At 42.2% G+C, this 96,658-nt stretch carries 66 protein-coding genes; 34 read left to right on the forward strand and 32 right to left on the reverse strand.

From position 1 onward, the window contains the following. Positions 1-115 precede the first annotated feature (115 nt). Positions 116-469, forward strand: a complete 354-nt coding sequence (locus tag K1X76_05440) for an MAPEG family protein (protein MBX7148509.1) — start codon at positions 116-118, stop codon at positions 467-469. Here the strand turns inward: K1X76_05440 and K1X76_05445 are convergent. Both K1X76_05445 and K1X76_05450 read right to left on the reverse strand, forming a co-directional pair. Then, positions 447-1,415 (reverse strand): radical SAM protein, encoded by a 969-nt coding sequence (locus tag K1X76_05445; protein MBX7148510.1) that lies wholly within the window; start codon positions 1,413-1,415, stop codon positions 447-449. The genes K1X76_05440 and K1X76_05445 overlap by 23 nt on opposite strands. Positions 1,416-1,433: 18 nt before the next feature. Continuing rightward, positions 1,434-2,852, reverse strand: a complete 1,419-nt coding sequence (locus K1X76_05450; GenBank protein MBX7148511.1) for an NTP transferase domain-containing protein — start codon at positions 2,850-2,852, stop codon at positions 1,434-1,436. Positions 2,853-3,039: 187 nt separating this feature from the next. Here K1X76_05450 and K1X76_05455 point away from each other — a divergent pair, with 187 nt between their 5' ends. Next, positions 3,040-3,900: a 3-hydroxybutyryl-CoA dehydrogenase gene (locus K1X76_05455; protein MBX7148512.1), complete on the forward strand. Its 861-nt coding sequence runs from the start codon at positions 3,040-3,042 to the stop codon at positions 3,898-3,900. A gap of 189 nt (positions 3,901-4,089) precedes the next feature. Then, complete coding sequence (locus K1X76_05460) at positions 4,090-5,004, forward strand: Ig domain-containing protein (GenBank protein ID MBX7148513.1); 915 nt, start codon at positions 4,090-4,092, stop codon at positions 5,002-5,004. Between the two features lie 5 nt (positions 5,005-5,009). On the opposite strand, the gene K1X76_05465 is transcribed toward K1X76_05460, so the two are convergent. The 4 genes from K1X76_05465 to K1X76_05480 are packed head-to-tail and all read right to left on the reverse strand — an operon-like array spanning position 5,010 to position 8,790. Beyond that, entirely contained in the window at positions 5,010-6,980 is a 1,971-nt protein-coding gene (locus tag K1X76_05465; GenBank protein ID MBX7148514.1) for a transglycosylase SLT domain-containing protein, read from the reverse strand. 28 nt (positions 6,981-7,008) lie between these two features. Further along, positions 7,009-7,845: a hypothetical protein gene (locus K1X76_05470; GenBank protein ID MBX7148515.1), complete on the reverse strand. Its 837-nt coding sequence runs from the start codon at positions 7,843-7,845 to the stop codon at positions 7,009-7,011. Next, positions 7,842-8,450, reverse strand: coding sequence for a sigma-70 family RNA polymerase sigma factor (locus K1X76_05475; GenBank protein MBX7148516.1), 609 nt, complete (start codon positions 8,448-8,450; stop codon positions 7,842-7,844). The genes K1X76_05470 and K1X76_05475 overlap by 4 nt, the downstream gene beginning before the upstream one ends. A gap of 40 nt (positions 8,451-8,490) precedes the next feature. After that, entirely contained in the window at positions 8,491-8,790 is a 300-nt protein-coding gene (locus tag K1X76_05480; GenBank protein MBX7148517.1) for a DUF971 domain-containing protein, read from the reverse strand. A 161-nt stretch (positions 8,791-8,951) separates the two neighbouring features. Between K1X76_05480 and dusB the strand changes: the two genes are divergently transcribed. Beyond that, positions 8,952-9,899 (forward strand): tRNA dihydrouridine synthase DusB, encoded by a 948-nt coding sequence (gene dusB / locus K1X76_05485; GenBank protein MBX7148518.1) that lies wholly within the window; start codon positions 8,952-8,954, stop codon positions 9,897-9,899. Here dusB and K1X76_05490 read toward each other — a convergent pair. After that, positions 9,896-11,122, reverse strand: a complete 1,227-nt coding sequence (locus tag K1X76_05490) for an ATP-binding protein (protein ID MBX7148519.1) — start codon at positions 11,120-11,122, stop codon at positions 9,896-9,898. The genes dusB and K1X76_05490 overlap by 4 nt on opposite strands. 354 nt (positions 11,123-11,476) lie before the next feature. Between K1X76_05490 and K1X76_05495 the strand changes: the two genes are divergently transcribed. Together K1X76_05495 and K1X76_05500 are read left to right on the forward strand one after the other, a co-directional pair. Beyond that, complete coding sequence (locus K1X76_05495; GenBank protein MBX7148520.1) at positions 11,477-36,565, forward strand: hypothetical protein; 25,089 nt, start codon at positions 11,477-11,479, stop codon at positions 36,563-36,565. Continuing rightward, positions 36,562-37,995, forward strand: a complete 1,434-nt coding sequence (locus K1X76_05500; protein ID MBX7148521.1) for a hypothetical protein — start codon at positions 36,562-36,564, stop codon at positions 37,993-37,995. Before K1X76_05495 ends, K1X76_05500 begins: the two co-directional genes overlap by 4 nt. A 5-nt stretch (positions 37,996-38,000) precedes the next feature. Here K1X76_05500 and K1X76_05505 read toward each other — a convergent pair whose 3' ends face one another. Together K1X76_05505 and K1X76_05510 are read right to left on the reverse strand one after the other, a co-directional pair. After that, positions 38,001-38,597, reverse strand: coding sequence for a hypothetical protein (locus tag K1X76_05505; protein ID MBX7148522.1), 597 nt, complete (start codon positions 38,595-38,597; stop codon positions 38,001-38,003). Beyond that, positions 38,594-39,040 carry a winged helix-turn-helix domain-containing protein gene (locus K1X76_05510; GenBank protein MBX7148523.1) on the reverse strand — a complete coding sequence of 149 codons (447 nt, stop codon included), beginning with the start codon at positions 39,038-39,040 and terminating at the stop codon, positions 38,594-38,596. Before K1X76_05510 ends, K1X76_05505 begins: the two co-directional genes overlap by 4 nt. Positions 39,041-39,165: 125 nt before the next feature. Between K1X76_05510 and K1X76_05515 the strand changes: the two genes are divergently transcribed. From K1X76_05515 to K1X76_05545, 7 genes are all read left to right on the forward strand, one after another. Then, positions 39,166-40,326 (forward strand): hypothetical protein, encoded by a 1,161-nt coding sequence (locus tag K1X76_05515; GenBank protein MBX7148524.1) that lies wholly within the window; start codon positions 39,166-39,168, stop codon positions 40,324-40,326. A gap of 16 nt (positions 40,327-40,342) precedes the next feature. Continuing rightward, positions 40,343-41,803 carry a sigma-54 dependent transcriptional regulator gene (locus K1X76_05520; protein MBX7148525.1) on the forward strand — a complete coding sequence of 487 codons (1,461 nt, stop codon included), beginning with the start codon at positions 40,343-40,345 and terminating at the stop codon, positions 41,801-41,803. A 109-nt stretch (positions 41,804-41,912) separates the two neighbouring features. Further along, entirely contained in the window at positions 41,913-42,488 is a 576-nt protein-coding gene (thiE, locus tag K1X76_05525; protein ID MBX7148526.1) for a thiamine phosphate synthase, read from the forward strand. A gap of 42 nt (positions 42,489-42,530) precedes the next feature. Then, complete coding sequence (gene secA, locus K1X76_05530) at positions 42,531-45,194, forward strand: preprotein translocase subunit SecA (GenBank protein ID MBX7148527.1); 2,664 nt, start codon at positions 42,531-42,533, stop codon at positions 45,192-45,194. A gap of 109 nt (positions 45,195-45,303) precedes the next feature. Beyond that, positions 45,304-46,512 (forward strand): bifunctional glutamate N-acetyltransferase/amino-acid acetyltransferase ArgJ, encoded by a 1,209-nt coding sequence (argJ, locus tag K1X76_05535; protein ID MBX7148528.1) that lies wholly within the window; start codon positions 45,304-45,306, stop codon positions 46,510-46,512. A 212-nt stretch (positions 46,513-46,724) separates the two neighbouring features. After that, positions 46,725-47,489 (forward strand): hydroxyacylglutathione hydrolase, encoded by a 765-nt coding sequence (gene gloB, locus K1X76_05540; protein ID MBX7148529.1) that lies wholly within the window; start codon positions 46,725-46,727, stop codon positions 47,487-47,489. Positions 47,490-47,886: 397 nt separating this feature from the next. Continuing rightward, on the forward strand, positions 47,887-48,534 hold the full coding sequence (locus K1X76_05545) for a hypothetical protein (GenBank protein MBX7148530.1): 648 nt from the start codon (positions 47,887-47,889) through the stop codon (positions 48,532-48,534). Positions 48,535-48,550: 16 nt separating this feature from the next. Here K1X76_05545 and K1X76_05550 read toward each other — a convergent pair whose 3' ends face one another. The 3 genes from K1X76_05550 to K1X76_05560 form a co-directional block, all read right to left on the reverse strand. Then, positions 48,551-50,689, reverse strand: a complete 2,139-nt coding sequence (locus tag K1X76_05550; GenBank protein MBX7148531.1) for a hypothetical protein — start codon at positions 50,687-50,689, stop codon at positions 48,551-48,553. Positions 50,690-50,949: 260 nt separating this feature from the next. Further along, positions 50,950-53,691 carry a hypothetical protein gene (locus tag K1X76_05555; GenBank protein ID MBX7148532.1) on the reverse strand — a complete coding sequence of 914 codons (2,742 nt, stop codon included), beginning with the start codon at positions 53,689-53,691 and terminating at the stop codon, positions 50,950-50,952. A 432-nt stretch (positions 53,692-54,123) separates the two neighbouring features. Beyond that, entirely contained in the window at positions 54,124-56,064 is a 1,941-nt protein-coding gene (locus tag K1X76_05560; protein ID MBX7148533.1) for a hypothetical protein, read from the reverse strand. 349 nt (positions 56,065-56,413) lie between these two features. Here K1X76_05560 and K1X76_05565 point away from each other — a divergent pair, with 349 nt between their 5' ends. After that, entirely contained in the window at positions 56,414-56,584 is a 171-nt protein-coding gene (locus tag K1X76_05565; GenBank protein ID MBX7148534.1) for a hypothetical protein, read from the forward strand. A gap of 277 nt (positions 56,585-56,861) precedes the next feature. Here the strand turns inward: K1X76_05565 and K1X76_05570 are convergent, their stop codons facing one another. The 8 genes from K1X76_05570 to K1X76_05605 all read right to left on the reverse strand — a co-directional run bounded on the left by K1X76_05570 (position 56,862) and on the right by K1X76_05605 (position 62,920). Next, on the reverse strand, positions 56,862-58,019 hold the full coding sequence (locus K1X76_05570) for a hypothetical protein (GenBank protein ID MBX7148535.1): 1,158 nt from the start codon (positions 58,017-58,019) through the stop codon (positions 56,862-56,864). A 10-nt stretch (positions 58,020-58,029) separates the two neighbouring features. After that, entirely contained in the window at positions 58,030-58,839 is an 810-nt protein-coding gene (locus tag K1X76_05575; GenBank protein ID MBX7148536.1) for a hypothetical protein, read from the reverse strand. Positions 58,840-58,914: 75 nt separating this feature from the next. Beyond that, the gene (locus K1X76_05580; protein MBX7148537.1) at positions 58,915-59,916 is read right to left on the reverse strand and encodes an alpha/beta hydrolase; all 1,002 of its coding nucleotides are present in this window, start codon (positions 59,914-59,916) and stop codon (positions 58,915-58,917) included. Position 59,917: 1 nt separating this feature from the next. After that, entirely contained in the window at positions 59,918-61,027 is a 1,110-nt protein-coding gene (locus K1X76_05585; protein MBX7148538.1) for a tetratricopeptide repeat protein, read from the reverse strand. 45 nt (positions 61,028-61,072) lie between these two features. Then, the gene (gene atpE / locus K1X76_05590) at positions 61,073-61,396 is read right to left on the reverse strand and encodes an ATP synthase F0 subunit C (GenBank protein ID MBX7148539.1); all 324 of its coding nucleotides are present in this window, start codon (positions 61,394-61,396) and stop codon (positions 61,073-61,075) included. 144 nt (positions 61,397-61,540) lie between these two features. Beyond that, a complete protein-coding gene (atpB, locus tag K1X76_05595) occupies positions 61,541-62,239 on the reverse strand; it encodes a F0F1 ATP synthase subunit A (GenBank protein MBX7148540.1) in 699 nt (232 codons plus the stop codon). Positions 62,240-62,243: 4 nt separating this feature from the next. Continuing rightward, a complete protein-coding gene (locus K1X76_05600) occupies positions 62,244-62,651 on the reverse strand; it encodes a hypothetical protein (GenBank protein ID MBX7148541.1) in 408 nt (135 codons plus the stop codon). After that, positions 62,648-62,920 carry an AtpZ/AtpI family protein gene (locus K1X76_05605; GenBank protein MBX7148542.1) on the reverse strand — a complete coding sequence of 91 codons (273 nt, stop codon included), beginning with the start codon at positions 62,918-62,920 and terminating at the stop codon, positions 62,648-62,650. The genes K1X76_05600 and K1X76_05605 overlap by 4 nt, the downstream gene beginning before the upstream one ends. A gap of 251 nt (positions 62,921-63,171) precedes the next feature. On the opposite strand from K1X76_05605, the gene K1X76_05610 reads away from it, so the two are divergent. The 3 genes from K1X76_05610 (at position 63,172) to K1X76_05620 (ending at position 64,939) form a co-directional block, all read left to right on the forward strand. Further along, positions 63,172-63,354, forward strand: coding sequence for a hypothetical protein (locus K1X76_05610; protein MBX7148543.1), 183 nt, complete (start codon positions 63,172-63,174; stop codon positions 63,352-63,354). Continuing rightward, complete coding sequence (locus tag K1X76_05615; GenBank protein MBX7148544.1) at positions 63,355-63,729, forward strand: type II toxin-antitoxin system VapC family toxin; 375 nt, start codon at positions 63,355-63,357, stop codon at positions 63,727-63,729. A gap of 115 nt (positions 63,730-63,844) precedes the next feature. Further along, a complete protein-coding gene (locus tag K1X76_05620; protein MBX7148545.1) occupies positions 63,845-64,939 on the forward strand; it encodes an EscU/YscU/HrcU family type III secretion system export apparatus switch protein in 1,095 nt (364 codons plus the stop codon). A 207-nt stretch (positions 64,940-65,146) separates the two neighbouring features. Here the strand turns inward: K1X76_05620 and K1X76_05625 are convergent, their stop codons facing one another. Continuing rightward, positions 65,147-66,235 (reverse strand): FHA domain-containing protein, encoded by a 1,089-nt coding sequence (locus K1X76_05625; GenBank protein MBX7148546.1) that lies wholly within the window; start codon positions 66,233-66,235, stop codon positions 65,147-65,149. A gap of 10 nt (positions 66,236-66,245) precedes the next feature. Further along, positions 66,246-67,466 carry a tetratricopeptide repeat protein gene (locus tag K1X76_05630; protein MBX7148547.1) on the reverse strand — a complete coding sequence of 407 codons (1,221 nt, stop codon included), beginning with the start codon at positions 67,464-67,466 and terminating at the stop codon, positions 66,246-66,248. A gap of 141 nt (positions 67,467-67,607) precedes the next feature. Here K1X76_05630 and K1X76_05635 point away from each other — a divergent pair, with 141 nt between their 5' ends. The 5 genes from K1X76_05635 (at position 67,608) to K1X76_05655 (ending at position 75,408) form a co-directional block, all read left to right on the forward strand. Next, entirely contained in the window at positions 67,608-68,870 is a 1,263-nt protein-coding gene (locus K1X76_05635; GenBank protein ID MBX7148548.1) for a DEAD/DEAH box helicase, read from the forward strand. A gap of 150 nt (positions 68,871-69,020) precedes the next feature. After that, on the forward strand, positions 69,021-72,047 hold the full coding sequence (locus K1X76_05640; GenBank protein ID MBX7148549.1) for a hypothetical protein: 3,027 nt from the start codon (positions 69,021-69,023) through the stop codon (positions 72,045-72,047). A gap of 101 nt (positions 72,048-72,148) precedes the next feature. Then, positions 72,149-72,340 carry a hypothetical protein gene (locus tag K1X76_05645; protein ID MBX7148550.1) on the forward strand — a complete coding sequence of 64 codons (192 nt, stop codon included), beginning with the start codon at positions 72,149-72,151 and terminating at the stop codon, positions 72,338-72,340. A gap of 46 nt (positions 72,341-72,386) precedes the next feature. Beyond that, on the forward strand, positions 72,387-73,373 hold the full coding sequence (gene mutY / locus K1X76_05650; GenBank protein ID MBX7148551.1) for an A/G-specific adenine glycosylase: 987 nt from the start codon (positions 72,387-72,389) through the stop codon (positions 73,371-73,373). Positions 73,374-73,488: 115 nt separating this feature from the next. Continuing rightward, positions 73,489-75,408 (forward strand): hypothetical protein, encoded by a 1,920-nt coding sequence (locus K1X76_05655; GenBank protein MBX7148552.1) that lies wholly within the window; start codon positions 73,489-73,491, stop codon positions 75,406-75,408. A 12-nt stretch (positions 75,409-75,420) separates the two neighbouring features. On the opposite strand, the gene K1X76_05660 is transcribed toward K1X76_05655, so the two are convergent. Both K1X76_05660 and K1X76_05665 read right to left on the reverse strand, forming a co-directional pair. Further along, positions 75,421-77,352 carry a response regulator gene (locus tag K1X76_05660; GenBank protein ID MBX7148553.1) on the reverse strand — a complete coding sequence of 644 codons (1,932 nt, stop codon included), beginning with the start codon at positions 77,350-77,352 and terminating at the stop codon, positions 75,421-75,423. A 42-nt stretch (positions 77,353-77,394) separates the two neighbouring features. Then, entirely contained in the window at positions 77,395-78,069 is a 675-nt protein-coding gene (locus tag K1X76_05665; protein ID MBX7148554.1) for a hypothetical protein, read from the reverse strand. Between the two features lie 79 nt (positions 78,070-78,148). On the opposite strand from K1X76_05665, the gene K1X76_05670 reads away from it, so the two are divergent. The 10 genes from K1X76_05670 to K1X76_05715 all read left to right on the forward strand — a co-directional run bounded on the left by K1X76_05670 (position 78,149) and on the right by K1X76_05715 (position 86,520). Continuing rightward, positions 78,149-79,354 (forward strand): efflux RND transporter periplasmic adaptor subunit, encoded by a 1,206-nt coding sequence (locus K1X76_05670; GenBank protein MBX7148555.1) that lies wholly within the window; start codon positions 78,149-78,151, stop codon positions 79,352-79,354. 84 nt (positions 79,355-79,438) lie between these two features. After that, a complete protein-coding gene (gene rplU, locus K1X76_05675) occupies positions 79,439-79,747 on the forward strand; it encodes a 50S ribosomal protein L21 (protein MBX7148556.1) in 309 nt (102 codons plus the stop codon). Between the two features lie 80 nt (positions 79,748-79,827). Further along, positions 79,828-80,082: a 50S ribosomal protein L27 gene (gene rpmA / locus K1X76_05680; GenBank protein MBX7148557.1), complete on the forward strand. Its 255-nt coding sequence runs from the start codon at positions 79,828-79,830 to the stop codon at positions 80,080-80,082. A 177-nt stretch (positions 80,083-80,259) separates the two neighbouring features. Then, positions 80,260-81,255 (forward strand): GTPase ObgE, encoded by a 996-nt coding sequence (gene obgE, locus K1X76_05685; GenBank protein ID MBX7148558.1) that lies wholly within the window; start codon positions 80,260-80,262, stop codon positions 81,253-81,255. After that, entirely contained in the window at positions 81,252-82,043 is a 792-nt protein-coding gene (proB, locus tag K1X76_05690) for a glutamate 5-kinase (GenBank protein ID MBX7148559.1), read from the forward strand. The genes obgE and proB overlap by 4 nt, the downstream gene beginning before the upstream one ends. A 16-nt stretch (positions 82,044-82,059) precedes the next feature. Continuing rightward, positions 82,060-83,322, forward strand: coding sequence for a glutamate-5-semialdehyde dehydrogenase (locus K1X76_05695; protein MBX7148560.1), 1,263 nt, complete (start codon positions 82,060-82,062; stop codon positions 83,320-83,322). 214 nt (positions 83,323-83,536) lie between these two features. After that, positions 83,537-83,830 carry a ribosome silencing factor gene (rsfS, locus tag K1X76_05700; GenBank protein MBX7148561.1) on the forward strand — a complete coding sequence of 98 codons (294 nt, stop codon included), beginning with the start codon at positions 83,537-83,539 and terminating at the stop codon, positions 83,828-83,830. Beyond that, positions 83,830-84,294 carry a 23S rRNA (pseudouridine(1915)-N(3))-methyltransferase RlmH gene (locus tag K1X76_05705; GenBank protein ID MBX7148562.1) on the forward strand — a complete coding sequence of 155 codons (465 nt, stop codon included), beginning with the start codon at positions 83,830-83,832 and terminating at the stop codon, positions 84,292-84,294. Before rsfS ends, K1X76_05705 begins: the two co-directional genes overlap by 1 nt. Beyond that, on the forward strand, positions 84,290-85,831 hold the full coding sequence (gene gpmI, locus K1X76_05710; protein ID MBX7148563.1) for a 2,3-bisphosphoglycerate-independent phosphoglycerate mutase: 1,542 nt from the start codon (positions 84,290-84,292) through the stop codon (positions 85,829-85,831). Before K1X76_05705 ends, gpmI begins: the two co-directional genes overlap by 5 nt. A 2-nt stretch (positions 85,832-85,833) precedes the next feature. After that, complete coding sequence (locus tag K1X76_05715) at positions 85,834-86,520, forward strand: ComF family protein (GenBank protein MBX7148564.1); 687 nt, start codon at positions 85,834-85,836, stop codon at positions 86,518-86,520. On the opposite strand, the gene K1X76_05720 is transcribed toward K1X76_05715, so the two are convergent. The 5 genes from K1X76_05720 to K1X76_05740 all read right to left on the reverse strand — a co-directional run bounded on the left by K1X76_05720 (position 86,472) and on the right by K1X76_05740 (position 91,987). Continuing rightward, positions 86,472-87,239 (reverse strand): homocysteine S-methyltransferase family protein, encoded by a 768-nt coding sequence (locus K1X76_05720; GenBank protein MBX7148565.1) that lies wholly within the window; start codon positions 87,237-87,239, stop codon positions 86,472-86,474. The genes K1X76_05715 and K1X76_05720 overlap by 49 nt on opposite strands. Beyond that, complete coding sequence (metG, locus tag K1X76_05725; GenBank protein ID MBX7148566.1) at positions 87,223-89,148, reverse strand: methionine--tRNA ligase; 1,926 nt, start codon at positions 89,146-89,148, stop codon at positions 87,223-87,225. Before metG ends, K1X76_05720 begins: the two co-directional genes overlap by 17 nt. Continuing rightward, positions 89,145-90,080 (reverse strand): DNA polymerase III subunit delta', encoded by a 936-nt coding sequence (gene holB / locus K1X76_05730; protein MBX7148567.1) that lies wholly within the window; start codon positions 90,078-90,080, stop codon positions 89,145-89,147. Before holB ends, metG begins: the two co-directional genes overlap by 4 nt. Then, positions 90,077-90,715, reverse strand: a complete 639-nt coding sequence (tmk, locus tag K1X76_05735; GenBank protein ID MBX7148568.1) for a dTMP kinase — start codon at positions 90,713-90,715, stop codon at positions 90,077-90,079. Before tmk ends, holB begins: the two co-directional genes overlap by 4 nt. 93 nt (positions 90,716-90,808) lie before the next feature. Beyond that, the gene (locus tag K1X76_05740) at positions 90,809-91,987 is read right to left on the reverse strand and encodes a porin (GenBank protein MBX7148569.1); all 1,179 of its coding nucleotides are present in this window, start codon (positions 91,985-91,987) and stop codon (positions 90,809-90,811) included. Between the two features lie 319 nt (positions 91,988-92,306). Between K1X76_05740 and K1X76_05745 the strand changes: the two genes are divergently transcribed. Then, positions 92,307-92,741 carry a response regulator gene (locus K1X76_05745; GenBank protein MBX7148570.1) on the forward strand — a complete coding sequence of 145 codons (435 nt, stop codon included), beginning with the start codon at positions 92,307-92,309 and terminating at the stop codon, positions 92,739-92,741. 22 nt (positions 92,742-92,763) lie between these two features. Beyond that, a complete protein-coding gene (locus K1X76_05750) occupies positions 92,764-93,207 on the forward strand; it encodes an MAPEG family protein (GenBank protein MBX7148571.1) in 444 nt (147 codons plus the stop codon). On the opposite strand, the gene K1X76_05755 is transcribed toward K1X76_05750, so the two are convergent. The 3 genes from K1X76_05755 to groL all read right to left on the reverse strand — a co-directional run bounded on the left by K1X76_05755 (position 93,197) and on the right by groL (position 96,626). After that, positions 93,197-93,958 carry an ABC transporter permease gene (locus K1X76_05755; protein MBX7148572.1) on the reverse strand — a complete coding sequence of 254 codons (762 nt, stop codon included), beginning with the start codon at positions 93,956-93,958 and terminating at the stop codon, positions 93,197-93,199. The two genes, K1X76_05750 and K1X76_05755, sit on opposite strands and share 11 nt — an antisense overlap. Then, the gene (locus tag K1X76_05760; GenBank protein MBX7148573.1) at positions 93,955-94,875 is read right to left on the reverse strand and encodes an ABC transporter ATP-binding protein; all 921 of its coding nucleotides are present in this window, start codon (positions 94,873-94,875) and stop codon (positions 93,955-93,957) included. Before K1X76_05760 ends, K1X76_05755 begins: the two co-directional genes overlap by 4 nt. Positions 94,876-94,976: 101 nt before the next feature. Continuing rightward, on the reverse strand, positions 94,977-96,626 hold the full coding sequence (groL, locus tag K1X76_05765) for a chaperonin GroEL (GenBank protein ID MBX7148574.1): 1,650 nt from the start codon (positions 96,624-96,626) through the stop codon (positions 94,977-94,979). Positions 96,627-96,658: the final 32 nt, after the last annotated feature.

Here is a 96,658-nt window from a genome sequence, read left to right on the forward strand (position 1 = left end):
TGGCCCCTAGCCTTTAAAATCGCGATCGTTTCTCGTTCAATTAAAGTAAATTGATAGTAGTTTTTACCCATATCCACTCAGAATACTCATCTATTCTAAGTGGTGCACTTGCTTATTGAACCCAGGACTCCATGTTGTTTATAGACGTGTTAAAGAACAGGTGCCGCTTGGTGATGGCAATAACAAAAAAGTATTTAAAGCAATTAGGATGCACGGAAATGCCATTGAGTATGTGCCACTGTGTTTGTTGTTAATTTTTTTATTAGAAAATAAAGGAGCCGATGGAAGGCTTGTTCATGCGGTGGGTATTATGCTAACGGCAGGACGCATTTTACACCCCATTGGTATTTTTCGTACTATAGGAGTTTCTATCCCTCGTTTTGTGGGAACCAATCTTACTTTTATTGCATTAATTACAGCAGCTGCGGGATGTTTGTACTACTTTTTTAATTCATCACCCATTCTTTGATGCGCTTCAGCGTTACAGGCGCTTGAGATTCGGCGCGGCAAGCGTACCAGCATACATCGCAATCGATATCCCCAAATTTATCGGCAGACCATTCGGTGTAGTGGCACACGCGAGGAGTTTCTGAACAAGGTTGAATGTAGCCGTCGGGGGTAACGGTTACCCAACGTTGCCCGGCTTTGCATCCGGGGATGGCTTTTTTCTCAAAAAACACGGGGACATGATCAAAAAAGTATTCGCTGGTGGTGATATTGCGGTTTGATTCACGCAGCGATTTGAGTTCGGCAATCACGTCTTTTAATTGTTTTTGATCTTCGGGTTTATCAATTACTTCGGTATCGTTATCGGCTTTAAACGACGAGTAAGCACTAAACGAATTTTTTACACCCCATTCGTGCGCTTGCTTGGCAATTTTAACAACCTGATCCAAATTAGAACGCATGATAATACTGTTAAACACCACATTGGTAAAACCTTCGGCCACAATTTGAGGAACGATGGTAGAAATATGTTTTACCAGGTTGGGAATGCCGCGTACTTTATCGTGACGTTCGTCTAAATAATCGAGCGAGATAGTGAGTTGATCTAGTCCTGCCTCGCGCAACTCTCGAAATTTATCCATAGTCAGTAAACCTGCGTTGGTAATAATAGCGGTATGGATAGTATGGGGTTTTACCTGGCGTACAATATCGGCAATATCTTTGCGTAACAGAGGTTCTCCTCCATTCAGAGACACTACAATGGGCTTTAACTTTTTTACTACGGGTGCATAATCGCGCAGTCTTGGCCCTGCATCCATTTTCCAGCATACACAAAAATGGCAGGTGGCATTGCAGCTTTTAATCACTTCAATATTAAGAAGTACTGGGTGTTTGTTAATTAAAATATCGGCGTAGCGTGTAAAAGCTTTAATGCGATGTGCGGTATTTGAATGACTGGCTATTCCCATAAAAAATTTCCTACTAATTTATATTTCGCGATCGGCAACCAATGCATGTTGGTTGCGGTTGGCAGTGAGCTTGCTAAACAACAGTACCATCCAGGCTGCATTGGCTCCCACCAAACACATCCATAAAATAGGGGAGGGGCCGCCAATTAAAGCCACTACAAAAAAGATAACAGCAAAAAAATCACGTTTAAGCATGAACTGAATTTTTCCAAAAAATGCTTTAATGCCGCCTTTTTTAGCTTCTTTCTGAAAATCGCTTTGGATGGCCAAAAGGCTGCCCGAATTGGTATTGCGCAACAGATAGGTAAACATCATGGTTAAAATCATAAAAAGTCCAAAAACAGTAAGCGAAGCTTTAAGGGTAATGTGCGGATCGCCCACTTTGTGCAGCCCCATGATGATGCCAATAATAAAAATAACGTAGGTAAGATTATCGCAAATAGTATCAAACCACTGGCCAAACACCGAGGCTGTCATTTTTAGTTTAGAAATTTCGCCGTCGCAACCATCTAAAATGGAAGAAAGCTGAAAAAGAAAAGCGCCAAAAAGAACACTCCAGTAATCACCGCGTGCCGCAAATACGCCCGAAAATACACCTACAAAAAAGGTAAGGCCTGTAATGTGATTGGCCGAAAGATTGGTTTTAGATAGCCAGCCACTTACCCATAATGAGATGTGACGGTTAAAGTTGCGCGAAATAAATCCATCTGTTTCTTTGCGGCAGGAATTCATCAAATGTTTTTCGGCTGCTTTGAGTGTGGGTTTGGTATCTACATCTTGCCAATATCCATTTTTAATGTCGTAGGTGCCCATTTGGTTTTTATTGGCAAGTAATTTAATGCCAGCCGAAAGGCTAACTATTTCACCTTTTTGTTTTACTTCCTCGAGGGCATTAAAAAGTTCGGGGGTGGCTAAAAACATACCGGTATCAATAGCGTTATAATGGGCTATTTCTTTCCCGATATTTTTAATTTTATTGTTTTCTACCTCTACTTTGGTGGCATCGTCCAAATCGACAATTGATTTAATTTTATAATCGACAGCTAATAAAACCTGATTATCACCCATGGGTTCTTTTTTAAAAGATTCCAGTGTTTGAGCCTCAAAAATATGGTCGCTCATGAGGATAACAAAATTTTCGTTTAAATGGGGCTTGGCAGCCAGCACAGAAAGACCATTAGGTTTGGTCCAGTCGGGGTTTTCTACAAAATCAATTTTGACCCCTAAATCTTCTTTTAAAATGGCTTTAATGAGCTTTTCTTTTTCGTAACCCACCACAATCACAAATTCGGATAGGCCTGCTTTTTTTGCAGTAAGAATGATGCGCTTAATGAGCGGGAGACCCGCCACCCGGTAGAGGGGTTTTGGTTTGGATTTACCACCGTTTAAACGGCTGCCACAACCAGCAGCTATGATGAGTGCTTTTTTAACCGTCATAAAATAAGAAAAACCTTTGTACGGTAATTGGGAGCAAAAGTCAATGTAGGTATGTTTTTGAAATTATTTGGTTTTTTTTGAAGCTTACAGGTCTTAGGGCTTGGCTTATGCCCTTTTCACTATTTGATTGACACAATGCAATAAGCTTGGCAAAGCACTAAAACATTTTAATTTTCAGGAGGAAAACATGGCTTTCAAAAAAATTGGTGTAGTTGGTTTGGGAACAATGGGTCACGGGATCGCACAGGTTGCGGCCCAAAGTGGGTATACCGTAGTTGTTAAGGATATTAATGATGAGAAAACCAAGAAGGCTATTGGTAAAATTGAAGCTGGCTGGGGTAAATTGGTTGAAAAAGGCAAAATGGAGGCTGGTGCCGCCGATGCTGCCAAAAAGAATTTGGTGTTTGCTTCCTCGTTAAACGATTTTTCCGACTGTGATTTGGTTGTAGAAGCTATTACCGAAAATTTAAAGGCTAAACAGGATTTTTTTAGCGAACTGGCCAAGGTAACCAAGGCTACGGCCGTGGTAGCCACAAACACTTCGTCTATTTCGGTAACCATGTTGGCACAATCTACTGCTAAACCCGAAAATTTTGTGGGTCTTCACTTTTTTAACCCCGTGCCCCTCATGAAATTGGTGGAAGTGATCCGTGGTATTCGTACTTCTAACGAAACATTTACCAGCGCGTTTGAATTTGGCAAAAGCTTGGGTAAAGTACCTGCCGATATTAAAGATTCGGCTGGTTTTGCTGTAAATCGTTTGTTGCTTCCTCTTATTAATGAAGCTTTTTTTGTGTTACAAGAAGGCATTGCCGATGCCAAAACCATCGACGAAGTAATGAAATTAGGTGCTAATCACCCCATGGGCCCTTTAACTTTGGGCGATTTTGTGGGTTTAGATGTGACTTTAGCGGCTATGGAAGTATTGCAACGTGACTTGGGAGACGATAAATATCGTCCTTGTCCCTTACTGCGTAAATACGTAGAAGCCGGCTGGTTAGGTCGTAAGAGTGGCCGTGGCGTGTACGATTATTCGCAGCCCGCCTAAGCTATTTAAATCATTAAGTTATTTAAGGCCCAATTTTGTTTATTCAAAATTGGGCCTTTTTTTTCGTGTAGAACGATCATTACAGATGTGTTGAAGGGATTTAGGTCCTTAAAATTAATTAATCTAAAATTAATGTAGGGATTAATTCAATAAATACACTGTTGGTTGGGGTCGCGGAGAAATGACTATATGATACCTTTCAAAAAACTTAAGTATTTTTGCTTATTATTTTTATTTTGGTTTTTAAACGCCTGTATTTCTACCATCAATCTTGATCATCGCGTGCTTAACACAGCTATTGTAAATGAATATTATGAATATAATTTTCATGTTGATCATGGTTGGAGTGACTGGTGGGATGAGTCTGATTACATGGCCATGACGGGTGGAAATTTGCCAAGTGGTATGGGAGTAGATTCGCGCGGAATTATTTTTGGAACGCCAACCGAGCTGGGAAATTACCGATTTGATGTGACCGTCTATGATGTAGACCGTGATTTTTTTGGCAGTGGGGATGTGGATTCGGGAGACGAAGAAGAATTTATTTTTTTTGTAACCGAAGCTAGCACCAACCCCGATTGCCCCCATCCCACCGATGATTTGATCCAGGAGTTTTATTTGTGTTTGGGAAATGCCGTTTTGGATAATCCTACGGTAGGTGATGAAGTTGTGGTGGATGTTAATTATTACGTGTATCTTCCAAAAAGCACTACTTACGATGCCGACATTCTTGATTTTGAAATTCATTATAATCCTGATGCTTTTGAAGTGAATGCCAACGCGTTTACATCAGTTGCCTTGAGAGAGGCTGCCACCCGGTCGAATTCAACCGTGTCCTTTGATATCAGTGTTCCTGGCATTGTGATTGTGCATGTGGAAAGCCAGGAAAATGGTTTTAGACGCGCCGGACGTTTTATGGATTTGCCCTTTACGGTAAAAGAGGGAATTGTTGCTGGAGATTATGCCTTTGAACTCACGATTAATTCATTGACCTCATCAAGCTATAATAAAGATTTACCTGCTAGTTATGCTTTAGATGGAAATGTGAGTGTTTCTATTGATGAGCCGGAAGAAACTCCCGAAGATACCCCGGAAGAAGGTTAGGCTTGCTATAGGCTTGGTAACTTGAAATCTACAAAGGGCTCTTGTAATTTTTGATCTCCATACAACACACCATATACTTGCATTGATCGTAGCACGCGTTTGATGTAACCGCGTGTTTCTGAAAAAGGAATATTTTCTACAAATTCATCCAGTGGCAAATGTCCATTGGTTTTAAGCCATTTGCGTACATTACCGGGGCCCGCGTTGTAGGCCATAATGGCTAGCGGATAAGAACCTTTAAAAGTATCCACCATATCTGCAAAAAAGGTAGCGCCTAATTTAATGTTGGTTTGAGGGTCGGTTAAAAGAGAAGTATTGAAACCGTTCATGGCAATTTTACGTGATTGCATGCTGGCTGTTGTGGGCATGAGTTGCATGAGGCCCACAGCACCGGCCGAAGAAAAAACAGACGGACGAAAGAGAGATTCTTCGCGCATGATGCCGGCAATAGCGCCTTTGGGTAATCCCGAAAGTTTGGCGCCGGTTATTAAATCTGTTTCAAAAGGTTTTGGATAAAAAGCCCAGGCAATGGGAGATGATGGGTTTAAATCAACAGCAAAGAGGCTGGTAGATAACTCGCGCGAGGCCAGTGTAATAGACTGATTAAAATCGTGCGCTTCGGCCCATTTTTGAATGAGTGTTTTATCGCTGACGTCGCCGGGAACACTTTGAGTGTAATAATCGAGTACGTCTTGGGCCTGGGTAATTGCTTCAATTTTTTCAAGGGATGCTAGTGTTGCAAATATTTCTAAAGCAGCTGTTGACGATGTGCTTTCGGCCGTGTTTGGAGATGAAACAGGTAAAGTAAATTTTTGTTTTAAACGATTAGACGACAGAACGGCATAAAACGAAAAAGGATAACGGCGCGCTAATTCGTGGTAACAGGTTTTAGCGCCCGACAAATCTTTTCCTCCCATTTTTTCAAGCGCGCGCGCCTTCCAATAAAGAGCTTGCGGATGGCTTTCATCGCCTGTTGGTGTTCCTCGCAAAATGTTGTCAAAAAACTCAATTGCTTTTTTAAATTTCCCTTTTTCAAAATTTTCAAATCCTGCATCAAATAAATAGCGATTTTTCATGTCGCCTTTGGAAAGCCCCAGTAAATTTTTTTGAGATTCATCCGAAAGATGATCTTTACCAGCTTTTTTATAAAGCGTGACAAGTGCATAGTGGGCATCGTCGGTGTATTGATGATCGGGAAATTTTTTGATGAAGTCTTTATAGGCCTGGATGGCATTGTCGGCATTGCCCATTTGCGAAAGAATTTTAGCTTTCCAGTACGACGCCTTAATAAGCGGTTCGCCTTGGCACTGATGCGTAATAACGGCATTGTAAGCTTGTAAAGTATCGTCGGTTTTATTGTTTTTGCGCAAAATGCTGCCTAAATCATCAAGGGCTTTGCATTGAACAGAGAGGTCTAAGTGCGCCGAGGTAATATCGCCTACGCTAATAAAATTTGGAATCGTATCTGTTTTTCCTAATGCGGCAAGCGCGCGCAAACGTTTTGCTTTTTCAACAATGCTTATACCGACAGGTGTGTTTTCATTAAATTCTGGAAAAAGAGCCCAGTCTAGTTTTTTGCTGGCAGTATCGTCTTTAATGAGCAGTGCTTCATGATACAGCGTGCGGTAAAAAGTTTGATTGAGGTTATTGTCGGGATTAGGTTCGGGCGGAAAAACGGATAACTCATTTTGTACTTCTACAGTTTTCCCTTCTTTAAGAGACGCTTTGGCTAAAAGAACATTTTTCCAAAAACTCCACACAGGATGAGTTACTTTTTGCGTAAGCAGCGCACGGGCTTCGGCTGTCTGATTGTTTTCAATTTGTATTGTTGCTAATTTTAAAGCAAGAAGAGGAGCGAGTTGTTGCTGGGTTTCCAGGGATTTTTTGAGTGAGGCAGCATTGTTAAAATCTATTTCTGTTGCATATGTATTATAACTCAATAAAAAAACACCTATTAAAGTAAAAAATAGTTTCATAGTGATGAACTGTATATAATTTTAAGGATTAAAGTTTTAAGGCCTCGTCTAATCCTGGATAGTCGGGCGCTAATTCTTTTAGCGTGTTCAGCGTTTTTAAAGCTTCTTCTTTTTGCCCCAATTCTTTTTGACAATGTGCCAAATGAAAAAGAGATATGGCTTTTAATTCTTTGTTTTGCACATTCTGGGAAATTTTTAAAAATAAACCCGATGCCTCGGTGTATTTGTAATTTTTTTCTAACATCTGAGCAGTTTGAAATGTAGCGGTCCAGGCTTTATCATTGGTGGCACCTGTAGGCATTTCGGGTTTAGAAGCAACTTTAGTTTTGATGGCGTCCTTTTTTGTAAGTCCATCGTCTGCTTTTTGGTTAGTAACGCTACCAACGCCTTCTTGTGGTACTCCCATATTCATAAAACCTGTGGGAGATACGGGTGGAGAAGCTTCGGGCATTTTTTCTTCAATGGGTTCTTGCATGTATTTAGCATCGGGCAGGGTGGTTAAACTAAAACCGGCTTCCACTTTTGGTTTTTGCTGTCTCAATAATTTATCTTTATTGAGGTAACCCAAAGAAGCTACAACAACCAAGCTCATTACTAATCCCAAGCGACGAATAAGAAACGGAGTAAAGAAAAACCCTTTTCTTTTTTTAGAAGCGTAATTTTGGATAAAGGCTAAAGTTTTATCGCTAGGATTTAATGCTGTTTGATGGTGATAAGTGTTTTCAATTTTTTCAAAGTCGGCTACCAAATTTTTGCAATTATCGCAGTTTTTAATATGTTCGGCAATATCATTGGCAAAACGGCCCGAGATGGTTTTGGTATAATAATCAAATAATTCTTCTTTTTTAGGATGCAGGGTATTCACTTCAGTATCCCCCTTTTATTAAAAATTTTGCGCAGTTCTTCCAAGGCATAACGCATGCGGCTTTTAACAGTATTAACCGAGCAATCCATGGCTTCGCCAATTTCTTCAAAAGTCATTTCACTTTTTACTCTTAATACAAAAGTTTCACGTTGCTCTTCGGGTAATTCTTGCAAAATATGGGTTAGTATCTCGTCCAGGTTACTACCGCTTACTTTTTCATCTAAACCAAAATCGTTATCACCCAGGCTTTCGCTTAAGGCACGGCCATCATCAGGTTTTTCATCGAGAGGTACTAAACCTTTATGACGAGTTTTTTTACGGTATGCATCTATAAAAGTATTGCGGGCAATGGTATAAAGCCAGGCTTTAAACGAAACATCGGTGGTAAACAAATGGCGCTTATCTACCACTTTAATAAACACCTCCTGAAAAATATCGTCGGCTTCACTTTTATTTTTAGTTCTAGAAACCAAAAACGAAAAAAGCGGCGACTGGTAGCGGCGTAAAATAGTGTTAAAGGCGTTCATATCTCCACTCATTTTATAACGGTTAAACAGTGTTTCATCCGTAAGGTTTTCTAAATTCACTGTGGGATCGTTAGCCATGGGGTAACGGATTTTATACGGGTTTTGGTTAAAATTTATACTACTTTTTACAACACGGGCAGATTTTGCGCAAATTATCAAAGGTATAAATGCCGGTTTTATGGCCATCACTAAACACAATAGCTACCGCATAACGGCCTACAGGCTCTACATGTACGGGGCGAACATCGAGTGGAACCATGGAATCATTAAGGATTTTTTGACCGGTGACTTCGCTAATGCAGCTCGCACAACGGCAAGCGAGCCGTAGTTCACGGGTGGGATAGGTAGAAATATGGCCGTCATCCCATTCAATTTTAAGTTCGAGCGGGGTAAATTGGTTGATACTTATGGGAGTCATAAAAGGTGCGTAGGTGCGTAGGTGTGGAGGTGCTGAGGTTGGAGAATATTTCTTAACCTACGCACCTACGCACTTCAGCACATCCGCACCGTTGTTTTATGTATAAAACAACAATATTTCAAGGCTTGAATATGGTGGTGCGGATAGGGTAGGACAGCCGGATGCTTCAGATTGGCAACGTTAAAATTGATAACCCTGTGTTTATGGCGCCCATGTGCGGCATTACACACAAGCCGTTTCGTAAAATGACCAAAGAGTTTGGTGCGGGCATGGTGTACACGCAAATGGTTTCGTCTAAAGCATTGATAATGGGCGATAAAAAATCGCGCAAGATTGTAGAATTTGATGAGACCGAGCGCCCGATTGTGATTCAAATTTTTGGCAACGAAGCTGATACCATTGCCGAAGGTTGTAGAATTTTGCAAGATATGGGCCCGGACATTATTGATTTAAACATGGGTTGCCCGGCCAAAAAAATTGTAAGTGATGGCGGCGGAAGTGCATTGTTAAAGGATTTACGGCTATGTGAAGATATTTTTACAAAAGTAAAAAAAGTGTTAACCGTTCCGTTTACTGTAAAAATGCGTGCGGGTTGGGATAAATATCATCACGATAGTTTAACAGTGGCTAAAGTAGCTGAGGCTTGCGGGGTGGATGCCATTACACTACACGCGCGTACCAAGGCGCAAGGTTATAGTGGCCATGCCGATTGGAATTTGATTAGAGAATTTAAAAGCGAACTTAAAATTCCAGTGATTGGCAATGGCGATGTAACGCATTTTACCGATGTAAAAAAAATGATGGGTGAAACCGGATGCGATGCAGTGATGGTGGGGCGGCAAGGTTTTAGTGAACCCTGGTTTTTTAAAAGTTATGTGGAAGGTGCTGAGTACAAACCCGGTGTTGGCGAATTAAAGAAATTAATTTTAAGTCAGTATCGTGATTTTTTCGAATATTTTGGTTTTGATGGCGGTATTAAAATGATGCGCAAACATTTAGCCGCTTATACCCGTGGCATGCGCGATGGTAGTAAATTTAGAAATGATCTTATCCGCATGACGGACTGGAATTTAATTAACGAGCGTATCGAATCTTTTTTTGTAGATTAAGGCAGGAGTGATAAAAACGAAGATGCCGAAAGTGTATAAATTGTTTGGTTATTGCTGAGTATGGTTTTTTGTTTAACATCCTGTGTTGCAACTACTTGTATGGCAAAAGGTGCTTTTAATTTGGAAGCGCATTCTGCAAGTGGGGCGTGCAGGTTGGTATCGTTTAATTTTGCCTCTACCAGCATCCAGGGCTTTAAATTTTGCGTTATTAAAAAATCTACTTCCTTTTTTTGTTTGGTACGCACGTAATAAAGTTCGAAACGGCCTTTGCCTGTATCGCTCCAAAAATGGCAGGCTTTCAGTAAATGGCTGGCCACCATATTTTCAAAACGGGCGGCTGTATCTTCTACTTCCGACCAATCCCACATGTAAATTTTGGGCTGTTTTATGAGGGAATGGGCTATGTTTTTTGTATAAGGATTAATTTTGTAAACATAATAAAGCTGCTCCATCCACTGGGTCCATCTTTTAATAGTGGGGACATTGTTTTCCAAATCTTCGGCCAGGCTTTGGTAAGAAAAGGGAGAGCCTACTTTGGATGGAAGGAGAGCCATCATTGTTTCAAGTAAAGAGACTTCGCGTATACGTGTTAAATCGAAAAGATCTTCACGAATAAGGCGTTGCTGTCGGCTTAAAACCCAGGCTCTGTGAAAATCGGTATTTGCTTTTAAAAAGGGATCGGGAAAGCCTCCAAATTGTAACAGTTGCTGGTAAAAATTTTGATGTTGGATATCGAATGAAAGATTTGCAAGCGCATTTGATAAGTTTTTCGGGTTTTCAAGGCCGCTTTGCCCCAGCTCTCCAACGCTAAAGGGATGAATGCGAAACCCAAAATAACGGCCCAAAAGACTATCGCCTCCCTTTTTAAATAAATCCAGGCGTGCACTGCCGGTAACAACAATGTTCGTGTTTTTTCCTTCTAAATCATAAATGGCTTTTAAATTTTGTTTCCATTTGGGGGCTTTGTGTATTTCGTCCAGCAACAGCCATTGTTTTGTGGAGATGGCTAATTGTTGTTTTGCCAGACTAACGGGATTTTTCACCCAGGTTTTTCTAAAAACAGGATCGTCCCAGGTGTGATAAAAAGAAGATGCGTTTGGAGGTGGTAGCATTTGGGCCAGAGTTGTTTTTCCAACCTGACGGGGCCCTGATAAAAAAGCCATTTTGTTATTTAGTAAAGCTAAGTGTTCAATTTTGGCTTTGTAGGTGATCCTTTCCAGCATTTTACTTTTTTAACATACACATTAAAAAAGTAAATATTAATTTAACGTATATGTTAAAATGGTTAAATCATAGTTTGTTTTATAAGAGCGCGTAGCAAAAGCGAGCCATTTTTCCCTGGATAAGTTTTTATCAGATTTGTAACTATGCCAAAAATATGACTATTTTTGTGGTTTAGGGCTATACCCCATTTTAAAATACCATTAAAAATCAATAACTTAAGTTTATAAATACTTCCCGTAACCGGCATATTCTTTGCTCCATATAATAGATATTGAAGAAACAATGAGGGTTTTTACCTGCATGTACCGGCAACTTTTTGGAATTATTGCCGATAATGACATTGGGCATGTTTTATGGGCAGAAGTACCATTGATGGTAAAGGTGGTGGAGCGGGCTTTGTTCCACCTCACGACGACGCATCGGTTGATGCGGGCAATTTTGCGGATAAAAAATCCGAAGGCGGATCTTTATCTACCGAAACATCTACTGAAACTCCTGCCGATACATCGTCGTCATCCAGCTTTGATTTATCCTCATCTCTCACCCCACCTCCTTCACAGTTTTCTCTTCCCAGTCCTTTTAAGCCCCGCTTGAGTGTTCCGCAAAGTCTTGCCGAATGGCAGCAATTAGAGATACTTGATCGCAGCTTATTGGAAAAACTGGATCCTGTTTTTGATGTGTTGGATACCCTTGACCAGCTTAATCTGAATCCTCCCGTTTCTGTGCGTGGCATTCTCACGCAGCTTGTTGAAGATGGAAAACTTTTACAGTTTGAAGAAGCTTTTCGCGCATTGCCTCAAAACGTGGTGGATGCATGGCTTGCACTACCCAACTTAAGTGTTCAGCTAGAGCATTTAGTAAAAGTACAAACGGTACTTGTTCAAATGGGTGTTACCGTAAATCCCTTTAATATTGCCGAGGCGGATACCGAAATTCATTCTCTTCAAGACAATGCCGATATTTTATTAAAAGCAAAATATATTACCGCAGATGAGCAATATAATTTGCTGCAACAAGGTTTACTACTTTTAGTTTTGGGAAAAGTGGACGAGCTGCACGGTTTAAATCAATCATTCAAACGAAGCGTTGCTGATGCCAAAGCATATCTTAAAGAAACGGATTTACTAAAACGAAAACTAACTGCCAAAGAAAAAGAACTGACCGAGAAAAAAGATAGTCTTATCGATCCGCAAAAAACAGGTTACGAAGTTATCCAAATACAACAGCAGATACAATCTTTAGAAGAAGAAATTGCTGAATTAAAGCGCCACATTGGTCAAACCTCTTTGGAGCGATTGCTAGACCCTATTAAGATAAAAATAAAAGCCCTTGAAAGCGAAGAAAGAGAATTAACCGCAAGAATAGAATGGGCTCAAAAAGAAAAGGAAACAAGTTTAAAGCAAATTGTGGGTGGCATTGAAGCCATGCCTAACTACATGGACAGCAGCCAGGATGATAACGACACATACTGGGCGCGCGAAATTGCAGACGGGGTTGTTTTAAAAGAAGATACTATTTCCAAGGCTAAAGCCAGGCTTTTAGAAATTGCGCAGGAAAAAATAAACCTTATTAAGCAAGCCGAAGCCATTGTTTGGCCCAAAATTAAAGAAAGTAAAAATCCCCAGTTAATTGCCGCTAAAGTTGCCGAGTATGTTCAAAACCCCGCCATTATGCCCAATGATCCGGCACTTCAACTTTTGGTGAGGGAATATAAAGAAGGCCTTATTGAAGCGTATGAAGCCCAGGGAGATTTTGCACATGTCCGTCTCTTGCAGGGGCGTACGGGCGAAGCATTTACTTTAGCAGTGTATAATCCCAGCCATGCAATAAAAAATTTTTCGAAAGATTTTAAAAGTTTTTGGAACGATTGCGAATGGAACCGTACTCAGGACCCGGAAGTTTTAAAAGCACGTCTTATTAGCCTTATTCATGAAATTCCCGGTTACAAAGAAGGCAGCCTTAAAGTGGATGCCGATACCACTCCTGACATGCTGATGGAAACCTTGTTGTGTCATGCCCTGCGCTTGGGATTATTGCCCGCTTATACGGCAGATACACTAGACATGTTGTTTATACGGCATCTTCCTGCGGGCTTTATGGAAATTTTACGTTCGGGTGAAGGGTGGATGGCTGTGCCGCTTATCCATACCAAGTATGCCAGCATGCCCGAGCAGGAAAACGTGAACAACTGGAAACTGGTGCGTTGGGATGAAGCGACGAGCAAATTTGAATATATTGAATATTTTCCAGATAAAACCAAAAGCGGAATGATTGCCGATTCGTGGACGGTTGGCTTTGATCGCGATTCCGAATTAAGAAAAATAGCCGATGTTGATTTATCTCCAGTTGAAGAAACACTGCAAAATTCTCCCGAGTGGATTGATTTTATAGGGAAGATGTCGTCATTTTTGGAACGTTTTTATTCCATCAGTTCACTGATTCAAGCCCTCAGTAATCCCGCTACCTATGTGACCGAAAGAATACTGGATCAATTGAGATCACTTCTTATAACGCTTGATTTGGATCCTGTTAAAAACCAGATTGCGGCTTTTATAAAAAAACATCCCGACGATATTAAAAATTTATGCTCGCTTCCCATTCCTATTATGGGTTCTACGCCGCTTGAACAACGTTTGTTATCGCTGCGTAGTCAGGTGCAATTGATTGACCAGCTGTTGGGATCACAAAGTGGTTTTGACAAGGTAGTTCGTCAAAGTAAAGATTTAGCTCCTCACACCTTTAAGCGTTGGGTGATGGAAGAAGGAGTGATAACCCTTGTAACCACCGCTGTTATGGTGGGAACAGGGATGGGGTTGATGGCAGCACCTCTTGAAATGGGCTTAACCGAAACTTCTATGTTTTTTGCCGTAAGAAGTTCCACCGGATTTTTGGCCGATACATCGGCTGTTTCGGCTTTGGCCAGAGCCGGTCTTTTGTCACTTCCGGCGGTGGGCAGTCAGGAGTTAAGCCGTGCCGTCATAGGCTATGCCATGCCGTGGGATGACACTGCTCAATTTGTAACGCAACATTCATCAATTTACAGAGCTCTCAATGGCGATATGTCGTTTGATGATCTTGGCGGTCTTTTGCTGGAGAGCTGGGCCCAGCAAACAGGCATGATGTTTGTAACAGGGCAGCTTGGTACGATGGTAGGAATAAGAGCCGCTTTATGGGAAAAATCAAAAAATCCTTTTCTCCAAGCATTGGGAACAGGTGTTAAAGGATTTGCGGAGTTTTTTGAAAGTATTGAAGATAAAGTGGTTCGTGGGGATGCCGCTACAAAATTTACGTGGGGGAAATTTTTTAGGGAGTGGATGGCCGAAAACCGTCAGGAATATCCTTCTCAGATTATCCAAAGTAATTATGGCCAAGGTGCATCATTTGTTTTTGATGTTTTTAGTGGCGCACGTGCTCCCCAAGATATGTCAGCTGTTGCTGCAGAGCAAGCCCAACAAATCCAGGAACTTTTTGAAGCTATTGAAGCCGCGCATCGCGCCCGTAGCTTAGATATTACTCAAGATAGTCCCCTTTTAGCAGGAGCGGTACAACTAAATGTTACTAGCTCTGTTCTTCCCACCGCTTTTAATTTAGACGATCCAATTAGTTCTGATGCATCGGGTGTGCTGGTTACAAATCCACAGATGACATTAGCCGGGGCTATAGTGGGGATAACTGCGGATGCTACGCCAAGCGATACACATTCTTTCACTCTTATTCCCGGACAAATTTCTATTATTCCGGCCGATCAATTATTTGTGCCGCTGGATGTTCAAAACGATGCGTACGAATTGTCGTTTCGTGATTCTGATAATCCTAAAGAAGTGTCGCTTAAACAAGGTGAAGATAACACTTGGGATTTAACCCTGGGCGAAAGGCTTACCACCGATACAGTTGAAACCTGGGTTGTGGGTGATGAAGAAGATGGCGGTGTGGTGCAAAATATTTACACGCTGGCCGCGCACTTGCACACAGGTTACCCCTTGCCTTCGTACAAGCCCGGTTCGCCTCTTGGCCAGCGCGGCGATTTGGAATTGTTTGCGGCCATGGCTTTACAACATCCGGGCAGTCTGATTCGTCAGGTTATTTTTGGTTACGATGAACACGGCAACCGTGCGCATGTGATGGTGGAAGTAAAATTTGAAGGCGGTGAGTTTACAGTAGCTATTGGCACATCCGGCAATTTGGGTTCGCAGGCTAATGCCCAGCTTCAGATGATTGAAGGCCGCATTCAAAAATTAGGTGCCGATCTTGAGCAAACTGAACAACTCGATTTGGATGCGGTGGCGCAGCAAGAAGCGGCGGCAGATGCTGACATCTCTACAGTACAATCTAATTATTCACAGCAAGTAGCCACGCAGATGATGGATAATATGTTGGGCCTTAAGCCAGGCCAGGTTTTAACAGCACCTTTGGCAGTGACCGATTATTACAGAGCTTATCATCATGAACAGTCTGTAGATATGAATGCTGCCGACAGGGATAGGATTGAACAAAATATTACCACCTATTTTAGGGCGCACCATTGGCATCCCAAAGGATCAAATCAAACATTTTTACAACGCGGAAATATACGTCTTAATAATACGTGGTTAACAGAACATGGTGACATGCCCGTAACAAGTGTGGGACGTGTGTGGATCGCGGCTAACCCGCGCTATGCCGTAGAATTTATGGCAGCGCTCGATGCCCTTTATGCCGAAGCCGAAACCATGGGCATTCCTTTGTGGTACAAAGTTCCTCACAAAGTGGCTACCTATGCCAGGTCCGATTCTTCATTATTAACTTTTGATGCCGCTCACGAAGCCTGGGTGTATCAAAAACTGGTGGAACTTTCTAAAGCCCATCCCGAATATTTTAGAGACGATGCTGCACCCCCTGTAATGACATCGCGTGTAACCGATGCAAATGGTGTTCCGTTACCGGGTATATCGTTTGCTATAAACCCCGGCATTGCCGATGAATCGTACGGTAGTTTATTTACCCACCATTTTGCAAAAGCCGTTGGTAAGGTAAACGATCTGATTGCCCAAAAAGGCAGTGTAACTTTTGAAGAAGCGCGTGATGTGTTGATGACATCGCTACAAGAAGCCGGTTACAATTTTGATCATCCGGGTTTTAGAAATAGCAGAGCTAATTTCAATTCTTTGGAAATTTTTCCAACTTTTGCACACTACACCACGGCGGATGTGGGTGAGGTAGCTGCCAATACGGTGCTTGAAGATGATGCAAGGATTCCTAGTTTTTATCCGGCTCCCATCGAGACTTATACCATGGAAGATTTTGGGAGAACTCTTCAGGTTGATAGAGTTTCTCTTGGTTCTTTAAGTCCTGTTATTGTTGATCACTTAAATACCACGGCTGTCGAGGCTCATGCTATGTCGGTTTCACGGAGAGATAGCCGTGTTAATACACTTTCGGTTATAGCTTTAATGAAAGATGGCAGCATACAAGTTATTGCCAGTGGTGTTCGTGGAGGTTCTTCAGGAAATGATTTGCAGCGGATGGTAAGAAGAGCAGTAGCAACACGTTTAGCCGGTTTTTCTAGTGATAGTATTGAACGTTTGATGGTTTGTTCGGGAAATACCAATTTTAATGATCGTATTAATCTAACGGCAACTTCACTGGTTCGTTCGCTTTATCAATTGGGCGTTGAAGTGCCCGTTGATCTTTACGAATATTCTCTTTCAAACTCTCAGCCCAGTCTTGATTCTTCTCTTGAAGCGCGCCGCGTTAGTTACACCTATTATTATAGTGACGAAACTATCCGGGGTGAAATTAAAGCTTATTTGCCAGACGCTCCTGATATGAGTCATTTATCCGGCGAAGAACTGCGAGTAGCCGCCGGATGGGCTATTGCCCGTTGTGCACAATATGGTGGGGATGAATCTCAGGTTTACCAAAATCTGCTGCCCGACTTTCGCCGTTTGGGAATTACAAGTGAAGCAGAGCGTGTGGCGATAGCTAAATATATTGTTTCACGCCAGAGAGTGCCTTTTGTTGAGTATGTAGAGGGTTTTGATATTTCAGATCAAGAAACTTTGGTTGAAATAGCCATAGCCGATTCAATAACTGTTTACACAACAACCAATCAATTTTCAAAATATGGCATTAAGAGTGAAGCTGATCGCATTAGAGTGGCCAGGGAAGCGGCCCGTGTGGGTGGTGGAAGTGTTGTTCAGTATTGGGCCCAGCTGGATATTACCGATCCGCAAGCTACCTATGAAATTGCACTGTTGGCGGCAAGCTCACAATATCCCCGCGGTGTGGCTGAATATATTGGTAATTTAAACATTACCGATCAATCTCATTTATTTGAAATAGCCAAAAAAGCCATAGAACATATTCATGATACAGGTGTTATTGATATTACTCCATTTGGAATTGAAAGCGAAGCCGCTCGGGCTCAATTAGCTGTTCTAATGGCTTCTAAAAATGCTTGGGAATTTTCTAAAATAGTAGATCGTTACCAAATATCCGATCCGGCTTTGTTGTTTGATATTGCCATGGCCGCTGCCAAGCGCGATGGATCGGCCATAGCCCGCTTTTTTAACAATTACAAAATTACCGATCAAAATAAGATCCGCAGCATCGCTCTTGAAGCCGCTAAGCATGGATTGAAGTGGGAAGATTTACAAAAGTTTGGTCTTACCGATGAGGCCGATATTATTGCATTGGCCCGGGTTTCTGCTGCCCATTATGTGTTTTTTTCCGGGGACGTTCAGCACTATGGAATTAATAATAAAGATGTTTTGTTTGAGTTGGCGGTAGCAGCAACTGTGGTTAGTCCAAATCAGATGGCTGCTTCTATAGAGAATTATAAATTACAGGAAGATCAGCGTATTGAAATTGCCAAATTAATTGCTGGCAAAGATGGAAACGCTGTTGCCCGGTATATTAAAGATTTTAAAATTGAGGATGAATCCACTCGTATTGAAATAGCCAAGCTTGCCGCCAGCCATGGAGATATTTCGGGACAAATTCAAAATTTTGAAATTACAGATGGTGCTGCTTTAATTGAAATTGCAAGCTTATCTATAAAATACAATCCGCAAGATGCAGCACGTAACATAGAGGCATATGGTTTTACCAACAAGACTGTTTTAAAGAAATTGTTTGAACTGGCCCTAGAGGGAAATGACCCCGCAGTTTTTGCTTCTTCAAAAAAATTTGGTTTAACAAATCAAGAAATTACCGATTATCTTTTTGAATTTCAAAATCGATATTTTGTTCCCAATCAAATTATAAGAATTTGTATTGATGACGTTAGCGCGCGTGAAAAGGCCTATATGAAGAATGTTTTGCTTTATCCGCGGCAGGCAGCACAAGATCATGTTGATCATTCTCCTTATGGCCCAACCGGATTTCCTGCCGAAATGTGGTTGTATATAAATTACGATAATACCGAGCAGGCCTTGCAGCAAATTGATACATGGAAAAAAATGATTGTTAAGCTCAGTGAAGACGAAAGTTTTCCTGAAGCTTTAAAAAACGATCCGTGGATTCAGGATCCCTCTCATTTTTGGGATAAAGTGCAACGGCGTGATTGCGGTTTGCAGTTAATGTCTGTTTATATCCGTTTACGTTTGGCAGGCGATACAACGCAATTTGCTAACACTGCCCAATTGTTGGAGCATGCCTTAGGCTTGCCCCATAACAGTTTAAATGCCTTGTACGCTCAGGTGTCGGTTAATACTTTGGGCGATTTATATGAAACACTGCTTCAAGCGCTCGATTTATGCCCCGGTTTTTCCTTTCACGATATTGCCCTTGATCCTTCGTTATTAACCAAAACCGGCATTAGAGAGTTTAGAGAAATATTACATCGCTTAAATGTGGCCTTAGCTTTTAGAAGCCCGCAAGATAGAGCTGGTTTGTTGGGTGTTGTTGGCAATTTATTTGATTCGCCCCAAAGCCGAGAACAGCTAGCTTCAGTTTTAGATGCCGATATAGAAGCCAGTTTTGGCCGTATGTTTGCCGGCACCTCTATTAGTCTCACCTACGATCAAATTTTAAACTTGGAAGAGCGTTGGGGAAGTTTGGATCCTGTTTTTACATTAATTGGCCGTTTTAATAGTAATGGTTCGTGGAGACAGGAACTGGCTCCATTAGCCCGTGTTTTTGAGGCGGCATTAGCGGGTGAAGATGCTTTTAAAGAATTCAAGTATCAAGGAAATCCTGCCGATGCAGAAGACCAGCAAAGAGCCGCAGCTCAGCGTGTTGGATTATCGAATGAAGCCTGGGCTGCCTGGCAAGCGCCTCAAGCACGGTTGGCCATTTACGATCCTTCCACTGTATCGGCCGATCAGGTTCAATCGTTAGCCTTTAAGGCCTTAAGCGATCATCTTCAAACTAATTTGTTGCCCAATATTGGCGAAATACTGGCAAGCTATGATGTTACTCAAGATCAGGTTTCGCCAGATGAATTGGAAACTATTCTTCGTAAACCCCAAGCGCCTAAAGATAAGCTTGTGCAAATAAGAACTCTTTTTGATGCAAACGGTATTGTAGAACCGCAGCAGCTTGTAGCGGTACTTTTAAAATTTTATCAGCAGGTACTTGAGACAAATCCTTTAGATACCGAACTTGTGAGTCTTGCAACGGCTTTATTTAAATATGCTTTGGCAGCAGATGCAGATTTTACTCAAAATATTGAAGCAACTCAACTGACCCAGTTGATAGCCAACGTTACCGAAACTGGAAAACAGTTAACAGCGCTAAAGGCCGAAAAAGCCAAGGCAGCTTCGGTACGTGATATTGTACTCACGGTTAAAACAGATTCTCCCAAGGCGTTACTTACCGTAGGCGATATGGTGCAGGCCACATCTTGCCAAAATTACCGTACAGGTTCTCACATTGAAACATTGTTAGGGTATGTGATGGATGCCAATGTGCAGGCCTTGTTCAGTTTTAGATTATCGGCCGATACTTTTGCTTCTGCTGCCGATTTTACAAAAGTAAGAGGTCGAATAGAATCGGGTGCTGCCATTAGTGTTGAGTACGATGGCAATTTAAACAGGGCCACATTTACCTGGCAGGATGGTGATACGCTTGTGAGTATTACCACGAAAGATTTGGGCTATGCGTATCGTCGCCAAATTTTAAAATTGGGAGAAGCGGGGGATGGGGCCGGTTTGGTGCGTGAACGGGCTTATAGCCAAGACCCCAATATTCAACAGCTGATGGATGCCGAAATGGGTGCCTTGGTGGATGACTTGGCTACACAAATGGGGGCTCGTCCCAATGCTGCCATTCGTATTCCTCAAAGTCGTAATCCGGGAGGCGTTTATTCAGATTTAGGTGGTGGTGTGAAACAAGGCCCTTATTCCATCGCCCCCGATACATCCGGTGGCCTTCACGCCCCTGTTGCTTCGCATGCCAACCATGGTTTGGTGTTGGATGATATTCCCGATAATTTTAGAGAAGAACAAACCGAGTGGGTTGGAAATGTTTTAGAACAGTATGACCCGTCTCAAAATTTATCGGTTAATAATCTTTTTCATCCCGAAGCATTGGAACATTTACGCGAAGAATCGCCGCGACTGGCCCATTACTTAGATTTGGCGGAGGACAGAAGTTTAAAAGTTGTGCTGATAGATGGACGCGATATTGAATTTAATCCCGATAGCAATAGTATTTTTGTAGGACGTCATCATCCGGCACTGGGTAATTCTTCATTACTGGCATTTTATTTAACTGATGAGTTGTTTCATTTATCTGATTCACTCTCGCCGGAAGATCCCATGTTTGATGCGCGCTACGACGGACTTCTTGCAGGATGGGAAAATAACTCCGATCCCCGTTATCGTACTGCAGTGGGTATGCATGCCGAAGCCGATGCCAAAGCTGCGCAGCTTTTAGTAGCGGAAGAGTTGGGTATTCATGTGACCTACAGCACCGTGGTTAACGGACGTACCATCACAGTAAGTTCCGAAAATTTTAGTGATATATGGCTTGATGTTGAACCCGATGAAGAGAGAGGTGGTATTACACCGCATGATGAAGCCCGGATGAATTTACAAACCATTGTAGAAAACGAACCCATGTATCGTTTACCCAATGGACGTTTGGTAACGTATGCAGAAGGGTATGGTAGGGAAACGGGTGGTGTAAGATCACCCACTGCAGCATTTGATGTGAGTTATCATCCTGTCACCCGCCTTTTTCCTGCTGCTGTTATGCAAGAGGCCTGTGAGGCTTCGCCGGAATTGGTGAGGGTATTGGAGAATTTGGACATTCGTTCCATTAACGTGCAATCACTGGCAGGAATAGAAGTTTCTATTGATGACGACACCGGTAACTATAAGGTAGAAAAAGCATCGGCCGATACGCCCGACTCAAGATACGAAGTTATTTTTGATTACAAAACCAATACTCTTTATTTAGGAACAGGGTGGTCCGATAAACCTGTAGACGCACTTGTTAGAATTACAGAAGTGTTGCTTGAAGCTTTTCCCGATGTGGCCTCAGGTTTGGGGTATGTGCCAAAAATGGATAAGTATGGTGATGTTGTAGAGCATACGGCCAATGAATTATTAACGGATAAAATACAAGCCGAGTTGTACGATGTGAAAGAAGGGCAGGCAATTGATACGCCAGTAGTAGAGCCTTTTTCAAGTTTTGATGCTGCTAGACATCCTATTGCTAATGTAATTTTTCCTGATGATTTAAAAGCATTGTGTGAAAAATCTCCGGCTTTGGTTGAGGTTTTAAGCCATTACCTTGTTCGTGAAATAAATTTTTGGGTGGGAGAAGGAACGGGTATTACGTACGATAAAGAAAATCGTGTTTTAACCGTAGGATCCGAAAACACATACGAAGGTTTGCCTTACGATTTGGTTCGTCAAATCATTTCTGTTTTACTCAAAGAAGTTCCCCATATTGCAACAGACCTTGGTTATCAATCTTCTGCACAGCTAGAAGATGTTATTAGAAAAGATTTTGATGGTGAGGCTGCAAAAGATCCCGATACCTATGATGGTGATCCGTTTGCTCCAACTGACCCCGCCAGCTGGCCAAAAAATGGAGATAAGGGAGATGTGGTTGATCCAACTCCACGTTCAGAAGCGCCTCCTGAAAAATTAACAGACCGTTTAAGAAGAGTTTTAGATCGCAACAGTTTTGCTGAAGCTCAGCCGGTAATACAACAAATGTGGCAGCTGGGTTTTGGTGAGGAGCAGATTGAAACTTTATTAACACAAATAAATTCCAATACAGCCGAACATGAGGCACTGGATGTTTACTCTGCATTATTGGTAGCTCTTAATACAATAATGGCGGTCAATACATCGCTCGATCAGAAATATAATTTTTTGTCTCTCGTTGTTGAAACATGTCCCTTATCATTAGCCTTTCTTTTTGAATCTATACCGTTAGCATTACAAATAGCCCAAGAGTTCCCTGATGGCACAGCCCCCTTAGAATATCTTTCTCAGCTTACAAGAGTGAGTGAAATATACACGGCCACAGTTTTTTCCTTGTTGGATGAATTAGCTCATCAAAAACTCACTCAGGGTGAAATTATAGATGTAATAGGGGATGTAAAAAGTAAATGCGGTAAAAATGCAGGTTTTGCTTTACATGCTTTGCCAGGGCTGTTGGATGTGGGTTTGTCTAGTGAGGCTGCCGCTGGTTTACTAGAGCGCGTATGTAAATATTCTGATCCTTCCGTGAGAGAGACAATGGAATTTTTAAAAGGGGCAGCTGTTACAGCTTTCAATTGGGGTTGGACTACAGATCAAATTATTGAGCGTTTTGATATTATTCTAGAAAATTTTAAACAGGATGCATCTGCTGTTTTTAAAGCGTTTCCCGATAAGATGGGATATCAAACTCGCATTAGGCGTGATTATGTTTATCCAGATGCTTATCCTAAAATACTCAAAATTTGGTGTTTTCCCAAAATGCAAGATGCAGGTTTGTCGTATGAGCAGGCAGATCTTGTTTTAAAAGCAATTCATGAAAATTGTGATGAATTTGTTTTGGAAGCGGCCGATACGTTAGGTCAAGCTTTGCAAGTAGCTAAACAATATCAGTGGACAGCCGAAGAAATTACTGAACGGTTTATTAATATTGTGCGCGATTTTGGAACAGCGGCACATATGGTGCTTACTTTTTTACCGAGTATTCTCGATTTAAAAAATTCAGATATTTCCGGCTTTGATCGTAGCGTTTTTAACAGAGCTGCGCTTCTCTATCTTTCAAGACTGCGTGGTGATCGGTTTGATATTGAAGATATTTTGCCGGCAATACAAAGTGTTTGTAGTCGTTATGCCCAAGAACTATCTCTTAGAGAAGGTGTAGCTTTATTTGCCGAAGTTCCCGTAAATCCGGGTGAGGCAACATTAGACCAATACAGATCTTTGGCTTTAAGTATTGCCAGCGTTATTCCGGCATTTCGTGATCAAATACATAATAAACCATCTGTTGATAACATTGACTATATCAAACGCTGTCTTGAGCAAGTACAACAAAAAGTCCCAGTTGATCAAGTGCTTGTTGCTTTGTTGCAAAAAATATTACCTCTTGCCGAACAAATATATTTAGGAAGACTCAACGTTAAAGACGCCCAAGAATCTCTGTCGTTAACGGTTCGTGATAAAATTGCCTGGCCTTCATCCAATAGCCCAACCTTAAACGAAATTGGGGCTTTAGCCGTATCGATTCGAGAAGTATTTGATGCTCATGATACCACCTTATCGTCTACCGATCGTTATGCGTTAATGAGGCTTGCTATTAGTGTTGATAAAGTAGCTTACGCTTTAGGAGCTTATCAGGGAGATACTAATAGTGCCGGTTCTCAAAAACAGGCAGAGCAAATGGCGGCATTGGTGCGTGTATTGTATGGCCAGGGTTATGGTGATTCTAATTTGCTGGTGGTGGCTGAACGTATAGATGAGGTTGCTGTTAACTGGGATACTTTAAATGCAGAAACAAGACAGCGTACACTTCAGCAATACGGCGCTCTTGTTTTTCGAGTATTACAGGATTTTCAAGAAAATTATACAAATGTTTATTCAGAGGTTGTTCAACACTATCCGGATATCTTGCCTGTATCTGAAGAAGAGCGCGCTTCTTATTTGAGTGAGCGTTACCGAGCTACTGGAGTTTTTCAATTGGGAGTTCACTTAAATAGCTTAAATGTATTAGGTGGTAACCCGCGCGTGGCCGATCAGGTGTTAGGCTTACTTGGCCAAGAAAACCCCACAAATACTCCTTACCGTGCTGTTTTTTATGACGACACATCTTTTCCTACAAGTCGTTTGCAGGTGGGAGGCAAGGGAGAAGGGCTTCATTATTTAGCTACAAAAGTTCCCGAAAACACACCCCAAGGTTTTGTTCTTCCGCCGCGCCCGCCCGGGTACGAGCTTAACGAAGACGACAAGCGTATTATTGATGCAGCCATTCACGATTTAGAAGTACGAACCGGAAAAAAACTGGGCGAAGGTTTAAGTGTATCGGTACGTTCGGGCGGTGCTATCTCCATGCCGGGCGCCATGAGCACCCAGTTGTTTTTAACAACACTGGATGAGATTTACGAATATGTAGAAGATGTTTATGCCAGCTGGAATAGTGATTTGGCCAAAGCCTATCGTTTGCGCAACGGCATACCCGATGAATGGGGCACACCCGTTAATATTGTGCAGATGATTGACGGCCGTCGCGGCGGATCGGGTGTGATTACCAGTCGCGATAGCTTTGTTTACGGCAAAAATGTTTCGGGAGATGCCTTGGTTAATGGAACACATCTCGGAAATGATGTTTTGGAAGCGCCTTTACGTGAATTTCTCGATCAAAAAATAGCCGAGTTTGAAGCCGATCTGGGTTACCCCGTGCAGGTTGAGTTTACCGTAGAAGATGGCAAATTGTGGTTTTTACAACTGCGTCGTGCTCCACAAGCGGATGATTCTAAAGGCGATGTAAAGCTTACACCACAAAATATTCTTTTAACACAAGGTTCTACTAGCGGTGGGGTCACTACCATTAGACAAATTGCTTTCACAGTAGATGACATTACGCGCATTCAAGCCAGTGGAGCCCAGGCTGTTTTTGTAACCGATAATCCCGATGCACATGAAAGCGGTGCGGCTGTGATGCAGGCCGGTGCCATGCTAGTGAGTGGTGGTAATCCGCTGGCTCATTTATTTGATATTGCACGCCATATGAGAATGCCGTTTGTGGGTGGGGCGCCATTTGCAATTAACCGCGCAGAAGGTACGGTTACAATTGCCGGAAGAACTTATAAGAGTGGCGATACGCTGGCACTGGATCCGCAAACGTTGGGGGTTTATACAGCCAACGATATAGATGCGGAACAAACAGAAAGTGTTCCAGCTGCTGTTGATGCATTGGCTCCAGGTGTAACACAGCCCGATGTTATCGACATTGTTCCCAGCGAAGCTCTTTTGGCGCGTGTAAGAGCCATTGATCGTATTCCATTTACAGAAGCTTCGGCTCTTTTACCTGCGGCACTGCGTGCGGGTATTTCGGAAGAAAGTATTGTAGCATTTTTGGAAAAATGCGGAGCACGGCAGGGGTATAATATACAAACCCTTCTGGACGCCGTGCCTGATGTTATAAATGCGGCTTATCATGCAGGCTGGAGCGGGGAAGAGATTATTAATTTACTTACAACGGTTTTTAACCGCCGCGCCTTTCCAACCATATATGCATATCAAACCGTTCCTTTTTTAATAGCTGAAGGTTTTAAAAGTGCCGATCAGGTGATAGAGTTTTTGGATCGTATCCTTGCTGTAACGGGAACAAACGCAGACCGGGCCATTAAAGCTATTCCAGCTGCTTTTGAAGCAGGGCTAAGCTCTAATCAAATAGTAGATTTTTTTAGTTTAATTGCTGCTCACGTTTCTCCGCCAAACAGTTCTTTAGCTTACCGCGTTTATAATGCTTTGCCGGATACTTTTGCCGAAATAAAGGCCGCCGGAATTAAGTATGAGTCTTATCATGATAAGGTAGAATTATTTTTAGTTATTTGCGCTTTAAAGTTGCGGGGCCATGGAGGCAGTGTTGAAGATGTAATACCTGGTTATGAGGCATATTATGTAAGATATGCAGATAGTTTATCGTTGAGTCAGGGTACGGCCTTGTTTGCCGATGTCCCCAGTAGTAGCGGGGGAAAAAGTAATATTGAAACCCTTCGCAATTTGGCTATTTATATTGCTCCTTCTATTCCAGGATTTAGAGAAACCATTCACTTTTATCCTTCACCCAGCAATGTGACTTATATTGAGACATGCCTGGCCGAAGAAAGGGCTAAAGCCTCTCCTAATCAAGAACTGATAGCTGATTTGGAAACAGCCCTTGTTTTGGCGCGTGAAATTTATGAAGCAAAGTTTAATTTATTAGCGGCCGTAACTTCTTTAGGCCCCCGTTTAAGTACCGAAATTAAATGGCCTGCATCTAATACACCCACTTTGGCCGAGTTGGGAGCCATGGCGGTTTCGGTTCGCCAGGTTTTTGATAAACATCAAGACGAACTTATTCCAGAATACCGTTATGCCCTTATGCGGCTTGCCATTACTGCCGATAGAACCGCTTATGGTTTGGTTCATTCTCAAGAGATAAGTGCTCAAACCCCTGCCGAAATGGCGTGTTTGGTGCGTGTGATGTATGGCTTGGGTTATGGCGATGCTGCGTTACTAGACGTAGCTCAACGCTTTGATGACTTGACCACAATCTGGCCCAGTTTGTCTCCTGATGAACAGTTTGCAAAATTAAGAGAAGCCGCGGCTACTATTCCCCAACTGCTTCAGGAGTTGGTTGATAACTATAATGATATTTTTTCTCCGTTTGCAGGTAACAGAGTAACTTATGTAAGCGAACATTATCGCGCTACCGGTGTTTTTCATCTTGGAGTTTTTGTAGACCGTTTAAACCATGCAGGTACAAGGGCCATTAGTCCAGTTTCCGGTACACAATCTGTTCCAAGCACTTCTTTAGATACGCCTCCTGCTCGTGAAACTCGTTATCCCGGTTTTATCGACGATCCCGATGAAGGGCCCGCTACTTTTGATGCCGATTTGCTGGATGATGAAACAACAGAGCCATCTCTCATTGCTCCCATTCCGCATGCGTTGGGCGATAGGAGTGTGCAGCCTACCGATGAAGTATATAGCCCCGGTTTAGATGAAGAGCCAACCGATCCAGGTTTGGTTTTAGACAGGGCCTTGGAAGTGATGCTGGGATTACCAAGGGGTGATGATAACGCTATATTAGTTAGGCCGCTCACGCGTCCTCGTATTACTAACTACCGACAAATGGTGGATGTTTCCTTTTCCGATGAGGAAAGTCGTTTGATAGATGCACAAATAGAAGGATTTTTAAAAGAACATACAAACTGGCAACAACAGGGTGTTTTTGCAGGCATAGCGCCACCGCCAGTTACCGATGGGAAAGGAAAAAAACCCCTCTTGGCTAGTTTTTATTTGGCCATTGATCCGCATGAAGCAGTTAATCTTATGGGTAAGTTTGAAGAAATGAGGCGTCTGTTTCCAACGGTTAGCTTTAAGGTTCCTGTGAACTCAAGAAATTATAACCAGGCCGATCGTGTTGTTATTTATGTACCGCATACAATAGAAAAACAATTTTTAGAATGGTTCCAAAATTTTTATAGTAATAATAAAAATATTTTTATTCAAGGTGCCCCCAGCCCCATGATGACCTCTCAGGTGTTAGATGAACGTGGGCATGCCATGAATGGCGTGTCTGTTGCTGTAAGGCCACTTACTCGTGCCTTTAGTTATGGAACTCGACTCATTGATATTCTTTCTCCTGTTGTTGCCGATATCAATTCTCGTAGAGAAGCAGGTACTGTTTATACCGTAGGGCAGGTACGCGATATATTCACAAGCGTGTTATTAAGGAATGGTTATGACTTAGCGCATGCCGGATTTGTTTCTTATGAAGGTTTCCCTAATCCATTAGAGGCTTTTCCCTTTCTTTCTACTTATTCCAGATCTCGACCTGAAAGCTGGACTCGTGCGCCTGAAAAATCGGGCAGTCGAAACGATCCCTATTCGCTCCACGCCCCGCATCCCATGCCCAGTGGAGAAAATGGCTTTAGCATTCACGAAATACCTAACGATTATGATGTTGATCAGGCTCGTTATATTGATGCTTTAATTGCTGATGATGAATCGGCACAAATGCCGTTGGCCAATATTTTTGAACCTAGTGTGCTGGAGGAATTAAAGGAAGCTTCTCCCTATTTTGCCGAGCTTATGGAGATGGCCAAGGAAGATGGCATTAAGGTGCGTTTTGTGGATGGTATGGGAGTATCTTACGTGCCTGGGAGTTATGTGATTGAAGTGGGCCGCGGTATGGAGGCACCTGCCGATGATCCCGAACGTGTTTTTGAAGGAGATTCCGATAAAGATAATTTGGATCCGTTGCGTCAGCCTCATTTACTGGCTGTGTTATTAGCCGATGATATTGTGAATACGGTTGTAGATGATGTGGATCCGGATAGCCGTAAATTTGAGGAAGATACTCATGGTTTATTGGCCGATTGGGATAAATCACCCCATACCACACAAGCCTCCATGATGTTTTATGCCGAAGTAGAAGGCAAAGTAGGCATGTTAAGAGTGGCTGACGAGATAGGTGTGTCTCTCACGTTTTCTACCAGAGTAGGAGACCGTGAGATTATTGCGACCTCCGATGATTTTAGCCAAGACTGGCTGGATACAGAAACAAAAGTAGATGATGAAGGAACCACGCTTCACGATCAAAAGCGCGAAGAATTGGAAATTATTTTACGTACCCTACCATTGTATAGGAATGCCGAAGGCCATTTGATGACATATGAGCAATCGATGGGAGTTGATTTATCAAGTTTACGCCCTATTACAGCAACACCCCCGGTAGTAGGTAACGCACGCTCTCCTGTTACACGAGTGGATACCCAATTACCGCCCAGGCTTACCGATCAGTTAGCAAGTGTAGCACGTATTATTATGGAAGCCGACAAGCGAGGAGCCTCGGATGATCAAATACGGTCGCTAATATACAGTTACTACACACAAACAGTATTGAACGGGCAAAATATTGATTGGGATTTTGGCGCGTATTTAAGTTTTTACATGCTCAATGGTTATCGCATGGCGGGTCAGGGTTTTTGGATGATGATGGGTTATATCCCGCGGCATGTAAGGGCTAATGACGGTTGTGGCCGTTTGTATGTGGCCGTTAAACCGGAGTATGCCACGACCTTTGCACTGGAACTAAAAGAAATGATGAATAGGGCCGAAGATGGTGAGCATTATCCCTTAGAAGTAAAATTACCACTTGATCCACATCATCTGGATAGAGCCGATGGTGCTGTTATTTATTTTACACCGCAAAATCAGGAATGGGCTTACGATGAAGTGTGTGAATTAATGCGCGTGCATCCCGAATGGTTTAGAACAGATTCGCCCACGCCTCTTGGTACCTCGCGTGTTGTAGATGAAGAAGGAAATCCCATTGGTGGTTTATCGTTTGCCATGGAAGTGAATGTGGATGATTCGTACGGTGGTTGGTTAAGTAATATTTTGTTTACGGCTTACGACAAAGCCACAGAAAAAGGTATTACTGATGAACAAAGTATAGCCCAGTACATGCTTCAGGTTTTAAGAGAAAAAGGTTTTGATGAAACCCGTGCCGGGTTTGTAACTGTAGATGGAATTGCAGGTCGCGATCGTTTTAATTTTATGTACCAGCATACTTTGGGTGTGGCAGGGCCGGATACTCCTTCGGGAAGTGGACCGTCCTCTCCTGTAACGCCCGATGGAACTAGTGGAAGTGGCCCCTATGCCGATTTAAGTGGCCATACAGCGTTAGCAACATTAGCTAGAGAAAAATTAAACACGCGATATAGAACACGCGATGGAACACCCATTACTGTTGATTTGGGCGTTCCGCAGTCTCCCACTCCCAAATTAGAAGAATTATGGGGCTGGATACAAAAAGCTGATCCTAACCAGCCTACGTTTGAATTTGGTTTTACGTTTAGACAACAAGAATTAGCAGCAGGCCTTGGTGAGAGGGAAGTAGTAAGGCTTATTAAGCATGGCCATGCTTTTGAGTTAGTTCTTCAATCGTATGAAGCTCCCAAATCTACTCCTGTATTTGTTATTCGGCAGCAGGCCGATGGTTCGGTTATAGTAATGGGTTTAGTGAATAACACCGATCCCGGGAGAGATTTTGAAACAACGCATTTTCAATATAAGATTTTACCGAATGGTAAAATTGAATCAAGAGGTGGTGGTTCAAGGCTTGAAAGATATCCCAGCAAAATTCAACTAGAACCCGGTGATACCATTCAAATAGGAAATAATCGTCGCTTTGTTTTTGACCCGTACCAAGAATTTGGTGAAAAGCCAAATACAGCTGTAGAGGATGATGATTTTGAAGGTTTAGATAATGTGGTGTCGCTTGCCAAAGTTGCTTTTGCCAGAAAAGATTTCCATCACGATGGTAAAGGTTTTTATGTGCATTTTGCAAAAGAGGTAGCCGTTGATCCAGCCGTTGTTCCTCGCGTCAATTTGGAATCACTTCCAATAAAAGAACTTGTTCATTGGCTTAAGCAAATTGGATTGGGCGGTATATTAGGAGAGTTAAATTTTATTTCTACTTTAGCAGGAGGCGATAGTTGGTCGGAACAAACTTTTGCAGGTATTTTGTTGCTGCTATTTGAATACGATTTTACACACAATAACACTGCACGTGGCTTTATGCTCCAACGGCGTGTGGTTGTAAGCTTTAAAGATGTAGCCAATGCATTAATGTCTAAGGGGCTTAACGGAGAAGCTCAGCTCGCTATTTTAGGGTACTTGCGTCAGCATTTGTTGCCCACAGAAGCCTTGGCCGTTTTATCGCGCGCTGTTAGCGATCCTCAAGAAGTGAGACGGATGGTAAGTGAATATGGTGTTCCTGCCGAACTATTTGAGAGTGACTATCCGTTAGTAAAACCAGAACGTAGTTTATATGCGGTGGCCGATTTATACGATTTAGATACACGTCCCGAGCCTTTAAGATTAGTAGTAGCAGATACTCTTTTGGAAGAAGTTGAAGAGTCAACAGATGATTTAGGAACAATTCTTGAAATATACAGGCCCTTTTTGCTGCGTATGTTGCGCGATCGTTATGAAAAAAACCAAAAAAACGAATTGGGTGTTTTTTATACACGGGATCATGGAGGGGCATTTGTATTTGAACAAGGTGAGGGCAATATCACGCTCGCTCGCCCTGTAAGTGTTGAGTTGGAAGATGGTACACAAACAGAATCGCCGGGTGAACTTATAGCCCATATTCAACCCTATGCCCCGCCTTCACCGCAGGATATGCGGGTATTTATGGCCATGGCGTATGCCAAACCCGGTCAAAAAATTGTGCAGGAAATTTTTGGTTTTGAAGATAACGCCATTGTGCGCGTAGAGGCCACCTATGATGCGAGCACTCAAGAATATGATGTAAAAGTTATTCCTATAGAAAATATTACAATAGAATCTTTGGGCCCTGTTGATGAGCTTGTGGCAAAAATAAAGGAGGAATTTTCAAAACTATCGCCGGATGAAATTGTAGGTATAAGCCGCGAAGCTGTGCACTCCGAGTGGAAATGGAAAGCTGAAGGTTTAGTTGGATGGTTTCTAAGACGTATTAATCCTGCGCAAAAAGATTTTGAGGATCATTTTACGGATTGGTTTAGAGATCGCCCCCGTGCAATAATAAGCAATTGTACTCACGAAGATCGCACTATTTATTTGCCGGGAGGCACTCGTGTTTTTCTGGAAGTAGCGCAAAATAATCTTAATTTTTATTTTATCGATTTACAGGGCAAGCGGCATTTTGTTCCGTGGGGTGGTACTTTGCAGGTAGATGGCCGCATTTATGTTTTGCCTACACAAAATCAATTGGACGCCATGCTCCGTGAATATCAAATTACTTTAAGAGCGCCTGCAGTCTCTCGTCCGCAACAGCTTAGGGGTTCAGCTCCGGTCGATGGAGGAACTTTTTCTCGTGGTCATCAGGTTCCCAGATTGGTTGTTTATCGCAGAGACGGCTCGTGGGGCTTGCCCTCTCCAAGAACAACAGTAGCTGTAAAACCATCGCTAGAGCTTACAACTATAGAAAGAGAAGAGTTAGTAGCCGAATTAAAGGTTCGTTTTAAGAGTAATGGAAATCAGGAGCTGGCAGTATATGGAGCAACCGTAAACGATGAAACCTGGCTTGCTTACGAACAAGGTGTGGGTGAGCTAACTCCAGTGCGTCCGGTACGTTTTACAAGTCACGATAATCAAATTGTTGAAGCCCGTTTATTAGGGCACATCCAACCTTATGCGCTTCCTTCAAAAGAAGATTTGGAAGTGTTTATGGCCATGGCATTTGTGGAGCCAGGAACCGAAATTGTTGAGGAAGTTTATGGTTATCATGATAACGGCATTATCCAGGTGCGGCTTGTATACACGGGTAATCCTGATGTTTTTGAACCAGCAAAACTTTCGGTAAAAATTTTGGATTTGGGACATACGTTTAGTAAGCATTTAATTGATAATGTAGGTTTGGATGTGTTGGGCATTAAGCGTGAATTTGCAGCTAAGCCGGTACCTGAAATAAAAGCCCGTGCTAGTGAACCTGTTCATGCGAGCAAACCACCCGGTACATCTGCCAATATTTCCGATCGTGCCTACGCTGATTTAGTGAAGCAGATTAAAAATATTAAAAATTTTCCTGCCGATGAAGGAATTAATTGTTTGCCAGTTTTATTATCGGTTATGGGGCCATCCAATACACTGCGACTATTTCGTGTCATGGTGGCACAAGCAGGAAATTCTGTTTTGGATGTATTAAATCAAGTTGTTCGGTTCATTACGGCGTGTAAGGCGAAGGGGATGGATAATCGAAATATAGAGCCTCTTATGAGTGGTATTCTTTACCGTTTTAAAGAAGATGCGCCTAAAGCGTTTAAGGAAGTGCCTCAAGTGTTGCGGCTGATGGAGGCTCCTTATTATCCGGCTGCTATCATCAAATTAATTTCTGCCCGCTTGTACCCGCCGGCGGCTCCCCAAATCAGACAAGCGCCGGAAGATGATGTTGACAATGCCATTGTTGCGTTTAGGGCACTTGCTACAGTAGCGGCTGCATCAAGAATAGAGACTCTGTTTGCGAATATAAAAGCTTTATGTGGAGATCATGCCGATGATGCTTTTAAAGCAATTTCCCTTTTTGTACGAGAAGCTCTAAAAGTTAAATTAAGAAAAGCAACCATTTATGAAATTGTAAAAGCAGGATTTTCACAATTTCCATCTCGTCTGCCGGAGTTTTTAGAGCAGGTTACTACCGTTATTAAAAGGCCCAATCGTTTATCGAAACCTTATCCAATTATGAATGAGGCTAGTCGTTTGATGGGAGATGTTGTATCAAGGGCTCCCACCTACCGCCAAGCCGGTATTCCCTCTAACACTTTACTTACTACGGCTACTTCGGGACTTAAATTTGTGGATGCAATTAATGCTCAATGGGCTACGTCGCAGAATGGTTTATTACAGCCACTTTCTGGCGATGTGGTTGTTGCCTCATATAGACCCCAGACTGATTTTAGAGGTGTTGCTCCTCGTACAGTAACCATGTACGAAGCGTACCTGCAACCGCATCGTCGTTTTTTTATTCCTAGTGGTTTCTCAGCCGCTGTTGATAGCAACCAGCAGGATGTTTGGACATCAGCATCGCCGGATACGTTGGTTGTGTGTGCTGTAGTGGGTGATACGGTGATTATGCTTAATTCTTCTCCCGGCTCGATCTACGATTATTATACTACGGCAGGGCGTGCCAAAATTGCGGAAGCTCTTATCGGCATGGGTATATCTAATGCGGCTTCTTTATATGTAATGGGTGCGCCCGATAGAAAAAGTTATGCCGGTTTTGTGATGGGCGATTTGGATGCTTATGGTTTTGATTCTCAATTTGTAGAAACAGCGGGAAATAGTTTTGCAGTTTATTATTCCCAAGAGCGTCAGCACGATTTTATAGTGATGGAACCTACCGAAAGCAGGTGGGTCAGTTTATCGCAATTATCTTCAAGTCATAGTGCATTATCTATTCACGACATAGCAGCTGCTGTACCATACTTGGCCATTGCCGACCCCGATTTGATAGAATTTGCCCAGAACGATAATACCATTTTTAAATTTGTGGAGGGTGATGGGTATCATTACAGCTTATTGACGCACGAAGTGCTTATTGGGCGTGATAGCGATGCGGCCCGTGACCCCGCTATTTTTGCCGAAATGTTTGCCCACGAAACAGGGCATCGTTTAGATGTAGATGAATATGGCAAAAGCATGAGTGATGAGGAGCTTTTGCGTATTATGGCGTTACCGCGTGAGGAGCAAAAACAAATTTTTGTAGAGCGTGGCTTACAAAGTGAAGTAAATGCGTACACGCGTCAAATGTTGCATGTGGCACGCTTGCAGCGTGCAGGGTTGCATCCGGGCCGTACGCTTACGGCTGTGGATGATGCAGGTCATCAAATTAAAATTTATAGTCTAGATTTTGAGCGTTTATATAAACATTCGCCGGAGAAGGCCAAGGCCTTGATGGCCGATTGGGTTAACAATGTGCGTTTTGCAGATGAAAATGGTGATTTAACTACGTATGCGCAAGAATACGCCCGTACATTTGATGAAGCACAAAATGTTTGGGAAAACGGTGGTGATATTCACGCCAGCATTCCTATTGAGGTTGGTTATGATGCTATTTTGTCTAGTTCATCAACTGACAGGGGGTTAACTAAAGATCAGAGAGACAGAATTCAAAGTATTTCTAACATTGATAGAAGTGCAGCAGTATTGTTTGCTGACGATTTATCGAGAATAGGTTTTCCTTTTGGCTCTATCATGCGCTTGTGTCGTGCAGTTGCTGTTTTTGAGTATGTTGGCCAAAAATTGTTTTTTGAAGCCTTACAGGAAGAAGCTCAAGAATTAAGGCAGTACAAAAGAAATACCATAGAAGTGATAGATAATGCCTTGTGGGATGCTATTCATATGGAGCAAGAGGTGGTTGATAGCGATGAGGACGAGATCACTTTTGATGACTTAAACTTAGCGGATGCCGAACCAGAGCAAGTGGTGACTCCAGTTTACGCTGCAGATCCGGAAGCAGCAGAAATCCCCATTAGCGAAGAAGTGTTGCCAACACCAATTTCAAGACGACAACGTGCCATAGAAGCAGCAGTTGATAGAGATAACCAACGTTTAAACGCAATTCCCAATTTACCCGAAGAAGCGCGGGTTGTTTATTTTACATTGGTGGGTGTGTATGAAAAAACGGAAATTATCAGACTGTTTAAAAATATTATGGAAAAATGCCCGGTTCCCGCCACCGTATTTATGGAGATTCCGGGCATTTTACAAGCTTGCGAAGGCAGACGGATGGAAGGTTATAGTGTTCGTGATTTATTACGGGAGGCTGTTAAAGTATTTAAAGAAAAATCGGCTGTTGCTTTTCCGTTAATAGAAAATTTACTGAACCAAAGACAACCCGTTTTAACAGTAAAAGAAATTTTAAGCCGCGTTAAAAAAGAACTGGATACACCTCTTCCTGATTTTGAAGCCCAGCCTTATAATGAAATGGATCCAGAAGGCCGCTTTCCTACACAAGCAGAGTTAGATGCCGATGAAGGAAAAGCCGGTGGACCTCCCTTGCGCACCACACCCCCACCCGTAAGACCGTCTTCTGTTTATGCAGGAATAGGACAATCCCCCGGCGTTCATCGCGCACCGGACGGACGTTGGATGATTGCCGATAACAATCATGGTGAAATTGCGATGCGTCTTTCTAATGGTATGGTGGATGCGCATGGTATTACCGATATTGGTGTTCCCAAAGATGCTGCAGCCACTATTAATCAGGACGGCATAGCCATGATTACGGTGGATGACCCCAGTGCTTATGGTGGTAGGGCCATGTATGTGATTAATGTGGACGGCATGGGAGGCATGGGCGGTGGCGATATTGCCATGCAGTATATTTTAAAGGAGCTTGTAGAAAAATTATCGGCAGGGGTAGATGTAGATAAGGCTTTGTTAGAAATAGCTGCTCAGATGAAAATGTATCGGGATGTTTTTAAAAAGGGTGGTGCTACTTTGTGTATTGCCAAACTAACACCCCAGGCCGATGCCAACACAAAGCTTGATACATGGGTGTTAGGCGATGTGCGCGCCAAGGTTTATAGAGGCGGGCAGGAAGAATTTAGAACGCATTCGCAGGGTGTTGGTCAATTTTACCGTGATATGTGGGATTGGTATGAGGGAACACCCACCCGCGATGAAATTTTGTTGTGGGCCTCGCAATATGCTCCCACTCAGGGAGAGTTGTTGTTAAAAATTAACGAGGCATTTAAAGCACAGGGTTATACTTTACCCGTATTGATAACGACGCCGATGAGATGAATTTACAATATTATGCCTTTTTGGGTAATGACGCCAATGCCTCTGTTTTGGGCGGAATGAATTATTGGTATACCGGTAATGTTATCAAACAAGAATTTATTTTAAAACCAGGCGACAAAATGACGCTAGAAAGTGATGGGCGTGGTGGACAGGATAATGCCGAAACCGATCATCATCGTGTTATTGTAGATAGATCTGTTACAGCCGAAGATGCGTCGCGTGGTATTCATCAATCGGTTCACAACGTACAACACAATCATGACGGGCATAAAGATAATGAGAGCGGGATTGTGGTTTTTGTATCAAGTCCCAAAAAAGCACCACCCCCCCCACCGCCTTTTACGGGAGGAGGTAGAACTATTACACCGCGCGATGGTACATCCGCTCTGGGTATGGATGGTGTGCCGCCAGCCCCCGCTGTTTTTAAACCGGCCGATCCTAAGCCTTCTGTGCCACCTCCGCTTCCTGCTCATTTACAAGGTGGGCGGTCTATTGCGCCCACCGATGGAAGAGTGGTTAGGGCTTCCGCCGGTCCTACAGTTTTAAATACCATGGTGTCTGTTTTTCTGGATCATCTTCTTCCGTCTGATGGCGTGATAACAACACCTCTTTCGATAGACGGAACAGAATTAGGAAGTGCTTATCGCCAAGAAATACCGGTGGATATCACGCATGAAGAAACCATTGAGGTGCTGGAACGTATTAGCGCTTATAAACAAGCCCATGGTTGGAAGGCAATGGGAACAAGTCATTTTATTAGAAATGGGGACGAATTAAATAAAGGACAATGGGTGGAAGGAAAAAATCTTGTCCCTACGGTAGCTATTGGCCGAGTGTGGATGGCGGTTGATCTTCGGTATGCCACCCAATTTATGGCTGCTTTAGATGAGTTATATCAGAAAGCACATGCAGAAGGAGTTCATCTTTTTTATAAGGTGCCCTGGAACCCGCGTGAATATTTTCGTTCGGATGCCACTCTTTTGGCTTTTGATACACAAGATGAAGACTGGGTGCATGCACAACTTGTAGAACTTTCTCAGCAGCATCCGGAATTTTTTAGAGAGGCGCCCACACCCGTGATGACATCCCGCATTTTGGATAACCAAGGTCAGGCCATGCGGGGTTTTTCGTTTGCCATTGATCCTTTTGGTTTTGATTCGTACGGAGGATATTTGACGGGTGTCATGGAGATAGCCATTGATGAAGTCAATAAGGTCATAAGAGCAAAAGGATCGGTAACACGCGATGAGGCTATTCAAATTATAGGGACGTACATGGAAAGCCATGGTTACGATTTTGCTTACCCCGGTTTTGTACAATACACCCCTTTACTGGGGAGCCGTGCTGTAGAACCGGCAAAAGCTTTTCCACACTTTTTTCAATACACACGGCCCGAACCTCAAAATTGGTATCCTGTTATCACTCCCTAAAAATTTTATTTTTTAACGCCTCTTTTCCTCATTTTAGGCGCGGGTTTTTTGATTTCTTCTAATGTGTCTAAATATCCTTCTTGTTTTGCGAATTCGGTAAGATATTTTTTATCGATGTGTTTTTTATTTTTTGTCCATAAAAGACGTGCCTGGTCTAAGTGATGGGAACTTTTCCATTCGACACCAGCAATAATTCTATCCATGATGATATCTTCAACTTTAATTACCTGAACTGCGTATTCTCCCATTTTAATTAAGTTTACCTCGCTAATATGTCTAAAACCCACTTCAATAGGGGATGGAGGGAATTCTACTACAAAAGGAAAGTCGGGATGTTCAAAATGACGGTAACTGGAGGTACGTTTGAATCCCAGGCTGTTCATGACAAGATCAACAGTTTTAGAATCGTCTCCATATAAAATAGCATCGACGTCGTGAGTTGTGTACTGTGCATCGGTATAAAATTGCACAGCGGCACCCCCTACTACGGTAAGAGGTATTTTATATTTTTTAAATTCATCGGCCAAAATGGCAGCCAAGGCAATTTGTTGTTTGGCGGTTTCTAAAGAAGATATTTGTTTTAATTCCTCGGTACGACTCATAACAAACCTTTTCTTTTCATCATTTTTTCTTCGGTATAAGCGCGTGGCGTATTTTTTTTCATTTTTAAATTTTTATCTAAAGTAGCCGGTATTTTTATAGTTCTGTATTCTTTGGATAGTTCATCCCAGTCGATTACTTTGCTAATGGTTGGTGGTTGTAATGCTTTTATCTGATTTCGTTTTTCAATTAATTCTGCAATTTGTTCCCAATAAACAAATTTCTTATTCACCCGATACACACGCTGATTTCCGGATTTTGATGAAAACAAAAAACCCCAGTTTTCCATGTTAATCAGTTCGCGGTAGGTAAGTTGCGGGGCAAGGTTAAGCCTACGCGCTAGCTCGTTTACATGAACTTTTTCGTCGGGGTTTAAAACAAAATATTCCAAAACCTTTAGCCGCGTTTTAGAAGGAATTAAAAAGGTAAGGTCCATGGCGTACATATTATCATATTTTATATGATAATCATCATAAAAATTATGATAATCATAAGGTCTTTACACGCCGCGTCAAATTTGTTACTGCCTAAAAAAGAGGCAATGGCTGGGCTACGAACCTGCCGGATATAATGGAATCTACTCATCACATTGGTCTGGAGGCTTTTTTAAGCTCCTTTCGTGCCGGGGCACTCGTGGCTATCCCTCAAGGTAAAGTTATCTTTACCAATCCTGTTTTCGATCAGCTTTTTTCTCATCGTTTAGAAGAAGTCTCCTCCGACAATATAGAAAAATTTTTTGCTAGCGAAGATCTTTTGCTTAAAACCTGGAAAAATGTGTTGGACAATCGTGGCACCTACACCTTGTGGGATATCAATATTAACGTAGGTAGCAAGATCGATGAAATTCTCGGGGGCTTGCCCCCGAGTTTCATGCCGAAAAAAACAATCTCAAATTTCGGCCCTGAGGAGCCGAGTTTTTTTCGGTATAAAAAAATGGATATCGACATGGTGCCGCTTCTTGATCCTAATAGTTCAATTGAAGCAGTCTGTTTTCTTTTTTACGACCGTACTTCTATCCAGCCCTTTGAAGAACATAAAAAACGCCTCGATCGTATTGAATACTTAAAAGTAATTGCTTCGGGGCTGGCTCATGAAATTAAAAATCCGCTTTCAGGCATTAAAGGTGCGGTTCAGCTTTTAGCCCGCGAAGTAAAAGGGAATGAGGAGTTGCAAGAATATACACGCATTATTTTAGATGAAGTAACGCGTGTGGACCGGCTGATGGTGGATTTACTCCATTTTACCAAACCCAAAAAATATAAGAAGAAGAGTGTTAATATTAATCGTATTTTGCACGATTTGGCACTTATTCAAAAAACTCATTTACCCAAAAGTGTAACACTGCTTGAAGAATTTGATCCAAGTTTGCCCGAAATTAACGCCGACCCCGAAGCGTTGTCACAAGTATTTCTTAATCTGGTTAAAAATGCGGTGGAATCGTTAAACGGCCATGGTCGCGTGGTGCTTCGCTCGCGTTTTGTAACCAATTACCTGCTTAAAAAAGGGAATAAAAAACGCCAGGTGCTCAGTGTAGATGTAGAAGATACAGGATGTGGTATTGATAGCGAGGCGTTAAAACAAATTTTTGTACCGTTTTACACCAGTAAAGATTTTGGAACCGGCCTTGGATTACCCGTGTGCCATCAAATTATTGAAGAGCATGAGGGCGATATTCAGGTTCACTCTACGAAGGGGAAAGGAAGCCGTTTTACGGTTTATTTACCACTATAATAAAGAAAGTGAATTTATGGCTACATTACTTATTGCCGACGACGAAGCTAGTATCCGGACGATTTTAACCAAAGCTTTGGAAAAAGACGGGCACGAAATTTTACGCGCTAAAACAGGGCAGGAGGCTTTGGTATATTTGCAAAGTCGCCCAATTGATTTAGCGTTAGTTGATATTCGTATGCCCGAAATTACAGGGCTCGATTTATTAAAACAAACCGACAAGTTTTTGGGCAAACCCTACATCATTATTATCACCGCGCAAGACACCATGGAAAACGCCATTGAGGCTATGAAACGCGGTGCCTACGATTACATCACCAAGCCTTTTGATATTGATGAACTCTCCATTTTAGTAAATAGAGCTCTTGAAACACGCAATCTTAAAACCGAGGTTACACGTCTTAAAGCACAGGAGATAAAAGAATCCAAAACGTCGCCCACCATTGTGGGTAAAACACGCGAGATTCAGGAAATTTATAAAACCATCGGAAAAGTGGCTAATCAAGACGTGGCTGTTCTTATCGAAGGTGAATCGGGAACAGGTAAAGAGCTCATTGCCCGTGCTATTCACTATCAAGGCAGCCGCGTAGCCATGCCCTTTGTTGCTGTTAACTGCGCTGCTATCCCGGCCAATCTTTTAGAAAGTGAATTGTTTGGCGCAAAAAAAGGCGCGTTTACCGGTGCCAACGAAGACAAACAGGGGTACTTTTTACAGGCTAATAAAGGCACTCTCTTTTTAGATGAAATTGGTGACATGCCCATGGATTTGCAAGCTAAGCTCCTCCGTGTGCTTCAGCAAAAAGAAGTGCAGCGTTTGGGCGATTCTAAAGTCATTCCCATCGATGTGCGCATCATTTCGGCCACAAATGCAAACCTTACCAAAAAAGTAAAAGACGGAAAATTTAGGGAGGATTTGTATTTTCGTTTAAATGTGGTTCCCATTTTTGTGCCGCCTTTGCGTGAGCGTAAAAAAGATATTCCCTATTTGTCGCAATATTTTTTGGATAAAGCCTGTCAGGAATTTGGTTTGCCCGAAAAAGAATTTGCTGAAGACGCCTTGGATTATTTAACCGATAATCCCTGGCCTGGAAATATCCGCGAACTTGAAAACCTCATCAAGCGCGTATCGGTTTTAACCCAGCGGCCTATTATTGAAGCCGCCGATTTTAAAAAACTCTCAAAAGGTCTCGATTTGGGTACCATGCCAGGCAATTACGATGCCGAGCAGCTGGAGGCGTTTATCGAATCGCATATTCAGCTTTATCTTAAAAAGGTAAATGTAGCGCGCGAAAGGGATGTGTATAACAAATTTGTAGGCATGATGGAGAGGCCTCTTATTAGGCAAATGCTTATTAAGAAAGACGGCAACCAAATTAAGGCTGCCGAAATTTTGGGAATTAATCGCAACACACTTCGTAAAAAAATACGCGAATTAAAAATTGATTTGAGAGATTTGCTCAAGGAAAATGAGGAGTAATTTCTTATGGAGTCACCCCGGCGGACACCGCAAGGGTGCAACTTCGTGGGCCGGGGTCTAGGTTAAGAGGGACTGGATACCGGCCTCCGCCGGTATGACAGAGAGCTGCATGCAACAAATTAAGGGAATCTACGCCATCATCGACATTGGAAACACCGGGGGACACTGCCCCGTTTTGTTGGCAGAGAGCTATCTCAAACGCGGCATCAAAATTATCCAGCTGCGCTGTAAAAAAGAACCGCATGCGGTCTATTTAAAACACGCCCGTCAAATAAAGGCGCTCAAGCAAAAATATTTTTTCACGTTTATCATCAACGATAATCCTTTTTTAGCAAAACAAATAAACGCCGATGGATGTCATGTGGGGCAGGGCGATCATAGCGTAGCTTTTGTAAGGCGCCTTTTGGGGCCTCACAAAATTATTGGCAAATCCACGCATTCGCTTGCACAATTTAAAGATGCATTAGCAGAAGACACAAGCTACGTGGCTTTGGGGGCTATTTTTTCGTCGCCTACTAAAAATGATCCCTCGCATCCGGTGTTGGGGCTTGATGTCTTAAAAGAGGCGGTATCAATGTCAGAAAAACCGGTAGTGGCTATAGGGGGTATTAATGCCACCAATGCTCCAAAAGTATGGGAAACCGGTGTTTTGGCTATTGCCATGATCACGGCTTTATACCGATAAATTCATTGCGTAGGCAGCCCTTATCTTGTATTAGCCAACTCTATGTTTTCTCTCGCTAAAAAAATCTTCGGCACCAAAAATGACCGCGAATTAAAGCGTATTCGTCCTTTAGTGAATCAAGTGGCTGCTTTTGAGCCCGCACTCCAAAAATTATCGGATGCCGAACTTGCGGCTAAAACCACCGAGTTTAGAAACAAGCTCGCTCAAGGTGCCACCTTAAACGATATTATGCCCGAAGCCTTTGCCGTTTGCCGTGAAGGTGGACGACGTGTGTTGGGCATGCGGCATTTTGATGTGCAATTAATTGGTGGAGCTGTACTGCACGAAGGTAAAATTGCCGAAATGCGTACCGGTGAAGGTAAAACGCTGGTGGCTACACTTCCTTGTTATCTTAATGCGCTCTCGGGCAAAGGTGTTCATGTTGTTACCGTTAACGATTATTTGGCTAAACGCGACAGTGAATGGATGGGGCGCCTCTATAAATTTTTGGGACTGAGCGTGGGAGTAATTGTTCACGGTTTAAACGATGCCCAACGTCGTGAAGCGTATCATGCCGACATTACTTACGGTACCAACAACGAATTTGGTTTTGATTTCTTGCGCGACAACATGAAGTTTACGCTCGATACCATGGTACAGCGTGAATTTAACTACGCCATTGTGGACGAAGTGGATTCTATTTTAATCGACGAAGCCCGTACACCCCTTATTATTTCCGGCCCTGCTGAAGAATCTACCGATAAATATGTTAAAATTAATGCCATTATTCCTGGGCTAGAACAAAACAAACATTATCAAATCGACGAAAAAAGCCGCACGGCCGTACTTACCGAAGAAGGAGTGCTGGAAGTAGAAAACCGCCTGCACGTTGATAATTTGTACGATCCTAAAAATATTGAAATTTTGCATCACGTCAGCCAGGCCTTACGTGCACATACTTTGTATAAAGGCGATGTGGATTACGTGGTTAAAGACGGCAAAGTTATTATTGTAGACGAATTTACAGGTCGTCTCATGCCAGGCCGGCGTTGGAGCGATGGGCTGCACCAGGCTATAGAAGCCAAAGAACGGGTACGGATTGAAAACGAAAACCAGACGCTTGCGTCTATTACTTTTCAAAATTATTTTCGTATGTACAAAAAGCTTTCGGGTATGACGGGAACGGCCGATACTGAAGCTCCGGAGTTTGCCAAAATTTATAATCTTGAAGTTGTTGCTATTCCTACAAACCGTTCGAATGTGCGTGAAGATTTAAACGACGTTATTTATAAAAACATGAAGGCCAAGTTTAAGGCCGTGGTAGAAGATATTAAAACACTCCACGATGAAGGACGTCCCATTTTGGTGGGCACCATTGCTATTGAAAAATCGGAAATTCTGTCCGACATGCTCAAGCGCAGAGGTGTGCCCCACAATGTTTTAAATGCCAAACATCACGAAAAAGAAGCCGAAATTGTGGCACAAGCGGGGCGCTATGGTGCAGTTACCGTATCTACCAACATGGCTGGCCGCGGTACCGATATTGTGCTGGGTGGTAATGCCGAATTTTTAGCCAAGGCCGAGTTGGGACACGATGTTGATATTACAAGCGACCAATACAAAACGGTTTTGGAAAAATACAAAAAGCAGTGCGAGGCCGAACGTGCCAAGGTGGTGGAAAAGGGCGGGCTTATTATCATTGGTACCGAACGCCACGAATCGCGTCGTATCGATAACCAGCTGCGTGGCCGTGCGGGCCGCCAAGGCGATCCGGGCAGTACCCGTTTTTATGTAGCGCTTGATGACGATCTTATGCGCATTTTTGGTTCCGACCGTATTGCCAATGTAATGGAAAAACTGGGTATGGAAGAAGATGAAACCATTGAACACTCGTGGATTTCTAAGGCTATTGAAAATGCCCAAAAGAAAGTGGAAGCGCATCATTTTGACATGCGTAAAACCGTTTTGGAATACGACGACGTGATGAATCAGCAGCGCACTACAGTGTATAAAAAGCGCAAAGATATTTTATTGGGTGCCGATACACGCGATACGGTTTTAGATATGATTGACATGCTGGCTGATAGTGTATCGCAAGAATTTGGTGCGCGCGGCGGGGACGAATTTAATAAGGAAGGTTTTGAAGAAAAATTAAAAGATCAGTTTGGTTTTACTATTCCTATTGACGAACATGCGCATACCGATGCCGATAGCATAGGGCAAAAAATTTACGATACGGCTCATGCCACTTACGATGCTAAAGAAAAACAATATGGCGACACTGTGATGCGCCAGGTGGAACGTTTTTTCATGCTGCAAACGCTTGATTCACTCTGGAAAGATCATCTTTTGGCCATGGATCATTTGCGTGAGGGTATTGGACTAAGAGGTTATGGTCAAAAAGACCCGCGTTTGGAGTATAAAAAAGAGGGTTTTGCTTTATTTGAAGGAATGATGGTTCGTTTTGCCGAAGATGCCGTGCAACGTATTTTTAAAGTTCAAATTGAAAAGCAGGAAGATGTAGAAATTAAAGAAAAGAAAACAATGCCCATGAAAATGGAAAAAGCCGAAAGTGCCAGCATGGGTTCTGAAGCTGCGGCCACACTGGGCCAGGCTAGTGCAAAAAAGAAAGTTGAAACAATGGTGCGGGATATGCCAAAAGTAGGACGTAACGATGATTGCCCGTGTGGGAGTGGGAAAAAATATAAAAAGTGTCACGGAGCGTAACCCCCCTGGCCCCCCTTAATTTAAGGGGGGAATGTTCTGCTATGTTTTGGGTGGCAAGTCTTTCTCCCTTAGATTAAGGGACGAGACAGAGGTGGGTTACTCTTATTTTATGACTTTACACAACATAATCATTCCTGGTTTTCAATTTTCGGGTATTCACTGTGGTATTAAAGATGATCCCAAGAAAAAAGATCTCACTCTTATTTACTCCGAAAATCCTAAAACCTTAGTGGACGGTGTTTTTACCACCAATAAAGTTTTTGCAGCTCCTGTTACCGTGTGCCGTGAGGTGGTTAAAAAAGGTTTTGGGCAAATGGTGGTGATTAACAGCGGTGTAGCCAATGCCTGCACCGGTTCCATCGGTCTTAAAAACGCGTATCAAACTCAAAAAGAAGCCGCTCGTATTTTTGGTATGGACGCTAGCCGTGTGCTTGTTTGTTCCACCGGTAAAATTGGCGATAAATTACCCATGAAAAAGCTGATTAAAGGTTTGGGTAAATCAACCCAGCATTTGGGGCCCGGTAATTTTGTGGTGGCGGCCAAAGGCATTATGACCACCGATGAGTATCCTAAATACGCGTGGGTAAAAGGGGAGATTGGCGGCAAAAAATATGTGATTGGTGTGATGGCCAAAGGCGCCGGCATGTTGTGCCCTAATATGGCCACCATGCTGGCTTACGTGATCACTAACTTAAATTTTACTCAAGCAACTCTGCGCACTATTTTTAGACGGGCTGTGGGTCAAACGTTAAACCGCATTACTGTAGACGGCGATACCTCTACGAACGATACTGTTTTAGTAATGGCTAATGGCCTGGCGGGTAACAAAACTTTTACGGCCGATAGCGCCGCCGGGCGCAAAGTTGAAAAACAAATGACCGAGCTCTTGGATGAGATGGCGCGCAAAATTACTTTGGACGGCGAGGGCGCAACTAAATGTACAAAAGTATTTATTAACGGCGCTAAAACGGTGGCCGAGGCACGTAAAATTGCTTACTCCATTGGTAATTCTCCATTGGTAAAAACAGCCCTTTTTGGCTGCGACCCTAACTGGGGGCGCATTATGGCCGCTGTGGGATATTCAGGGGCGCATGTGGTGCAGGAAAAACTTAAAGTATCTATTGGACCGCACATGGTGGTTAAAAATGGGCAGGGTGTTATTGGACCCAGCGATAATTTTAAGGCACTTCAAAATTACATGAAGAAGCAGGATTTGGAAATTACGGTAGATGTGGGTGTGGGGAAAGCTTCTTTCTTTGTTTACATGTCCGATTTGACTTACGATTACATTAATTTGAACGCGGAGTACCATACTTAAGGGTGCGCGTCCTTCCCTCTTTTTATTTTTTCATTTTGCATAAACCTCTTTTTCATCTTACGTTTGCCTCATAACGCTTGGGCTGCGCGACCTCGCAGGCATGTGAAAGACATTTTTTGTTTGCCTGATGATAGCAGGGCGGTTTAAACACAAAATGAAAAAATAAAAAGAGAGAAGAACGCTTTTTTATTTTGGGTGGGCGAGATTTTTTTATGCGTGTTTTTTTGGTTCCAACCTTATTTGATAATTACACTTATTTGATAGTGGATGAAAAGACGCGCGAGTGTGTGATTGTGGATTGCCCCGAAGTAGATCCTGTTCTTAAAAAAATAAAAGACGAAAATTTAAAACCAGTAGCTATCTGGTGCACGCATCATCATCCCGATCATGTGGCGGGGAATGAGGAGTTACTGTTGCAGTTTGATATTCCTGTTTACGGAAGTTTATACGATTTTAATAAGGGGAGAGTTCCCAGGCAGACACATGCTTTAAAAGAAGGTGATGTTGTCTGTGTAGGGGCGCATGGCAGTGCGCCCTCTTTGCAGTTTCGTGTTTTGGATATTCCTGCTCACACATTGGGCCATATTGCATTTTATGGGCATGGAGCGCTTTTTTGTGGTGATACACTTTTTGCCTGTGGGTGCGGGCGTTTATTTGAGGGGACGCCTGGGCTGATGTATGCTGCTTTAAATAAACTCAAAAATTTGCCCGATAATACCTTGGTTTATTGCGGGCATGAGTATACCGAAAAAAATATGCAGTTTGCTTTGGAATTAGAGCCGGGGAATGTGCTTCTTCAAAAGGCTATTGCTCATAAAACCAAAGTTCCAACCACTATAGCCAGTGAGAAAAAATTGAATCCCTTCATGCGCTGGGATGATCATTTATTCACCTCTAAACTGAAGGCTCAGGGCTATGGTGGTAGTGCTCCAGAGGAGTTTGTGGGGTGGCTTAGAACTAAAAAAGACCATTGGTGAGTATAGGATTAATGGTTGATATTTACAAAAAATTGGCATAGCCAAAAAGAATATGATTATTGGACTTACCGGAAAAAACGGCGCAGGCAAGGGTGAATTAGCAAATATATTACAAAAGTGGGGTTTTATTTATCACTCCCTGTCCGATGTGATTCGTGACGATATTAAAGCTCGCGGCCTTCAAATATCGCGTGATACACTGATTGAAACCGGTAATCGTTTACGTGTAGAAGGCGGGGCCTCTGTTTTAGCCGATAAAATTTTTAACAAGCTCGATCCCGAAAAAAATTATGTGATTGATTCCATCCGGAATCCTGCCGAAGTGCATAGCTTAAAACGCCGTGTTGATTTTTGCCTTATCCGTGTATCGGCTCCCGAAGAAGTACGTTTTGAACGGATGAAAGCGCGTGGCCGTGAAAATGACCCTACCAATTTAGAAGCCTTTAAAAAACTTGAAAAGGCCGAAGCGGAAAGTGCCGATCCGTTAAAACAGCAACTCAATCAAACCATTGCTCTTGCCGATCATGATATTGTGAACGATACCACGCTTGCTCAGTTAGAAGATCGTTTGCGTATTCTTATTCAAGACCTTTCAAAAAAAAACACACGCCCTAGCTGGGACGAATATTTCATGAACATTGCCAAGGTTGTGGCACTGCGCAGTAATTGCGTTAAACGCAAAGTGGCGGCGGTGATTGTGCGCGACAAACGTGTGATTTCTACCGGCTATAACGGCACTCCGCGCGGGATAACTAATTGCAACGAAGGCGGATGCCCGCGCTGTAATTCTTTTGGTAATTCTGGAGCTAATTTAGATGAATGTTTGTGCTCGCATGCCGAAGAAAACGCGATAGTGCAATCGGCGTATCATGGCATGCAAATTAAAGAATCTACGCTCTATACAACATTTTCGCCCTGCCTCATGTGCACCAAGATGATCATCAATTCGGGAATTAAAGAAGTAGTGTATAATGCCAAATACCCCATGGGTGATTTGCCGCTTAAGCTTTTGTCTGCGGCGTATATTCAGGTGCGCAAGGCTTAGTATCCGTTTATTGGCGTTAGGGGATACTAAAATAGAAAGTGACATTTTCCGCATTAGCACCTTCTACAGAAAACATTACGCGGTAACCTCCTGAAGGTAATGCATCAAACGAAGCCCGGTAAATGCCGGTATCTTCATCTGATATATCATCGCTATAATTGATGTTGTTTATGCCATCAGTAGCATATAAACCCAGTCCATATGCATCCATGGCTAAATCATGTTGAGCAACGAGGTTGTTTACTGTAGTGCCATCGTAAGCGTCACTGTAGGTTACCACAATATTACTACACGAACCAATGGCAGGAGCTAAAGCTGCCGAAGTACCAGTGATAATAGAATTACCGTCGCAAGTGACGGAGTCCACAGTAATGTTATTCTCGCCACCACCACCACCTTCCGTTGTGATATCTACAGGTGTATGACTTCCGGCATCGGTTATGCGAATGACAGGTAGTGTAGGATTTAAATTCACTGCGGCTTGTGTAGTAACAACAACACAGGTATCAGGATCCAGAGTTCCAACACCGCTATTAATAATTTCACAACTGTAAGGTGCTTCTCCACCACTGATGTTTTCGAGAGCGCTATAAAAGTAAGGGCCTACATCATTGACAATAGCTGTGAAAGAATCATTCCCATTTTCAGATAAGGCAATATCGGTATAAGGTGTGGCGTGTGAAGTTGTACTGATATCACGTGTAGTAACCTGTGTGGAACCATTGAGTGAAAACAAAAGGGCATAAGTAAGATGGTTGCCATGTGTTTTACTGGTAACAGGGTAGTAACCAGGACCATCGGAATAACAGTCGTCATTTAAAGCGTTGGTTGTGATTGTTGAATAATCGCTTGGCAGTGGGCATACATCAATAATGGATGTGGCTATATCGGAACTGCCGCTTGTGTTTTTTGATAAAACCAGAAAAGAGCCGTTAATGGCCATGTCAAAACGGCTGATATCGTAACTGGTGTAATCGAGCACTTTTGTTTCCTGATAATATAAATTGCCCTCACTGATATAAAACCCCCCTAAAAGACTGTTATTTCTGAGATTTGATATCTCTGTTGATGTAGAGAAGAGGTTATCATCAAAATATGTCATATCGGTTCCAACAGGTGTTCCCAAATCCGAAAGAGGTATAGCCAAAGACCCTGAATGGAAGTTATAGCTTGTACCATCCAAGCCAATATAGCTGATAAGTATCTGGGTGCTGCTAATTTCCTTGATCACATCATGATCATAAGTTGTGTCGTCATCAAACAGGCTTACACTGGTAGCTGTTGATAATACATAAGCGGTAAGGACATAGCGATTTTCGGAATTGAGTTTGCTGTACACCACATGATGCCCCTTGGGATCCATGGAGAATACGGAATCATCACCAATGCTCAGCGACAGGTTTGTGGAAAGGGCGGTTCCATTCCAATACGAAACGATGTTGTCATCGCCTACCAATAAAATTTTGGAGGCATATTCGCTATAAGCCGTGCGGTTAACCAGAGAAGAAGTGGTGGTGAGTTGAGCAATATAACCATCACTCACTCGTTGTGTGATGATGGCATTGTCTCCATCGGTGTTAACAGCAGGATAAAACAATTTCAGTTCGTCATCGGAGTTAATAAAACCAAAAGGTTTTCCGGTGCCACTGACATTTGCAAATAAATTATTTACGTTAGAGCGTACAACAGTCACATAATAACCATCCAGGCCATCCGGGTTATGCTGAATTACAAGAGTAGTAGGCATACCGGCTGTAATATCATTGGCAATGGCTGAGGCACTGGTGAGAACAAAAGAGATGGGCGTTGTGGCGCCTGTTCCCTCTGCAATGTTACTTTCGTTTATCACGTAACGGTAGGTGCAGTCATCATCGGCATCAAAGAGGCTGTCGGCTGTGTTGCCTACGTAGGCTACTGCATTGTAATTGCAGGAGCCGTCTTGTGACACAAAACTGATGGTAAACGTGTCGCTATCAAAGGTGACGTCTTTTACTCCTGGAATAATATCCTTGGCCAGAATAATGGGTAAGTCTACGGGGCCTTCGGTTAAGTTGCCTCCCAATACGCTACCGCCGCCCCCTGCACTGCCACATGCTGTAAGAAAACTTAAAGCCAACACTAAAGCGAAGATAAATTTTGTGCGGATGGAAGCCATTGGAGAAATCCTTTGTTATTTAAAAATACCCATTCCCCTAGGTCTATCTAAGAGTGCAATCTTTGTACCTCTATGGATAAAAAATGAGCCTATATAAGAGTATGAAATTACGGATATTTTTCAGGGATAAGTTAAAAAAGGCAAAGGAACAGGGTAAAAAAATACCTCAAACAGAGTGGTTTTTGGAAGATTTTACCTCTCAAAATAAAACACTACCGCCTTGGTTTTATGCCAGGGCGGTAGTGTGAATAACCCTCTTATTAAAGATACTCAAAAAACATCGAACGGCTGGTATTAGTGATATCAAACTCGATATTGCCGATAGCATCTTCTCCAATAGGAAGATGATCGTCATCCGGTCCCCAGACAATTTCGTAACATTTATTTTCTGTAATTTGGTCCAGCGGATCGGTAACAACGATTAATCCGGCATCAGCATATCCGGAAGACTGGCCTTCGGTATAGGTTAAGTTTAAGGCCCCGCCAATGTGACTGCCATCACCACAATTAACTTCGTAAATTGGAATATAAGCACTGCTAACGGTACCATCCACCCAACCCGTGAGAGTAGCGCTTGTGGTAATTCCTAAGCGAATATCATCAATTCCGGGATTAGTCATGAATCCTGATATTCTTTCTGCAATGGTATCGCAGTTCACAACTGAACCACACAGCAAGTTATCGTTACCGGCACCGCCTTCAAAACGGAATCCGTTAAGCGTATAAGTGGGAGCTTCCAGTTCAAAGAATATGTTGTAGCCATCCGTTCCATCAAAGGTTACATCGGTACTGTTGCGTTTGGCAACGGGAGCATTAGTTCCACCAGCACCGCCCCAAACAATTTTATAGCAGCCATATTCAAATGAATCGCCACCATTGCTGATGTTGATTTGATTAACACGCCCCGGGGTATCGCCTTCTTCAGTATAAGTTAAATCAAGAGGCCCGGCTATTTCCGTTCCGTCGGAACAGCTAATTTGATAAACAGGGATATGGGCACTGTTAACGGTAGAGGCATCCCAATCGGTTAATCCGGCGGGATCTGTGGTCCCAACCCGAATCTCATCAATACCACCAAAATAGGAGAATTGTTCTCTTTCGGCAAAGATATCGCAAGCTCCAACTGTAGGGCAATTGCCGGCTACGCCCCCTCCAGTGGTATCAAAGTTTATTTCCATTAATTCGTAGATATCGTTTCCACCGCCACCACCACCACCGCCGCCACCACCACCACCACTGCTAATAGCAAAATCTTTGGTAACGGTGTTACCGGCACAGTCGGTAGCTTGTACGCTAAAGGTTGTTTCGGTTGACGGTGCTACCGCATAACCCGTTACTAAATCTACCGTGCCATCGGTAGAAGTGGTTTCTGTATAAGTACGCGGCCAGCAACCGCCGGTAAATTTGTCGGATACGTTAAAGACGTCACTTGGGTTATAATTTGTGGAAGCATCTTCGTTGAGGGCAATGGCCGTGTATTGTGCGGTTAAACCATCTGTAATATGTAAATCTCTTTTGGCAACTTCGGGTGTGTCGCCTACGTTACTGATGTAGGCAATTTTTAATTCATCGTCTACGCCCGAGTTGGCAAAAATGGGTGTGTAACCTTTGTCAAAATAAACAGGATCACTACCATGGGTAATGTTGTAATACCCTATAATAGAATCGGCATGAGTTGTATCGGCATCGGCTGTTGTTTTGGTGCCGGGCTGGGCGGCAAATACCAAATAACCTATGCGGGCAATAGATAAATCGAAAGAAGTAATGGTGTAGTTAGTTGGAGGACTTACTATAACGGTTAAGCCTTCTTGATCAAGATAGCAAATACCATAACGGTCGCTTCCTACATCACACAAAGCTACCCCTCCTCGTTCAACGCCACGGGCGTTTAAAATAGTATTGGAGTCTTGATAAAAATCTTCCCCTTGAGCATCACCTGCACCGGCAATGGGGCGGCTCATATCGAGGTAAGCAAAATAATAAGTATTTGATCTTTTGCCTACGGCAAATACACCCGATTGATTCATGAAGGCCATGGTGGTGATACCGCCGCTAAAAGTATAATTGGTTAAGTCGGCAGCAATGGGAATGTACGAAAAATCGGATGCATCAATCAGGCTTACATAGTTATTGGTAGTAATGGCTATCTTATGTCCCGACTCTTCGAAACTGATAATGGAATCATCACCAATGGTTACCGAAAGATCATGCTTTGCCAAAGTGGTGCCGTCAAAAAAGTAGAAGTTATTGGAGTTGTCTAACATAGCCACTTTGCCATTGGCCGATTGAAAGCGATTAATACGCGATAAAATGGGGTTAGAATCGGGATCATCAACTCTAATTTCGTAGTTATCCGAGTAACGACGGGCCAGTAAAGATTCATCATCATTAACGGTGGTGGCGGCATACAAAATGGCTGTTTCTGGGCCGGTGTCTTCATCTATTGTTACTTTTTGAATGGAAATGGGGATGTAGGCTTGATCTGTTTTGCGCAAATTGTAAGCGTTGGTAGCGTACTGCGTAAAAATGTAATCATCTTCAATTAAAGGATTGGTATTAAGACTTACTTTTACATAGGCCGGTTCGCCAATATCTCCATTAGCACCATCATCAATAGCAATGGCAAAAGGAATATCTAGATATTCGGTGGGAACATTGTAGGTAAAATTACAGGGATTGTTACCATCGGTTTCGGCTACCGCTACGGCATCACCATCCACATAAATATTGGCCAAATGACAGGCATCGTCGTTGGCATTAAAATCGATGTGTCCAACAGCTCCGTTAACATCTACTGATGGAGTAAAGGTAAGATTTTTGATACCGGCATTGGAATCTTTAGCCAAAGGCACATCCAAACTGATGGGGCCGTCTCCCGTAAAAGAACCGGTATTAAGCCCTCCGCCCGAAGAGCCTCCGGCAGCGCCTCCGCAAGCGGTAAGAGTAGCAAAAGAAAGAATCATGGTTATTACAAGTAATTTTTTAAGGATGGAAAAAGTCATAGATGATACTCTATTAAGGTTAATGTTTCCTGTTTTGCCCACCCCCATATGGTGCAAAATTGGTACCCAAAACTTCTAAAATAGGGGGCTTTTATAAGCGTTTAAGTTCTTTAGTGTTTTCTTCTGATTTTGTTTTTTAAGGTGTTTAAACAAGAATTGGGGTAGGTACAAAATAACCTCATAAAAATCTAAAATTGGCAGTTTTTGCCTCTTAAAATGAAACAAAGCCGCCCCGGTATTTATCCCAAGACGGCTTTATTCTTAACCCTCTTATTAATAATATCTAAAGAACATCGAGCGCGTATTGGTGCTGTCTTCATCAAACACTACACTGCCGTTGGCATCGGTAGCCATAGGGATATGGTCATCATCCGGGCCCCATACCACTTGTAGCAACCCACACCAAAGGTGTTGCAGCCCGCCGTCGCTCTATTACAGATCTGTATCATTAAACTGGAAATACAAGTCATCTGCTCCAAGGATATATTGCCCAAAACGAATACATCGATTATCGCCTGTTCCAGTCCATTCTACAATTTCTGTATAATCATCATCCGGGCTGAGAATGCCATTGACTCCCTCGTAAGCATCTACAGCTCCATTGGCTCGTGATTGAAAGGCTTTTGTAATATCAATGGTGTAGGTGTTGCCATCAATGGTGATTGCATCGGCGGTCACACTGTTATCGTGTCCGTTCATCCATTCGTCATTACCACTGCCTAAAGCAATATCAACAGGGTCGACCCATGGATTCCAGATTCCGTAAGTGCCTCCAGGTTGGTAGATTTCTCCTAAGGTGCATTGAGTTCCATTTTCATAATAAAACTTGTTCGTGAAATCAGATTGGTCGATGGTTTGGTTGTAGACAAAGCTGATGGTTTCGATACTGGATGCCGATATAAGTGGTGCAATTTGAGAGTTAGTTATTTCATCGGCTTCAAAATATAGGCCACTCAAGTTATCGACATCTCCATTAAAATAAGCGGCAATAAAGGTATCGTTGCTATCACCACCGCCGTTTTCTTGCCCTTCGCCACCTTCTTCAACACTGATGGATTGGTAGCTCACTTCGGTTCCGCTACAGTCGGTGGCTTTAATGACCACAGAGGCAGCTGATCCAGGGGCAACGTAATAGCCAGTTACGGCATTAATGGTTCCTTTGCTGCGGTCATCATCCACTATGCTGTAAGTCCGTGGCCAACAGCCGCCTGAAAATTCTCTCCACATATTGGCAGAATCGCCAAAGTCGATGGTGTCAAATGTATTGCGAGCAGCTAACGTGCTGTAGCTGGAAGAAAGACCCAAATCCTTAACTGCAACCTGAGGATACTCGGTACTAGAGCTGCTATGATATTGGAGATAGGCAATAGTATCGGCATCGTTAACAGAAGTTTTTGCAAATAAAGGAGACCAGCCTGGGCCTACATAGGCTGCATCTTCTCCGATTTCTTGAATAAAAATTTGAGAACGAGTGTTATCGCTATCGCCTGCAGGGCGGATTGCATAAATAAAACGGTTTCTCTCCAGTGAAGTGTCAAAAGAAGTTATGGTGTATCCATCGGGAGGGTCGATGATGCTGGTGTTTTCGATCATGCAGATTCCAAAGATGCTATTGCCATCACCATCTTCGCTTCTAAAGCAACGATAAGCCCCAGTAGTTTGGCCAGAATAATCAAACGCCTTTGCGTTGGAAATATTGCTGGTTGATCCATAAAACATATCGAAGCTAGCGTCACCATTTCCAGCGGCAGAGGTTCCAAAATCACCAAAAATGAAATTATAGTTAGATCCTGTATCATGCGATACCAGGAAAACGGCTGCTTGATTGACAAGTACTAGACTTGTTACTTCATCAGCATCAATGGTAGTTAAGTCTGTTGCCAAATCAAAATTACTACCTTCTTGCATATCGCGCATGGATACATACATTGTATCAAGCGATTCATTCTGGCGGCTGTAAGTTAAATAACGTCCATATTCATCCATGTCTAAAATGGAGTCATTTGTAATACCTTCTAAAGAAAAGCTGCTGATTGATGTTCCATTATAATAATAGGTATTATTGTCTTCATCGATAGCTACCAATTTTGTGCCATCGTTTGACATTTTAAAACGATCTATGTTGGCAGATAATGTAGTTCCCTCAGAAGTATTTAGAACGTCGTAGTCTTTGTCTACAAGCGTGACTGTTTTAATGATAACTTCATTTGCACTATTGCGCGTGCCAAATACTACTTTTAAACTGTCGCCTGTTCCTGTAAATCCGAAGGGAATTTCACCGCGTACGTTAGCTTGAAGATTGCTGGAGTTAGAGGCAAATTCTGTCATGGTGTATCCGCCACCCAATTCATCTGGAACAGAATCTATACGCACAATTGTATATAAGCCGGTATTGGCGTTATCCTGACATGCCTCAGTTGCATCTTGATAAATGGCAAATGCTAGAGGAACACCTATCAAATTTTCATGAATTGCGTAGGAATAACAGCTATCAAAACTATCACCTGAATGATCTTCTATTCCATCGCTTGAAATACAACTACCTGTGTCACCATTATAAGCTCCGGCAAGTAATGAGCAACCACCACTAGATGAATTAAAAGTTACTGTACCAATATAATCATCAGACGATGCTCCAGCAGGAAGTAGACTTTCATTAACATCTGGTATAAAGGTGACATCTTTTACATCAGAATCGATGTCCTTTGCAGAACTGATGGGTATGTCCACAGGACCATTTTCAAATCCTGGTAGTTCGGAGCCAGGGGCCGAAGAGCCTCCAGCACTTCCAGAACAACCGCCACAGCCTGTTCCCAATAAGGAAAAGCCCAATAGAATAGTTAGAAGAATTTTTTTATGGATGGAAAAAAGCATAAGTCGGTATCCTTTATAAGTATAAAATTGTGCCTTAACACCCTCCGATTCCCCCGGTACTGGTTTATAGAAGCAAATTGCGTACACTTTTGACGAAAAAAAGGGATTATTTTAAAGGCTTAAAATTAATGGTTTTTTCTAGGTTTGAGGTAAAAACTGACCCGTTAAGTTATTTTAGTGGGGTGTATTTTTACCTTTTTATGTTGCTGTTTTGGCATTTTTTGCCGATCAAAATGAGAGTTAAAATTATGCGTATGTGCGGGAGGTGCCCAGGTGTGTAGGGAAAAATCTTATTTTTAAAAACCTGCCGCTAGTTGAAAACCATACATACGCGATTCTTTCTGGTGAGTTTTTTCTCCCACTTCACGTCCATAGGTGGCGAGATTAAATTTGAAATATTTAAAATCCATTCCAAATCCACCTGTAATATATCCTTGGTTGGTGCCAATACGGACCGACATAGATTTAATTGCTTTGGAAATATCTGGCCAGCTTACTTCGTAGCCAGCATGAAGTTTTGTGATAATGTCGGTGCGACGTTCCAGATCGGTAAAATCAACTGCTAAAGCTGTTTTTAGCTTCCAGTAGTTAGGATGCAGGGCAAAACCGGCTGTTGTAGATTCTTTAAGACGACCTACGTCATCTCCTACAAAAAAACGGGTATCTCCAATATTTTGTACGGTAACAGCAAAAGTAGGATCTAAATATTGCCAGGCCTTACCCTTAATGAAGGGCATTTTGGCCTTTATGCCAATATCGCCGCCAATGCCAAAACCAAAACGTTCCAAATCGAGAGCATTTCCAAATCCGCCGCTGTTAATAATATCGCGTGCGGTAATATTATCGTCTATTAAATGACGTCCTATAAACTTAAGAGAAGCCCCCACCTTTAAGGCATCTTCAAAAAAACTATAGGAAGAACCCACTTGCAAACCAAAATGACTAATAGCTTCAAATTGAATGGTGCTGGTTACAGGATTCACCACATAAACCGATGTACGATTATCATAAAATAGAGAAGCCGCTAAAAATTTATGCATAAAAGTAGCAATAGAGCCGTGGGCTGCAACTTCTTCAAAACGTCCTGTATGCAAGTTTGAAAAACGGTCAAAAATGCGTACTTGTTCGGCATCATTGCCGTCGGCATCACCCAAGTCACCGGCTAATCCCACCAGGTTTGACGATAAAAAAGGAATACCTTTGTACGAAAATTCAAGCGATGGTAATAAAAACTGCATGTGCACCTTTTTTTCATAATCGTTGATGGCGGCTGGATTATAAAAAAGTGCATTTTCATCAGTGCCATCCATGGCAATGAATGCACCGCCCATGCTGGTGGGGCGAATTCCCTGCATAATGCGTGGTGAGTGTCTCAAAGCCATGTTTTGAGCATAAGTAATAAAAGAAAAACTCATCAAAATTATTAAAAAGAAAATTTTAAAAAAAAGTTTCATACAACATCCTTCATAAAGTAGTGTCGTTATTGATGCAGTCGGTAACATCCGGTGTTTGACTATCCGGATCGAGCTGACTGCAATTTACAATGTCGGCAGTAAGTAAAGTTGTATCGAAAGTTTCAGGATTATCCGATAACTGACAGCCTACCAGAGCCTGAAATTCCTCTTGTGTAAATCCTTCACCCGCTGAAATTGGTTCTAAGATGCAGTACGTTTGTCTGATTTCTTCAATAAAGCTTTCTCCTTCGCTAATACCACTATTCACAAGCAAGGTATCAAAATCGATTAAATCTTCCTGCGCTAAAATGCGGGCATCATCTGAAATAAGTGTGACGTCAAAAGTAGCAAAATAATCCGATTCATAAATGCCTAACAAAAAATGCTCTGCAGCTTTCAGCATCCCCAAATTAAAAGCGGCATCGGCCAAATCCGATTCTTCGGGTAAAGAGCTTTCGGTAATACCAGATAGGTTCTCTAGGGTTTCAATAGCCAAACGCAAATCAGATAAATCGGCATCTTCGGGAAGTGTATCAGTAACAAGTTGAAAATTGGTTTCATCCGAGCTGTCTAAATCGAGCAAGGCAACGGCTAACGCTGTAAAATCGATGCCGCTTCGTCCAGCGTAGGCCGATGCTAAAAGACTGGTAGCCTCAATATGCCCCGGGTCATCCTCTAGAACATTTTGAGCGCACGTTATGGCCTCATCAAAATTGCTGTTGTTTATTTCGCTTCGAGCGCATTCCAAGTTGGATGCAATATTAGTGGCGCAGCTCGAACAGAATATTAAAAATAGCAGAGCCGTGGTTTTTTTCCACATGGCTTCCCCCTTTATTGAAATAGAGATACATAAAAATTGTACGGGACATTGGGAGAGCTGACAAATCTTAAATTATTATTTCTTATTTTTTTTTATAGCCTGAGTGATGCGTTTTTTGACGATTTGGTTAATTTTTTGACGCCTGGGGGATGATTTTTTGCCTAAACGTTCTTCCAAAAATTTTTCAATGCGCAAATTGATGAGTTCGGGTTGTTCTACAAGGGCTACGTGGCTCCCTTTTTTAACAATAAAAAGTTCCGATCGGGGAATAAGATGGTGCATTTTTTTAGAAACCCACAACGGTGTAAAATTATCGTCTTCGGCACCCATAATAAGTGTTGGCACTGTTATTTTTTTAAGGCTGTCTTCGGCATCGTGATGTTGTAAACTTTTGGTTAAGCTTGATAAAAAAACCGGATCAACATTAATAATGTGATCGATGTATTGCTCCATTATTTTTTTATCTACCAAATAAGGTTTCATCACATTAAGAGCGCCACCCACCTGAAACCAAAGCGGGTTTTTCATCATAAGCCGGCCCAACAGTTTGGCAATTTTTGGAAATGTGTGGTTAAAGTGGTAAATAACTTCAAACACATATTTGGAAGCCGGAAAATCCATGAAAGTATCAATGGGTTTAGCAAAGGTCCCAAAACAAGGAATTAAAGCGTCGCAATATTGTTTGTAGCGTGAGTAAAACTCAAATAAAATTTGAACGCCCATGCTGTGGCCTACGAGTGTTGCTTTTTTAACCCCCAGGGCATCAAACACGCATTTTAAATCGGCCACTAAGCTTTCAATAGTATGATTTTCTTTTTTAGCCGGGTTTTCCGATTTCCCGTGTCCACGATAATCGAAGGTGATAACACGATAGTGACGCTTAAAATAATTTTCGATGTAGTGAAAATAAAAAGTGGAGCAGCCCAAACCGTTGCAACAAACAATGGGATGCCCGCTGCCTACAGAACGGTACCAAATTTTAGTGCCATCAAAGCTTGTGGCGTAGCCTTCTTCGGTTTGAATGAGTTCCGAAAGTTTGGCCATTTTAGAATGAGTTTTGTGTTTAGTAACGGCCATATTAAGTTTCCATATCCTTTGTTATTGTGGGTTTAGGAGGAAGTGTTTGTCCCTCGGCAGGGCCATAACGCACAAGATTCATTTTTTCGTGTATTTTGTCGATAGCAGGCACGTTACCCGTTTCCACATAAATAAGCTCTAAATTTTTAAGTGAGGTCATGATATCGGGATGATTGATGAGTCCATAATTTTGTTCGGCAATGGCCAAGGCTCTTTTTACCAAGCCCTCGGCTAAGCCAAATTGGCCCTGCAAAAAGTAGAGCCCCGAAAAATTATTGAGCACTCGCGGTATTTGTGGGTGTGATGGACCTAAAACTTTTTCCAAACCGGCCAGTGCTTTTTGATAAATGGGTTCGGCCTCTTTATATTTCCCCTGAACTTTATAGACAGACGCTAAATTGATCTGGCTTAAATAAACATCGGCGCTTTTGTCGCCTTCTTTTTTAATATAAAGGGCAATTCCTTTATTAAGGGCAATAGTAGCTTCGTCGAAGCGTCGCAAATTTTTAAAAAGAAGTCCCTGATTGTTATAAACCTGGGCTAAAAAGAGAGCGTTGTCGTTTTCTTTTTTAGATAACACACTGATGGCCTGTGCATATTGTGTTTCGGCTTCGCTGGCATTGCCCTCTAAGCGCGCTACATCGGCCAAATTAGCATGCACACGGGCTAAAATTTCGCTGTCGGTACTTACGCCGGTTAATAAGTTTTGTGCTTCGGTTAAATTGATTTTGGCCTTTGCGGTGTCTTCAATATCCAAATAATTAAGAGCTAAATTGTTGTAGCGCACCGCAATATTTTCTTTAGTGGCGCCGGGGCGTGTTTTTTCAAGCTCTAAGGCCTTTATATAATGAGCTTCGGCCTCGGGGTATTTTCCCAAATGACGTTCCAGTTCGGCTACATTGTTATAGGCTTTTGCCAAGTTTTCATCGGTAGCCGGAAAAATTTTAATAGCATTGTCTAGAGCGCTAAGAGCTATGGTGAGTGCGCTGTCAAATTTGCCTTTATCGGTTAAATCTTCAAATTGTTTGGTGAGTTTTTTATATTCGGAATCATCCGCGGCATGAAGCGGAAGGGATGAAATAAGAAGTAAAACAAAAAAAATCTTCTTCATAAAAAAATAGGGGCCCCAAAGGGGCCCCTAGGTGTTACATAAAAATTACAGCTTGCCTACTAACATGAAGGCAATAACGAAAGAGAGGAGCACGAGAGATTCGATAAGAGCCAAACCCAAGATCATGGGAGTTTGTACTTTCGATTGTGCACCAGGATTACGAGCAATACCTTCCAAAGCAGCCGAAGCAGCTTTGCCTTGGCCTAAAGCGCCACCTAAAGCACCTAAGCCCATAGAAATGGCGGCGCCAATAGCAATTAAACCGGCGCTGTCGCTAGAAGCGGCTTTAGCGGTTTCTTCGGCCATAGCCAAGCCAACAATGCCAAACTGAGCTACAATTAAACTCAAAATGCTGAGCAGTTTTTTCATACGTTTCTCCAAATAAAATGTTTCTATACGCCGGAATTTTGTAGAGCCAGACACTGTCGGTCTGTCCCGCCTAGCACCATTGCAAGGTTGAACAGATATTTTGCCGAAAACCCGTCACCGTTTTAAAAAACGGTTTTAGGTCAATCAGTGTTCTTCGTGTGCTACGGCCAAACCAATATAAATGGTAGACAGAAGCGAAAACACAAAGGCCTGGACCAAAGCTACGAAAATTCCAAAGGCCATAAAAACAATAGGGACAATAAGGGGCACAAGCCCCGAAAAAATTCCAAGAACAATATGGTCACCGGTTAAATTGGCATACAAACGAACGGCCAACGTAACGGGGCGTACAGCATGCGATACTAATTCGATGGCAAATAAAAGAGGGGCAATCCATAAAACTGGGCCCATAAAATGTTTTAAGTAATTGACCAAACCTTGTTCACGTATGCCCACATAGTTGTAATAAACAAAAACAACAATAGACACGGCGTAGTTGGTATTTACATTACCAGTAGCAGGGTCAAAACCTGGGATAGCGCCTAATAAATTGTTGAACAGTACGTAAACAAACACTGCACCAATTATAGGGAAATAATATTTTGCATCGTGGCCAATAATGCTTTCCATCAATTCCAATACTCCTTGAGTGATAGATTGGAATAAGTTTTTGAGAGATAAACGGCCATCGGGAACAAGTTCTTCTTCTACCGTGCCTAAGTTAGCACGATAAATGAGGGCTGCAATTATAATAAGAGTTCCTACAAAGGCGCCGGTAAAAACGTGTATATATTCATGAGGGATATGCAAGAAGGTGGCAAATAAATTAAGACCGTGTTCCATTTTATTAATTTTCCTTTCTGGGGACAAAAACACTGCGAACGCTCTCGCCAATAATACCAACAATGATGGCACCAAAACCGGCTACAAAAGCCATGGTGTTGACGCGCACCTGTAAAATCATAAAGCCCGACAAGGCAATAAGGCCGATGATTTTAAGGAAAAACAAAAAACCAACTGAAGCTTTGGGAGCTTCGGGAGCCAGTAGTTTTTCCACAAAAAATTTAATAAATCTAAAATTACAAATACCAACAATAGCACCTGTAGTAAAACCACCAATTACAGAAAACGAAGGCCAAAATAAATAAGCCGAAACAATAAGGCCAAGAACAGCATATGTAAGCGCTATTTTTTGTACAGTATGAAGCGGGATAAGTTCTTCTTTAGATACTGTTTGTGTAGTTGTGCTAATCATTCGTTGTTGCTGTAGCGGTTTAACAATCTGACCAGGTTGTAAAAACCAACGACGGCTCCTGTTACAATACCAGCAATGGCAATCCAGGGTTTGGTGTTAAAATGAGTATCGGCCAAGCCCCCCAGCCATAATCCGGCTACAATGGACAAAACCAACTGAAACCCAACCGCACCGTAAATGGCGAAAGCTTTATAAAAGCTTTGGTTCTCCTGTTGATCGTTTGGTTCTTTATCCAAAGTGGAGGCGGGATTACCATGCGGAAGGCGCATGAGTCAAATATTTCTTTTGGTTTTTTTGATCAATTTTTAAGGAATAAGTATTTGATATTACTTATATATTTCCCATGGCTGAGTTTGAAGATAGTGATCAATCAATTTTAGGATGCGGGCTCTGTCATCTCGTGTTTTTTTATTTACTCATTAAGAGTTTAAGCCGCTCTTCTCGCGAGTTCAAAAACGAAGTGCAGCTTAGGCGTTTAAATTCGCATTAAAATTGGCTTGAAAACTCTATCAAGGAGTACATGAAAAAAACCGGCATTAAGCAAAAAACCAAGGCTATTAAGCAGGCTGTGGCCGAAGCGCTGGAAATGCGTAAAAAGAAAACGCCCAAGGCCGATTTTTCGGACCTTTTGGGAATAGGGCTTAGGGTGCCTCCAAAAGGAATTCCAACTATAGCGGATGAAGATGAATTGTGGGGAGAATAAATGGTTATTGATACCTCGGCTCTTTTATCTGTTTTATTTAACGAACCTACGGCTTCCTGGGTTTTAGAACAACTGGATCTTCACAAGGGGCAATGGAGAATGAGTACGGTTAATTTGGCCGAGGTATTTATTCTTGTTAAAAAATACCAACCCCAACTTTATAAAACAATTGAGACCAATGTTCTTTCAAAACCAATACGGTATGTTCCTCCTCAAATAAAACATGTGCAAGTGGTGGCTGTGGCTCGCGATAAATATCCCATCAATCTCGGCGATTGCTTTGCCTATGCGCTGGCGATGGATGAAGGCTGCCCCCTCTTAACCCTCGATAAAGATTTTAAAAAAACCGATGTTCAGGTGCTGATTCCTCGGTAATATTCTCCAAAAACTCTCTTTTTCCCGCAACTTTACCCCCTTAATTTGCCGATAATACTACTAAGAGTACTTTTAAGGTTCATCCAAACCATGTACACTCATTTATAGGTAAATTATGGCCGACGATTCATCCCAAGAGAAAACCGAAGACGCGACCCCCAAACGCTTAAGGGAAGCCCGCGACAAAGGGCAGGTGCCTAAAAGTAAGGATGTAAGCCAGGTGGCAGTTTTAGTGTTATGCTTTATTGCCATGGCTGCCTCTATGAGTTACATGGCGGGCGAATTTAAAAGGTATTTTGAACTCTGCTTTAAATCCATCGGACAAAATGAAATAACGTGGGCTGTGGTGTACGAGCTTGGAAAACTGGGAACGTTTACCATGATTAAAACCCTGTTGCCTATTTTACTTACCGGGGTGGTGGTGGGTTATTTGGCAGGGCTTTTACAAGTGGGGGCTATTTTTACGGGTGATCCGTTAACGCCCAAGCCTGAACGCCTAAACCCTATTGAAGGCTTAAAAAACATGTTTAAGGTAACGGTGCTTATTGAGCTTGTTAAAAATATCGCCAAAATTGCCGTGGTTTTTTATTTGGCCTACACCTCTATTTATAAGGCACTGGATGCCGTTATTCAGTCATCGCGCGTTGATATGATGATTTCGGCTGGTATTACGAGTGATATTATTACCGAATTTTTAGTAAAAGTGTTTATCTGCTTTATTGTGATTTCGGGTTTAGATTATGCGTTGCAGCGTTGGGATTTTATGAAAAATATGCGCATGTCTAAAGATGAAGTGAAGCGCGAGTATAAGCAAGACGAAGGTGATCCGGCGGTAAAAGGTGAGCGTAAAAGACTTCATCGCGAGATGGCTTTTGGAGATGCCAAACAAGCGGTAAAAAAAGCAGATGTAGTGGTTACTAACCCTACCCATGTTGCCTGTGCGTTGCAATACGATAAAGCTGAAATGGCTTCTCCTACGCTCACCATGAAGGGTCAGCGTAAATTTGCGGAGTGGATGATTGAAATTGCCGAAGCTGAAGGCGTGCCGGTTATTCGCAATATTCCGCTAGCGTGGTCGCTTTTACATTTGGAAATTGGCGAGGAAATTCCGGAAGAGCTTTACGAAGCTGTTGCCGAAGTACTGACTCTGGTTTACGAAATGAAAAATGAAGAGAAACCTAAAGATCCTCAGAATGCTATTTTTGTTTGATATTTGCGTGGATCGCCCTTTCCCGGTAAAATTTTTTTCTGATTTTGAAAGGACCGCTTGTTGTTGACGGTTTGTGCTGGATATCGCCGGTCCCACTGCGTGGGGCCCTCCGGCTGGGGCATGAGTTTTCTTTTGGGGTTGCTTGGTTTTGGGTGAGCGGTCCACAGAACAAAATCAGAAAAAAATTTTACCGGGGAAAGGGCTTTTTTATAATAAATAAAGAATTAACCCTAAAGCTGCTACCAAAATAATTCCCCCAGCAGCCATGAGAACAATCTCTAGCGTATCAAATTTTAATTTGGGGCCGGTGGGTTTGGGTGCTTCTGGTGTTTCGGGCTCGCCCGATTTTTCTTCACTTTTTGGTGTTTCTTCTTTTTTAGGTTCTTCAGCTTTAACTTCTGGTTCGGGTTTTGTTTCGGGTTTGGCGTCCGGTTTAGGTTCTTCCTTTTTATCTTCAACGCTCATTTTAGCAGCTGGCGAAATCTGTTCTTCTTTTTTGGGTTCTTCTTTTTTTGGTTGAGGCTTTTCTTCTTCTACAGGTCTTAATTTTTCAGCTTCTAGCTTGGCTTTGTTTTCGTAATCACGCGTTAAAGCTTCCATGTCAATATCTTGAGGGTTACGAAACAAAAATTTGATGGTTCCTAGCGTAATGGTATCGCCATCTTTTAACGTGGCTTCATTAACCTTGCGGTTATTAACATAAGTTCCGTTTTTGCTATTGTTGTCGGTAAGAGTAATGCCGCCCCATTTGCGGCTTAAAACGGCGTGTTTACGGCTAATCACGTTGGAATCAATTGAAAACTGGCAGGTAGGGTCACGGCCAATAGCTAATTCTGGGATGTCGTCTGTTAATGTTACTTTGCGGCCTTTTGTTTCGGGAGAAATCCCTTCTAGACGTGGCAGGGCTTCTACATCAAGCGCCGACAGCACTTTTTTAATCATCTTAATTTCAATAATACCCGAATCGGTTTGATCTTCAAAAATTCCCTGGTCTTCCTCGGTAATTTCAAAACTAATATCAAATTCCTCTACACGGATATTGTCTTTATCGGTCAGTAAATTTTTTTCGTGTGGTTTTAAAGCTTTGTTATTAAGCAGGGTGCCGTTACCGCTCTCTAAATCAACCAAATAAAAATCGTTATTCATGCGAATAATTTCGGCGTGCTTGCGCGAGATGGTTTCGCTATCAAGCGAAATATCGTTTTTACCACGACGACCAATTAAAATTTGGTCTTTTTTTACATGAACACTTTGCGAGGTGCCTGTTTTGCGGTTTTTAATGGTAAATTTTGGCATTTTTTCGTGATTATTTAGGGCATCCGCCTAATTGTGTTATTTGCACTTTGAGTTTCTCTCTGTCCAGAGGAATATCTACGGTTTTTAGTTTAGATAAAGTACACAAGTATTGTGCGGCCTTGGTTTTATCGCCGGTTTGTTGGTACAAGTTGCCCAAGGTAAAAAGAGTACGCGCATGGTTTGCATCAAGCTCCAATGTTTTTTGATACCATTTAAGTGCTTCATCGGTTTTGCCATCGCTTTGGTAGGTATAGCCTACACTAAATGCGGCATCGGTAAAATTGGGTTTTAATTTAAGGGCCGACATATAGGCTTTAACCGCTTCGGCAAAATGGCTATTGGCTTCGCCTCCATTCCCGTTATTTTTGGCCATGAGTGCCAAGTTATAATGGGCAAAGCCGGCGTTAAAATAGGCTTTCTCGTTGGCGGGCATTTTGGCCACTACTTTGTCAAATTCGTTAAGCGCCATCGCGTAATTTTTTTCCTTTAAAAAACTCACGCCCATATTGAGATGAGCTTCTGGTGAATCGGGCTCGTTTGACATGGCATGCGAGAGAGCTTGTTGTGCCTTTAAGGTTTCACCTGTTTTTGTATATAAATTGGCCAAATTTACCCAGGCTTCGTTTAATTGGGGATTTATTTCTAACGCAAGTTTATAGCGAATAATGGCTTTTTCGGTATCGCCATTTTCTTGAAACAACTTTGCCAGTTCATGATGCGCATAAGGATGTTCGGCATTAAAGGTGGTGGCCTGAATGAGTGCGTTAATAGCTAGTTTTCTTTTTTCTGGATCCTTTGGGCCCATGGCCACATAAGTAAGTCCCATGTTATAAAAAGCATCGCTAAACTGTTTGTTATATTTGATGGCCTTTTTAAATTCGCTAATGGCATCATCAAAACGGCCCAAGCTATAATAGATGGTTCCCAAATGATTATAGGGAGAAGCGTATTTAGAATCGAGACTAATGGCTTTTTGCAGCGCTTGTGTAGCAAGCTCCATTTGACCTTTAAATTTATAGGCTAGCCCCAAGTTGTTCCAGGCCTCTACATAGCTAGGCGACACCTCGGTTGCTGTTTTACATTCAAAAATAGCGCGCTCATTATTGCCATCGTGCATGGCGGTAACGCACTGGTTGTTGTGGTATATGGCGCGTTCTGCGGGTTTAGAAGCCTTGTCTTTGGCCAAAGCAGGTGTAGCCAGTAACATAAGAGATAGAAAGATAAACTTCATAGATTTCAATATTTTCCATGAAATTTAGCAAAAAAGCTATTAATTTTAAGTAATTATTGTTAGGTTTACCGCCTTCAGCATTTCGGCATCTCCTGAGTCTAAAGTTGTCTCATTAAATGATAGAAATACTGTGAATATTTTATGACACAAACAGATACTCCTGTGGATAGCAAATTTACAGGCTTGGGCATTGCCCCTAAAGTGATGGAGCTTTTAAACCATCTCAAATTTCATACTCCCACCCCCATTCAAGAACAATCCATCCCGGTAGGGCTGGAAGGAAAAGATATTATTGGAATAGCGCAAACCGGTACCGGTAAAACCTTGGCGTTTTCCATCCCGCTGGTGCAGCGTTTGCAACAGTTACCGGGACGCGCACTTGTATTGGTGCCCACACGCGAATTGGCTATTCAGGTAAACGATACCATGAAGTTACTTGCCAAACCCATGGGGCTTACCAGTGTGGTGCTTATTGGTGGTGAATCCATGAACCGCCAAGTGGACGATTTAAAACGATACAAACCGCGCATTATTATTGCCACTCCCGGACGCCTTTTAGACCACATGCAAGAAGGAACCATTTCGTTGGCCGATATTGAGCTTTTAGTTTTGGACGAAGCCGACCGTATGCTAGACATGGGTTTTGCTCCCCAAGTAAACCGCATTTTAAAAAGCGTGGTTCGTAAAAAACAAACTTTTGTATTTTCTGCCACCATGCCCGAGGGCATTGTCAATATTACCAAAAATTTTATGTCACTTCCGGTACGTGTAGAAGTAGCACGTGCTGGAACCACGGCCGAAAAAGTGGAACAAGAAATTATTATGGTGGATCGTGAAGGCAAAATGCCCATCTTAGATGATATCTTAAAAAAGCATGTGGGAACGGTACTTATTTTTTCGCGTACCAAACATGGCGCCCATCGCATTAAACGTATTCTTATTCAAAAGGGATACAGTGCCGCCGAAATTCATGCCGATCGCAGTTTGGGTCAGCGTAAAGAAGCCTTGGAAGGTTTTAAAACCGGCAAGTACCGTATACTTGTGGCTACCGATATTGCTGCTCGTGGTATTGATGTGAGCCACATTGAGTTGGTCGTAAACTACGATTTGCCCGGCAATTCCGAAGATTATGTGCATCGCATTGGCCGCACGGGACGTGCTGGACGCGCCGGAAAAGCCATCTCATTTGCCACGCCGGACGAAAAACGCGACATTAAAGATATTGAACGCGTGATTAAGCAGACTCTTTCTATAACACCCATGCACCGCGAAGCCTTGTCGCTTCAATTGCCTTCTACAGTAGGTGGCAATGCAAATGCCGGGATGGATAAACGGAAAATGATTTTAAACGATATTAATCGCGAACGTCTTAAACCGGGGCGTCGTCGTTTTTCACGGCGTTAGTTCATTTCTCTCAAATTGAAAATTCTTCCAAAATGCTGTTTTTATTGACACTTCTGGGGGTTGGAGCGCTTTAAAACATCAAATAAAATCAATAGCTTATAGATTTATCTTATCATTATAATTGGCATCAAATTTGAATATTAAGCCCGTATGGGCATTTTTCGGGTATATTTTTTTCTTATCTTATCATGTTGTTTGATTTCGTGTGCGGGCAATCATGATGGTTTTGTGCCTAATGACGATAAGGGCAAGCCGGTAGAAGAATGTCCCCCTGGTTCAAGTGATCCCAAATGTGTGGAGCCTCCCCCGGCTCCTCTTCCCGATTTTTTAAAAGAGCCCGCTTTTTATGATAACGATCTACGCTTTTTTAAACATCCCGGTTTACTCAAAGTAAAATCATTAAACAGTTTGTGTGGAAACACAGCATGTACGCCCGATGTCATGAAACAATTTGATGTAGAGATAAATCCTGCAACTGTAACCATGACATTAGCACAAGGTGAAATGATAACTCAGGGTTTTACACTCCAAAATGATACTGCGCAAAATTTAGATGATGTGGATGTGGATCTAGAAGATTTTTACCAACTGAAGGATGGTATGTATACGGCGGTTGAAAATCCTGCTGAGTTAGAGAGCTATGTGGCTAAAAACTGGAAGCATTTGGAAAAAAAATCTTCCGGAGCATGGGTTAATGTGGAAGCTCCCGAAATGTTACTTAAGAATGATGCAGATAGTTTGAAGGGATATTTTTTATTTCCAGAAACTTTGAGTGATGAGGGGTTTATGCCGCAAGGCCCTGTAGTGATCAAGTCGGGAAAATCGGCCAAGCAAGATTCCACTCAAAGTTTAGTCATCAACGTAAAATTTACTACGCCCTATACCAATGTAGTGGAGTATGCCAGAGAGCCGGCTGCTAAAATATTATTTAATATGGAAAGCCCCGACAAACAGTTTCAGCTTATATTAGATAGTGTTGCCTACATGTATACTAATGGAAAACTTATGCCCGATACTGCATTTTACAGGGGCTATTTAACAGTAGGGAGCATTAAAAAAATTATATATCTTTCTTCGGAATCATTTTTACAGGGAGGTGAGGTTGAACTGGAGGTAAGAGTGACGGCCACTACTAATTCAACAGTGGTTACCTTAAGTGAAGCGGGCAATATCAATAAATCCACTCTTCCAGCTCCCTTTCCTAAGGGGGCATCAACATCTCCGTATCCGCTTTTAATGCTTCCGCGCGATCAAGAACTGAACGTTACATTTTATAAATCCAGCTATACATTTGAAGAATTTACTGTAACGGAAAATTCCTTATCTGCGTCTGGAGTGTTATCGCAAAATATATTGTTTGATACCAATTTTGAGATCTGTAACAACACGCTGGATGGATTAAATGCCCAGAGTATTAAGGTGAGTAAAGGGGCTTCTTTTTTCTGTTTAATGGATGATACTGTTTTGCAGTATTTTCCCCCAGACACTTCGCCAGATTTTTCAACTCAAATTTTACCAGGGCAATTTAAAACTATTGTTAATTTTATAAAGCCGGTTCCGGGTACAGAAAATGGTTCGTATTTTGGACGAATGGTTTTTAGAAGTAAGGATCATGTTGTGGGGGATGTTCCTGTATCACTCACGGTGCATCCAGTTCCTTTTGTGAAGCCATGGCAAGCGGTGGGGATGTGGTATCGCTTGCCATTTTTTTATTCCGGTAAAATGAATGTTGGCCTCATGAAAAATGATTTCAATCTTATGCTTGAAAACGGGTTTAATTTTATTGGGATGAACAATATCTACGATGAAAACAATGTTTCCGACAGAACTTTAGATCTGTTGAGTGGAAAAGGCCTTAATGATGGTTTGCGCTTCGATCAATACACCATGAATTATAATAAAAATATTGATCTAAAAACACTCACTGCTAACTCAATAAGCAAGTTTGGATCTAATTTGCCTGTTTTTGCCGGAACCGATGAGCCTTTTAACGATTTGAGAATGAAAGCCCATTTGGAGATGATGGCGGAGATGAAAAATAAATTTGGATCTCTGGGGCTGGAGATGCCCACTCTTATTAGCAATTCGGGGCGTAGTGTTTTGGAAAGGGTATTAGATACACAATGTGATTGCCAAAATGTTGCGAGTGATACCCAAACTATTAAGACTATTTGCACAGATAGAGCCTTAGAAACGCCAAATGCTTGTGCCTCGGATACTTTGTGGGATGCGGCAGTGATGACACGTTTTACTTTATCATGTCCAACCCCTGGGGGATGGACGTGTAAGGATAAAAATCTATCTGCTCAATATTGTCAGAATTATAATTCTTATCAATTTATAAACGAATGTTTTTATGAAGATGGCAAGTATATGGCAAATGACGGTACGTTATTGGATCCGCTCACCGATATTTGGCATTCTTCAATTTCAGCTACCAGTAACATGACCTGTCAGATGGATGCGACTGGAAAGAATATTATTTATGATTCTATTAGCCGTGATTTAAATACAATAATTGATGCCAGAAGAGCCGATTTTGAAGGGGAACAGGTTGAGGCCAGGCAGCGTCATATCAAGGAGGAAAAGTTCTACTTTCAATCATATTTTGAACACCCGCAATTAAATCGCACTTATTTTGGTTTTTTTCTATTTAACAGCCGTTTGGATGGGGCTATGGCCTTTACCTATAATTGGAGCTACCCGGGAATGGGGGATCCCTTTGTGGAGAGCCCTCAGATGCCTACGGTTGAAATGCGCACGGTTTATCCGGCCAAAGGAACATCAATTCCCACCTACCAGTTTATGGGTTTGGGTCAGGGAGCTATTGATTTACGCTGGGCTGCAACCGTGAACACCCAGTTTAAAAAAGCTTATGATAAATTTTGCACCAATAAAACGTCCAGCAGTTGCCAGCAAATAAAAACCCTTTGCCAGTCTTTTAACACTAAACTGGCACGTTTTGACGAGCCGGCTTATTACGATGGAAACGAACCTTATTATTATAATACCGACCGAGCAGCCTGTAACGCGAACGCGGCCAAAGTACTTTATGCTCACGACTACGACCGTATGCGAAGCGATTTAAAAGACATGAGTATGGAACTGTATAATATGGGTGTTACGGTAGAAGACGGTGAAGAAGAAGTAAAAACCTGGGTTTGTGACGGGTTTTAGTTTTACAGATAACCCGTAAAATAATATTTGATCTTTCCCTCTAAAATCACCACAATACACCTCTCTTTAATTTTAACCCTAACTTTATAAAGGACTTATTTATGGCCAAGAAATCTTCTAAAGAAGTGCTGGTTGTTGCCAGCAAAGTAAAAGCTTATATCAAATCCAAAAAATGCCAAACCTCGGGCGATGCCATTGGCGCTATCAGCAATGCTGTGTATGCTGCCATTGACCGTGCTATTGAACGCACAAAGGCAAATCGTCGTAGCACAGTAAAACCTCAGGATATTTAATCCTTTTGATCTTGATTAGGGGCATGACTTTCACTATCTGTGAGTCATGCCCCCATTTTCAAAAAATCTACTCTCCTGGTACGATCGCTGTAAACGCGATTTGCCCTGGCGGCATACCACTAATCCCTATTTTATTTGGATATCCGAAGCGATGTTGCAGCAAACAACTGTTGCTACGGTAATTCCTTATTATGAGCGTTTTATTCAAACACTCCCTACACTAAAAGATTTAGCAACAGCTCCCGAAGATCAGCTTCTCAAATTATGGGCAGGTCTTGGTTATTACTCGCGCGTGCGTAATCTTAAAAAAGCAGCGCAGAAAGTTGTTGGGGAATTTAACGGTAAACTTCCGTCTACTGCCGCACAACTCAAAACACTTCCAGGTTTGGGCGATTACGCCTCGGCAGCCGTTGCCAGTATAGCTTTTGGTGAAGTGATCCCGGTGGTTGATGGCAATGTGTTGCGAGTGGTTGCCCGCTATAAAGGAATTGGGGATGACATCATGCTGCCTAAAACTCGCGAAATGGTCCGCGACATCATGAAAGAACTTATCGATAAAAAACGCCCAGGTGATTTTAATCAGGCCGTGATGGAATTGGGTGCTACCGTGTGTACACCTAAAAATACGCAATGTCTTTTATGCCCGCTACGTGATGGATGCACGGCTTATAAATCAAATCAGGTTCATTTGCTTCCTATCAAAGTCAAAAAAACAAAATACATGGACGTCAATCTTACCTGCTTTGTTTATCAACATAAAAAATCCTACTGGCTTACCCAGCGCGCCCAAGGTGAAGTAAATGGGATGATGTGGGAGTTCCCGTTAGAAGAAAGCCGCCCTCAAAGAACAGACATAAAACCGGTAAAACATGCCATTATGAATAAGCGGATTACCGTTTGGCCTGTAATAGAAAAAATGTCTCAAAAGCCCAAGCAGGCAGGAAGTTGGATTGCTATTACTCAACTTCAAGAGTACCCGCTCACCACTATTACCAAAAAAGTTCTTAAGTCCATTCAAAGCGTTCAGTTTTAGCCCTATTGACTTCGGTTCCAATCCCCACTATGCCAAAGAAATGGCTTGGTTTTCGTCCAAAACAAATTCTCCTATTGCGGTTAAAAAAATAACCCCACTTTTTTCACAAAAAGGCATGAAATTTAAACGGGATGTGTTGGTTCGCGAACTTCTCAATTTGGGCAATTCAAAAATCACATCCAATATTGCAAAGCTTGTAGGGGATGAGGTGGAAAAAGAAATTTTTAACCGCCGCATTGGTGTTCTTACCACCGATACCTTAAATGCCATTGTTACCGAAAAATTAGTGGCACTGGGTTTGGCAGACGATGTTGCTGCCACGGAAGAAAATAAAACAAACGGGCATCATCCCATTTTATCACAAGATGTATTAAGGGTTTTGCTTCCAGCTGAAGAAAAAAAGAAAGCTGCTCCCGAAGTTATCCCGCTTGTTCAAAAAGAAGCTATTTCCTATTTGCCCGATGCCCAGCAAAAAATTGTATCAGTAGCAGCCAAGCGTGATTTTGGTGGGAATGTTCAAGAGTTTTGTGATGGCATTTTAGAACGTGCAGCACGCGCGCTTACCCAAGCCGATATCCATTTTGACCCACGCTTAAATTCAGATAAAATTGAAAATGAATGGTATAATTTTTTAGCATCAGGAGTTTTTTTACCAACCTTAGATGTGCTGTCTCACTTAGGCTCGTTATGGCCGCAAACATCTCCTGCTTTTACGGTGGAAGATCAGGCAAGCTCGCTAAGCGAGGGCTTACAACATTTAATTGAAAATCATCAAGCAGGGCGTTCTTCATTTATTGAATTAAAATTGCGAGCGGCAGGCGATGTTATTGGTGGTAAAACATTAAATGCCGTTAATCCTCAAGAATTACTTAAATTTTATGCTCAGGGTTTACAACTGTATCCTGTATCCGGCTCTACAACTCATAGTGTTTCTTTAAGTTTATCGCATCCACAAAGTGATCTATTTTTAAATGCGCTTCTTGAAAATCAAAATTTTTTTAAAGGCATATTTGCCCCAGACCGTGAGTTTTTACAGGCGTTAAATCAGGATGATTTTGTTAGTCTATTAAATCCACGGACGGGCTCTCTGGTACGTAAAGTACCTGTAAATTTCTTTTTAGAAAAATTTGTGGATCTTTTAAGCCGCGATGGAGAACTTAAATTTTATTTTCCACATCAAATTGCGGCTACTCCGGGTGATGCCAATTCATTTCTTATTCACCCTTGTCATGCGCAAGCTTTTAAACCTGGAAACAAAACGTTACTGGGCTCACTCAATATTTTTTCTTGTGTACACGATGGTAATTTAAATTGGGGGTTGTTAAAAAATGCCGTTTATCGTGCTGTACATTTTTTAGATAATGTCCTTTGCCTTTCGTCTGGCCTTGAAAAGGAAATTGATGTAGCGCGCTTAAGTTTAAATATTTGTGGGTGGGCTATGGTGTTGATGGAAATGGGAATTCCATACGATTCACGAGAAGCTTTGCTCTTGGCACAGGAAGTTTGTGGTTTTATTCATGAAGAAGCCATGCTTTGCAGTGCACAACTGGCCTTAAAAAGAGGCGTTCCTCAAGACTTACACCGGCAAGATGGTCCCGTGGTGCGGCATGCAGCGTTTGTAGGTATTGATGGTGATGAAGAAGTAGCGTCTATTTTTGGTGTGACGCCTGGTTTGGAGCCGTTAGACGATGAACGTCAGATTTTAGTAAAAAGTGGTTCAGTTTTTACAGTAGAAGCTCTGGAAAGCCTCTATTTAAAAGAAAGAAAAATGAGTAAGTCAGTATTTAAAAAAGGACATGAAATTTTGGCGGCGCAGCATTTGTATATGCAACAGGTGTGCGAGCGTTATGCGGATGGCTTGGTAGATAAAAAAATTCCTCTCACCGATCTTTCGCCAGAGGGTGTTAAAAATATTCTAGTGGCGGCTCACCGTTTAAATTTAAAAACATTGCATGTAGTGCATTTGTTTAAAGAGAAGGCAGTTTCGGTTTTTAAAGCTTCTTTTTCTGATAAGGGTAATTATTTTATGCCTTAAATTTCTTTTATTTTATCCCATCACTGCCGTTGCCAGTTGTTCGATAAAGGAATCCATTTTAAAAGGTTTTTGAATAAAAGATGTAGCAGGGTTTTTGAGTAGCTCCGATATTTCGGCGTTGGCGGTGTAGCCACTTGCAAAAATGACTGGCTGCTTGTGCCCCAAAGATTTGAGAGTTTTATAAAGTTCAATACCACCCATTTCGGGCATCATGATATCTAAAATAAGGAAATCAACTTGAGTTGGCTGATTGATAATTTCCAAAGCCTTGATGCCGTTTTCGGCTTTTATAACGTGCATGCCTAGCAATTCCAAAATGTCGCCAGCCATGTTGCGCATGTTTTCTTCGTCGTCAACTACCATCACTGTTTTACCTTTTAAGGAATGTAGTTTTTCTGGAGATGTTTTTTCTGTTTCTACGTCTACGCTTAAATCGGCATTCGAGCTTGGTAAATAAAGTGTAAACATAGTGCCGCGGCCTTCTTCAGAGTATACAAAAATATCGCCGCCATGATTTTGTACAATGCCCATTACCATCGATAGTCCAAGCCCGCTTCCTTTACCTACATCTTTGGTAGTGAAAAACGGGTCAAAAATGCGATGAATAACGTCTTTTGGAATGCCAGTTCCTGTGTCGGCAATGCTTAATTTTACATGGGGCCCCGGTTTTAAATGCTTTTTATATTCGCAGAATTTTTTATCGACTGTAAAATTGCTTGTTTCAAACGATATAGTCCCTCCTTTAGGCATGGCATCGCGTGCGTTAAGAGATAAATTCATAATACTCTGAATAAGCTGTGTGCTATCACCCTCAACATTCCAGAGGGTGGGGCTGAGTATTTTGTTGATGGTGATGTCTTTACCAATAGAACTTGAGAGCATGAGGATGGATTCTTCAATCAGGTTGTTGATATTCACAACGCGTTTTTCGTATTTCCCTTCACGGGCAAAACCTAATAATTGTTTGGTGAGTGTGGCGGCTCTTTTGGCCGATTGCGTAATAATAGAAAGTCTTTTTTGTGCTTTGGGATTATCCTGAAATTCGGTTCCCAGCATGTCGGCATAGCCCAAAATTGGGCCTAATAAATTATTAAAATCGTGAGCAATACCTCCGGCCAGTTTGCCGATAGACTCCATTTTTTGCGATTGTAATAGCTGGTTTTGAGTTTTGGTGAGTTGCTCGTTTATGGTTTCGGCTTTATTTAAGGCTAAATCCAGTTCACGGTTTTTTTGTTCCAATTTATTGAGGATGTCTTCACGTTCAGCTGCATGTTTATGCATTTCCTTATTTAACATGCGACCGTAAAAAGTGACTCCGCACACAATAAAAATAATAATACCAACAATTAAATATTCGTAGCTGCGGTACTGGAGTGCTAAGGTAATCTGTTTGCTAAATTCCTGATTTTGGATTTCGAAGGCTGTTTTTTGGAGTTGAAAAAAGGCTTCGTTCAGAAAAGCATACTTTCTATCCATGGTGGCCATGCGTTCGCCAGCTTTTGCTTCTTCGCCGTTTCTAAAATAACCAAAAATAAGATCAGCCTCATCTTTCATTTCGGTCATTTTTGTGTCAATTTTTTCTAACTCTAAAATTATTCTTTGGCGGTATTCGGGTGTGCTTATTGAACTGGCATCGATGAGGGCTTTTTCTCTTTCTTGCTTAAATGTAGTTAGTGAGGAATTGGCCTTGTTTTGTTCGCTTACAACATCTCTGGAATCAAATACATCGTTTCCGGGTGCGTTTACTTTTCCGCCCAAAATTTGCAGTTGTGTATACTCCTCAATACGGTGCGACCATTGCTGGTTAGTATCGATAGAACCCTGATAAAGCCCCATGATTTGGTGGTTTAAAAAGAGACTGATACCGATAGTCACCAGATCGAAGGCGGCCAGTACAAAGTAAAGCCAATACCATGTTTTTTTGTTGGTTTGGTTTTTTAGCATATTTTTAGGCTACGTAAAGTTTACGGCTTTTTTGACGATTACTTAAGAGAAAAAAAGCTGCATGAGAGCTTTTTCGAGGCTATGCGAAGCCCGGTGAGCCATTTTTTGAAGTTTTGGTATACTCATGATATTATTAGGTTTTTTGGCAAATGCCAGGGCTGCTTTGCCGGCACTGATATCGCCGTTTTCATGCATCATGGGGTTTTCGGCTAAGAAGCTGATATCTTCTTCTAATTCATCAAATATAACACGCAAAGCGGTGTAGGGCATTTTGTTATCTTGAGCCCACGTTTTTACCGTTTCATATTCCATGTCCACGGCAATTGCTTTTGTTTGCTGATGAAGGATTTCTTTTTCGGCTTTGTTTTTTAAAATAACGGAGCTTGAAGTAAACGAGCCGCTTGTCGCTGTGATATTGTTTAAAGTTAAAGAATTTTCCTCAGGTATAATTAAATCACCAGTTTTTAAAGAGGGAATGAGAGCCCCAGAATAGCCAATGTGGAGAATTTTATGATCCTGTAAATTAATGCTTTGTTTTAGGAGATCCAGATTTTTTAAGGCCGCTTCTTTTCCAATTCCGATTTGTAATAAATAAAGCTGCTCGCTTAGCTGATAAAGAGGCGGAAACTTTGTTTGCTGTCTAACAGCATAATGCTTTTTTAAAAAGCTCCATTCGGGCTTGGTGGCAGCAATTAAAAGGAGCGGGTTTCCAATCATAATTATATTTATTATATAGTCTCATGTTGCCGTCCATTCATAATTTGACACCCTCGTATATCCATGCTTTTAATTAGCCATGCGCAAATTGCATGTTTTTGTTTATCCTTTTTTGGCGTTTGCTATTACTTTTGCCGAGCCTTGTGTGCCCGCCAAAAAGGGACCACCACTACCGGGCCCTGGCGACGTGGTGTTTGAGGTACAGGCCAATTCGCCCCGGTTTGAAGAAATGGCGCGTACTGTTATAGCACCCGGGCAGTTTATGGCTTCCGACCGCGCTTTGGTAACCGCTGCTGTAAGTGGACAAATTGAAAAAATTAATGTGAATGAGGGCGATACGGTTCATACGGGTGATGTGCTGGCTATTATGCAGTCGCAATCAACCCAGCTGGCACTGGATACCAAGCAGGCCGAACTAAAAGAAGCCCAGGCCAAGCTTGAAAATGTTCGTAAGCTTATTCAGCAGGCACTTAACCCGCCAAATTCTAACATCACCGAAGCCGACAAGATATTTTTAGACGAAGAGGTTAATGAAGAAGCTCCCAAAAAAGAGTTGCCTCCGCCTCCACCGGTGCCCCAAACAGCCCCTCAGGATGATGAAAAGGTGCTCTTAGCAACCATAGACAGGCTTAATAAGGAAATTGAAACGCTTAATCAAAGCCTGGTGTCACTCACTCTGTTGTCGCCGCTTGATGGTATAGTAAAAGCTAAAACGGCTGTAGAAGGAAGACCTCTTAATGCAGGCGATCCATTGTTTGATCTGATTTCACTGAATCCCATCACGCTTAAAGCTCATGTGCCTCAGGATGTTAGTTCTTACATAGATAAAATGATCACAGTGTGGGCCACTCCAGCTGGAAGTACCGATATAAAAGTACAAGGCGTGGTGTCGTATGTAAGTCCTTCCATTGATCCTGCTACCGGTACTCTTGAGATAAAAATGAATTTTCCTAACGAAAAAAACGCCATTAAAGACGGGCAGGCGGGTGAGGCTATTATTAAAACTCGTAAATCCGAAAAAGTGCTGGTGGTGCCCAAGCAAGCCGTTTTGGACGAGGCCGGTCAAAAATTTGTGTATGTAGTATCGGTTAACAAGGCTCTTAAAACCCCGGTGGATATTGTACAAACCTTTGGCGATAAAGAAGTGGGTATTAATGCCGATATGCGTGTGGACGATTTGGTAATAACCTCTGGTTTTGATCGTGTGAGTAACGGCAGTTTTGTAAAAATTGTGGCCCCTACATCGCAACCCCAGGCCTTAACCCCCTCCCCAGGTTCTACTTGACAATAGCTTGTAAAAAATAATAAGGTCCCACCTCGTTTTGTTGATCTCCCTCGTTGAGGGGCTGAAAGGTAATAAGTTATGGAAATTCAAGCAGTTATTCAAACCGGCGGTAAACAGTATCAGGTTTCTAAAGGTTCTAAAATTGTTGTAGAAAAACTTGTGGGTGATGCCGGTAGTGAAGTTGTGTTTGATAAGGTGTTATTAGTAACAGGCGATTCTACCAAAGTGGGTGCTCCTTTTTTAAGTGGAGCCAAGGTAACAGGCAAAATTTTATCGCAAGATAAAGGTGATAAAGTGATTGTTTATAAGTTTAAACGCCGCAAAGGTTACCATAAAAAACAAGGTCATCGTCAATTAGAAACAAGAGTAGAAATTCAAGCCATTCAGGCTTAATCCCACTACGCTTACGCTTCGGGGATAAGAGCCTGTAACATTCTCCCAAGCGATAATTAACAGGCTCTAAGGAATTCATTATGGCACACAAAAAGGCCGGCGGGTCTACACGCAACGGACGCGATTCTCACGGGCAACGTTTAGGTGTTAAGCGTTATGGTGGTCAGTTGGTTAATGCTGGAGAAATCATTGTACGTCAACGTGGTACACAGATTCATCCTGGTTTAAACGTAGGTTGCGGTACCGATTATACTTTGTTTGCTAAAATTCAAGGGAAGGTAAAGTTTACTTTAACTTCGGGTGCTAAAAGAAAAGTACATGTGTTACCCGCTTAAGGGTTACGTAAGATGAAATACGAAAGGCCGTCCCACAAGGATGGCCTTTTTTTTTGGAGAGAATAACCCCCTCTAACTTTCCCTTAGTCTAAGGGGGAGAGAAAAGAAAGCCCCTCCCTTAGACTAAGGGAGGGTTGGGGTGGGTTACTCTTAAGATTTGCTTAATAGAGAAAAAATATGAAATTCGTTGATGAAGCTATTATAGAAATTAAGTCGGGGGCCGGGGGCCGGGGTTGCGTGGCGTTTAGACGTGAAAAGTATGTGCCGCGGGGTGGCCCCAATGGGGGTAATGGTGGGCGTGGTGGAGATGTTTTGGCTAAAGCCACTAAAAAACTCTCAACCCTTATGGATTTTAGATATAAAAAACATTTTAAGGCCCCTGATGGTGGTATTGGAATGGGTAGTTTAAAAGCTGGGCGACAGGGTGAAGATTTAATTTTGGAATTACCTTTGGGCACTCTTATATACGATGCCGATACCGAAGAACTTTTGGCCGATTTGGTGGATGAAAATCAGGTGGTAACATTAGCCTTGGGAGGCCGCGGCGGGCGTGGCAATACGGCTTTTAAAAGTTCGGTAAACCAGGCCCCACGCCAAGCCGAACCGGGTGGCGAAGCTGTAGAGCGTCGTATTCGTTTAGAACTTAAGTTATTGGCCGACGTAGGTTTAGTGGGAATGCCCAATGCCGGCAAATCAACTCTTTTGTCCAGCATTAGTCACGCACATCCTAAAATTGCCGATTATCCCTTTACCACACTTACACCCAATTTAGGGGTGGTGGAATTACCAGGCTATCAATCGTTTACCATGGCCGATATTCCGGGGCTTATTGAAGGCGCCCACGAAGGGCATGGTTTGGGAATACAATTTTTACGTCATATTGAACGGACCAAGGTGTTTTTGCATCTGGTGAGTCTGGGGCCCGATGAGCCCCTTGAACCTTACAAGCGTTATCAGCTTATCAATAAAGAGCTTAATGCTTTTGATGTGTCGTTTAAGAGACGCAATCAAATTATTTTGCTTACCAAAGCCGATTTATTAACTAAAAAAGAGGTAGCTAAAGTGGTCACTCTTTTTAAGAAGACGAAAAAGAAAGTTTTTGTTATTTCTTCTATAACGCGTGACGGATTAAAAGATTTGTTAAAGTATATTGGGACAGAATTAAAAAAATGAGTAAAACACACCAAAATATTATTTCTAAAACCCATCGTGTGGTTATTAAAGTGGGGAGTGGGCTTATTACCAACCACAAAGGTTTACGGATAAAATTTTTTAACGATATAGCCAGGCAGGTATCGCTTTTGCATGCTCGTGGTTTAGATGTGGTACTTGTTTCATCTGGAGCTATTGCTTGCGGGATGGATATTTTAAGCCTTAAAAAAAGACCAAGCGAAGTTAGTAAAAAGCAGGCGGCTGCAGCTTTGGGCCAACCCAAGTTAATGCAGCTTTATGGTAAAGCATTTACCCGTTACAAAATTCATGTGGCGCAAATTTTACTCACACGTCAGGAGCTGCATAACAAAAAAAATTATACAACGGCCAAACACACTTTTACCGAATTGTTTAAAACAAAAAGTATTCCCATAATTAACGAAAACGACTCAGTGGCGGTGGATGAAATTGTAGTGGGTGATAACGATCAGCTCTCGGCCATGGTGGCGCATTTGGTTGGCGCCGATTTGCTTATTATTTTAAGCGATATTGATGGTTTTTATGATAGCGATCCCAAGAAAAATCCAAAAGCCAGCAGGTTAGATGTGGTGAGCCGTATTGACAGTAAAACATTTAGTAAAGCGGGTGGAACCCTTTCGCAAAAAAGTACGGGTGGCATGACAACAAAATTAAAGGCTGCCCAAATTGCAAAAAAATCGGGTATTGCCACCTGGCTTGCCAGTGGACTTGAGAAAGATATACTAAAAAAGATTTTTAGCGGTAAAAACGTGGGGACAGTTTTTATTTAAATTACAGGAGCAGTAAATGGCAGTAAAAAAAGAAAAACCAATTCAAAAATTAGCACGGCTTACTCGCGAGGCTTCGTCTGAGCTTCTTACGCTTTCTAGCGATCAAAAAAACCAAATTTTAATGGAAATGGCGGAAGAAATTAAAAAGGAAATGCCATCCATTATTAAGGAAAATGAAAAAGATTTAAAAGCTGCCAAAAAGAAGGGGTTAAAAGGAGCTATGTTGGAACGTTTAGAGCTTAATGAAAAGCGCGTTCACGATATGGCAAAAGGTTTGGTTGAAGTAGCCAAGCTTCCCGACCCGGTAGGGCAAATTGTAAAAGAATGGGAACGTCCCAATGGTTTAAAAATCCGTCGCATGCGTATCCCTTTAGGGGTTATTGCGGTTGTTTATGAATCGCGTCCCAATGTAACGGTAGATGCAGCTGGACTTTGTTTTAAATCGGGGAATGCGGTTATCTTGCGCGGAGGTTCCGAGGCATTTTACAGTAATCAAATTTTAGGTAAGGTTTTGCAGGCTGTTTTAAAGAGGCATGATTTGGATTCCTCCGTAATTTCTCTTGTACCCTCACCCGATCGCAAGATGCTCACTGATCTCCTCAAACTTTCGCAATATATTGACGTAGTCATTCCGCGCGGCGGCGAGGGGCTGATGCGCTTTATGGAAGAGCATTCTTCTATCCCCATTATCAAGCACGATAAAGGGGTGTGTAATCTTTTTGTAGATGAATCGGCGGATATGGATATGGCCCGTGTAATTGTTGAAAATTCTAAAGTACAGCGCCCGGGGGTATGTAATGCTTTAGAAAATCTTTTAATCCACGAAAAAATTGCTCCATCCTTTTTGCCTATGATGTCTAAGCACTTTAATAAACTGAGTGTAGAGCTACGTGCCGATAAGGAAGCTTTAAAAATTGTTCCTACGCTTAAAAAGGCAAAAGATGCCGATTGGGATACAGAGTATCTCGATTTAATTTTATCGGTAAAAGTGGTTAAAAATATTGGCGAAGCTATCAATTTTATCCGTAAGCATGGTTCTAAGCACACTGAAGCTATTGTTACGCAAAACGCTGATCATGCCGATCTTTTTATCCGTTCGCTCGATTCCAGTTGCATTGTGGTGAACGCGTCCACCCGTTTTAATGATGGTGGTGAGTTAGGTTTGGGTGCTGAGATTGGTATTTCTACCACCAAGCTGCATGCATTTGGTCCGATGGGATTAGAAGAATTAACAACAACAAAATTTGTCGTCAAAGGCGATGGTCAGGTGAGAATCTAATATGAAAAAAACTAAAAAAAGTACAAAAAAAGTAAGTAAGAAACCTGTTAAGAAAGCTGTAAAAAAACCGGTTAAAAAAGTAGTTAAGAAAGCGGTTAAAAATGTAGTTTCTAAAAAAACAGTTAAGAAAGTACCGGCTAAACTCGTAAAAGCAGTTAAAAAGAAAGACCAGGCACCGGCTCATGTCACTCGTATTTATCAGATTTGTGATGATATGAAGGCTACTGATATCGTGGTACTGGATATGCAGGGGACGTCTAGCTTTACCGATTATGTGATTATTGCTTCCAGCTCCAATACCCGTCAGGTGGTGTCGATTGCCGATAAAATTAGCATGGATTTAAAAAGAGAATTTGGGAAATATGCTATTGGTGTAGAAGGTAAAGTGGGTGGCCAATGGGTATTAATTGATTACGGCGATGTGGTGTGTCACTTGTTTTTAGAAGAAACACGCGAGTTTTATCGCCTTGAAAAATTGTGGCACGATGCCAAGACACTTAAATTATAATGCCGGCAGTTCATCTTATTACAGTTGGCAAACTGAAGAATAAGGCTTTAAAGGAAGTATGTGAAGATTATGCCGGACGTCTTACGCATTATATTTCGTTTAAGATTATCGAAGTAAAAGACTCCAAAGCGGAGAATATTGCTAAACGAAATGAGGAAGAAGCCCTATCTCTTTTAGAGCATATTGACCCAGCCGATCAGGTGATTGGCCTTGATGTAAAAGGAAAAGAATATACAACCGAGAATTTTTCTTCTTTTTTAAATCAGTTTTACAGTTCCGGAAAAAAGAAGATGGTCTTTGTGATTGGTGGCTCGTATGGTTTGGGCGACAGCCTTAAAAAAAGAGCCAATGGTTTTTTAAGTTTATCGGCACTCACCATGCCACACGAACTGGCCCGTACGGTTTTTTTAGAGCAACTCTACCGGGCCCATACTCTGTTAAAGGGTGAAAAATATCATCATTAATATGAAACCATTACTACTCATGATTTTGGATGGCTGGGGTATACGCAAAGATAAAACCCATAACGGGATTGAACTGGCCCAAAAACCTTTTTTTGATTCTCTTATTAAAAACTATCCCAATACCGCTATTGATGCCTCCGGACCCGCTGTTGGTTTGCCTCAAGGTATTATGGGGAATTCGGAAGTAGGACACATGAATTTGGGTGCCGGTTCCATTGTATATACCGGTTTATCTCAAATTTATCAGGCTATAGAAAACGGCAGTTTTTTTAAAAACCAATTTTTGCTTCAGGCTATTCATGCTGTTAAAGGCACCGGCAAAAATTTGCATCTCATGGGTTTATTATCGGATGGCGCTGTGCATTCTCACCAAGATCATCTCTACGCGCTCATTCAAATGGCTAAAAGTGAAGGCGTTAACAATGTTTTTATCCATTGTTTTATGGACGGTCGCGATACAGCCCCCGAAGACGGTATTAAATATATTGATGCGTTAGAAGATAAACTCAAAGAAATTGGTGTGGGAAAAATTGCCAGTGTGTGTGGGCGTTTTTATGCCATGGATCGCGATAAGCGATGGGATCGTGTGGAACAAGCTTTTGATATGCTGACCGGAAGTTTAACCGAGGGCGAAATTTCTGCCCGCGAAATTGTTCAAAAATCATATGATCAAAATTTGGGAGATGAATTTATAAAGCCCAAAGTTGTGCTTCATAACGGCAAGCCTGTTGGTAGTGTTCAGGATGGCGATGCTATCATTTTTTACAATTTTAGAGCCGATCGGGCGCGTGAAATTTCGCATGCACTGGTTACCAAAAATTTTGACGGTTTTAAGCGTAAAAAGGAGCCGCAGTTATCGGCATTTGTATGCATGGCTCCTTACGATCAAGCGCTTAGTGCCCCTGTTGCTTTTTCTCCAAATTTGCCCACGCGAATTTTTCCAGAAATTATCAGCGAAAAAGGTTTGCGTCAGCTCCGTATTGCCGAAACCGAAAAATACGCGCACGTCACTTTCTTTTTTGGTGGTGGGCGTGAGGGAGTTTTTAAAAATGAAGAACGGGTATTAATTCCATCGCCTCGTGAAGTGGCCACTTACGATTTAAAGCCCGAAATGAGTGCGGGTGCCATTGCCGATGCTGTTATTCCATTGATTAACGAAGATAAAACCGACGTGGTAATTCTAAATTTTGCCAACGCCGACATGGTAGGGCATACGGCAAAAGAAGATGCTATCATTCGTGCGATTACTTATCTGGATACCTGTATTAAAAAAGTAGTGGAGGCTGTTCTCAAAAAGGACGGTACTGTGCTGGTAACAGCCGATCATGGCAATTCGGAAGAAACGGTCGATAAAAATGGCAAGCCACATACGGCACATACCACTAATTTGGTGCCTTTTATTGTGGTATCCAATCAGTTAAGCGTTAAACTCAAATCCGCCGGTGGACGTTTGTGTGATGTGGCACCTACCATGCTTAAAATTTTGGGGATAGATAAACCCAAAGAAATGACGGGTGATAGTTTGATTATCAATTAAATATGCTTTCCTTTTTTTTCCCCTCTCCGTGTTTGTCGTGTGGAGAATTATCCAAAGGGGTTTTGTGTCAAAACTGCTTTCAAAAAATAAAATGGATTTCTTCTCCGCAATGCACCCTTTGTGGCCTTCCTTTTGAAGAAAATGTTCCCAACAACCATCCTTGCCCGGCGTGTATCCGTAACAAGCCTCATTTTGATTGGTCGCGCAGCATGGCTTTGTACCATGAACCAGTCTCAAGTTTAATTACCTCATTAAAATACGAAAATAATTTTTCGCCTGTTTCTTTTTTAGCCAATCAATTGATAGAGCACATGTCTTCTTATTTGGGCGATGCAGATCTTTTAATCCCCGTACCTCTTCATCTAAAAAAATTAAAAGCGCGTGGGTATAATCAAAGTCTTCTTATTGTCGAAAAAGTATCCCATAAAACAAAAATTCCATTTTTAAGAGATTCTTTAAAACGAGTGATTGATACAGCCCCGCAGGTAGGTTTAGGTCGCGAAGAACGACTTCAAAATATGAAGGGGGCGTTTTTGTTTGAAGATAATCCGGAGCTTTTGAAAGATAAAAAAGTAGTGTTGATTGATGATGTGACCACAACAGGTGCTACCTTACAGGCATGCGCCAAAGCCTTAAAGGATCATGCCCCTCGTGAAGTGGGCTGTGTCACAGTTGCTTTTAAACTGTGAATTGTAGTGGGGCTTGTGCCACAGCAGCCACCAATATAAGCGGCACCATTTTCAATATAATAGTTCATTTCTGCTACAAACTGATCATCCGACATGGCCGGCAACCCTGTATTGGGTTTAACAATTAATTCTACCTCTGTATTTTTAAAACTACTAAACATGTCTTTTACCGATGCAGGCCCGTCACTGCAATTAAAACCCACATGTGTGAGCTTAAAATCCTGAATCAGTTTTTTGATTTCATCCGAGCTAATCAGCCAACCCTTTTGAGTTTTTGAAAAGAGTATCATGAGAGGGATATTTGTATGGGGGTAAGATTCAAGGGCGAGTCTTGCTTCTGCAGCTGTGATAAAAGTTTCCAGAATAATAAAATCCGGAGCGCGTTTGATGTGGCATGTATATTGCTGTTGATAGGATTTTTTTCGTTGATCCTCTGTTCCTGTAAAGAGTGGAGCGATAGAGGCACCAATAGAGGCCTTTGGGAGGAGCTGATAAGCTTTTGTGATAAGGGGTTCTAAATCGTCGTCTACCGTTAACCCAAACGTATTCGTTAGCAGCATCTGGCTACCGGCTTTTAAATAATCACGATGGATTTGGGCAACAAGATCAGGATGTGTGAGATTAATTTTACAAGAGGCACCCTCAAGCTTGATACCACGCCGGATGAGCTCGGTGCCTATGGCGCCATCCATTAAAATGGGTTTAGCCAACTTTTGCATTAGAACCTATAGGGGCTTCGGGAGTTACTAACACTAACTTGTCACCGTCTTTTGCAGCCAGCAGCATCCCAAAGCTTTCAATCCCCTTTATTTTGGCAGGCTTTAAATTGGCCACAATTACAATAAGTTTTCCAACGAGAGATTCAGCCGTATAATGTTGCGCAATGCCCGAAATCATCTGGCGTGTTTCACTTCCCAATTCTACCTGCAGCTTTAATAATTTATCGGTTCCTTCCACTTTTTCGGCGCTCAGTACTTTGGCAACACGTAAATCTACTTTGCCAAAGTCTTTAATATCAATCACACCCTCAAGAGTTTCTTCTTTTTTAGGTGCCGGAGCGGGAGTGGGTGCTGTTTTTTCTTCCATAATAATCCTCGGGAATAAGTTTAACTTTTGTTCTTTGATACTGTGTGCCTGATTTAAGGGGCTCTTTTTTAAATCGGCAAAAGCCATGGCCGATAATTTTTTAAAATTATCAAAGCCGTATGCAGTCCATATTTTTTCAATGGATGTGGGAATAAACGGGTAACATAACAAACATACTTGATAGAGACCGTGTACAACTTCTGTCAGTACATTCGACAAGATATCAGTTTTCTTTTCTTTAGCGAGTGTCCATGGGGCTTGTTTATCAATGTATTGATCAATCGAGGTGATATAGGCCCAGATTTTTTCTAAAGCCAAATGACTTTGAACATCGCCACCTTCCATGGGATTTAACAGTTTGGAAACTTCTCCGATCACTTTATCAATACTCCTAATCTCGGAGGCGCTTGTTGAAAGAGGCGCAAGCTTACCGTCTTGATATTTCCAAATCATCCCCAAAATTCGGGCAGCTAAATTTCCCAAGCCATTCGCTAAATCTGCATTGTAGCGTTCAATAAATCCATCCCAGGTAAAATCGGCATCGTCACCAAAGCTGGAATTTCTCATTAATGTGTACCGGAGAGCGTCACTGCCAAAGTCTGGATACTTAGCGAGGATATCGAGTGGCGTGACCACGTTGCCCAGCGACTTACTCATTTTTTCGCCTTTTAAATACACAAAACCATGGCCAAAAACATGTTTGGGGAGAGGTAAGCCGGCGGACATCAGCATGGCCGGCCAGATGATGCAGTGAAAGCGTGTGATATCTTTGCCTACGATGTGAGTTACGTTCTGCCAGTAGGGATTTTTTTCTAATTCGTTTAAATTTTTAACGTCTAAGAGCGAAATATAATTAATGAGTGCATCAAACCATACATAAAAAACATGTTTTTGGTTTAAAGGAACGGGAATGCCCCAGGTAAAGGTGCTGCGTGAAATACTAAAATCTTCTAATCCGCCCTTAATAAAATTAACCACTTCATTTTTACGTTTGGCGGGTAAGATAAAATTAGGGTTTTTTTCGATATGGGCCAGTAACTGATCAGTATATTTTTTAAGTTTAAAAAAGTAATTTTTTTCTTTAAGCCATTTTGGTTTTTTTTGGTGATTTTTACAGAGGCCATTTTCTAAATCTTTTTCGGTATAAAAAGCCTCACACGATTCGCAGTACCAGCCTTCGTAGTCGCGTTCTTCAATATCCCCTTTTTTTACAACACGATCAAAAAACTCATACACAACTTTTTCGTGGCGGGGATCGCTTGTCTGGATAAAATTATCGTAGCTGATATTGAGTTTTTTCCAAATATCTTCAAACTGCGGGCGCATGCCGTCGCAATAGGCTTTGGGCGAAAGGTTTTTCCCTTCTGCGGCTTTTTGCACATTGGCACTGTGTTCATCGTTACCCATCTGAAACAAAACGTTTTGGCCCAGAAGTTTGTTCCAGCGTACCAAAATATCGGTGCCAATTTTTTCGTAGGCCGTGCCAATATGTGGCAGGCTGTTGACGTAATCGATTGCGGTTGTATAAAAAAGTGTACTCATGAGCTTAATCCCAAAAACAAATTTTCCAAGGCTAAAGCCTTATTCACGTTTCGCTTCATATCTTTTTGGGTTTTTTCAATCAATTCTATTTTTTGCATGAAGTTTGTGTCGCCGCTACTTACCATTTTTGTAAAAAAGTTTTTCTTTAAAAACTGGAGCCCATCGGCAGGATCATAGTCGGCTTTTACCCATTCATCCACTTTTTGCTTAATATGAGTAAAGCTGGCTTTTCCTTGTGTCAGAGTTTTGCAGTCATCCAAAAAGGCATTCAGTTCATCCGAATAGAGTTTTAGAGCATAACCGGGAGAGCCCTCAGCTATTTCCAAAACATGTTTTAAACCAATGCTATCGGCTTCCACCTGTGTTTTAAGCCACTCTAGCGTGGTTTCAAAGGGAGGTGGATTAAAATGTAATTTGCGGCAACGCGAGCGTATGGTGGGGAGAACGCTAAAGAGTTGAGACGCTACCAAAATAAAATAAGTATTGGCAGGTGGTTCTTCCAAAGTTTTTAAAAGGGCATTGCCAGCTTGGGTGGTCATTTCGTTAATATTATTAATCACCACAATTTTGGCTTTGGCCTCCAGCGGAGCCATGGAAATGCGTTTTTGAAGGGAGCGCACATGATCAATTTTTACTGTTTCATTCTCGCCATCTAAAAAGAAAAAATCGGGATGTTGATTGGAGGATACTTTTAAGCAAGCAGCACAAGTGCCGCAGGGCAATTGGCTTTTAGGTTCGGTATCGCCAAAGAGAGAGACTGTATCTTGCGGGTTTTGGATTTTTTCACAAAATGAATAAGCCACAAAAGTGCGGGCTACCAGTTGTTTGCCAATACCACTTGGCCCATAAAATAAGTAGGCTTGGGCCAAGCTTTGATTTTGGGCTTCGTGTATCAGTTGCTGCCAATTATGTTCGTGACCAAAAAACTTCATGCCAGTAACGCCTCTATTTTTTGTATCACCATCTGATGAATGGTTTCTTTACTTCCGGAGGCATCAATAATTTCAAATCGGTGTGGCTCATTTTTGGCTAAGGCTAAGTAACCAGCCTGAACTTTTTTATGAAACTCCAGTTTTTCGTTTTCAAAACGGCCTTCATCGGTAGTGGCCTGTGCATTGCGATCGAGCGCCCGCTTTAATCCTATAGCCGGGTCTAAATTAAACAAAAAAGTTTTATGCGGAGTTAACCCCTGGGTGGCCATCTTATTTAAGTTATCAATCAGCTTTAAATCGAGCCCTCGGCCATAGCCTTGGTAGGCCAGGGTAGCATCGGTAAAACGATCGCACAGAACAATCTGGTGATTGAGAAGGGATGGTTGAATGAGTTCCTCCACATGCTGAGCTCGTGATGCCGTGTAGAGGAGAAGTTCGGTTAAGGGTTTAATTTCCTTGTTTTTAGAATCGAGCAAAATACTGCGGATAGCGTTTGCTGTGGGGGTGCCTCCCGGTTCGCGTGTGAGTTTTACAGATACCCCTTTTGATTTTAAATATTGTTCTAACAGGGCTATTTGCGTGCTTTTGCCACAGCCTTCGGTACCTTCAAATGTAATAAAAAGTGAAGAGGGCATTTCTAGGTATATAGGGGCAAGAAGGGGAAAATACAAATAAAAAAGCCCCTCCCGTGAGGGAGGGGCTTTTTATAAAACAGTCTAATTTATAAATTAGAAAGTATAGGCAAATTGAGCCAAGAGCGACTGAGCATCAGAGTTAGCCTGAGCTTTAGCAGCTTTTACCCAATCATAACGGTATTCTAATTTCATTTTAGCACCGTCAGCAATTTGGTAACCTACACCCAAAGTACCTGATAAAGAGGTACCTTCGAAACCGGTTGTTCCACCAAGACCGGTGTAAGCGCCACCAGTGGTAGAAGCAGGGTCAGTAATACCGATGGGATCCATTTCCCAAATGTAGCCAACACGGCCAGTGATATCCCAAACATCGCTAGCTTTGTAGTTCAAAGCAGCTAAGCCGGCAATCGCAGTACGTTTGTTGCCACCAGCTACGCCAGTGTCAGACGAACGGTATACACCTTCAGCAGCAACGCTGATGGTATCGGAAGCAGCCCACATGAAATCTACGTCGCCGTAGAAATCAAAATCGCTGTTGCCAGCGGTTTCAGGACCAAAACCACCGGAAATACCTAAGGTAGATTCGCGACCTTCTTCACCCCAGTTAAAGCCCAAGCGTACAAGGGCAGAAGGGATGCGGCTATCGCCAAAACCAGCAGCGTTTAAGTTGTTAACAACGCCAACGTGCAAGTCTACTAAATCGCTGAAAGCGTAGTAGATTTTAGCACCGGTAACGCTGGTAGGGGTCATATAGCGATAAGGAGCAGCATACGAGATGAGCCAGTTATCGCGGCTATCAACCGATTCAACACCAACAGGGGCATTGAATTTACCGAACAAGAATTCGATACCATTGCCAGCAGCGATGTTGGCGGTAACATAAGCTTGTTCTACGTTTACAACGTCACCACCAGCTCCTGTGCCATTGGTGTTAGCCAAGTCACGGAAGTCGAGGTCGGCGCGAAGGCGGATGTTTTCGCCAAAGCTTTTTTGAAGATCAACTTCTACTTGGTTTACAACCATGCGGAAGTGATCGCCGTTGCTGGTGTTACCAATGGCAGCGCCATTGTCGTAATCAGCAAGGCCACCGATAGAACCAGTGGTTCCAGCGGCGTCTTTATCGTCGTGCTGCCAGCCACCAACTATGTCAACGGCGCCGGAAATTTCCAGGCCTTCGCTAGCGGGAGCAGGAGCAGGTGTGCCATTGGCACGTGCGCTTGTGGAAGCCATAACCATGGCGGCCAACAAGCCTGTGTATATGAGTTTCTTCATGTTGTTTTTCTCCTTTTAATTAGGTTCATACAGTCCATCAAAATAGACAAAAAGGGTATAAAACCCCCTTTGGCTTCCTTTGATATTTCATTTTCATACATTACGTATTCACTCGGGCTTGTGGCCAAAGTGTGGATGAACGGACTGTATTGCAGGCGAGTGTAAAGACATTAACGCTCGATGTCAAGAAACGAATTGGGTTTAATTACATATTAAATTGTATTCAATTAAGTATAATTATATGTCAATTATATGTCGTTTTTGGGGGTTCACCCCTATACGCCGAATGACAGAATGCGTCAAGGTTTATGATGACGCAATGCGTATAGGGTTAGCTATTGTCGTCTTTCTTTTGTTGGAGTATGGTGTGTTCCTCATGAATACATCCCCTATCCTTATAGTAGATGACGATCCGCAAGTTCACAAAATGCTGGGGGCTGTGTTAACGCCAAAGCAATATTCTATTTTATCGGCTGGTGATGCCCAGGAAGCGTGGGGTATTCTAAAAACCAAAGCGCCCCGTTTAGTACTTCTGGATATCATGATGCCTGGTATGAGTGGTATTGAGCTGTGCAAAATGATCCGCGAAGACCAAGATTTAAAAGATACCTTAGTCCTCATGATTTCGGCCAAAGATAGCCAAACCGATCGCTTGGCTGGTTTGCAATATGGGGCCGATGATTACGTGACCAAGCCTTTTCATGTTTCTACCCTTGTTAACAAAATAGAGCATATGCTCTCCAAAGTAGCCTAACTCACTTTTTAAAAGGAAAATTATGGAAACCCTTGCTGTTACTAAAGCCGAACTTTGTTTTTTATCCACTATTTTTGCGATGTTTGTACTGGCTAACGTGGTGTTGTTTCGGTTGGCTTTTGCCCGCGATAGAGGGGTTAAAGCAAAACAAGTATCTATGGACTACTATAAGTTATTTAATCAGGGAGACGAAACTGAAGGTGCCATTAAAGCCAAGCGTAATTTGGCCAATTTATTTGAAATGCCTGTTTTCTTTTATGCGGCCGTTATTGTTATTTTTATCACTCATCGTTTAGACCCCTTATTTCACGGGTTAGCTTGGGCTTATGTAGGGTTGCGCGTGGTGCATACACTTATTCATCTTACCTTTAATCATGTGATGTTACGTTTTGCGGCTTTTTTAACGAGTAATATTATTTTAATAGTGATGTGGATTAGGTGGTATCTTACAATTCTTAATTCTTAAGCCGATATCCAGTTTTAAAAAGACGGGCAATAATGGCTAGGCACGAAATCATAAACACGGCAATCATCATGAGACTGTGTTCTACACCCACATCCGATGTTTCGTAAAAACTCCATCTAAAACCACTAATCAAATACACCACAGGGTTTAAGAGTGAAATTTTTTGCCACAAGGGGGGGAGCATGTTGATGGAATAAAAACTGCCGCCTAAAAAGGTAAGGGGCGTAATCACAAGTAGAGGAATAATTTGTAATTTTTCAAAACCATCGGCCCATATACCAATAATAAAACCAAATAAACTAAAGGTGACGCACGTTAAAATAAGAAAAGTAGCCATCCAAAAGGGATGTTTAATTTCAATAGGCACAAAGAGGCTTGATGTAATGAGAATAATACTGCCAATAATGAGCGATTTAGATGCTGCGGCTCCCACATAACCTAAAACAATTTCTACTACCGAAATAGGAGCTGAAAGGACTTCGTAAATAGTTCCCGAGAAACGAGGAAAATAAATACCAAAGGAGGCGTTAGAAATGCTTTGGCTTAAAACAGCCAGCATAATTAAACCAGGCACAATAAAGCTGCCGTATTTAACGCCATCTATTTCACTCATGCGGCTGCCAATGGCCGAACCAAACACCACAAAATAAAGGGAGGTAGACATCACCGGCGAGGCAATGCTTTGCCCAATGGTGCGCCACATGCGTGACATTTCAAATTTATAGATAGATTGTACGGCTCTATAGTTCATCTTTTTACTAATTGCACAAAAATATCTTCCAGCGAACTTTGGCTGGTATTGATATCTTTGTATTTTACCGTGGTGTCTCCCAATTTATTCAGTAGGGTGGCAATGCCATTGTCTTCTTTGCTGGAATCGTAGGTGTAAATGAGTTGCATCTTATTTTTGGAGAGCTCTAGCTTATAGTCTTTCAGTAACTCAGGAATAATATCAAGCGGCTCTTGCAAATCGAGTGTTAATTGTTTGGTGCCCAGTTTTTTAATGAGCTTGTGTTTGTCTTCCACTAATACCAATTCCCCTTTATTGATAATGCCAATGCGGTCGGCCATTTCTTCGGCCTCGTCTATGTAATGCGTTGTTAAAATTACAGTTACACCCGATTCGCGCAAAATACGTACCTGTTTCCACATGTCGTTACGCAATTCTACATCTACACCCGCAGTAGGCTCGTCTAAAAATAAAATCTTGGGTTCGTGCGAAAGCGCTTTGGCAATCATCATGCGGCGTTTCATCCCGCCCGATAATGTCATTACACGGTTATCTTTTTTATCCCATAGAGATAATTTTTTAAGAATGTCTTCAATGTAAGCAGGGTTTTTTGGTTTTCCAAAAAGCCCGCGGCTAAAGCTTACCGTGTTCCACACGCTTTCAAAGGCATCGGTTGTTAATTCTTGCGGTACTAAACCAATAAGCGAGCGCGCGGCGCGGTAATTATTTACATTATCATGCCCGTCTACTATCACAGTCCCTTGAGTGGCCGTTACAATGCCGCAAATAATACTGATGAGTGTGGTTTTTCCGGCACCGTTAGGACCCAAAAGAGCAAAGATCTCACTTTTATGCACATCCAAATTAATATTTTTAAGCGCGTCAAATCCGCCTTTGTAGGTTTTGTTGAGATTGGTAACAGAAAGAATAGGGGCCATGGAGTAATGTGTATAGCGGATGCAAATGATTTTGGAAATAAAAAACCCCCCGCTTGTGGCGGAGGGTTTTTTGTAACTAAGTTGGGATGAACCCGGGGGCTTTACATCATGCCGCCCATACCACCCATACCACCCATTGGAGGCATACCGCCGCCAGCAGGGCCGCCGCTGCCTTTGTCTTCAGGCTTATCGGCAATCATGGCTTCGGTGGTGAGCATCAAGGATGAAACCGAAGCTGCGTTTTGAATGGCAGTACGGGTTACCTTGGTGGGATCAATCACACCGGCTTTAATTAAGTCTTCATACTTTTCGGTTTGAGCATTAAAACCAAAAGCACCGCTGTTTTTCTTTACTTCTTCAACAACGATGGCGCCTTCTAACCCTGCATTGCCAGCAATTTGGCGAAGAGGTTCTTCTAAAGCGCGTTGAATGAGAGTTACACCAAATTGTTCTTCTTCAGACAATTTGATTTTAGACAAAGAAGCAATGCAGCGGATTAAGGCCACACCACCGCCAGGAACAACACCTTCTTCAACAGCGGCGCGGGTAGCATGCAAAGCATCTTCCACGCGGGCTTTCTTTTCTTTCATTTCCACTTCGGTAGCAGCGCCTACGTTAATAACGGCAACTCCGCCAACTAATTTGGCCAAACGTTCTTGTAATTTTTCGCGATCGTAATCGGAAGTGGTTTCTTCCATCTGAGCACGAATTTGTTTTACACGGCCTTCAAGATCGCCTTTTTTACCAGCGCCATCGATGATGGTGGAATTTTCTTTATCAACAGTAATACGCTTAGCTTGGCCCAAATCTTTTAATTCGATTGAATCAAGCTTAATACCCAATTCTTCGGCAATTAATTTACCACCGGTTAAGATGGCAATGTCTTCAAGCATGGCTTTACGACGATCACCAAAGCCAGGGGCTTTTACAGCACACACTTGGATGGTGCCGCGCAATTTGTTTACCACAAGAGTAGCAAGGGCTTCGCCTTCTACTTCTTCGGCAATAATCAAAAGAGGGCGGCCTACTTTGGCCACTTGTTCAAGCACGGGGAGTAAATCCTTCATGCTGGAAATCTTCTTTTCGTTAATTAAAATTAAAGGGTTATCCAAGGTGCACAACATGCGTTCGGGATCGGTTACAAAGTAAGGAGAAAGGTAACCGCGGTCAAATTGCATACCTTCCACTACATCTAAAGTGGTTTCCATGCCTTTAGCTTCTTCAACGGTAATAACGCCTTCTTTGCCTACCTTATCCATAGCTTCGGCAATGATGTCGCCGATGGTGCTATCGTTGTTGGCTGAGATAGCGCCTACTTGAGCAATTTCTTTTCTGTCTTTGGTTTGTTTAGACAATTTTTTAAGGTCGGCAACTACAGAGGCAACCGCTTTATCGATACCGCGTTTAATAGCCATGGGGTTATGGCCAGCGGCTACAAGCTTGGAACCTTCGCGGTAAATTGCTTGGGCTAATACAGTAGCAGTGGTGGTTCCGTCACCGGCGTTATCCGATGTTTTGGAAGCCACTTCTTTTACCATTTGGGCACCCATGTTTTCAAACTTGTCTTCAAGTTCTACTTCTTTAGCAACAGTTACACCGTCTTTGGTAACTGTGGGAGCGCCAAACGATTTGTCGATCACCACGTTACGGCCTTTAGGGCCTAATGTTACTTTTACGGCGTTTGCTAATACGTTAACACCGTTTAAAATTTTGGCTCTCGCCTTTTCGTCAAAAATAATTTCCTTAGCCATACATTACTCCTTCAATTGATTGTTATTAAAAC

Source organism: bacterium, from assembly GCA_019695305.1.
Classification (GTDB): Bacteria; UBA10199; UBA10199; order UBA10199; family JAIBAG01; genus JAIBAG01.

Excerpts from the sequence above, each read along its gene's own strand:
- K1X76_05625 (MBX7148546.1), bottom strand. The coding sequence starts at position 66,235 with ATGCCAAAATTTACCATTAAAAACCGCAAAACAGGCACCTCGCAAAGT.
- K1X76_05475 (MBX7148516.1), bottom strand. The coding sequence starts at position 8,450 with ATGGCTAACGATCCCACAGTGAATTTAGAAAACCTTACGGATGAAACA.
- K1X76_05575 (MBX7148536.1), bottom strand. The coding sequence starts at position 58,839 with ATGTGGAAAAAAACCACGGCTCTGCTATTTTTAATATTCTGTTCGAGC.
- K1X76_05670 (MBX7148555.1), top strand. The coding sequence starts at position 78,149 with ATGCGCAAATTGCATGTTTTTGTTTATCCTTTTTTGGCGTTTGCTATT.
- K1X76_05515 (MBX7148524.1), top strand. The coding sequence starts at position 39,166 with ATGGAATCTACTCATCACATTGGTCTGGAGGCTTTTTTAAGCTCCTTT.
- K1X76_05720 (MBX7148565.1), bottom strand. The coding sequence starts at position 87,239 with ATGCAAAAGTTGGCTAAACCCATTTTAATGGATGGCGCCATAGGCACC.
- K1X76_05500 (MBX7148521.1), top strand. The coding sequence starts at position 36,562 with ATGAATTTACAATATTATGCCTTTTTGGGTAATGACGCCAATGCCTCT.
- K1X76_05460 (MBX7148513.1), top strand. The coding sequence starts at position 4,090 with ATGATACCTTTCAAAAAACTTAAGTATTTTTGCTTATTATTTTTATTT.
- K1X76_05580 (MBX7148537.1), bottom strand. The coding sequence starts at position 59,916 with ATGGCCGTTACTAAACACAAAACTCATTCTAAAATGGCCAAACTTTCG.
- K1X76_05490 (MBX7148519.1), bottom strand. The coding sequence starts at position 11,122 with ATGCTGGAAAGGATCACCTACAAAGCCAAAATTGAACACTTAGCTTTA.
- K1X76_05445 (MBX7148510.1), bottom strand. The coding sequence starts at position 1,415 with ATGGGAATAGCCAGTCATTCAAATACCGCACATCGCATTAAAGCTTTT.
- K1X76_05495 (MBX7148520.1), top strand. The coding sequence starts at position 11,477 with ATGGGCAGAAGTACCATTGATGGTAAAGGTGGTGGAGCGGGCTTTGTT.
- K1X76_05465 (MBX7148514.1), bottom strand. The coding sequence starts at position 6,980 with ATGAAACTATTTTTTACTTTAATAGGTGTTTTTTTATTGAGTTATAAT.
- rpmA (MBX7148557.1), top strand. The coding sequence starts at position 79,828 with ATGGCACACAAAAAGGCCGGCGGGTCTACACGCAACGGACGCGATTCT.
- K1X76_05630 (MBX7148547.1), bottom strand. The coding sequence starts at position 67,466 with ATGAAGTTTATCTTTCTATCTCTTATGTTACTGGCTACACCTGCTTTG.
- K1X76_05600 (MBX7148541.1), bottom strand. The coding sequence starts at position 62,651 with ATGATTAGCACAACTACACAAACAGTATCTAAAGAAGAACTTATCCCG.
- K1X76_05455 (MBX7148512.1), top strand. The coding sequence starts at position 3,040 with ATGGCTTTCAAAAAAATTGGTGTAGTTGGTTTGGGAACAATGGGTCAC.
- atpB (MBX7148540.1), bottom strand. The coding sequence starts at position 62,239 with ATGGAACACGGTCTTAATTTATTTGCCACCTTCTTGCATATCCCTCAT.
- K1X76_05550 (MBX7148531.1), bottom strand. The coding sequence starts at position 50,689 with ATGGCTTCCATCCGCACAAAATTTATCTTCGCTTTAGTGTTGGCTTTA.
- K1X76_05505 (MBX7148522.1), bottom strand. The coding sequence starts at position 38,597 with ATGAGTCGTACCGAGGAATTAAAACAAATATCTTCTTTAGAAACCGCC.
- K1X76_05750 (MBX7148571.1), top strand. The coding sequence starts at position 92,764 with ATGGAAACCCTTGCTGTTACTAAAGCCGAACTTTGTTTTTTATCCACT.
- K1X76_05660 (MBX7148553.1), bottom strand. The coding sequence starts at position 77,352 with ATGCTAAAAAACCAAACCAACAAAAAAACATGGTATTGGCTTTACTTT.
- atpE (MBX7148539.1), bottom strand. The coding sequence starts at position 61,396 with ATGAAAAAACTGCTCAGCATTTTGAGTTTAATTGTAGCTCAGTTTGGC.
- K1X76_05745 (MBX7148570.1), top strand. The coding sequence starts at position 92,307 with ATGCGTATAGGGTTAGCTATTGTCGTCTTTCTTTTGTTGGAGTATGGT.
- K1X76_05450 (MBX7148511.1), bottom strand. The coding sequence starts at position 2,852 with ATGACGGTTAAAAAAGCACTCATCATAGCTGCTGGTTGTGGCAGCCGT.
- K1X76_05640 (MBX7148549.1), top strand. The coding sequence starts at position 69,021 with ATGGGCATTTTTCGGGTATATTTTTTTCTTATCTTATCATGTTGTTTG.
- gloB (MBX7148529.1), top strand. The coding sequence starts at position 46,725 with ATGCGTGTTTTTTTGGTTCCAACCTTATTTGATAATTACACTTATTTG.
- argJ (MBX7148528.1), top strand. The coding sequence starts at position 45,304 with ATGACTTTACACAACATAATCATTCCTGGTTTTCAATTTTCGGGTATT.
- K1X76_05645 (MBX7148550.1), top strand. The coding sequence starts at position 72,149 with ATGGCCAAGAAATCTTCTAAAGAAGTGCTGGTTGTTGCCAGCAAAGTA.
- K1X76_05555 (MBX7148532.1), bottom strand. The coding sequence starts at position 53,691 with ATGACTTTTTCCATCCTTAAAAAATTACTTGTAATAACCATGATTCTT.
- K1X76_05740 (MBX7148569.1), bottom strand. The coding sequence starts at position 91,987 with ATGAAGAAACTCATATACACAGGCTTGTTGGCCGCCATGGTTATGGCT.
- K1X76_05480 (MBX7148517.1), bottom strand. The coding sequence starts at position 8,790 with ATGACTCCCATAAGTATCAACCAATTTACCCCGCTCGAACTTAAAATT.
- thiE (MBX7148526.1), top strand. The coding sequence starts at position 41,913 with ATGCAACAAATTAAGGGAATCTACGCCATCATCGACATTGGAAACACC.
- K1X76_05655 (MBX7148552.1), top strand. The coding sequence starts at position 73,489 with ATGAAATTTAAACGGGATGTGTTGGTTCGCGAACTTCTCAATTTGGGC.
- obgE (MBX7148558.1), top strand. The coding sequence starts at position 80,260 with ATGAAATTCGTTGATGAAGCTATTATAGAAATTAAGTCGGGGGCCGGG.
- K1X76_05610 (MBX7148543.1), top strand. The coding sequence starts at position 63,172 with ATGAAAAAAACCGGCATTAAGCAAAAAACCAAGGCTATTAAGCAGGCT.
- holB (MBX7148567.1), bottom strand. The coding sequence starts at position 90,080 with ATGAAGTTTTTTGGTCACGAACATAATTGGCAGCAACTGATACACGAA.
- K1X76_05520 (MBX7148525.1), top strand. The coding sequence starts at position 40,343 with ATGGCTACATTACTTATTGCCGACGACGAAGCTAGTATCCGGACGATT.
- K1X76_05635 (MBX7148548.1), top strand. The coding sequence starts at position 67,608 with ATGACACAAACAGATACTCCTGTGGATAGCAAATTTACAGGCTTGGGC.
- K1X76_05565 (MBX7148534.1), top strand. The coding sequence starts at position 56,414 with ATGTCCACAGGACCATTTTCAAATCCTGGTAGTTCGGAGCCAGGGGCC.
- K1X76_05570 (MBX7148535.1), bottom strand. The coding sequence starts at position 58,019 with ATGAAACTTTTTTTTAAAATTTTCTTTTTAATAATTTTGATGAGTTTT.
- mutY (MBX7148551.1), top strand. The coding sequence starts at position 72,387 with ATGCCCCCATTTTCAAAAAATCTACTCTCCTGGTACGATCGCTGTAAA.
- K1X76_05615 (MBX7148544.1), top strand. The coding sequence starts at position 63,355 with ATGGTTATTGATACCTCGGCTCTTTTATCTGTTTTATTTAACGAACCT.
- K1X76_05620 (MBX7148545.1), top strand. The coding sequence starts at position 63,845 with ATGGCCGACGATTCATCCCAAGAGAAAACCGAAGACGCGACCCCCAAA.
- K1X76_05705 (MBX7148562.1), top strand. The coding sequence starts at position 83,830 with ATGCCGGCAGTTCATCTTATTACAGTTGGCAAACTGAAGAATAAGGCT.
- K1X76_05605 (MBX7148542.1), bottom strand. The coding sequence starts at position 62,920 with ATGCGCCTTCCGCATGGTAATCCCGCCTCCACTTTGGATAAAGAACCA.
- K1X76_05585 (MBX7148538.1), bottom strand. The coding sequence starts at position 61,027 with ATGAAGAAGATTTTTTTTGTTTTACTTCTTATTTCATCCCTTCCGCTT.
- metG (MBX7148566.1), bottom strand. The coding sequence starts at position 89,148 with ATGAGTACACTTTTTTATACAACCGCAATCGATTACGTCAACAGCCTG.
- K1X76_05545 (MBX7148530.1), top strand. The coding sequence starts at position 47,887 with ATGAAAGCGCGTGGCCGTGAAAATGACCCTACCAATTTAGAAGCCTTT.
- K1X76_05715 (MBX7148564.1), top strand. The coding sequence starts at position 85,834 with ATGCTTTCCTTTTTTTTCCCCTCTCCGTGTTTGTCGTGTGGAGAATTA.
- K1X76_05760 (MBX7148573.1), bottom strand. The coding sequence starts at position 94,875 with ATGGCCCCTATTCTTTCTGTTACCAATCTCAACAAAACCTACAAAGGC.
- K1X76_05665 (MBX7148554.1), bottom strand. The coding sequence starts at position 78,069 with ATGATTGGAAACCCGCTCCTTTTAATTGCTGCCACCAAGCCCGAATGG.
- K1X76_05755 (MBX7148572.1), bottom strand. The coding sequence starts at position 93,958 with ATGAACTATAGAGCCGTACAATCTATCTATAAATTTGAAATGTCACGC.
- secA (MBX7148527.1), top strand. The coding sequence starts at position 42,531 with ATGTTTTCTCTCGCTAAAAAAATCTTCGGCACCAAAAATGACCGCGAA.
- proB (MBX7148559.1), top strand. The coding sequence starts at position 81,252 with ATGAGTAAAACACACCAAAATATTATTTCTAAAACCCATCGTGTGGTT.
- K1X76_05510 (MBX7148523.1), bottom strand. The coding sequence starts at position 39,040 with ATGTACGCCATGGACCTTACCTTTTTAATTCCTTCTAAAACGCGGCTA.
- rsfS (MBX7148561.1), top strand. The coding sequence starts at position 83,537 with ATGAAGGCTACTGATATCGTGGTACTGGATATGCAGGGGACGTCTAGC.
- dusB (MBX7148518.1), top strand. The coding sequence starts at position 8,952 with ATGCTTCAGATTGGCAACGTTAAAATTGATAACCCTGTGTTTATGGCG.
- groL (MBX7148574.1), bottom strand. The coding sequence starts at position 96,626 with ATGGCTAAGGAAATTATTTTTGACGAAAAGGCGAGAGCCAAAATTTTA.
- K1X76_05695 (MBX7148560.1), top strand. The coding sequence starts at position 82,060 with ATGGCAGTAAAAAAAGAAAAACCAATTCAAAAATTAGCACGGCTTACT.
- tmk (MBX7148568.1), bottom strand. The coding sequence starts at position 90,715 with ATGCCCTCTTCACTTTTTATTACATTTGAAGGTACCGAAGGCTGTGGC.